Genomic DNA, 115343 nt, shown 5'->3' on the forward strand with positions numbered 1-115343 from the left:
ACTTTGCTCCGCGTCCTCACTTCGTTCCTTCTTGTCCGCATATTGTGTCGCAGGCCTCCTCACATTGCCGCAACACCGCCATCACGCTCCTCAGTCATTTCAAAAAGCTATTTATATACTTTACGTGCTAACGCTTTTTTCATGCCTTGCGGTGCTTAGGGGTGTTAGATTGCTATACAAAACCTCGTTATTCAAAACAAAAAAGAGTAAAAAAAGAAAACAAAGATTTGTTCCAGGTATTCAAAAAAGCAAGTTCAAGCCCTTCGGGTTTCTATTGAAAATCTTGCTTTTTTGAAACCTTCCACAGGAAGTAAAGGCTTTCTTTTTTTTCCTTTTTCTTTTCGAAAAAACAATTGTAAAGGATGAAGGAACTGAAGAAGAGCTAACCTTTAATTCTTTTAGTATGACAAATTTTATCGTTAAAAGCCACGTAATCGGAAAAACCTATGAAAAACCGCATTTCTTTGTATTAAACAAAGGATTAAATAGCGGAAAACCACAAAACGAACCCTTTACAAATTCCTTTGTAATCATCTTCCAAAATAAAGCTGACAAAGAAGACATATTTTGGATAGCTGCAAGTTTATGGAAATCAAAATTCTGGATGCCTTATTTGCGAGGTTCCGTTATTCCATTTTTAGCCCTACACGAGTTCAAAAAAGAGTTTTTCCCAAAAGTAACGCGTTTACTCCAAGAGTATGAACAACATCAAAAAAATGTAAAAGCCTTACAACTATTACATCAACAAGAAACACATTATACAAAGAACCTTAAACTTATCAATGAACTTCGTAATACTATTTTATTAAAGTATAGAACAAAATAAATTTTATTATTCAAGCCGTTTTTAACATCCTAATTCCTTCAACTTAATTATTAACATTTTAATCTTTAAGTTTATGGAATTACCGTATTCAAATTTTGATCATTGCTTGTTGTTTAATGCAATAAAAAACAACATCGATTTAAAAAAAGCAATCGCCTATCTCGTATCATTTAATGAATATGAAAATTTAAAAGCAAAGGCTTTAGAACATTCAATTTTAATTTTTAATGAAGAAATTGCTATTTATCTTATTCTTTATGTAGGTTTTGAAGAAAATGAATTTGTCCAAAATATGATGATAAATTCAAATTACATATCTTTTGAAAAGGTTACAAATTCTATGCATGAATTCAAAGATATTGATGTAAAGTATATAGACAAATTAGCAATACTCTTTACAGCAATTTCTTTAGGAAATAATTCAACTTTAGAAGATTTTAAAATTTTTCTAAATCTCTAATCAATAATAACCTAGCAAATTTAGCTGGGTTATTATTTTAAATTAATTTATAAAAAATAGCACTACGACATCTTTTGGCGTTTAATATCTATATATTTGAAAAAAAATAAAGTAAATGGCAAAAAAAGATTATTTTAAAAGATATAATAAAGTCGTCGAATTACTAAGACGAAAATCAGTTACACCTGAGGACTTGCAAAATTTTTTAAAACAAAACCTAAAAATTAGCTTAAGAACATTTCAAAGAGATAAAGATGAAATAAAAAGTTTATATGGCATCGATATTATATTCAACAAAAAAGAGGGTTTGTACCAGATTAACGAAGAACTTTCAGATGGAAGTTTTGATAGAATAGCTGAATCTTTCCATATTACTCAAGCGTTAAATAAATCTAATGAAGTATCTAAGATTATTTTATTAGAACAACGCAAATCAAAAGGAATGGAAAATATGCACGGACTATTACATGCCATTCAAAATAAAGTAGTAATTAATTTTTTACATGAAAGCTACTGGAATTACGATATAAAAAAAAGAAAATGTGTTCCTATTGCTATTAAAGAAGCACAACATAGATGGTATTTAATTGCATTTGACATTGACAAAAAAGAGTTTAGAAATTATGGATTAGACAGAATTTCTGACCTTGAAATTTCTACAGGAAAACACACAGTTCCAGAGTTTAATATTAAAGAATATTACAAAAATGCATTTGGTATAGATGCACAAGGAAAACCTTATAAAGTAATTTTAAAAATTGCCAATTATCAAAAAAAGTTTTTAATTTCATTACCATTACATCATTCTCAAAAAATAGTTGAAGAAAACGAAACACATTTTAAACTTGAGTTTTATATTCAATTAAGCCACGATTTTAAAACTGAAATTTTAAAACTAGGAAGCTTATGTGAAGTTTTAGAGCCAACTCATTTTAGAAATGAAATGATTGAAGAAATAAATAAGTTGAAAAATATATACAAATAAGATAATTATTTTATGGAAAACAAAATTTACACACTTTCAAATATTGCAGAATGGCAATCTATAACAAGTAAAATATCTTTACCTAAATTACAAAGAGGTTTTGTGTGGAGACCTAATCAAATTGAAGCTTTATGGGATTCTATTTTCAGAGGTTATCCAATAGGCGCGGTTTTAATGAGTTTTGATGGAGTACATAGAAATCTGTTAGATGGGCAACAAAGATGTACAAGTATAGCGTTGGGTCATCTAAATCCTTATGAAGAAAACAATGAGAACTTCTTATCTCTTAAAGAATATAAACCAATGATTTGGATAGATTTAAAGCCAAGTCATATAACCAATAACCACAGATATGTTTTTAGAGTATTAACACAATCTCATCCGTGGGGTTATCAAAGAACCGATAATTCTAAAACACTCAGTATGGGTAATAGAAAAAAGGCTTTACAGTTTTTTAACAATGAGAGTGAAGTTAATTATACAGCTTTAACAACAGATAAAATAAACCCTTGGGATGCTAATTATCCTATTCCTCTTCAATATTTATTAAACATTAAAGCAATCAATAAAGATGATTTTATTCAAAAAATAAGAAGTTTAATAAATATTGACTTTAATAATAAAATTAAAACACAATATTCAAATGATAATTATGTGGATTATAACCTTGTTACAGATGATGATTTAATTGAAATCTATTATGGTTATAAAAATTATTTAAATTGTAATGTTCCCGAAATTCTTGTTTCAAGTGATGTTTTAAAAATTGATGAAAATGAGTTAAATAGTAAAAACTCTAATGAAATGGATCCAACACTTTTCGTAAGAGTGAATTCCGCAGGGACAAGAATTTCAGGTGAAGAATTAAATTATTCTATTTTTAAAGCATATTTTCCAGAATCAAAAGATTTAGTTGAAGATATAAAATCAAATTTTATCTCACCTACAAAAATCATTTCGTTATTTTCAAGACTTTCTTATGCTAAACAAAATAACTGGTCTTATTATGTAAAGGAATTTAATGTTAATGATTTTAGGAAAAGAATTAAAGATGAAGAGTTTCAAAAAAATATGTTAAATTATATTAATAATGGTAGAGCTAATGAATTATTAGAAAACGCAATAAAAGTAATTTACAATAATGTTGAAGAAGAAAAATATCCAAAAGCATTAGTTAAGCAATTATTAGTTTCAAATCTTGACTTAACATTTAATTTACTTGTTTTTTTAGAAAGAAATGATGAATACAATATTAGTGAAGTTGCGGCTTATTTTAGCATTATTAATTGGTTTAAAGCTGAAAAAAATATTGGGAATTCGCTATTCGAAAAACTAAAAGATTCTAATTCTTGGAAGGCTTCATATTTGAATTTAGTAAAAGAAAGAAAGGTAAAACTTATAGTAAAACCAGAATTACTAAGAGAAAATTTAAAAAACATTATAATCAATCAATTAACTTGTTCTGATGATTGGGCTGATTCAACAAAGAAATATTTTTCAAATGAATTGATAAAATATTATGCAGATAACGATTTCAAAGATGATGAAATTGTAAATTCATTTAGAGAATTTATAAACACAATTTATTGGAATAAATCATTATTGATTTTTGCTCAGAGAAATTACATTGTTGAAAAATTTAAAGAGTATAATCAATTTGAAAGTATAGAAGATACTAACAGACCTTGGGACTGGGATCATATTTATCCTGCAAGTTGGATATATAATAAAGAAAATATTGCTCAGATTGTTAAAAATTGGAAAGAATGCATTGGGAATTATCGTGCACTTTCCTTCGATGATAACAGAAGTGAAAGTAATAATGTATCACCTAAAGAAAGATTTTCAATAGATAATAATAGAGCTGATAGTTTTATTAAAGAAGATGATTTTAAATATTGGGATCAAATAGATGGTAACTATTATCGATTAAAAGGAGGAGATTTAAATAATGATAAGATTAAAATATTTCTATCTGCAATAATTTTTAGAATGTGTAATATTTATGAAGAGTGGTATAAAAATTATTTAAACTTTTAAGTTTATGCAAATCACCACCATTTCCGATACACACGGTCTTCATCATCAGTTACAATTATCTGGTGGTGATTTGCTTATTCATGCAGGCGATGTATGCAACAGAGGCACACAAGAGGAAGCTGCAAATTTTATCGATTGGTTTGAAAAACAACCTTACACTTACAAAGTTTTTATAGCAGGAAATCACGATTTCTTCTTTGAACATTTTACCCAACAGGAAATTCAAAATATTCTACCAAAAAACATTTACTACCTAAACGATTCTAGTATTGAAATCGAAGGAATTAACATTTGGGGTTCACCTATAACTCCTGAGTTTCACAATTGGGCATTTAATAGAAAAATAGGCGAAGAAATTAACAAACATTGGCAACTAATTCCAAACAATACTGACATTCTAATTACACACGGTCCATCTTTTGGCCTTTTAGATAAAACGTTTCACAATCAAAATGTAGGTTGTGTAGATTTGCTTAAAAATGTTGAAAGAGTAAATCCAAAATATCATATTTTCGGTCATATTCATGAAGGTTTTGGAGTTTTAGAACATCTAAATACAACTTTTATAAATACTTCTTCATTAGACTTCAATTATAAAATGAGAAAAACACCTTTTTTCAATTTTAATTTTTAGAACGACTTCTTTTGGCATTCTCCATTTTTAGTTTTACCAAAAATTAAAAATATGGAACTAATTTATCATTTACCAGCAATTTCCTATAACTATACAAGGTCATTTTTTTCCGATTTTGTTTACAAAGAAGCATTGGGATATTTAAAAATAATTTATAAAAATCCACACAACTTTCAAAGACATTTTCTGAGAAAATTAGAACACATTCCTAATTTACAAAAGCTTTGTTTTGAATTAGGAAGAGATTTTGAAAAAGCAAATCCGTTAACTTTAAGAGAAATTGAAAGTATATCAAACGAGAGTTGTAGAAATTTAGCTTTACAACATTATAAAGGTTTGTATAACAACTATTTTGAAGAAAAGAAACCAAAGCAATCTTACTTTGATAGATATGTAGAAAAAATAAAAGACTATTTAGACAACGCAGATAATGAGCCTATAATTATGCCATTTTATAACACTGAAATTGTTGAAAATAAAGAACCTTATCTAATCAATAAAATAGAAAGATATGTTATTTCAGAACATAAAGAATTTGTTCATTTTTCTGTGAAAAACGTTGAAACCATTGTATTAAATAGAACGATTAAGCATTTTTTATGTCCAGATTGCGATATTAAAGAAATTATTCTGCATGACAATTTAATTTACTTAGATGCTTGTAGTAATAAAATTAGTAGTATTCAATTAAACGAAAATATTATCGAACTAGATATTGCAAGTAATGAACTCACAGAATTAAAATGTAATAATAAATTGAAAAATTTATGTGTTACCAATAACAAACTAAAAAGTTTAGAATTAAACGAAAAATTAGAAGAATTGACCGCAAATGCTAATGAAATTGAATCTATAGTTTTAAATTCAAATCTCAAGGAAGCTTATTTGTGCGACAATCCATTAATGTATGTAAAACTGAATAAAAATCTAAAAGAATTAAGTATTTCACATCCTGAAAATAAAAATATTGAAATTGATAATTCAGTTGAAAACAATCAAGTCGTAATCGATTATTATATAAACTAAATTTAAAATTATGTCAACAATTGTAACACACAAAGGAATTTTAGTAAAAATCAACACAGAAAGAAAAATTGTAGAACATTCTAAAAACAATGGAATTTCTTGGGTTCAAAAAAGCATTTTTAAAAATTACGGCGATTTAATCTCTTTAATAGATTTAGGAAACGAATTGTTATTAGAAACAACAAAAGGTACTTATATTTCAAGGAATGAAGGTGTTTCTTGGGTATTGAAAAAGAGTAAATAATTTACTGAAATAAAGAAAGCCTGAACATAATTCAGGCTTTCTTATTTCTCAGTAAAGGTTACCAATCAAAACTGAGATTATTACTTTTTAGTAGTTAACTGCTTTAAAAGCAAAGTAACACCAAAACTAACAACTGCTCCTACAAAGGCTAAAACTATAGTTTTAAAGATATCTGCTGAGGTAATATTGGGCAATACACTCAACGCAACACCTCCAAAAGTTCCTGCCTTCAAAGTTAAAGAATTATCCATTCTCTTTTACCTCGGGTTCAGTTTCAGCCTCATCTTTTTTAATACTGTTTTCATCAACAGTGATTTGGCTAACCGCCGATAAAACTCCTCCTGCAACTGCTGCATAACCCGCAACAGTAACAACAACAGCTGGCAAAGCAATTGGAGCAGCTACAATACTTCCACTAACTGCTAATAAGGCTAATCCAATAGTTCGTAAAACCTTAAAGAATTTTGGTGTGGGTGCCTTAGCACGATCTAATACGTTCATAATTTTCTTTTTTTGTCATCCTGTTAAGGATCTATTGTACAATCAATGAAACACTTTCTCCATTATCTAATGCTTTATAAACCTTGTCTTTCAACTTAGTAAAAGCTTTACGAGATAATAATCCCATACCAGGACCAGAAAGTTTCGTAACAGGAGCAATACAACCTAACAACTCATTTTGAGCATAATTAGCAGGATGAAACAAAATCAAACTTCTATTCGGTACATCTACTACTTCTAAATGCCATTTGTATTTGGTACTGTATCGCTTTCTAATAAAATATTTCCCTTCAGGAATACAAGAAACTCTTTTCTCATTTTGCTTCCATGGTAATTCAATGGTATAAGCAATGAGTTTACCTTCACATTCTAGTTTTCCGTTAGTTCCTTCAGGGAAATAAGTTCTTGTTAAAAACAAAACCATACTTCTAAATACTGATTTCTAATTTCTAACTTCAGTCTACACACCACCATCAACACTCACAATCGATAACGGGTTGAAAGCACCATTTTTCAACGGATACATTTGCCCATTAATCTCTTGGTAGAACTCAATACCTAAAGCTAAAACTAAAGGATGAGTTGAGTTAGCAGTAACTGCATTACTCAAATTGATAACAGCAGTTGCAGTAGCATCCCATGGTAAAATGGCTGTTTCACTAGTTGCTACTACATATGTTTCATTTGTAAAGTCAATTTCTGCACCACCTGAGATAACTTTAAAATGAGTAGTACCACTTGGAGCTGCAATCATGTTTGCCGGTACAAAAGATGGTATAGAAACATCTAAAGTTCCTGCAACTCTGTCAATCGCTGAGGTAAACGGTGCAAATAAAGAAGTACCTAACTTACCACGAATATTAAATTCGAAACCAAGTACCAATTCAATTTCTCCATCTATTACATTTCGTAATCCTCTTTCACTCACAGCATCCGCCTGAATAACCTTAACCATAGTTTGGGTTAAACGGCTTACCATTCTACCATCAGCAGAATTCAACAACAATGGTCGTAAAGCAGTTCTCAAAACCTTTCCGGCTTTTCCTGCTCTACCAAACTCAGAACCATTTTCACGCGTTCTTTGAAACGCAGGGTCACTCGCAATTCTGCTCGCATCAATTCCACCTTTCTCACGCGCTAAATGCCCATCCTGAGTTTTGTAAAAAGTAATATCCCCGATAGTACCTTTTAATTTAATTATGCCTTTCTGTCTAGCCATAACTTCAAAATTTTAGTTTAACATTTATTTTTTTTGGCAATACTTAAAAAATTGAGTTGCAACACATTTTCAAATAATTGTTAAACAAAATTCCTTATAAAGAACAGTTCTAAAACCTCACTATATACCAAATGACACTATTGAACATTTTTGTCCAAAAACGTCCTACATAAAGACTTAAAAATCAACGTTAAAACAAATGAAGTAATAAGTAACTTTAATCTAACTCAAAGTCTAATCAAAAGCATAGATAAAGTATGAAACATACACACAAAAGAGTATGTATTTATCCGAAAGACATACAACGTATTACAGGCAAAAGTTACAGACAAAGCACAAGAATCCTCAATCAGATTAGAACTTCACTTAGAAAGCCTAAAAGTAGCTTAATTAGTATAGATGAGTTTTGTGAATACACAGGTTTAAAACAAGAACAAATAGAACATCTTATTACTTAATTATTAATATAACTCAGTCAATAATTAAACTGGATTGTATTGATAATGTGATGAAAATTGATTAAATTTGAAGTATCAATATAGGCTATAAAACAAGCTAATTTATAAGGTGCATAATTCGGTGCACTCGTATTGAAGAATAACTAAATTACTAGTAAAATAAAGGCATAAAAGAGGTGAAATAAATCCCTCTTTCTCCGCAGAATTAAAACCCTAACGATTGAAAATCAATTAGTTAGGGTTTTTTATTTACAATATATCCCACATTATCCCACAATCATTTAGTTTCTTAATTTATTATTTTTATATAAAAATGTAAATCATGGAAACACAAGTATCAGTAAAACAAATAATTAAAGACTTTATTTATATTGGTAATCAATTGAAAGATCTTTTTAAAGATGATTTAGAATACAAACCAATAATCGACTTTGTTTTAGCAAAAGACTATCTTGATGAAGAGTTAGATATTCCTTTTCCAAAAATGAAAGATATTGAAGCTGCTACAAATTTAAAATCACATATATTAAGAAAGCTTTTATTGAAAATGCATTCAAAAATTTTTACATATGAACGCAAATTAAATTTAAGCTTCAACAAGGTTATTTATCACTTTTATATTTCTTATTTTAATTACAGATGTCAATTTACTATTGATAAGCTAACACATGTTCCAAGAGTTGGTGAAACAATAAATTTACCTTTTGTTAGTGCTTTAATTCCAATAAATCATTTTTATGTTGAAAATATAACTCATGAATTAGAAAATGATTGCCAAATCGTTCTTATAACACTCAAAGTTGGCAGTTATAGTCCTTACTTCCATTTTATGAAAGATAGAGCCTTAGAGTTAAGAGAAATAGGGATAATGGAAATATATGATTTAAGCGAAAGTGAAATCAAGAAAATAATTTACAATAAATCACCATATCGGTAATACAATAAAAAAACCACCCTTTTACAGGTGGTTCTTAAAATAAGTATCTACTATTATTATGAAGCCGTACCAGAGCCAATATAGATACTATTTGATAATTGTGTTTCTTCTGCATTCATGAACGAAATAAACATCTGTAATTCATCCCCAGCATAGCTATTAGGTATAATAACCGTTTGCGATAAATCTGCCCTTGTAGCTCCTTCAGTTAAGTAAACACTTTCTCCTTTTAATGGATTGTAAGCAACTACCATAACTTTATCAGTTGCTAATGCATTGCCTTCTGTTGAATTATCGTCCCAACTAAACTGCACTTGTCCAGGTGTAGTTAAATCGAAAACAGGGTTTAAAGCTCCTGCTAAATTACCTCTTGACAATAACGCCATTGAATAATCAATTTCAAAATCAGGAGAAACTCCTGTAATTGCATTATTCAGAATATAAGACATCGCACTATTAAACTGTGATTTCTTAACTGCATAATTTTTATAACCAACCTTAATAAAATTTAAGTTAGGTTGTAAGAACCTCAACACTAAAGCAAATTTTGTTCTTTGATTCACTTGCAATAGTGTTCTTGGATTAGCTACACTTTGAGGTTTAGCTCTAATGTAATCTATTCCTTTCCATCTTGAACCAACAATATTGGCTACTTTTCCTGATACTCCTCCAAGAATACCTCTACCTATTTTACCCATGTCTATATAATTTAAAAATTAAAAATTAAATTTTGTGGACTTGGTACGGCTTTGGTATTGATTTTTACTTACTCAAAATTATTACTTCTTTACATTATTTTTTTAAATCTAAATTGTTTTGTCAAAATTTGTTATTAATTATCATAAATTGTTAGAATTCAGTATTAAGAAAAAGAACATTATTTTTTTATTTATTCTACAATCGCAAGTATGTACTTGCTTTTCCGTTTGGTAATAATGTTTCCGGTATAGTTAAAATTTTAGCTGTTTTTTTTGAAAGAATGCTTACTGATTAATTTCAATCGGAGTGAAAAACGTCTGGCATTATTTTAAAAAAAATTGCATCCATAGGGGTTTGGGGAAATGGAAGATTGCCCCTACTGAGCTTACCGAGTGCGTTGGCAGTAGCGAAGCAAGGGTATAGATTTTTATTTGCTTACTGTATTTTTGATTTTAATTCTATCGGTGTGGTAAATGAAAAACTATACTCTTGCGGGCAATTTTGATTTTTGAGGATGCTTGAAAAGTCAATGGATAGTAGTCAGTCACAGTTTACAGCTAAAGTCTAATGAAAATGTGAAGCATCTTCAAAAAACAATGAAAACACTGTTCCTATTTGGGTGGGAGCTTTGGCTGTGCGGATATTTTACATAATGAAATTATAGTTCTAAAAAATTACCTCTCAAATTATTAACTCTTTTTTTTGAACTATAATGTTGCCTTCATTATGTAAAATAGCTTGGGAGTGGTTTTTAGCGTTGGAAAGCTCTTGTTTTTTAGCTTGGGTGTAAGTGGATGAAAAAAGGTTTACTGTGCGCGTGGTTCCTTCGACAGGCTCAGAATGACACTTAGCTGAAATATGCTTATTAGTGGAAAACAGAAAACCTTTTTTTATTTACTTACTTATGGGAAAATAAGTGCTTATTGCGTTGGGAGAAAACCGCTAATGCTTTGGGGAGCGTTGGACGGGTGGGATGCAAATACGACAGCGATAGCGTTCCTATTCTCTTTTCCTTGTAATATTAACGAAATGAAGCAAACAAAGATTTGAGGTTAGGAAAACTTGGACTAAATGAAAATTTTGTGCAGCTGAATGAGATAATTTTAAGAAAATAATTTTCTAAAAAAAACAGCTATTGTTGACCAGATGCTTTTATTGGTTTCGTTATCGGCTAGATTTGATTCACGAGATAGAACGATTAAATCATAATACATAAGACGTGTTTCTAAAGAATCTTCTGGTTTAAGACCTGTAAATTCTTTCTCTTGATCTTCTGTACTAAAAAGTGGTACAAATTCATTGTCCGAATAATATTTTAATGGACCTGGCGTATTGTATGAATCAACAACAATAAAACGACAACCTGTTTTATTAGCTCCGTCAATGAACCAAGATTTTATAAAATCCATTAATTGTTTGCCGGTTCTTTCTGTTTCTCCTTGAATGAATCTATAATTTTTATTTACACCTAAACGACCAATTAATACAGCTGGATAAGACCTCATTTGTTTTTGACGAGGTATTTCTTGTATTACTTTCTTTTTCTTGAATTTGGTAAGTGTGTTGTTTTGATACTATCATTTGAAATAGTAAAAGCACAAACTATAATTTTAGGATTTTCATCTAAAGTAAAACAATAGGTTTTTCCTAATAACTCAGATTGATAGTTTAGAGCATCGTCACGAAAGAAATCGTTTAAATCGGCATTATCACAATCAAAAGTATCACAAAAAGTCAATAATTGAGCATTATAGACTTGAAGCGTACATTTATCAAGTAGAAAACCCAAGGTGAAATTACAGTTTTGCTTTAGCTAAAATTTTAGACGCAACATTGGCTTGCTTGGAAAAATCTACAGAAGATTTTTTTGCAGTATTACCACTAATTCTATCTACAAAAGCTTTAGCAGCTTCACTTTTAAGAACCGGTATTGATTTAATTGCAATTGCCATTAGTAATTTTTTGTTTTTGTTTTGTTATGCAAAGATATGAAAATTATAATACTTACAACATTTGTTGTAACTTCTTCAATTCTAACTCTTTTTGCTTGTATTTGTTTAACGTGATAATCTCATTAAAGTTACAAATGAAGTGTTAAAGTTTTACACCTTTGTTTTTAAGAAGAAATCATTTACTACTTCCTTTAGTTTTTTATTCTTCATTTGTTTTGCTAACTTTTGTAGTTGATTAATACAATTATTAAATTCTTCTTCTGGTAAACCTTTATATTGAAAATCTAATTGATACTCGTCTTCGTCTAATGAATTGTAATCGAAAACTAAATTTTCTTCATCTATTTGTTTGAATCCAATATTTAAAGCAACTTTTAATGAATTTTGATAATTTGTTTCTCCAATTTCATTACGTTTTATTGTGATTTTTTGTTCTAATCTATCTGTTTCTTCTAATAAATAGGGTAAAATAGCATGTTTTAAAGCTTTTGATAAATGCCCTTTTTTACGATGTTTTGGTAAAACAACCCAATGTAAATCGTGTGTCATATCTAATACAGCACCAATGTATTTATTGTTTTCTTTTATTAGGAAATAAGTATCTGGAATATGACTATCTGAAAAACCTTCTTTATACCATATATGCGCTAATTCTACATTTTTACTAATACTAACTTTTACACATTCTTTATAATTAGGAAAGCGGTTTAGTTTGTTTAGTAGTTGTAGGATGTATTTCTCTGTCATAATTATTTTATAGATAACTTACATTAAAACCTCATCAACAATTTGTTTAATCTTCTTGTTGTTCAATTGTTCGTGGAACTCTACTGTGTAGCCGTCTATGGTTAATTGTTTGAAGAACTCTTTTGCACATTTGATTTTGACTTCTTCGGTTTTTCTTAACGTGGATTGATTTTCTACGTCTTTTGTTTCTACTACAATATTTAGTGTTTTTGAACCATCTGCTTTTTTGACTACATACATAAAATCGGGGCTGTATGATTGTCCTGTAATTGTTGGAATTGAAATACTGCTTCTTGGAATTTTTCCGTAAACTACTACTTCATCAATTACTGCTTGAATATTATCTTTTTCCAATGGAGAATCATAAGCATAAGTATCATACAAATATTTTTCTACAGGTGTGCCTTCAATGAATTTAGTTCCAATAACTCCTTGGGTAATTTCTTCTTTTGGTTGACCATTAGGAAACGACAGTTTTGTACCGTTTAATTTGATATTCGATTTGCTATAACTAAATCTGCCTTGTAGTTTATTTATTTTCCAATCGTTAAAACGCGATACAAAATTTGCTGCACTGAATTCATTGATTTTATCATTATCAATTGAATGTTTTTCAGCATAAGAAATTAATACCTCATGAATTAACTGAATAGGTATATTGGTTTGTTTGTTTATTCGTTTTAAAAATTCACTGTAAGGTAATGGACGACTGATTGTATATTGAACACCACTATCTTCATTTGCCATCATTTGGTTGTCATCTGTAGTCTGGATTACTTGACGTTTACTTGTAATGATTACATCAGTAAATACATTGTTTTCAAATAATTTTACCAATTCTTCTTTTAGATAGTCATCTTCTTCAATCTTGTCGTAAAACAAAACATACTTTTGATTGATGGCTTCCCATAGTGTTTTTAATTCGTTATAAACTGCTGGACGAATTTTTATCTTTTTATCTTTCTTAGTGTTTCTATCTACTACTTTATTGCCATTTAATCCCATAGCAAAATCAGGATATTCCTCAAAGAACTGAATTTGATTTTCAATATTGATGTTGTACTTTCTGTCAATGTATTTTTTAGAAAATAAATCAAAGAATAAATCGTCTGGATCTTGTTTTAATTTTTTAGCAACTTCATTTAGTTTTTCTTCAGTAATGACAAATCCTTTTGGTAATTCATCATTTATTTCTTTTACTAATCTATCAGCAAAATCGGCTTCGGTAAAATCGATGATGTAATTTAATTTGAATTCTTCATTTGAAATACGGTTTCCTAATTCATCTACAGGTAAACGCAATCCTCGTCCAACTTCTTGAATTTTGCTCGATTCGCTTCCGCTTGAACGTAATTTTGTAATTGTAAATACATTAGGATTATCCCAACCTTCTTTTAATGTCCATTTAGAAAACAAAAATCGACGCGTATTGTAATTACCATCTTCTTTTTTAATGGATAACAATTTCTTTTTCTCGAAAAGTATTTCGTTTATTTCGTTTGCAATTTCTTCATCAGAACTGCTGTTATCTTGTGAAAAATAACCCGCATGACAAGCTGTAACATCTTTTTTTGAAGCTTCTAAAAATTCTAAATATTCTTTTTCAGTATCTTTATTAAGCGTTGGTATTACTTGGTTTATTTTATCTAATAAAAGCTTTTCAAACGTATTTTTTAAATAAGTTTCTTTACCAGATTTTTCATCTTGACGATAGGAATAAATATCGTCTATAAAAAATAAGGCTAATGTTTTAATCTTAAACTTTCTATCAAAGTTTATACGTTCTGTTTCAAAGTGTCGGTCAATGGCTAATTTTAGCATTTGTTCCTGATACGATGACGAATAAATATCGGTACTAAATTCTTCGCCTTGTGATTTTGTTTGACCGTTTGACAATTCAATGAAATTAGAACCAATAGCATCAATAACAATTCCTTCAAACTCTTCTGAAATAATGGATAAGCTATCGCCTTTTTTTAATTCAAAACTCTTAGTTGGTCCATCTTTTTGAATTAGATTGAACTTTGCACTGGTTTTACTTTGGATAGCCATTATTTTTACTTTGTCTTCTTTTTTAGAAAGCGGTTCAAAGTGTTCTTTGGCTATTCCTTTAATTAAATTTTGATTGAACGATTCACAAGCATTCAAATCATATAATAAATTATGATAGTCTTTAATTGTTTTTTTTGCTGTGCCTTTTCCAATAGTAACTGTTGGGTAAGTTGCACCAAAGCGAATGATACATTGTGGTTGAATTTCGTTTGTAATAAATTCAAATGTTTTTTGTGCTTTAGAAAATCGATGTGGTTCATCTATTAATAAAAAAGGTTTTGTAGCACTTATACCTTCAACAGGTTTATAGAAATCTTCTACTCCAGAGTCGTATTGGTCTTTTAGCATTTTACTATTGGTTAGCAAAGCCATATTGACCAATAAAACATAAATTTTATTTTGATTTTGACTGGAACCCGAAACAAATTCACGCACAGCACTTGGGAAAAATTGTTTTCCTTTTTTCTTTTTGGCTGCATCTAATACTTGTAATTCTATTTCTGTTCCATAACCACAAACATCTTTAAAATGCTTTTTTGTATAAGGGTCTTGTATAAATTGTCGTGTACCTGCCTTAATGGCTAAAGTAGGCACAACAATTATGAATTTATTGATTTTGTATTGTTTGTGTAACTCAAAAATAGTAGCCGTGTGTACATAGGTTTTTCCTGTACCGGTTTCCATTTTAATATCTAAGTTCAAGTAATCTTGTATGCCGTTTAAAGCCGTATATTCGGGATGAATACCGTTTGTTTTTTGAACTTCCTTAATGTTATGCAATAAAGCTTCTTTATCTAACTCTAAAGTAGGGTTAGCAAAATACATTTTGTTTTTTGAGAAACTATTTACCGAAAATGCATTGGCTACTGCCTGAACACCTTTGTCTTGATGTGGTAAGCCATTTTTTAAAATTAACTCCATAGACTTAACATTTTGGGCATACAAAAAGTTTAATTGTCATAATATTTTTAATATTAATCGCTGTTGTTGAAATTTTAATCATTTTAAGTACTATTTTACTAATCTTAATTGAGCAGATATTTTTTCATCTATTAGTTCAGCATATTCAGCCTCAAATTTTTCTTTAACATTTTTATCTTTTACACTTAATTTATTTGACAAATAGCCTAACTTTCTATTGTTTTGTTCAATTATTTCTGCCCATTCCATAACATACACTTCAATATTTTTTTCGCTTTTCTTCTCATATAGAAACGGATTATCGGGATATGAATCTCTTCTTGATTTTGTTTGAGATTTTGCAAATTTTGTAAGTTTTGAAGATATTAATATTAGCTTATATTTAACTTTTTCACTTGGAAAGGCTGGGTTGTCTTCAATTGTAAAAGCATATCTATTAATTTGATTTAACTCTTTTTCACTTATTGCACATTTGGGAGATTTTAATTCTACGATCATTATTTCTCTTTCTCCAGAATCAATTATCTTTTCATTAAAAAAGAACAAATCTGTTATATCGTTTAAACCACTATCATCCAATTCTATAAGGTTTTTATCTTGTAAAGTAGGTTCATACTCAAAATATTCTTTTCTTAATTCTTCCAATATATTACCAATTCTTTTATCTGACCAAAGTTTTGGAGTACCATTATAATTTTCACCAAATAACCAAAGCTGATTTTCAACTATTTTGTGTAACTGACTTCTTTCTTTTACATGCTTTGAAATATCCCCATAAGTAAGTTCTTGTAAAAAATTTAAAAATTCTGTCTTTTCAGCAACAACACTAGCAAAATGAACAACATCTTCTAAATCAGTTTTTTCTAGTAAATGATGGAATTTTTCTAAACTATCATCAGAAAGTTTTAAAACTTTTTTAAATATATATTCTATATTTCCATTTACAATTGCCTTATCAAGAAGAGGATATAGAAAATTTCTAATTTTATCATTTTTTTGAATTAATTTATGTTCGTCTTCTAAAAGATAAGCAACTTTTTTAAATAATACTTCTTGAGATTGTGAAGCAGGATATTCATTATCACGATAAGGATAGTATTTGTCTTTTTCAAGGTTGGTAATAAATTTTTCAAACCTTTTATTTTTTGCTTTGAAGAAATTATTAATTGTTTCTTTTATTGTTTCTTTTAAATTTTTCACTTCCGCTTCGCCTAAAGTATCTAAATCTAGATTTCTAAATAAATCAGAATTTAGAAGCGGAGATTCAATGTAAATAAACCACGTGCCTAAATCTGAGGTATACCAATCAGAAGAATATGTGTATTCATGTGCTACACTTTTTAAACCAGCATTATCGATTTGAAAAAAACTTTAACTTTATTTAAAGACGATTTTATATTATAGAAATAAAAATTTAGGTTGAAATTTTCGCCTTTTTTATCAGTATATTCAACCGATTTTTTACTCGGCTCGCCTATAACAAAATCTTTTCTTTTTAACTCAACACCATTAACAATAAATTTTACAGTATTGTGAAAAATTTCATAAGGATAATGTTCAAAAATAGCTTGATTGATATTCTTTGATAAAAAGTTTTCATTTAATGTATTTCTTTTGGCAATTTTTTCTGCTTTATTATGATGTAGTTGTTCAATTGTTACTTTGTAATACGTTTTTTCACGATTAGGTAAATACTCGTAATCAACTTTAAATTCAGTTTTTTCAAGTTGAGCATTTTTAAAATCAGTAGTGTCAATGCTAAATTCTGTTTTGGAAAACTGATTTTTTTCTTTATCAAAACCTACAGTGTTAATATGCATTAATTCTCCTATTTGTAAAGAACTAAATCTACCGATTCCTTGTCCTTTTTGTTTAGCCATAGTTCCAATTTCAAGTATTCTGTTATCAAATTCATTGAAAGGTACACCATAACCATCATCTTTAATTTCAATGGTTTTTATAGGTGACTTGAAACTGGCTGAATTTGTATATTCAATATTGATTTCAATATTTTTAGAGTCTGCTTGAATAGAATTATTAATTAACTCTCTAAATGCTTGAAAAGTGTCTCGATAGTTAGTTAATAAATCCTTTATTACTCTTGTATTTGTAGTTATCTTTTTCGTTGTAGATTTCATAAAATGTAAAAGTTTAGTATCTTACTTCGATGTTAATTTTTAAATTCTTTTCGGTGTCGTTTAAGATTTTTAGATTCTTTTCTAACATTTCGGTAACTGACCATTCGTTGAAACTATAACCAAACAATACAATATTCTCAGGGTTAAAATGTGGTATGGTATCGTATTTTTCAAAAAGCTCCATTACAGCTTCTTGGGTAAAATCGGTATGAATTAAATACAAATGTTTTTGATGATAATAAGCCGTATAACCTTTTAAATCTATTTCGGTTGCTTTTGTTGTTAAGCCATAACCATCATAATTTAACCAAGTGGTTAAAACCGTAGGTACTCCAAAATCGTCTAAAATGGAATCATTAGCTATTAAATTAGCTTTATCAAATGTTTCGCATTTGTCTAAGGTATTAGGATTAGGCTCGTTTAAAATAAAGTGCTTGAAACCATAATCTATTTCTGCATTGGTTTCTTCTTTAATCTTTTTTGCAGCTCTTTTGATTCTCTCGAATCCAAGATAATCTAAAGTTGTTGGAAGATTATTTGATTTTAGAAAATTATAAGCATTTTGTTGACTTGGATTTTTTAAATCCAGAATTTCAGGTAATTGAATTGAAATAAATTTTCTTGAACTATTTTCTTCTGAGTTTAATTTTAAAACTGCATTTGCTGTTGTGGCAGAACCAGAGAAAAAATCTAAAATAATATCATCTTCTGAACCAATTTCAATTGCCCGTTTTACTAAGTCAATTGGTTTAGGATGGTCAAATAATGTTTCTTCAAAAATTTGTCTAACTAAACGAGTACCATCTTCAGTTCTCATTCCTGATTCATCCCAAATAGATTTTACTTTTGTTGTTGACTTTCTACTTTTCTCATAAATATTCCAATCTCCATCTTTTTTTTGTTTAGCAATAATCTGACTTTTAAATGGATCATTTAAAACTATATTGTCATTAGACTTTGGTTTACCCCATCTCCAAACACTTTCTTTTCCAGTAGAATTATATGGTTTTACTTCAATATTATAATTTTCATCTTTAATTAAACTTACAGAGCAATATCCATCATAGTCTTGAATATTTGGATTAACATAAAAAGGATAAAATAAATTTGGACGATTCCCACTATGATATTTTGGATTACGATTCCTTAACTCTCTACATTCATAACCACCATTCTCATCACTAAATTTAAATTTAGCCTCTTTCTTTATTTCGGATAATTCAGATAATTCAGATTTAGAATAACACATTAAATATTCATGAGTTACTGCTACTTGATTATAATCTCTTCCACCTGGATTTGCAACAATCATAATTTGAGCAATAAAGTTTTCTTCCCCAAATACGTCATCACACAATAACTTTAGATTTGCTTGTTCATTATCATCGATAGAAATAAAGATAACACCATCTTCTTTTAATAAATCTTTAGCCAATTGCAAACGAGAATACATAAACATCAACCAAGCAGAGTGCGAAGCAGAACCTTTTTGAGTTAACTCTAAAATGCGGTTGGCTTGGTTTTCATCTACACTCAATTTATCTTGTAGTTCTTCGGTAGTAAAATTGAAATTGTCTTTGTACACAAAACCATCAGACCCCGTGTTATAAGGTGGGTCAATGTAAATACATTTTACACTTTTAGCATAGGATTTTAAAAGGTGTTTTAGCCCATCTAAATTATCTCCACTTATGTAGATGTTTTCGCTGTTTGTGTTTTCGGGTTGGTTGTTGTGTTCTTCGTTAGGTGTTATTACTGTAGTAGTGTCTAAAGAAGCTAATAATTTAGCATAACTTTTACCTAAGAATTTAAGCTCGTAGCCTTCATGCACTACATCGACTTTATCTTTCAATGTTTCTTTGAATCGTTCTATATCAAAACTTCCATCGTTTTTAAAACAAGTTGGGAAGTGTTCTTTTAATATGGCAATTTCTTTATCATTGATAGCAACGTTCTCATTGCTTTTTTCGATGTTTTTTATCATGGTTCTGGCACTTATTTTTGTAGAAAGGGTAAATTTAGTTAATTTTTATACAAAAAATAATGCAATTCAAGTTTTTATATCACAATAATTATAGTGCAATTTCCAAGTATATATTAGTTGGAAACTGCACTACATTAATTGAAGTATTTTTTGATGAATTAAACCGTGAATTTTTGAATGTAAATTACTTTTCCCTAATTGTTTGAAATACTTTTTCTTATGGTAATTAAATAGATTTCTACTTTTAACGGTTATTGTATTTTCCCAAAAATTAGTATTAAAATATTTTTCATCTACATTCGCTTTTCTGTCAAATAGAAGGATATTGTTCCATTCTTGAAGTAAAGAGCAACCTAACGCTTGATGGGTTTTGTTGCTAAGTAAATCGCTAAGCGTGTGTATTCCTAACTTGTTTATAAATTTAGCTTGTTTGCTTTTTACTTCAAATCGGAAGGTATTTTCTTTACAAAATTTAGGATGTTGAATGTGTTTGTTGTACACTTTTATGTTTTTGTAGGCATCAACACCCGCTATCTTGTAATATAAATGCTTTGTTGTTCTGTAAAACTGACGTTTTTCGTGATAAATTAAATTTGCAATTAGTTTATTAATGGGTATTGGCGAAATGATATTGATTCCGTATTCCAAGTTTATAATGAAACATTTTTCTAAATCTAACTCGAATAATTCTTTGAGATGATCTATTACTTGGATTACTTTTTTTATTGTAAAATCGTCCGCATTGTGTACATCATTATTGTAAAATTTATGAATGCTTCCTGATATTTCTAACCTGTTGAAAAACTTAGTAAAATATAGATTTTCATATCTTCTTGTGATTCTCTTTTTGAGTTTATTATCAATGATTTTATCGGCTTTACCATCATATACTAAAACAGGATTTCTCCAAATTTCATTTATCAAGACTTCATCAGTAATTTTTAACTTGATAAAGTCTATCATGACCTAAAGAATTACTTTTTAAATGGTCGATAGTTATCGTCGAGCATTTTATTTATATCCTCGATTTTATAGACAATTTTATTGTTTATTTGGCTGTATGCAATCAATCCTTTCTCTCTCCAATTGGCAGCCGTTCCTGGACTAATTTTAAACAGTTTTTGAAACTCATCGTTATTTATAATTACCTTATCGAATATTCTTTCTTGCTTTTTGGTAACCGCATTGGTTAATTCTTCCAAGCGTTTTTCGATGTTGCTTAAACTCTCTTGAAATGGATGGCTCATAGTTATTGTTTTTTTGCATTAATACTGACTAAAGCTTGTTCAATTTCGGAACGCTTGTACCTGATGAGGTTTCCTAAACGATATGGGTTGAGGATTTTCTTTTTGTTCCAGTCGGAAAGTGTTACTAAAGATACCTTCAGAATTTCTGCCGTTTCTTGTCGTGTAAGATATTCTTGCGGTGCAATAGGTTGGAAATTTTGAGCTAAGGATTTAATTTCTGCTCTAACATCGGTTAAGATGCTTTCTTTGAATTCTTCGGGAGAAACTCCGAATACTTGTGTGATTTTACTTTGTTCCATCGTGATACGCTTTTATCGTTATTGATGGTACAAAGTAAGGTTGGTTATATTTCAGTAAACGTTCCTTTACGTTCCGGAACGTCTTAGCTTACTTCAATTATGTTAGGTAAATGGTATTTTGCTTTATCAAATGATTTTTTGTTTTCTTCGAATTTATCATCTTCAGGGTTGAGGTATTTTCTCAATGATTCTTCGGAAATTTCAGCATTGAAATTTTGTTTAATCAATTTAGCATAAGCCGTATAATTTATTTCTCCGTTTTTATTTTTTGGTGCATCAATAAAGCCATTTAATGCTAATGTTCCCAAGATATATCCGATATGCGTCTTTTTGCCTATCCAATTGATTTTTGGATTAACTGCTTTTTCTTCTTTTAAATCATTAACTATTCGCTGAATTTTGATAAGTTCTAAAACAAATTTATAGCCAATATGAAACAAAGAAAAAGGTAAGAAGCTCAATGTTTTAGACCTGTAATATAATGCAAATGGATAATATAAACTTTCTACTTTTTTGAAGTCTGAATTATTTATTAATTCATAAATTTTATCATCTAACTCAAATTCATTGTCGTTAGTTTTTTCTTGATAAATTGTTTGTAAATATTGTGTTTCAGGATTATCATCAACAATTGAGTAATATCGAGATTGTTTGCTGTCAACATAAAAGTCAGCTTTGATAATTTTCAATTGTAATTTTACTGCCTCAATATTAAAAATTAAAAAAGCATCAAAATTCTCTGGGTCTTGTGAGGATAATTCAATGTAAATTTGAGATAAAGCGTTTTGATATAGCTTTTTTACATTGTTTATTATCTCCCTTCTTTTTAAATGAATTTCATTAATTCTCAACTCATAATAATAATGACTTTGATAATTAACAGGCAAAAAATATCTATGAAAATCAATTTCTTCAGCTATTGCATCAGTAAGAAATTCAGAATAATAATTTTCACTTAAAGCTTTTATAAATGAATTGACACTTTTCATACAAAATTAAAAAGCTAAATATATTAAACTTTACCTTACTTTACTACTTTCATTTTTTTCTCTTCAATTTCTTGTTCTTCGTTTTGTTTGTTCCAATATTCTTTTAGCTTTTCTGCTTTTTCGGTTCTTGTTATTTTAATGTATTTCAAAAATTGAGTTTCTGTTTGATGCCCAGTTATTCCCATAATGGTTAAATTATCCAACTTACCATATAGATTTGTGGCAAATGAACGTCTACAAATGTGCGATGATACTAATTCCCATTTTTCAAAAACTCCTTCTTCTTTTCGTTTTGTATCCTTATTTATTTTTGAGCCTTGTGTTAATTCATTGAATCCTGCTACTTTGCACAACTCTTTTACGTGTTCATTGAATTTTTGGTCTGAAATTGCTCTTGGGAAACCGTTTCTTTTTTCTAAAATTGCTTTTACTTGTTGATGCAATGGAATTGTAACTGTTTGCCCTGTTTTTTGTGTTTCAATTTCAATGTAGCCGTTTTTGATATTGGCATCTTTCAACCTTAAAAAATCTGAAATTCTTAATCCTGTACGTAATCCAATTATAAATAAGTCTCTTGTGTTTTCTAATCTTTCAACTCCTTTAAAGTCGTGATTGAATATTTTATTAATTTCTTCATCTTTTAAATAAATGCTATCCGCAGTAATTTTTGGTACAAAAAAGTTAGGATGCTCGATGTGTGGATGCACCGGCAAACCTTTTAATTTTGCATCTCTGGCAATCGTTTTAATGGTTCCAATGTAGTTTCCAATTGTACCCAAATTTATCTTTTGCTCTTGTGATAGGAAATTAACAAACCTGTAATAAAAAGTTAAATCTAAATCGGTAAACTTTAGCTTCGTTTTAAAGCGTTCTTCGTACTCTTTTAGCTTATTTAGTGTTGTATTATACTTTGTGATAGTTCCTTTAGCAATTGGCTTATTTTTGCCTTTTATTATGCGTGTTGGTGCTTGTTTAATAAAAGTATCAATGAAAGGAATGAAAAATATTTGGTCAACGGCTGTTTCGTCAATAGGTCTATTAAAGAAATTAGCTATCTTTTTTCTTAACCAATGTTTATCGATAAACTCGCCTTTGCTGTTATCTGAATTGAATTCGTCAAAAATGAATTTTTCAAGCTCTGAAAGTTTTTGATTAACTTCGTCTTTTGTAGTATCATCAGCTGTAAGTTTAACTTTTTGCTTTGCAGAACTCCACCTTTTTGGTTCTACCTTTAAATCGGTTGATGCTGTTAAATCGAATTTTCTGCCGTTTTTGAAACGCAAAAGTATATTTGTTGCGTTTTTTTCTCCTTTTATGAGGTAGTTAATTGTTGCCATTGGTACGGTATCATTAAGTTTTTCAACACTTTAAAGATACAAAATTATCCCCACATAATCCCCACATTTGTCATTTTTATATATAATTAGCTTAATTTTACTTTATTACATTTTTTTAAAAATCTCTTATTTTTCAAGGGTTAACAGCTGTTTTAGTAAGATGAGGTAAAGCTAAATAAAGTAGATGTTAGTTCCTCTTTCTCCGCTAAACCGGTTCAAAACTTGAACCGGTTTTTTTTTATCTAAAATGTATTTATAATTATTTATTATTACTTGGTATTGCTGTAATAAATAAAAATTATTTAGTAGTCCTATTTTAATATAATTTTTATCTATTGAGAATTTGTTTTTTGAACTGATTTATAATGTAGTTTAGCAAATAAATATTTGATATTTAATACTTTATTCTTAAATTTATGAGAATATGTAAATTAAATAGCAAGCAAACAAAAAATTATAAATCAAACTAATATTATGGAAAACAATTCTGAAAACTTAAGTAAATGTCCTTTTCATAACGGAAGCATGACGGTAACTGGTGATGGAACATCAAATAAAGATTGGTGGCCAAATTCATTAAACTTTGATATTCTGCATCAACATGATAACAAAACAAATCCAATGGGAGAAAGTTTTAATTATGCTGAAGAATTTAAAAAACTAGACTTAGAAGCTGTTAAAACTGATTTAAAAAACTTGATGACCGAAAGTCAAGAATGGTGGCCTTCAGACTGGGGACATTATGGTGGTTTAATGATTCGTATGGCATGGCACTCTGCGGGTACTTATAGAACATCTGATGGACGTGGTGGAAGTAATACAGGAAACCAACGTTTTGCGCCATTGAACAGTTGGCCCGATAATGTGAGCTTAGATAAAGCACGTAGATTGTTGTGGCCTATTAAAAAGAAATATGGAAATAAACTTTCTTGGGCAGATTTGATGATTTTAGCTGGAAATATGGCTTATGAATCTATGGGATTAAAAACATTTGGTTTTGCTGGTGGACGTGAAGATATTTGGCATCCAGAAAAAGATATTTATTGGGGTTCAGAAAATGAATGGTTAGCAAAAACTGGAAGTGAAGGAAGTCGTTATTCTGGTGAAAGAGATTTAGAAAACCCATTAGCTTCTGTAATGATGGGATTGATTTATGTAAATCCAGAAGGTGTTGATGGAAATCCAGATCCTTTAAAAACAGCACACGATGTTCGCGTTACTTTTAAACGTATGGCAATGAATGATGAGGAAACTGTAGCTTTAACTGCTGGCGGACATACAGTTGGGAAAGCTCACGGTAATGGCGATGCGTCTAAGTTAGGAAAAGAGCCTGAAGCAGCTGGAATTGAAGAACAAGGATTGGGTTGGCATAACCCAAAAGGTTCAGGAAATGCTAGCGATACAATAACAAGTGGAATTGAAGGAGCTTGGACAACCGAGCCTACAAAATGGGATAACGGTTATTTCGATTTGTTATTAAATTATGATTGGGAATTAAAGAAAAGTCCTGCTGGAGCTTGGCAATGGGAACCTATAAATTTACCCGAAGATAAAAAACCTGTTGATGCCCACAATCCTTCTGTTAGAAGAAATCCTATTATGACAGATGCTGATATGGCAATGAAAATGGATCCCGAGTACAGAAAAATTTCTGAGAAATTTTATAACGATTTTAACTATTTTACTGAAGTTTTTGCTAGAGCATGGTTTAAACTTACACACCGTGATTTAGGTCCAAAATCGAGATATCTTGGTGCTGATGTACCTATAGAGGATCTAATTTGGCAAGATCCTATTCCTGCAGGAAATAAAGTTTTATCGGAAAGTGATATTAACGAATTAAAATCTAAAATTTTAAATAGCGGATTAACGCGTTCAGAACTTATTGCTACTGCTTGGGATAGTGCGAGAACATTTAGAGGTTCCGATTTTAGAGGTGGAGCAAATGGAGCAAGAATACGTTTGGCGCCACAAAAAGATTGGCAAGGAAACGAACCAGAAAGATTACAAAAAGTTTTAACTAAACTTTCAGAAATTAAAAACTCTTACGGTAAAGATGTGAGCATTGCCGATTTAATTGTTTTAGGCGGAAGTGCTGCAGTGGAACAAGCAGCAAAAGATGCTGGTTTTAATGTTTCGGTTCCCTTTTTGGCTGGTCGTGGAGATGCAACTCAAGAAATGACAGATATTGAATCTTTTGAAGATTTAGAACCTGTACACGATGCATTCCGAAACTGGTTGAAAAAGATTATGCAAATGTTCAGCCAGAACAGATGATGTTAGATAGAGCACAATTATTAGGATTAACAGCACCTGAAATGACAGTTTTAGTTGGAGGAATGCGTGTTTTAGGGACCAACTATGGAGATACTAAACACGGAGTTTTTACTGATAACGTTGGGGTTTTATCAAATGATTTTTTTGTAAATCTTACTGATATGAGTTATAATTGGAAACCAACAGGAAGTAACAGTTACAATGTTGTTAATAGAAAAACTGGCGAAACAAAATGGACAGCAACAAGAGTTGATTTAATTTTTGGTTCAAATTCTATTCTACGTGCTTATGCTGAAGTTTATGCTCAAGATGATAACAAAGAAAAATTTGTGAAAGATTTTATCAAAGCTTGGACTAAAGTAATGAATGCAGATCGATTTGATTTGAAATAAAATATATAATTAAAAAAAGCTACGCATTGCGTGGCTTTTTTTATATCGTCATTGAAAATAATTGCCTTTGTGGTGTATTTCTTTTTAGTCTTAAATCGAAAGCCATACAAATATTTCTTACGAATGGTTTTCCTTTTTCGGTAACAATAAGTTTGTTGTCGAATATCTTTAAAAGACCATCAACTTCCATCTCTTTTAACGATTCAATTACTTCACCTATTTCTAGGAATTTTAATTCATCTTGCGACCAATCTGTTTCAAATTGGCACATAATATTTAGAATATGTTGTCTTATTACCAAATCTTCAGAAGTTAAAATGTGTCCTCTATAAACCGGAATTTCATTTTTGTCTAATCTTTCGTAATAATCTTCTAAAGTTTTTTCGTTCTGCGCAAATGCTGTCCAACTATCACTTATTGAAGAAACTCCCAGACCAATCATAAGTTTAGTATTTGTAGTGGTGTAGCCCATAAAATTACGATGTAATTTGCCTTCTTCAAAAGCAGTAAACATACTGTCAGAATCTATTGCAAAATGATCCATTCCTATTTCATGAAAACCATTTTCACTCAATCGAATTTTTCCTTCTTCATAAAGTAGACGTTTTGCATCATCTTTAGGTACATCTTCATCGTTAAAACCTCGTTGTCCATTTCCTTTAATCCATGGTACGTGAGCATAGCTGTAAAAAGCCAATCGATCTGGATGTAATGAATTTGTTTTATCAATGGTATCTAAAACATCATCTAAAGTTTGAAATGGAAGTCCAAAAATTAAATCGTGACTTATTGAGGTGTAACCAATTTCTCGTGCCCAAAAAGTAACTTTTGCTACATTATGAAACGGTTGAATTCTATTAATAGCAGTTTGAACTTTAGTAGAGTAGTCTTGTACGCCAAAACTAACTCTTCTAAAGCCCAAATTATAAAGCAATTGTAAGTGCTCTTTAGTTGTATTGTTTGGGTGTCCTTCAAAGCTAAATTCATAATTATCAGCAATTGTAGCTTTAGAAAGTATACCTTTAATTAGTTTTTCTAAATTATTAGGAGAAAAAAAAGTAGGAGTTCCACCACCTAAGTGTATTTCTTTGATGTTAGGTTTGGTTGAAAATAAGTCACAATATAGTTTCCATTCTTTTAAAACGGCATCTATATATGGATGTTCAACCTCGTGTCTTTTAGTAATTCTTTTATGGCATCCACAAAAAGTGCACAAACTTTCACAAAAAGGAAGATGAATATACAGACTAATACCTTCAGATGTGTTTGTTTTTTGAAAAGTTTCGAGCATTGAAGATTTCCATTTCTCTGCAGTAAAATTATTTTCTTCCCAATAAGGAACCGTAGGATAACTCGTGTATCGAGGTCCTGGTACATTATATTTTTGTATAAGAGAAGTTTTCATTATGCCTTAATTTAAGCCAAAATTACTATCATTTTTTAAATCATTCTATGATAATTGTCATATTGACAGAAATGTAACTTATATTACAGAATAGGAATAGTTATTGAGGTAAATTTGTAAAAAGAATTTAGATTATGAATGCAAAATTTAATGAAATAATAAATCAAGACCAATTGACTTTAGTAGATTTTTATGCAGATTGGTGTGGACCATGCAAAATGATGTCACCCATACTTCAGGAAACAAAATCTATCATTAAAGACGATGTAAAAATAATAAAAATTAATGTGGATAATTATCAAGATTTAGCAGCTGAATTTATGGTAAGAGGCGTTCCCACATTAATGTTGTTTAAACAAGGTAAACTATTATGGAGACAATCAGGTGTTTTAGCCACTAAAGATTTAGTAAGTATTTTAAAACAGCATTTAAATTAATTTGTATTTTAGACAATAAAACAACAAAAGATATTATGAAGAAAATAATTTTTGGAGCATTACTTACATCAGTTTTAGCGATTTCTTGTGTAAATCAAAAACAAGAAGGAGTTTTAGTAGCTAATCCTGACACTTTCGAACAAAAAATGACGGAACCAGAAGTTCAAATACTTGATGTTAGAACAGAAGGTGAATTTGCGGAAGGACACATTCAAGATGCTCAAAACATTGATGTATTACAAGATGATTTTAAAGAGAAAGTAGCTACTTTAGATAAAAATAAACCTGTAATGGTTTATTGTAAAATGGGTGGTAGAAGTGCAAAAGCTGCTGGAATATTAAAAGAAATGGGTTTTACAACAATAGTAGATTTAGAAGGAGGTTACACTGCTTGGAAAGCTTCAGGAAAGTAGAAAAATATTTTATAAAAAAAGCGACACATTGTGTCGCTTTTTTTATGCTTTAATAGCTACTACCGAAATTTCTACGTTTACATTTTTGGGCAAGCAAGCTACTTGTACAGTTTCTCTAGCTGGTGCAATTGCTTCATTAAAATATTTACCGTATATAGCATTTATTCTTCCAAAATTTCCCATATCGCTAATAAAAATTGAAACCTTTACCACATCATCAAATGTCATTTCAGAAGCTGTTAAAACTGCTTGTAAGTTTTCCATTACTTGAGTTGTTTCTGTTTCAATATCTTCTAGAACTAGTTCTCCGTTTTTAGGATTAATCGCAATTTGTCCCGAAGTGTACAATGTATTTCCTACTAAAACAGCTTGGCTATATGGTCCAATTGGTGCAGGAGCATTTTCAGTAAAAATTATTTTTTTCATGATATGTTTAATTTATGATTCGTTTGTTTCCTTTGATTAATAAAGCTAATAAAATAAAATTAGCCACAAGAATTGGACTTATAATTCCTAAATGAATTTTGTTTAACATAAAAGCCAAATACAACAAATGGGTTATAAAAATGACTTTTGCTAAGACTGAAATTTTTTGTTTTTCGTTCTTATAGAAGTAAAAGGCTAATGCTAGATATATAGGATTAATTAGTAACGCGTTGTAATTCCATAAAACTTCTTCATGGAAAGAGTATAATCCTACGACACAAAAAAATAAACCTAAAAAGCCAAGAATTGCAAAATAAGTAAGTGACAACCATTTTTTTCTAGTAAGTACAATTAATGCCAAAATAGCTATTAAAGTGTAAATATTGTCTAAAAAATGTGGTTGATAGTCAATTTTAACTGCTTCATAAAGCGTTTCTTTTTCTTCAGCTATTGGATTTCGTTCAAGCGATTGAATCAATTCTAACGGTAAAAATAAACGTTCTGCTGGTTGATCTACTTTGGTTCCAAAAATTAAATTAATTCCGAGTTTTTGAAAGAAAAAGTTATCCATATAGGGATATAAAATTTCTCGGTACGTTTTTTCAATCGGTTTTATCGATTCAATTTTATGATTTTTAATTTGCTCATTTACTTTATCAATAACCATGGTGGTGCAATTTCTATCGATAAATTTATAAGTGTAAAATCTTTCGTCTGAATATATAGACTGATTTAAGGAATCAAATAACCTTTGTTTTTCGGTTTGAGAAAGTTTTATTTTTTGTTCGTAAACAGAACGTTGTTCTAATTGATAATTGTAATAAAAATTTGAAAAAGTATTTGTGCTAACAAAATATTGTAAATCTCCTTTAATAAATTTCAACATAAAATTTGGAGTTTCAAAATCGAAAGTTCCATAATTGAATACAATGTCTAGATTATTAGGAATGTCTTTAATTCTAATGGCTGTATGACCATAAAGTGAATAAGATTCGTTTCCAGTACCACAATTTAAAATGCTGATTTCGCTATTTTCTGAAAGAATAATATTTTGAGAAACCCAAAAAAGTTAAAAAAATTAGAATTAGCGTAAATAATTTTAATTTCATAATGTTTCAAACAAAGTTGTCCAAAGTTAAGTTTTTCCAAGCAATTACTTATCGGAAAATTCCAAAATCAACTTTTACTGAAAATATGTTAGAATATAAAGCAGTACTTTGATTTCCTAAATCGGTTAAAGCATAATCTACTTGAATTCCTTTGTATTTGAAACCTACACCAAAGTTGGGTTGAAAACTTAGTTTATTTGAACCGTCAATTTGAGTAATTTGTTGAAAGTTACCAACGCCACCACGTAAGAAAATTAAATCGATATAACCCGCTTCAAAACCAACTGCAGGATCAACACTCACTACATTCGTAGAAATAATATCGTTTGTTCTTGCAAATTGCATGTTTAAATTTGCAGCACCTGTTATACTGTAATCGTATCTTATGATATATTTTTTAGAAATTCCTAATTGTGCCTTAGGAAGCGTAACTTCTGAAGTTTCTGGTAACTCTTGGTTTTCACCAGGAATTGCATCTCTAATTTCGTTGTACTTATCTTCGTTAATTGTCCAAGTATTGTAAGTTGTAGTGATGTCGCGTAACATTAAACCAAATTTCCAATCTTCTTCATCACTTATATATTGAATACCTAAATCGAAACCAAATCCCCAAGAACTAGCAAAATCTCCAATAATTCTATGAATAATTTTTGCATTAATTCCGTAGTTTAAACCGTCAATTGGTAAACTTCTTGCGTATGAAACTGTCAAACCATAATCGGCAGTTGAAAATAATGAAATTCTATTGTAATCAATATTTCCTTGACTATCAATTAATTGAGTGGTGTCCAAAATGTCGTCAACTCCAAAACGAATTAAGGAAATTCCAACTGCACTTCTGTCATCAATTGGCATTCCAAAAGCAGCATAATCATATTGTGCTATATTAGCAAAGTAGTTTGCATGCATTAAGCCAAGTTGGTTGTCTTCAAGATTTAATAATCCTGCAGGATTCCAATAACCCGAGTTTACGTCGCCAGTTTGAGCTGTAACGGTATTACTCATACCTAAAGCTGCAGCATCAACTCCAATATTCATAAATTCATTAGAATATTTACGAACAGTTTGAGACCACGTAAGTTGGCTTGAAAAAATTAAAAAGAGTAAAACAATTTTTTTCAAAAACAATTTTTTTACAAATATCAAATAAAAATCTTAATTAGTAAACTTTAAAAGTGCTAACTTATTGTATTATCTTTGTTCAAAGTTTAAAATTAAAGATTATGTCAATAACCAAGTATATTCCAAATGGACTTACTTTACTTAATTTGTTATCAGGTCTTTTGGCCTTAGTAAGTGTTTTTAATGGATATTACGATCATGCTTTTTATTTTGTATGCTTAGGAATTTTCTTTGATTTTTGGGATGGTTTTGCTGCTAGAAAATTAAATGTATCAAGCGATTTAGGCTTACAATTAGATTCACTTGCCGATATGGTAACAAGTGGAGTAGTGCCTGGATTAATGATGTTTAAATTATTTGATTTTATTCAAGCGGAAACTCCTGAATATATGTTGACAGACGAAACTTTTTACATGGGATTTGTGCCTTATTTAGGTTTTTTAATTACACTTGCTTCTTGCTACCGATTGGCTAATTTTAATATCGATCCAAGACAAACAGATCATTTTATTGGATTACCAACTCCTGCAAATGCCTTATTTGTAATGAGTATTCCAATGATTCAATATGCTGATCAATATCAATGGTTAACCGATTTATTGTATAATCCTTATGTATTATTAGTTATTACTTTAGTGAGTACTTATTTATTAAATGCGGAAGTTGTTTTATTTTCATTAAAAGTTAAAAACATTAACTGGAAAGATAACAAACTACAAATCTCATTTTTAATATTTGCTGTATTACTTTTAATTCTTTTTCAAGTAGTTGCCATTCCAATGATTATTTTATCATACATTGTGGTTTCTTTTTTTGTAAACAGATTAAAAGTATCAAATGCCTAAATATCCTGTAAAGAAAAAAACATTTACGAAATCTAAAACCAAGAGAAAAACGAGTACGAGTTTTAGAATATTTGTGTATTTGTTTGTATTCTTTGTGGTTACAGGTTTAGGAATTTTCACCTACGAATATGCCGATGGTTTATTGTTTTATTTAGGTTTTAAATCTAAAAACGAATATGGTTTAACCAAAGAAGAAAGGCGTATAAACGATATTCACATTTATGAAGTTCTAGATACTCATAAAGATTTTATGATTGGTTTTGATATTTCTGAATATCAAGAAAAAATTGAATGGGAGAGCCTAGGTAAAATTGAAGATACTTTCGATTTAAATTTTGTGTTTGTTAGAGCTACTGCCGGAAATAATAAAGTTGATAAACGCTTTAAGGAGAATTGGATTGCATCGAAAGAAAAAGGAATTATTCGTGGCGCTTATCATTATTATCGTCCAAATGAAAATTCCATTCAACAAGCTAATAATTTTATAAAAACGGTAAAACTAGAAAAAGGCGATTTACCACCAGTTTTAGATATCGAAAAATTACCGCGAACACAATCTTTGGATAGTTTAAAAAAGGGATTAAGACGTTGGTTGGTAAAAGTTGAAAAACATTACAAAATGAAGCCCATTATTTATTCGGGTGAAAGCTATTATACCGATTTTTTACGAAAAGAGTTTTCTGAATATCCATTTTGGATTGCCAATTATAATTTTTGGAGAAAAAAGCCAGATGATCATTGGTTAATTTGGCAATTTACCGAAAAAGCTCAAGTAAATGGGGTAAAAGGTTTAGTTGATGTTAATCTTTTTAATGGCGATTTTATAAAGTTAATAGAAAATACTAAAGATTAATTTTTTTTTGTAATTTTGTTTAACAAAAATAGCTAAATAGATGAACAATATTAAATCTGTTTTTAGTGTTAAAGATCTTGAGAACCTTTCTGGAGTTAAAGCGCATACCATTAGAATTTGGGAAAAACGATATAATTTATTTTCTCCAATTCGTGATGACAATAATATTCGGTCTTATAATACCGATGATTTAAAAAAAATTTTAAATATTTCTTATTTAAATAATTTTGGATATAAAATATCCAAAATAGCTAAGCTCACCGAAAGTGAAATGGTAGCACTTACGCAGCAAATTTATTCAGAAAAAACTCAGGCTTCTTTCGCAATTTCAAATTTAAAGTTTGCAATGTTTAACTTTGATGCGAAACTTTTTCATTCAACTTATGACGAGTTAGAGAAATCTAAAAGTTTTGAAGAAATTTTCTACGATGTTTTTATTCCGCTACTAGATGAAATTGGTTTTTTATGGCAAACAGAAACACTAAAGCCTGTTCATGAGCATTTTATAAGTTCGCTTATAAGACAAAAATTATTTTCAGAAATTGAAAAAGCTCAAAAAAATGTAAATTTTTCTAATGAAGAGGTTTATGTCTTATATCTTCCCATGCATGAAATTCATGAATTGGGTATTATGTTTGTAAATTATTTATTACTGCGAAAAAATAAACATGTAATATATTTGGGCGAAAGTGTTCCCATGGAAGATCTTCAAGAAGTTATAAAATATTACAATAAAATTACCTTTCTAAGCTACTTTACTGTCCAACCAGAAATTGATAATTTAGAAAGCTATTTGTTTGATTTTAAAAATTCAATATTAAAGAGAGAACAAGATAGATTTTATATTCTTGGTAAACAAGTTTCCGATTATCACTCACAAATACCAGGTATCTATACTTTTTCAGGAATTCAAGCCATGTTAATGACACTGTAAATATTTCTTAATAAATTTAGTTTTGTTTAATTAAATTACTATATTTGTTAAACAAAAAAATGAATGAAAAAGAAAATTGCTATAATAGGTGCTGGTTTTTCCTCCTTGGCTGCTGCCTCATATCTAGCCAAAGCGGGTCATTCCGTTACAGTTTTTGAAAAAAATGCAACTTTAGGAGGAAGAGCTAGACGACTTTCAAAGGAAGGTTTTCATTTCGACATGGGACCCACTTGGTATTGGATGCCAGATGTGTTTGAAAAGTTTTTTTTAGACTTTAATAAAAAACCATCCGATTATTATCAGCTAGAAAAGTTGTCTCCTGCTTACCAAGTTTATTTTGATAAAAATAGCTCTATTACAATTGAAGATGACTTAGAAAAAATTGTTGAAACTTTCGAAAAAATTGAAAAGGGAAGTGGAAAAAAATTAAAAAAGTTCATTCATACTGCAAGAGAAAATTATAAAATTGCAGTTGAAAAAATGGTTTACAAGCCTGGTGATTCAATTTTAGAATTAATAAGTTTAGAAACTGCTTTAAGAGTTAATCAGTTTTTTTCTACGATTAAGAAAGATGTTAGAAAAGAATTTAAAGATGAGCGTTTACGACAAATTCTAGAATTTCCTGTTTTATTTTTAGGCGCAAAACCATCAAATACACCATCGTTCTATAATTTTATGAATTATGCCGACTTTGGATTAGGAACTTGGCATCCCAAAAAAGGAATGTATGCAGTCGTAGAAGCTATGGTAACTTTAGCTCAAAGTTTAGGAGTAAAATTTCAAACAAACGCAAATGTTTCAAAAATCATAGTTGAAAATGGTAATGCACAAGGTATTGTAGTTAATAATGAAGAGTTATTTTTCGATGCTGTTTTAAGTGGTGCAGATTATCATTTTACAGAAACGTTGTTGGATAGTTCCTATAGAATGTATTCGGAAAAATATTGGGAAACAAAGACTTTTGCTCCTTCTTCTTTATTGTTTTATGTTGGTTTTGATAAAAAAATTGAGAATGTAGAACATCATACATTATTTTTTGATACCTCATTTGAAGAGCATGCAAAAGAAATCTACGACACTAAGCAATGGCCAAAAGAACCGCTTTTTTATGCTAGTTTTCCATCTAAAACAGATGCATATTTTGCTCCAAATGGAAAAGAAGCAGCTACTTTCTTAATTCCATTAGCTCCAGGTTTAGAAGATAATTTAGAATTACGTGAAAAATATTTTGACATAATAATTGACCGTTTAGAAAAATTAACAGGTCAAAGTTTAAAAAAATTCGTACTTTTCAAAGAGAGTTTTTGTGTAGCCGATTTTATAGCGGACTATAATTCATATAAAGGAAATGCTTATGGTTTAGCTAATATTTTAACCCAAACAGCATTTTTAAGACCTAAAATAAAGAGTAGAAAAGTTCAAAATTTATTTTTTACTGGACAGTTAACCGTTCCTGGACCAGGTGTTCCTCCCTCAATTATTTCAGGAAAAATTGTAAGCGATAAAATTTTAAAATATTTATCATCATGAAAGCATTATTCGATTCGGCATCTTTAGAATGCAGTAAAAAAATTACAAAGTTGTACAGTACCTCTTTTTCGTTAGCTATTAAAATGTTGGCACCGGAAATTCAAGACGATATTTATGCTATTTACGGTTTTGTGCGTTGTGCCGATGAGATTGTAGATACTTTTGATGGGTATGAACAAGAATTACTTTTAAACGAATTTGAAGCCGAATATGAGAAGGCATTAGAACGTAAAATAAGTTTAAATACTGTTTTAAATGCCTTTCAAAAAGTAGTGCATCAATATGGTTTACAAGAGTTGGTTAAGCCTTTTATGCACAGTATGCGAATGGATTTAACCAAGAAAGAATATAATTCGTTTGCAGAATATGAAGAATATATTTTTGGTTCAGCGGATGTAGTTGGGTTAATGTGTTTAAAGGTTTTTGTAAAAGGAGATGAAAAAAAATATGAAGAACTAAAAGCAAGTGCGATGCGATTAGGTTCGGCTTTTCAAAAGGTAAATTTCTTGAGAGATTTAAAACACGATTATGAAAGTTTAGGACGAGTTTATTTTCCTGGAATCAATTTTGAATCTTTAAGTAATGAAGATAAAACCAAAATCATAAATGAAATTAATCAAGATTTTGAAGAAGCTTTTAAAGGAATTTTAAAACTACCTATTGAAGCTAAGTTTGGGGTTTACACAGCGTATCGTTACTATAAAAGCTTGATGAAAAAGATTAGCAAAACACAACCAAATGAATTTTTAAGTAAAAGAATTCGTGTGTCAAATCCTTTAAAATTAGTAATTTTGGGTAAATCGTATTTGCGTTATCAATTTAATATAATCCAAGCTTAATGGAATATTTACTATTCATAGGAATTACTATAGCTACTTTCATTACAATGGAAGGAGTAACTTGGTGTACACACAAATTTGTAATGCATGGTTTTTTGTGGTATTTACATGAAGATCATCACCAACCCAAGTATCAAAATATATTGGAGAAAAACGATGCTTTTTTTGTAATTTTTGCAATTCCGAGTATTGCTTTGTTTTATTATGGATTAGAGCCAGTCTTAAACTTTAAATTCTTTATTGGCTTAGGAATTTTGCTTTATGGAATTGCTTATTTTTTAGTGCATGATGTTCTTATTCATCAACGTTTTAAATGGTTTAAACATACTAAAAACAAATATTTAATTGGCTTACGAAAAGCACATAAAATTCATCATAAACATTTAGGAAAAGAACATGGTGAATGTTTTGGGATGTTGTTTGTTCCTAAAAAATATTTTTCAATGTAATGGAAAAGTATCTCTACTTAACTATAGATTTACTGACACTTTCTGTGCCATTGTTGGCTAGTTTTTATTCTAAACACGCTTATTATAAAAATTGGTCTTCTTTATTTAAAGCAATTGTTATTGTTGGACTTTTCTTTTTAGTTTGGGATGCTTATTTTACTCATATTGGCATTTGGGGATTTAACGAACGCTATTTAACTGGAATCAAAGTTTTCAACTTACCTTTAGAGGAAGTTTTGTTCTTCATTTGTATACCTTATTCGAGTGTGTTTGTTTATTTTTCGATGGAATATTTACTGAAGAAAAATCCGCTAGAGAAATCACATCAACTCATTACCCATTTTCTATTAACGTTTTCCATTGTAGTTTTTGTTATGCATTACGACAAGTGGTACACGGCTTCTACTTTTGGATTTTTAGCTATGTATTTATTGTTTCATTTGTACCGAAAAACCTATTTAGGCAGACATTATTTTTCCTATACTATCACCTTAGTTTTCTTTTTTATCGTAAATGGAATTTTAACGGGAAGTTTTATAGACGAACCAGTTGTTTGGTACAACGATGCTGAAAATTTAGGAATTCGAATAGGAACAATTCCTTTTGAAGATGCTTTTTATGGGTTTTTGCTTATAGCGGCGATAATTGATTGGTTTGATTGTTTTAGAAAGAAGAAGTAAAGAATTGTCACTTCGAGCTAAAGGCGAGAAGTCACATTAACTAAGATTATGAGATTCCAAAACAAGTTCGGACTCGAGGCATTGCCGAATTGAGTGCAGCTAATGACAAATAATTGAATTTTAATTTAGATGTCTGGTGTTGTTGAAAGAGGAACGAATTATATATAAACGCTAATAAATCAGTAATAATAAAACTACTGTTAAAAACTTTCAAAAGTGTTTTTATTTGTGAAGTAAAAACTAGATAATGCCTCTAATATTTCGTTTAGTTTTAAATTTTTATCACCATTGAAAATATGCAAAATCACAGATAATGATTCTGCTTTCCATCCATCTTTATTTAAATCTAGTTTAGTTTGATATGAATGTATTCGGTCAAATGTTAATGGATTTCCGATTTCTTTCTCTAAAATATTTAGAAAATGAATAGGTTCTTGGACAGGACCAGGATAGTCACATATTGCTATTTGAAGAATTTCTGCTTTTTGATATATTGAATTTTCTATACCTTTTGCATTAATTATGTCAAGTAAGTTCTCTGATGAAATTATCATTAGTAAATTAATTTAAATAACCTCTTTAATGTTTTTTTGGATTGTTACCTAAGTTAAAAAAACATACCTAAAAATCTTACTCCGAATCCTTATTCAAATTCAATTCGCCTTTTCCATGAATAACAGTAGTTTTAGGCGCATCAAAATCGATTTTTGTTTTACGTAACTCAAAGTTTTGTCCTAAGTAAACACGTCTTACAACTTCGTCGGCGGCTAATTCTTCAGGTTTTCCAGCTTTTAAAATACCACCTTCAAACATTAAGTAGGTTTTATCAGTAATAGCTAAAGTTTCTTGTACGTTGTGGTCGGTAATTAAAATACCAATGTTTTTATTTTTTAACTGCGCTACAATTCTTTGAATGTCTTCCACCGCAACTGGGTCAACTCCAGCAAAAGGTTCGTCTAATAAAATAAATTTTGGGTCAGTTGCAAGCGCACGAGCAATTTCGGTACGTCTTCTTTCACCACCCGAAAGTAAATCACCTCGATTAGTACGAATGTGTTGCAATGCAAATTCATCAATTAACTCTTCCATTTTAGCTTCTTGTTCTGCTTTTGAAAGAGTTGTTAGTTGTAAAACACTCATAATATTGTCTTCAATACTTAGTTTTCTAAATACCGAAGCTTCTTGAGCTAGATAACCAATTCCGTGTTGTGCACGTTTGTACATCGGGAAATCAGTAATATTAGTATTGTCCAAATAAATGTTTCCACTATTTGGTTTTACTAAACCTACAATCATGTAAAAAGAAGTGGTTTTTCCAGCACCATTTGGACCTAGTAATCCCACAATTTCTCCTTGATTTACTTCAACAGAAATTCCTTTTACAACCGTACGTTTTTTGTAGGTTTTTATTAAGTTATCAGCTCTTAATTTCATTTTGATAATGTGTCAATTTGACGATTTGTCAATGTGTAAGTTTGTGTAAAAATAATAAATAATGTGTCAATTATTTGTTAATTATGCATTGGCATATTTTCATATTAACTCATTGGCTCATTTTCCAGTGCTTCCCAAAACTCGTATGCTCTTCTTAAATGAGGAATTACAATTGTACCACCAACTAAAGTAGCAATACTCATTGCTTCCATCATTTCTGTTTTTGTAATTCCGTTTTTGTAAACAGTTTCTAAATGATATTTAATGCAATCATCACATCTTAAAACCGCTGATGCAACTAAACCTAACAGTTCTTTAGTTTTTACATCTAGAGCACCTTCCATATAAGCATTGGTGTCTAAATTGAAAATTCTTTTAATTACTTTGTTATCATCGGCTAATAACTTTTCGTTCATTTTAGCGCGATAGTCGTTGAATTCTTTTACTAAATCACTCATAGCTTATTTTTTTACAATTTCTTTTGTTTGCAGTTCTTTTTTCACCACAGCCGCACTAATTAAAATACTGATTTCATATAAAATCATGATTGGTATGGCTACTACAATTTGACTCAAAATATCGGGAGGTGTAATAATTGCCGATAAAACAAGTACAATAATTAAAGTGTATTTTCGGTATTTTCTTAAAAATGAAGGTGTTACTAAACCTATTTTAGTTAAGAAATAAATGATGATTGGTAATTCAAAAAGTAAGCCTGATGCTACAGTTGAAGAACGCAATAAACTTATATAAGATGTTAAATCGATGTCGTTAAAAATTTGATTACTTACATTGTAATTAGCTAAGAAATTTACCGATAAAGGTGCAATTAAATAGTAACCAAATAAAACTCCAATAAAGAAAAGCATTGAGGCTACAAAGATGAACAATTTAGCATATTTTCTTTCTTTCTCATATAAAGCCGGACTAATAAATTTCCAAAATTCCCAAAGTATAATTGGGAAACCAATAATAAATCCTGCAGTAATTGAAGTCCACATATGAGCCGAAAACTGTCCGCCCATTTCACGACTTTGAATACGCATTGGAATTTCAGTCACACATAAGCTTTCATCTAAACCAAATCTTTGTGATAATTCACAAAACCATTTATAGGTAATGAAATCAGGATTTTTTGGACCAAAAATAATTTGATCGAAAATAAAATCACTAAAGAAAAACGCAATTGTAGCACAAACTAATACTGCAATTGTACTTCTTACTAATAACCATCTCAATTCTTCAAGATGATCTAAAAAAGACATTTCTCCTAAATTCTTAGCCATTATACAATTCCTTCTTTTAAAATATCGTGTAAATGTAATACGCCTTTGTACTCATCATTGTCAATAACCATTAACTGTGTAATAGAATTGTTTTCTAAAATGCTTAAAGCTTCAGAAACTAAAATGTCTGACGAAATGTTTTTAGGATTTTTAGTCATAATATCTTGTGCCGTTAAATGAGTAAATGAATCATTTGCATTTAACATTCTACGAATATCACCATCGGTAATAATTCCAATAACTTTGTTATTGTCAATAACTGCAGTAACTCCTAAACGTTTCTCAGAAATTTCCATAATCACCTTTTTGATAGAAGCATCTGGAGAAACTTGTGGTGTATGCGTTGTGTCTAACATATCGGCAACGCGTAGTAATAATTTTTTTCCTAACGCACCACCTGGATGATAGATAGCAAAATCTTCACTTTTAAATTGACGTAATTCCATTAATGCAACTGCTAAAGCGTCACCTAGAACTAATTGAGCAGTTGTGCTATTTGTTGGTGCCAAATTATTCGGACAAGCTTCTCGATCAACATGAGCATGCATAATATAGTGCGATTCTTTTCCAAGGAAAGAATTTCTATCTGAAGTCATGCCAATTAAAATGTTTCCAAAACGCTTTAACAATGGAACTAAAACTTTAATCTCCGGACTGTTACCACTTTTAGAAATACATATAATAATATCTTCAGGTTGAACCATTCCTAAATCGCCGTGAACTGCTTCGGCAGCATGTAAAAATAGCGATGGAGTTCCTGTTGAGTTTAAACTAGCTACAATTTTTTGAGCAATTATGGCACTTTTTCCTATTCCGGTAACAACTAATCTGCCTTTAGTTTCGTAGATTTTTAAAACGGCTTCGGCAAATTCTTCTGTTAAGTATTCGGTAAGTTGTAAGATGGCCTTACTCTCTTCAATTATAGTTTTTTTTGCGGTCTCTAAAATACTTGCAGTTGTGTTCAAAGTATATTGTAATTATTGTTTTGTTATTTTAAAGAATATTGTATCTTTATGTTTGCAAATTTAGGTAAAATCATATTAATAGCGAATGAAACCGAACGAAATTGATTTACACAAAGAATTAAAGAAATATTTCGGGTTTAACCAATTTAAAGGACTTCAAGAACAGGTAGTTAACAGTATAATTCACGGAAACAATACTTTTGTAATTATGCCTACAGGTGGTGGTAAATCATTATGTTACCAGTTGCCAGCTCTTGTCTTAGACGGAACAGCAATAGTTGTTTCGCCTCTAATTGCGTTGATGAAAAATCAAGTTGATGCAATACGAAGTTTAGGTTCAGAACTAGGAGTTGCTCATGTTTTAAACTCTTCTTTGACTAAAACAGAGATTAATCAAGTAAAAAAAGATATTTTAGATGGCGTTACAAAAATGCTTTATGTAGCACCAGAATCTTTAACAAAAGAAGAATATATTCAGTTTTTAAGAGACGTGAAAATTTCTTTTGTAGCTATCGACGAAGCACACTGTATTTCGGAATGGGGTCATGATTTTAGACCTGAATATAGAAATCTTAGAGGTATTATAAAACAACTAGCGGATGATATTCCAATTATTGGATTAACAGCAACTGCTACACCAAAAGTTCAAGAAGATATTTTGAAAAACTTAGACATGTCTGGAGCTAATGTTTTCAAAGCTTCTTTTAACCGACCAAATTTATTCTACGAAATACGTCCGAAAACTAAAAATGTTGAAGGCGATATTATTCGTTTCATCAAACAACATAAAGGAAAATCAGGTGTTATTTACTGTTTAAGTCGAAAAAAAGTAGAAGATATAGCGCAATTACTTCAAGTAAATGGAATTAGTGCTGTGCCATATCATGCTGGTTTAGATGCGAAAACAAGAGCAAAACACCAAGATATGTTCTTAATGGAAGATGTTGATGTTGTTGTTGCTACAATTGCTTTCGGAATGGGAATCGATAAACCAGATGTTCGTTATGTAATTCATCATGATATTCCTAAATCTTTAGAAAGTTATTACCAAGAAACGGGAAGAGCTGGAAGAGATGGAGGAGAAGGTCATTGTTTAGCCTATTATTCATACAAAGACATCGAAAAACTTGAAAAGTTCATGGCAGGAAAACCTGTTGCAGAACAAGAAATAGGTTATGCCTTATTACAAGAAGTTGTTGCTTATGCAGAAACTTCAATGTCGAGACGTAAATATTTATTACACTATTTTGGTGAAGAATTTGACGATGAAAATGGAGAAGGAGCCGATATGGATGACAATGTTCGTAATCCTAAGAAGAAAGTAGAAGCTCAAAATGAGGTTGTACTTCTTTTAAAAATGATTCGCGATACAAAAGAATTATTCAAATCTAAAGAAATTGTTTTTGCTTTATTAGGAAAAGTAAATGCTATTATAAAATCTCAAAAAGTCGATGCTAATCCTTTATTTGGAAAAGGAGAAAACCATGACGAACGTTTTTGGATGGCATTAATTCGCCAAGTATTAGTAGAAGGATTAATCAAGAAAGATATAGAATCTTACGGTGTTATAAAAGTAACTCCAAAAGGGCATGGTTTTATTGAAAAGCCTTATTCTTTCATGATGTCTGAAGATCATGAATACAGTGAAAATGAAGATGAAAACGTAGTTACAGCAGCAAAATCTAGTGGTGTAGCCGATGAAGCATTATTAAAAATGCTAATCGATTTGCGTAAAAATGTTGCCAAAAAAGAAGGCGTTCCGCCTTATGTAGTATTCCAAGAATTTTCTTTAGAAGATATGGCTTTAAAATACCCTGTAACTATTGATGAACTTTCAAATGTTCAAGGTGTTGGTGAAGGAAAAGCAAAAAAATATGGAAAAGCTTTTATAGAGTTAATTTCACGATATGTAGATGATAATGATATCATCCGCCCTGACGATTTAGTTGTAAAATCTACAGGAACTAATTCTGCATTAAAACTTTACATTATACAAAGTGTCGATAAGAAATTAGGCTTAGATGATATTGCAAAAGCAAAAGGTCTTACAATGGACGAATTGTTAAAAGCAATGGAGCAAATTGTGTATTCTGGTACAAAATTGAATATTAGCTATTGGATTGATGATATTTTAGACGAAGACCAACAAGAGGAAATTCACGATTACTTTATGGATTCTGAATCAGATAAAATAGAAGAAGCATTAAAAGAATTTGATGGAGATTATGATACAGAAGAGTTACGTTTAATGCGAATTAAATTCATAAGCGAAGTAGCCAATTAGACAATTAGGCAATGTGTCAATTATACAATTTAATATTAAACTATAAACAACTAACTATAAACTATTAACAATTAAAATTTTTATGTCAGAAAATCAAAATGTTTGGAAACCCACTGAAGAAGCTAAAAGTCAAGCAGGTCAGTTTCGTTTATTTGCAGGTTTATTATGGTTGGGAGCAATAGTTGCCCAAGTTTTTGCAATTCGTATGTTTCTTAGTGCTGTAAATGCTGGTGAATCTCCAGTAAATGCATGGGTAATTGGACTTATTGTTTTAGATTTAGTACTTGTTTTTACTGGTTCAGTTTTGTGGAAAAAGTCAAATCGCTTAGATCCACCTTCAGAGAAAAATAAATTCTTATTCTACATGCAAAATCAGTTAGGGGTAGTTATGGCATTTGTCGCTTTTTTACCTTTAATCATTTTTATTCTAACCAATAAAAAAGTAGACGGAAAAAGTAAAGCAATTTTAGGAAGTATTGCTGGTGTCGCACTTGTAATTGCTGGAATTGGAGGTTTTGAATCGAATATGGCATCTATAGAAAAATATACTGAAGAAACCAATATGGTGGAAGCTTTAACAGGAACTAATAATGTTTATTGGACATCTGCTGGAGGTAAATACCATTTATACGAAGATTGTTATCATATTAAAAATAGAGCTTCTGTTTCAAATGGAACTGTCGCTAATGCTAAAGAAACAAGAGGAATAACTGATTTGTGTGAAACGTGTAAAAAGCGTAAAATGAAAGAAGATGGAATGTCAGAAGAAACGCTTAATGAAAAATTAGACCAAATTAAAAATGGGTTAAATACAGAAAATACTCAAGAGTCAACTACAACTGAAGAAGAGCAAAAAGATGCAGCTTAATTAGTTGTCAGTTTTCAGTCACTGTTAACTATTTAAAAAAATATTTTGTCATTTCGAACGAAGTGAGAAATCTCATCAAAAAATTATGAGACTCCTCCTTTAGTCGGAGTGACATTTTTTTATGTATTTATTGATAAACTTCTCCACGATGAGGTTTTAAAGCGTCTCGAAAAGTCAACAAATCTTTTTCTTCAACAACAACATATGCAATAGCATACATATCATTTATTTCTGTAAACCCAGTTATTTGTAAAGGATAATTTTCTTTAATTAAAAATTCTTTTAAATGTATTTCATGATGCTCTGCAGTTTTTGATGCTGCAGCACCTCTAAAATCCCAAATCAGTTTTATTTTTCGCATTTCTCTAAGTTTCAAAGTAGCAAAGTTACGAAGCAATCTTATAAATAGTTATTTTTGCAACGAATTATCGAAGAACAAATAAACAAATAAAGATAAAATGCCACGCGAATTTCAATTTCAAGTTTCACCCGAAGTAGCTGCCAATGAAAGCATGCTCATTCAACATGTTGCCAAACTTTTTCAGGTGAATCCTAAAGAAATTCAAAAAGTAGACGTTTTAAAACGATCTATCGATGCACGTCAGCGTAGTATTAAGATGAATATTAAAGCCAATGTGTTTTTAGTTGGCGAGCCTTATACTGAAACAAAAATTGAATTACCTGATTATCCAAATGTTTCAAATGCTCAAGAAGTAATTGTAGTTGGAGCTGGACCAGCCGGACTTTTTGCGGCACTTCAGTTAATTGAATTAGGTTTAAAGCCAATAGTTTTAGAAAGAGGTAAAGATGTTCGTGGGCGTCGTCGCGATTTGAAAGCTATAAACCGAGATGGAACAGTAAATCCGGAATCAAATTATTGTTTTGGAGAAGGAGGTGCGGGAACATATTCTGATGGAAAATTGTACACAAGATCAAAAAAGCGTGGCGATGTAGACAGAATTTTACGTTTATTAGTAGCTTATGGAGCAACTCCAGAAATTATGGTAGAAGCCCATCCTCATATCGGAACTAATAAGTTGCCTCAAATTATTCAAGATATTCGAGAGAAAATTATCGCTTGCGGCGGACAAGTTTTATTCGATACTAAAGTAACTGATATTTTAATCAAGAATAATGAAGTTGAAGGAGTTGTAACTCAAAATGGAGATAAAATTTTAGCCAATAAATTAATTTTAGCTACGGGACATTCGGCTCGTGATATTTTTGAATTATTGTATCACAAAAAAATAGAAATAGAAGCAAAACCGTTTGCTCTAGGAGTTCGTGCTGAGCATCCGCAATCTTTAATTGATAGTATTCAATATTCTTGTGATTTCAGAGGTGATTATTTACCACCAGCTCCATATTCTATAGTAAAGCAAGTAAATGGCAGAGGTATGTACTCTTTTTGTATGTGTCCAGGTGGAGTTATTGCACCTTGTGCAACAGCTGAAGGTGAAGTAGTAACTAATGGTTGGTCGCCTTCAAAACGCGATCAAGCAACTGCAAATTCTGGAATTGTGGTGGAATTAAGATTAGAAGATTTTAAACCATTCGCAAAATTCGGTCCATTAGCAGGAATGGAGTTTCAAAAAGATATTGAACAAAGAGCTTGGCGATTAGCAGGTAAAACTCAACAAGTTCCAGCGCAACGAATGATCGATTTTTCTCAAAATAAAGTTTCATCAGAAATTCCAAAAACATCTTATGTTCCTGGAACAACTTCTGTTGAATTAGGAGAAGTTTTTCCTGGTTTCTTAACACAAACTATGCGTCAAGGTTTTCAAGAATTTGGGAAAAGCATGAAAGGTTATTTTACTAACGAAGCTATTTTACATGCTCCAGAAAGTAGAACATCTTCACCGGTTCGTATTCCTCGAGATCCTATTTCATTAGAGCATACTCAAATTAAAGGATTGTATCCTTGTGGAGAAGGTGCAGGTTATGCTGGCGGAATTATTTCAGCAGCAATTGATGGTGAAAAATGCGCTATAAAAATTGCAGAAGCTATTGGTTCATAAGTTTTTCATAAGCTTTTCCAATATTTTCAATAATATCGGAAGCTATTAAACTAAATTCACCTTTTTCTTTTTCTACAATATCTCCGGCTAAACCGTGAAGGTAAATGCCTAGTACACTTGCTTTTCCTGAAGTATAACCTTGAGAAAGTAATCCAGTAATGATTCCTGTTAAAACATCGCCACTACCAGCGGTTGCCATTCCGGGGTTACCAGAACTATTAAAAAATAAATCACCTTTTGGTGTAATGGTAACACTGTAGGCTCCTTTTATTACAACATACAAGCAATATTGTTTAGCAAATTTTAAGGTGCGCTCTAGTTTTTCAAAATCGTTGTTCCAATTTCCAATCCATCTTGCCCATTCTTTTGGGTGCGGAGTTAAAACGCTATAAATTGGAATTTTATCCCAATAATCTTTATGTTCGGCTAAAATATTTAAAGCATCAGCATCAATAACTAAAGGATCATTGGTTCTTGTAATTAGTCTTAAAATTTCTGTTTTAGTTTCTTCATTGGTATCTAAACCAGGACCAACACCAATAAAATGATTGTTGAGGTCGATTCTAGTTTTAATAAAGTTTTTACCATTGGTAACAACCATTACTTCTGGAATTGAACTTTGCATGGCGTCATAACCACAACTTGGAATCTCGGCTGTAACTAAACCAGCTCCAATTCTTAAACTAGCTTTTGAAGCTAAAATAGCAGCTCCAATTTTACCTTTGCTACCGGCAACAATTTTTACATGACCAAAGTTTCCTTTGTGACTAAATCGATTACGTTTTTTTAAAAAATCTTTGAAATATTCTTCAGTAATCCATTCATATTTAGATTCTTGTTTTTCTATTGCATTTTTGTCAAGTCCAATAGTAATAATATGCATTTCGCCACTAAATTCTTTATTTTCTGGAAGAATTAAGGAAAGTTTTGGTAATTCTAAAGTTAAAGTGTGCGATGATTTTATAATGGCATTATGCAGATTCGTTGCATTATTATCGACATAAAGTCCGGAAGGAATATCAATAGAAATAACCTCTTTTTTTGCTGCATTTATGTAATGAATTAAATCTGCAGCAATGCCTTTTATAGGGCGGTTTATTCCCGAACCAAAAAGTGCATCAATGATGATAATTTTTTCATCGCTTAAATCAGGAAAGTCATCCTCATTGTTTATAGAAATAGTCTTACCTGAAACTCTTTGCCAGAGTTCAAAGTTTTGTTCAAAATCATCGGAATAAGCAATGTTCGAGGTAATAAAAACAGTAACATTATATAATCTCGATTTTAAAATTCTAGCAATAACTAAGCCATCTCCGCCATTGTTTCCCGGACCACAAAAAACATAGAACGCATGTTTGTTATTGTAGTTTTTAAATATCCATTCGGCACAAGCACCAGAAGCTTTTTCCATTAATTCAAGCGAACTAATACTTTGTACTTCGGTGGTTACTTGGTCAACTTCTTTTAATTGTTGTGCAGTTAATATTTTCATTACTCTATAAATGATTTTATTTTGTCTTTATTTCCTACAATCCATAAAATATCACTTTCTTCTAAGATGCAGTTTGATTCGGGATTTAAAATGCGTCTTCCCGATTTTTCAATACCTACGACAATTCCGTTAGTAATTTCTCGAATGTTAGATTCTCTTATAGTTTTACCAATAAAGTCTTGTTGTTTCATTTCTAATTTCCACAAAACTATTTCCATGTTAGAAGTTTCTTCATTATTAAAATTACTTTGAATGTAATCTTTAAATTCATTTACTTGTATATCTGTTCCAATAACATTAAGAATGTCATTTGGATAAATTATTTCAGATTTTTGAGGAATATTTATTGTTTTTTCACCACGTTTAATAAAGGCAATATTAATTCCAAATTGCTCTCTCAGTTTTAACTCTTCTAATTTTTTTCCTACAATTTCAGAATTCTCAGGAATCGAAAATTCTGCAATATGCCCATCCCAAGGAGTTAAATTTTGTCGTTTTGCTTTTACATCTTCCGGATTATTTTCATTAAAGTTACTTAAAAAATGACTTTCTAGTTTATAATAAAAGCCATTTATTTGTTTTGTAAATATCACATAAGTCACAATACACAAAACAAACATCAATAATCCGAATAATGGTGAGATTATGTTATTAAGCATAAATCCTATTAATATTACTGAAAATAGTATTCTAGCAATAAACATCATAATTATAGGACCTCTGTATTTTCTTTCTTTAATTAATTCTTGAACGGCTTCTTTATTAATTCTTTTTAAAGAAATTGCCCATAAAAATGGTAATAAAACTAATAACGTAATGGCTGCAGTTAAAAACTCACCAAACATTTTTTCGGATACAATTGGTAGTAAAAGCTTTTTAGATAAAATAATTATCGCAATTGAAATAACTCCATTAATAATTACTTGTTTAATATAATCGGTAATGTAAGATTTCCAAAGGCTAGTTGGTTTTATAGCTTGTGTATTCGCACTATAACGTTCAATTTTTTTAATCCATCGTTTGGGTAATTTACTTTCCACAAAATTTGCAAACGGACTTGCTGATTTTATCATGTAGGGAGTAGTAAATGTTGTTATAGCTGAAACAGCAACTACTACTGGATAAAGAAAATCTTGGGTTACATTTAGAGACATTCCTAATGTCGCAATAATAAAAGAAAACTCACCAATTTGAGATAAACTCATACCTGCTTGTATTGATTGTTTTAAAGGTTGCCCAGAAAGTAAGGAACCAATTGTTGAACTTATCGATTGACCAAAAATGGTAACAACCGTTAAAATTAAAACAGGAATCGAATAGGTAACCAATGTATCAGGATCAATTAGCATACCAACAGATACAAAAAAGATAGCTCCAAAAAGATCTTTTACAGGTTTTATAAGTTTTTCAATATGTTCCGATTGATTGGTTTCAGCAATAATTGAACCCATAATAAAAGCTCCTAATCCTGGTGAAAAACCTGCATTTGCAGCAAAAATCACCATTAACAAGCACAAAGCAATCGAAATGATTAATAGCATTTCATCGGTTAGAATTTTTTTCGATTTCTTTAAAAAAGTTGGAATAAAGAAAATACCTAAAACAAACCATAGAATTAAAAAGAAAAATAATTTTACGAACGCAAAAATTAATTCGCTACCGGAAAATTGACTACTTACAGCAATAGTTGACAACAAAACCATAAGAAGTATGGCAACAATGTCTTGAACAATAAGTGAACCGATAACATTTCCAGCAAACTTTTGAGTTTTAACACCTAGTTCTTCGAAAGCTTTTAAAATAATTGTTGTAGATGATATCGATAATATAACTCCAAGAAAAATACTATCCATATTTGACCAATTTAAGGCTTGTCCAACCGTGTAGCCAAGTGCCAGCATTGTAAATATTTGAGTAAGTGCTGTAATTGAAGCAGTTCCGCCTACTTTCGTTAATTTCTTAAAACTAAATTCTAATCCGAGACTAAAAAGCAGAAAGATAACACCAATTTCCGCCCAAATAGTAACATCGTTACTTTCTGTAACTGTAGGAAAAAAATTAAAATTATTACCAGCTAAGAATCCTGCAACTAAATATCCTAATACTAAAGGTTGCTTTAACTTTTTGAAAATTAAAACAGCAATACTAGCCGTAATTAAGATTAATCCTAAATCGGTAATTAAGCTTGGTAAATGAATTGCGGTTTGCGATAATAAAAATAATTTCATAGGCATTTTTTCTTCTGCAAATTACTCAATACTTCTAGAAGCTACAAGCTAATTGGACGGTGAAACCTAACAATTATGAAAAATTTATGAGTATTGAAACTTTAGTTAATCTTACAATAGAATATTATTAGTTTAATATTACTAAATTTGTCAACCAATGTTTAAAAAGAGCTATGTCTAAAGAAAAAGTAATTTTAGTAGATACAAATGATGAACCAATTGGTTTAATGGAAAAAATTGCCGCTCATGAGCAAGCTTTATTACACAGAGCGTTTTCGGTTTTTGTTTTAAATGATAAAAACGAAATCATGTTGCAACAAAGAGCTAAATCAAAATACCATTCCCCTTTATTATGGACCAATACTTGTTGTAGCCATCAACGTCCGGGTGAGACTAACATTCAGGCTGGAAAAAGAAGATTGCGAGAAGAAATGGGGTTTGAAGTAGATTTACAAGAATTATTTCATTTTATTTATAAAGCACCTTTTGATAATGGATTAACAGAGCATGAACTAGATCATGTTATGATAGGAAAATTTAATGATGAACCTAATATAAACAAAGAAGAGGTTGAAGATTGGAAATGGATGAGCATTGAAGCAATTAAAGAAGATATGCAACAAAATCCTGATGTTTATACTGTTTGGTTTAAAATTATTTTTGATGAATTTTATCATTATATCGAAAATCATAAATTTTAATACATTTGTCACTCTAAGCATCGTCGGAATATTTAAGAAAAACTCAAAAAATGAAAGTAACAGTTTCTAGAAAAGCACATTTTAATGCCGCACATAGATTGTATCGCAAAGATTGGTCGATGGAGCAAAACGATGCCGTTTTTGGAAAATGTAATAACCCTAAATTTCATGGTCATAATTATGAAATGATTGTGAGTGTAACTGGAGAAATTGATCCCGAAACAGGATTTGTAATGGACGTGAAAATTTTATCCGATTTAATTAAAGAACACATAGAAGAAGCTTTCGATCATAAAAATTTAAACGAAGATGTTGAAGAGTTTAAAAATTTGAATCCAACTGCCGAAAATATTTGTGTAGTTATTTGGAACAAATTAAGAAAGCAAATTGCTTCCGATAAAGATTTGGAAGTTGTTTTATATGAAACGCCACGAAATTTTGTAACCTATAGAGGAAATTAAATGAAGTTTTACCCTTTACAGTTTGAGCCAATTTTAAAAGATAGAATTTGGGGTGGAACCAAGTTACAATCTGTTTTAAATAAAGAAATTACTTCTGAAACAACAGGTGAAAGTTGGGAATTATCGACAGTTCCTAATGATGTTAGCGTTGTTACAAATGGCGATTTTAAAGGAAAAAATTTAAACGAACTTATCCATTTATTTCCAGCTGAAATTTTAGGAGAAAGTGTTTTAGAACGTTTTGGTGCGCAATTTCCGTTATTGTTTAAATTTATCGATGCTAAAGAAGATTTATCAATTCAATTACATCCTAATGACGAACTAGCTCAAAAGCGTCATAATTCTTTTGGAAAAACTGAAATGTGGTATGTAATGCAAGCCGATAAAGGTTCGCGTTTAGTGGTTGGCTTTAAAAAAGATTCTAATAAAGAAGAGTATTTAGAAAAATTAGCTTCAAAAGAAATAATTTCACTTTTAGATGAAACGGAAGTTAAAACTGGTGATGTTTTCTTTTTAGAAACCGGAACCATACATGCTATTGGTGGCGGAGTGGTAATTGCAGAAATTCAACAAACAAGTGATGTTACGTATCGCATATACGATTGGGATAGAGTAGATGCTAATGGAAACGGCCGTGAACTTCATACTGAATTAGCTCTCGATGCGATTAATTTTAAAACCACAAAGGCTAAAGTTAATTACGAAAATAAGTTAAATCAAAGTAATAAAACGGTTCATTGTAATTATTTTAAAACCAATGTAATTCCACTAGATGGGAAAATGAATTGGGAATCTCACAAAGGATCATTTACGGTTTTAATGTGTACCGAAGGTAATTTTACTTTAGAAATTGAAAATGACATGTATGCTTATAAAATGGGCGATACAGTTTTGTTGCCTGCTGCATTAGAAAATGCTAGTATTTCAGGAAAAGCCAATATACTTGAAGTTTGGGTTTAAAATTATTCGCGTAAAATTTTCTCCATTTTTTTGTCTTTAGCTAACTCGTCAATTAGTTTGTCGAGATAACGTACTTTTTGCATAATTTTATCTTCAATTTCTTCTACGCGATAACCACAAATTACTCCAGTTATTTTAGAAACATTCGGATTTATTTGAGGAGCATGATTAAAGAAATCTTCAAAGTTTACTTTAGTAGTTATAATGTTTTCTAAATCTTTTTCATTATAACCAGTTAGCCAAAAAATAATTGTATTGACTTCTTCTTTAGTACGATTCTTTTTTTCTGCTTTTGCAATATAATGCTGATAAACACTTGCAAAAGACATTTTATATACGCGTTCTAGATTGTTCATTTTGCTAATAATCAATACCAAATATAAAAAACAATAAATACTTAACAATAAACTATCAACTAAAATAATTATCTTTGCATCAAATTTTAAAATCAAATACAATGGCAAGCATTAAAAACTTGAAAAAAGAAATTAACTACGTTTTAGGAGATTTAGTTGATATCGTTTATGTTTGGGAAATTACAAATGGAGGTCAACCAACTGAAACTACTGATGGTATTGTTGATTCTATCTATTCAACTTACGATGAAATGTTAGCGAAAATCAACAATCGTGGTGTTGAAAATAGAAAAGCACATTTAAAACAAGTTCGTAAAGATTTTGAAGACTTTGCTAATCAAGTAGTTGCAAAAATCAACGATTTAAACTAAAAAAAAGTATAAAAAAATCACGCTTTTTCTTTGCAAATGTGAAAAACCGTTTTATATTTGCACCGCAATAAAGCTGACGGTTTCAAAGAAAAAACGTGGTTTTAAATGCCGGTGTAGCTCAGCTGGCTAGAGCAGCTGATTTGTAATCAGCAGGTCGTGGGTTCGAGTCCCTCCATCGGCTCTTAAAAGAGAAAACTTTTGAAGTTTTCTCTTTTTTTGTATGAGTCATTGTCTCAAATAAAGTAAAAATTTATAAAGCGTCAATTTTAATGAATGAGATTTAGTTTTGGAGGTTTCTAGATTACCTGCGGAATAACAATATAAAAGAATAAAAAAGAGGCTTGTACAAGCCTCTTTTTTTATTGATTATTTTTTAAATCTTTGATGTGCTCTTTAAGCATTTTACCGTATTTAGATTCGGAAACCTTAGGGCTCATTTTGCTAGCAATCGTATCTAAGAATGTAATATTTATGTTAGCAATTTCACTTAAAGCAATATAAGGTGCCACTTCATATTCGCCATGTGTACTTGCAAAATTTGCTGTATATAAATATTTTCTTTTTAATAACTTTTCATAAGCTTTATCAATACTGTCTTGGCGTTCAGCATTGAAATTTAATTCGTTTTGAAGTCTTTTTCCATAATAGATAAATTGTCTTCAGTAAAACGCTTGTTTATAGTGTTGAATTCTTCCCAAAGCGCTTGGTTTTTTGAACCTGTAAATTTAGCACTGCTATAAAACTCTTTCAATTTAGTATCGATAGTCATTTCGCCTGGTTCAGCAAAGAAACCTAAACTGTTATCAATAGAATTGGTTTGGCCTCTATCTAAAAACAAGAATAAAACTTCAGGTTCTGTTAAAGGAATGCTTTTCTCGAAATGCGAATCGCCTTTAAATATGATACTGTCGACAACAACTAGTGTTGTATCTTTTAATTGTTGGATGTATAATTTTCCTTGACTTAATCCTTCAATATTTCCAGTAATGTGAAGGTTTCCACTTTCATTTTCCTTTTTAGAACAAGAAACTAAACTTAGTAATGCAAAACTTAGAATGCAAAATTTCTTCATATTTATAATTTATTTTGGTGCAACAATTTCCATTAAATAAGCGCATAAAATTGCGCCATATGTTCCTACTATATAGCCAAAAATAGCTAACAAAACACCTACACTTGCTAATGCTGGATGAAACGCAGAAGCAACAACTGGTGCAGAAGCTGCTCCACCTACATTTGCTTGACTTCCAACTGCAATAAAAAAGTAAGGTGCTCTAATTATTTTGGCAACCAAAAATATGACAATAAAATGAATTAACATCCAAATTACGCCCACTAAAATTAGTCCGGGATTGTCTAAAACTGCAGTTAAATCCATTTTCATACCAATAGTTGCTACTAAAATGTAAATGAATACACTTCCAATTTTACTTGCGCCAGCGCCTTCATAACTTTTTAATGGTGTAAATGAAAGACTTATACCAATTATAGTTGCTAAAGTAATCATCCAAAAGAAGCTACCACCAAAAGTTGAAGCAAAGCTTTTTGGATCGCGTACGGTTTCAAAATTTGTAGTAAAAAAATCGGCTAAAACTTGAGAGCCCCAATGTGAAAATCCAACTGCTCCAAAAGCAATTGCTGCAATAATCATATAATCTGTCAAAGTAGGGTTACGTTTTACACTTTCTTGATAGCTCGATACTTTGTCTTGTAATTCTTGAATGGAACTATTATCTGCTTTTAGCCATTTATTTATGATTTCTTTTTTGCCAATTCCATACAAAAGTGCTGCCATTCCAATATTGGCTACAACAATATCTACCAATACCATTCCACCATATTTTTGTTGGTTGAACTTGAAAATTTCTAACATAGCTGCTTGATTGGCACCACCTCCAATCCAACTACCAGCTAATGTTGCAAGCCCTCGCCAAACTGCATCAAAACCAGCTCCGCCAACTGTTTCAGGTGAAAAAATAGAGACGATTAGAATAGCTACTGGTCCACCAACAATAATTCCTACAGTCCCCGCTAAGAAAACAATTAATGCTTTTGGTCCTAAATTTAAAAGTGCTTTTAAATCAATGCTTAATGTCATTAATACTAAAGCAGCAGGTAAAAGATATCGGCTTGCTACAAAATATAAGCTAGAACTTTTTTCAACAACTTCTCCATCTTTACCTAATTCGGTCCATTCGGGAGCAATAATATGTAAAGAGCTAAAAATAGAAGGTAGTAAATAGCATAATAATAATGCAGGAACTACATTGTAGAATTTTTTCCAAAACCCTTCTTCTTTAGAAGAAGTATAGAAAACAAACCCAACAAGAACCATTAAAAGCCCAAAAACTATTGTATCATCTGTAAAATAAGGAGGGTTATGCATTTTAAATTTTTATTGATTGAAGGCAAATAAAAGAAAAAATCCCCAAATTACTAAGTAAAATGAGGATTTTTAAATTGTATTCAAAAAGAAATTACCCTTTTAACCAAGCTTCACGTAAAGCATTTTTACTAGCATCGGTTGCTTTATAACCTTCAGCAGTTTCTTTTGGCATTACTGCTTTCCCTTTTAATTCTAAATCTTTTCCATTACGATTAATTTTGAAAGTCATTTCATCTCCATCTTTCCAACTCATGCTGCTCATTACTAAATCGTAAATGTTGTCTAAATTATAGTTAGTTCCATTTACAGCTAAAATTTTATCATCGTTTTGAAGACCTAAAGTTTTCATGAATTCATTCAATTCAATACCAGGTAAAACTTTAATCTCTTTTGTAGCTGGATCTACAGTAATGTAAGGAGTTTGACCTTTTAAGAAAGGATTCCCGGTTTTCTCGTAAGTAGCTTCAGTAACACCCATTTTTGCAAAAAACTCATCGTAGTTGATAGGTGTTTCACCAGCTACATATTTTTCTAAAAATGCTCCAACTTCAGGATAAGTTAATTCAGTTATTTTTGTAAATAATTCTGAATCTTTGAATGCTTTAGAAGTTCCATATTCTTTAGAAAGTTTATTCATTAAATCAAGAATTCCTCTTTCTCCATTACTGTTTTCTCTAATGATAATGTCTACACACATTGCAATTAATGCACCTTTTTGGTAAACATTAATATATTGATCTTTGTAAGGTTGGTAAAATACATTTTTACTCATTTTAGTAAAACTCATATTGTCATTCATTTGTTTTGACTGAACAATTTTTTGAGCCATTCTTTGGAAGAATTCTTCTTCGTCAATTAATCCTTGGTTTACTTGGAATAAATTAGCGAAATATTCAGTAACTCCTTCATACATCCATAAGTGTTCTGACATTTGTGGTTTGTTGAAGTCGAAGTATTGAATTTCGTTTGAGTGTACTGTTAAAGGTGTTACGATATGGAAAAATTCGTGAGACACTACATCTTTTAATTGTTCTTGCAACATTTCTAATCCCATCATTTCAGGCATTACAACTGTAGTAGAAGTTGGATGTTCTAAAGCTCCAAATCCTTTTGCATCATTTGCTTTTACATCAGATAAATACAATAAAATAGCATATTTCTTAGTAGTATTCATTTTACCTAAGAAACGCTTTTGAGCTTTCATCATGTTTTCCATGTTAGGTGTAATATCTTTAGCAGTATATTTTCCTGTAGGAGAATAAACGCTAATGATAATTTCCATATCATCAATCATGAAAGTCGTAAAATCTGGTTTAGAATACATAATTGGGTTTTCAACCAACGTAGCGTAACGCGATGTATAAAAAACATCTGATGTATCTCTCATGTCAGTATCAGTCATGGCTGAAACTCCTAATAAATTTGCAGGATGTTGTACAGTTAAACGATAAGGTGTTTCTGTTTTATCAGCAAAATAACCTACAAATCCATGCGTATTTAGCATGAAGTTTTCACCTACTTTAATATTTGTTCCAGCTGGAGAGAAAACATCTTCACTTTGTCCAGAAAAATGACCACCAGTTTCAGTGTCAAATGTGTCGTTAACCCAATAAGTAACTTTAGCTAATGACTTAGCATTACTAATTTTATAAGTGTTTTCATCTAATTTAGCAACCGATAAACCATTTCCTTTGGCGTCAAATGCTTTTACGTTTTCTATAAATCTTCCGTAATCGTCTTCAGAATATGTTCCTGGAACAGTTTTAGGAATCATGAAAGTTGTAGTTTCTGAAGTAATTGTTGGAGGAACAACAGTAACCATAACTTTATCATCTTTAACATTAACTAAGTCGATAGTAACATCAACATCGTTTTTAACAGTAGTTGCTGTAGGTTTACAACTCCATAAAAAGCTCACTAAAGCAAGTGATAAGATTATTTTTTTCATTATGTAATACTTTATTTTAATTGGTATAAAATTTTGTATAAATGTTACAAAAAAATCCCGAAAAATCGGGATTTAATTAATCAAATTTATTTTTGAAATAATATTTTGTATCGAGATCGTCGTCTTCTATATCATTAAATTTTTGAGGTTTTGGTTTTGGTTTACTTGCGGTAGCTTTTTTTTTCCATGCTTCGAAAGCATCTTTGGAGATTCTTTTCCTCATTAATTCGGTTACGTCATTTTCTGAAATCCCAAATTCTTCCTTAATTACTTCAAAAGGTTTTTTTTCCTCTTGAGCCATAGTGACAATTCTACTTAGAGTTTCATTGTCTAATTCTGAAATTTTTCTCTTTTTCATGAAATGAAAAATTAATAATCTTTATTTGTGTTTAATTGGTTTATAATTCAATATTACAAAAAAATGAAAGAAAAAAATGGAGTTAATTATTTTTAGTTTTTTTTCAAAAAAATATCTTGTAAGTAGCATTTTGATAAAAAATATTTAAAAAATTGTCCTGAAAGTCAAATTTATTCTAGGGTTTTTACTTGTCTTAGATTTAGGTAATTGGTGTTTATAATGAATTTGGCTACCTTCTTTCATAAGTAATAGACTTCCATGTTCTAAAATTAAATTTATTTTTTCAGATTTATTTGAGTTGTGTTTTATTTGGAATAATCTTTCTTCTCCTAAACTTATAGAGGCAATTATCGGATCATGACCTAATGATTTTTCATTATCGGCATGCCAACCATTACTATCATTTTCATTTCGATATAAATTAGCTAAAACAGTTGTAAAATTTTGGGTGCAAATTTGTTCGATTTCGTTTTTTATAAACAATAGTGGTTTGTTCCAATTATTTGGATACATGGTAATTCCTGAATAAGAATAAGGTTTGCCTTCATTCCCAAACAAGCACGTTAGTCGGGGTTGAAGTATTTTTTTACCAAATATTGTAATCGAATCTTCTTTCCAATTTGTTTCTTGATAAATAGAATTAAATAGCTCCGAAGCTAATTCTTCATTAAGAAACTTTGGATAATAAATAAATTGTCCGTCTTTAAGTGGAAGTGTAATTTCTTCTTCGTCGAATAAATTCATAACGAATCAAAAATACTTATTTTTTCCATTTAATATTCATAATCACAATAGCAGCAATTATTAACAAGATGCCTATCCATTGAGAAAACACTACAGAATCATTTAAGATGAAAAATGCCATAGAAACAGAAACAGGTAATTCTAACGAAGATACAATACTTCCTAAACCAATTCCTGTTATAGGAAAACCAGCATTCATTAAAAGAGGAGGAATTATAGTTCCAAATAAAGCTACTAAAATTCCCCATTTGAAGAATATTTCAAAATTAAATGGTGTATGTTGAGAGATAAGCGTAAAAATGGCAATAATAAATGCACCACCAATTAACATATACAAACTTCTTTTTGCATTGTTAACTCCCACAGCAACCTTATTTGCAGTAAGCATTGTAGTTGTAAATGAAGCTGCAGCTAAAAATCCGAAAACTAATCCTCTCCAGTCAATTGCAATTTCACTATTTAGAATATTTGTTGCTAAAATGGTTCCAAGTAAAACTATTAAAACAGCAATAATTTTTTGTTTTGAAGGAGCTTTTTTCTCTAAAAACCATTCTAATAAAACACCCATCCAAACGGTTTGCATTAATAATACAATAGCAATAGAAACATTGATGTAATTTACACACAAATAGTAAAAAACACTTGTTAAACCTAATGAAGTTCCTGCCAACATTAATTGTAAAAGATGCTTTTTTGTAGGTTGAATTTCTTGCTTTTTATTTTTTGGTTTTTGCAAAAGCATAATGATTAAAATACCAATTATACCGTAAACAAATTGAGCAACAGTAACTTCTGCAGTTGTAAAATTTTCTTTGTAAGCTAATTTTACAAATGTTGCAAGCATTCCGTAACTGGTTGCTCCTAAACCTACAAGCGCAACTCCTTTAATTAAATTGTTGTTTGACATTTTGTGAATTTTAAAAGGGGCGCAAAGATACTATTTAGATTTTAGAATTCTGTATTTAGAAGTTCCAAAAATAATATGATATTACTTTAAATCTTCAAGATGAATTCTTAAAGCTCTTACAGAAATACTAATTTCCCACATTGATAGACCAAGTGAAACTAAAAGACACAGCATTGATAAACCAAATAAATAAATTCCTGCTAATTGTTGATTGATGAATAGCATGAGCATGGCAAATACCGAAACAAACAAACACAATACTCCAAATAATTGCATATAGCGAATTAAAATTAGTCTTAAGTTTAAGTTTTTAATTTCTAATAGAATACTTTTATTATGTTCTTCATCGTAGTTTTTCTTTAAACCTCTAACTATTTGAGCAATTGTTAAAAATCTGTTTGTATAAGCTAATAATATCAACGAAGTTGCCGAAAATAATAATGCTGGTGTTTCTAGTGATAATGTCATAATGTTTTCTTTAGTTCGTAAATCCAATTTACAATTTCTGAATTTTCTTTTTGAATTGTTCCAATTTTTAGAGCGCCAAGTTTTTCCACTGCTTTTTGGGAACGGTAATTTGTTTCACCAACATGAAATTTAACACGATCAACAAATTGGAAAGCATAATCAATCATTAATTTTTTTACTTTTCCATTTAAAGAAGAACCCCAAAATTTTCTATCGATAAAAGTAAAACCTATAAAAACAGATTTTGATTCTTGTTCTAAATCATAAAACCTTGTTGAGCCTACAATTTTATTTGTTGTCTTTTCGTAAATAGTAAAAGCACCTTTTGACTCAATTGCTTTCTTGAAAAAATCTTCAAAAACTTCTTTTTTATAACGATCATTGTTTGGATGTTGTTCCCAAAGCAATTTGTCTGATGCAATATAATATAAAGCTTCAAAATCTTCATTAACTAAAGGAATTAAAATAATTTCTTCGTTCGAAAGTATTGGTTGTAAATTCATTACAAAGTTATTTTGTACTTATAAACACGGCTTAAGCCATTTTCAGATTTTGTAATTTCTTTTACAAATTCATTTATAGTGTCAAATTTACTATCATTTGTGTTATTTCTTTTACTTGTAAAATAAAGTGTTTTAGTTGTAGCATCATAAAACGGACAATAATCCATTTGTTTCGAATTAATTTTGTTCGATAAATTTTTTGCTAAACTCCATTTTCCGTTTACATTATAACTAATGTAAAGATCTCCGCTTCCATTTCCGTCTTCACGATTATAACCTGTAAAAATTAAAAAACTTTCGTCAGGAGAAACAAATGCATTGAATTCATAACCTTCGGTATTAATGTTTGTTCCAATATTTTGAGGTTCGCCAAATTTTCCATCTAAATATAAGCTTACAAAAATGTCATCTTTTCCTAATGATTTATCATTTTCAGAAGTAAAATATAAATTTCCGTTTTTAGCAACGGATGGATAAAACTCATCTTTGTCAGTATTGATTGGGTGTCCAATATTTATTGGTTTAGACCAACTTGAAGTAATGTTTTTGCGTTCAACATACCAAATATCGTAATCTTTATTATTTGTTTCTTCTTCGCTTAAAGGACGATTAGAAGCAAAATATAAGCGTAATTCATCGAAAGATAAAAAAGGTTCAATATCTCTAAAAGCACTTGTAAATGGAACGAGTTCTGGTTGGGTCCAATTGTTATTTACTTTTTTAGAAAATGCAATTTTAGAAATATTTTCAAGTGGACTTTGGATGGTAAAATATACTTCATTTTGATTTTTTGAGAGTGTAATATCTCGAACATTTTGAAATCCTTTTAAAAAATCAAATGCGATTGAAGGATTTTCATTTTGTTGACTAAATGCAATTATTGAAAATAAATTTAAAAGTAGGACGATTTTTATTTTTCTCATTTTAAAAAACAATAAGTGCTTTATTAATAATTCTTGTAAAAACTGACTTAAATCTCATTCAGTAAAATTACAAAAACAGTTTTATTCTTTATCATGAAGTTAGTAAAATAAAGAAAATGTTGTTTGATTTTTATAGACGAAATATCTGAATTCTAAAGTTAAATTTACATTGTTAAAATTATTTTTTTTGAAAGTAATATGGTACGGTTTTAGTACCTTTAGTTAAGAATAAATTTTGAGTTATGAAGTTGAAAATAAATAATAAAGAAGAGTTTTTAAACACAGTTTCGCACGCTGCCGGAATTGTTCTAGGAATTGTAGGTTTGGTTTTTCTTTTACTTAAAGATAGAGAACTCAATAGTTTTAGCACCATGAGTATTTGGATTTATGGTTTTTGTGTGATTGCCTTATATACGGCTTCTACAGTGTATCACGCCATTTCTCACGAAGTTAAAAAACAAAAAGCACGAATTTTTGATCATATTGGGATTTTCTTACTTATAGCCGGAACGTACACGCCCATTTGTTTAGTTACTTTGGAAGAAACTTCGGGATGGATGCTGTTTTTTATTGTGTGGAGTATTGCTACTGTTGGCTTAGTTATGAAATTGTTTTTAACCGGAAAAGTCGAAAAGCTGTCTTTGTTTCTTTATTTAGGAATGGGATGGTTGGTGGTAGCCCAAGCTAAAGAATTGATTCATTTGCTTTCTGTGGAAAGTTTAGTGTTTATGGCAATTGGCGGCGCTTTATACACTTTGGGAACTATATTTTATGCTTCTAAACGAATTCCTTACGGACATTTTATTTGGCATTTGTTTGTTTTAGGTGGAAGCATTTCGCACTACTTTATGATTTACACTATTGTTTAAAATAAAAAATCCCGCTTCATTGAGCGGGATTCTTGTTTATTCTTCTTTCGTTTTATTTTAAAGTTTCAAAACTACGTTTTACAAAAGCGGTTAATTCTTCACCTTTTAATAAACCTTGAGATAATTTTGCTAAATCTAATGCTTGTTTTACTAAAGCCGATTTTTCAGTTTCATTTTCTACGTTTAAGATAGAAGTAGCCAAATCAGAATTGGTATTCACCACCAAATTGTACATTTCCGGGAAGTTGCCCATTCCAAACATTCCGCCGCCGCCAGTTGCGCTCATTTCTTTCATTCTTCGCATAAATTCCGGTTGTGTAATGATAAACGGAGCTGCTTTACTATCCATTGATTCTAATTGAACGCTGTATTTTTCTTTTGGAACCACAACTTCAATCACTTCTTTCAGTTTTGTTTTTTCGTCTTCTGAAAGTCTTGAAATTTGTTCTTCTTCTTTCTTAATCAAATTGTCAACGTGATCTGCATCCACACGAACAAATGAGAGCTTTTCGTTATCTGTTTCCAATTTTTGAATTAGGTGCGAAACAATTGGCGAATCTAATAATAAAACTTCGTAACCTTTCTCTTTTGCTGCTTCAATATAACTGTGTTGTAATTCTACGTTAGAAGCATATAATACAACTAAATTTCCGTCTTTGTCGGTTTGTGTTGGAGCCAAAGCTTCTTTTAATTCGGCAAGCGTATAATATTTATTTTCGGTTGTAGGATACAATGCAAAATCGCCTGCTTTTTCGTAGAATTTAGCTTCTGAAAGCATTCCGAATTCCAAAACAATTTTAATGTCGTTCCATTTTTGTTCAAAATCTGCTCTATTTTCGTTGAAAAGCGATTTTAATTTATCCGAAACTTTACGCGTAATATAATTCGAAATCTTTTTCACATTTCCATCCGCTTGTAAATACGAACGAGAAACGTTCAACGGAATATCTGGCGAATCGATTACACCTTTTAACATCGTTAAGAATTCTGGAACAATTCCTTCTACATTATCGGTTACAAAAACTTGATTTTGGTACAACTGGATTTTATCTTTCTGAATTTGTAAATCATTCGATAATTTAGGGAAATACAAAATTCCAGTTAAATTGAACGGATAATCAACGTTTAAATGAATGTTGAATAATGGTTCGTCAAATTGCATTGGATACAATTCGCGGTAAAAGTTTTTATAATCTTCATCCGATAAATCAGAAGGTTGTTTCGTCCAAGCCGGATTTGGATTATTGATGATGTTGTCTACTTCAACATATTCAGTTTTATAATCATCGCCTGCGTTTTCAGGTCTTGGTAACGCTTCTTTTTTAGTGCCAAATTTAATTGGAATAGGCATGAATTTATTATACTTAGTCAATAATTCACGAATTTTACCTTCTTCTAAAAATTCTAACGAATCTTCTGCAATGTGAAGCACGATTTCTGTTCCGCGTTCTGTTTTATCGGCAGTTTCTAGTGTAAATTCTGGGCTTCCGTCGCAAGTCCAGTGTGCTGCTGGCTCGTCTTTGAAAGATTTGGTGATGATTTCAACTTTACTTGCAACCATAAAAGCAGAGTAAAATCCTAAACCAAAGTGACCAATTACACCTGAATCTTTGGCAGAGTCTTTATATTTTTCTAAAAATTCTTCGGCACCTGAAAAAGCAATTTGGTTGATGTATTTTTCCACTTCTTCGGCAGTCATTCCTAGACCTTGATCGATAATGTGAAGTTTTTTTCCGTCCTTATCAATTTTAACTTCAATTACAGGATTGCCATATTCTACTTTTGCTTCGCCAATGCTGGTTAAATGTTTTAATTTTAAAGTAGCATCGGTAGCATTTGAAACTAGTTCACGAAGAAAAATTTCGTGGTCGCTGTATAAAAATTTCTTGATTAAAGGAAAGATGTTTTCTACTGAAACGTTAATTTTTCCACTTGACATATTGTTGTATTTTTTGATTAGACATAATTTGAAAATGATTTTTTCAAATAGAATACCAAATTAATTTTGGTGACAAATTGGCATAAAAAATCCTTCTTCAGTATATCGAAGAAGGATTTCTATATAGATAGTTTTGGGTTGGTTTATTTTTTAGAAACTACTAATTTTATAAACAATACCAGCAGAAACGTTATAAGTAATGCCAGTAAATGAATTTACAGTATCAATGTATGAAAGACTTCCGTCGAAGTTGTAATGTTGCGAAATATTAAAAATAACTGAAGTGTCTAATGTTAAAAAGAAATTATCTGTAACTCTAAATCTAGGAGTAAGACCACCAATAATATTTACGACATTGTCAGCTTTTCCACCTTCTGTAGAACTAATTCTTGTATAACCAGCACCAGCATGAGCGATTAAATTAAAAAAATCATAGCTACTTGCTCTACTAAAAATAGTTGAAACATTAGCTGTGCCTTGTAATGAAACTCTTGTAGAGTTTACACCAGTTTCTTTTCCAAATAATTCATTATTAACACGGTATTTGTCCGAACCGAAGTCGATTTTAGCACCATAAGTCTCATCAAAATTATAGAAAAATCCTCCACCAAAGTGAGAAACTTCGTTAATGCTTGGTTCAAAAACGCCATTTAAACCATAGTTTAATTCAACACCATATTCTTGTGCGCTCACAAAAGAAGTTGTTATAAAAGAAAATGCGATAAGTGCTTTCTTAACAAAATTAAATTTCATAAGTTAAATTATTGATTTGGGAGGCGCTATATAGCAAATATTTTATTTAAGTGTTAACTATTGTTAGTAATTTTGCTTTTTTTACAAAATGTTAAAAATAGATACAATAAACTTTAGGTATTTAGAATCTAATTCTGACATACTAAAAGGTATAAACTTTGAACTGAATCAAGGAAATATTCTTGCAATTATAGGCGAAAGTGGATGTGGAAAAAGTACACTTTTAAAATTGATTTACGGATTAGCAGATTTGAATTCAGGAAGTATTCACTGGAAAGATATGCTTGTAACAGGTCCAAAGTTTAATTTGGTTCCAGGAATGCCACAAATGAAATATTTAGCTCAAGACTTTGATTTAATGCCTTACATAACAGTAGCTGAAAATGTAGGTAAGTATTTGTCAAATTTTTATCCTGAACAAAAAAGAGCTAGAGTAGAAGAGTTGCTTAAAGTTGTTGAAATGGAAGAGTTTTACAATGTAAAAGCAAAATATTTAAGTGGCGGACAAATGCAACGTGTTGCTCTGGCAAAAGTTTTGGCAAAAGAACCAGAGCTTTTATTGTTAGATGAACCTTTTAGTCATATTGATAACTTTAGAAAAAATAGTCTTCGTAGAAATATTTTCAATTATTTAAAGTCGAAAAATATTACTTGTATTATCGCTACTCACGATGTTAACGATTCACTTTCATTCACTGACGAAATATTAGTTATGAAAGATGGCAAGCAAGTAATGAAAGGAGATACTTTTTCTGTTTATAACGAAAAGCCAAATAAATATGTAGCTTCTTTATTCGACGATATTTCCGAAATTGAAATAAACGGTGAAAACAGGTTGGTTTATCCTCACGAATTTGAAATTGTTGAAAAATCGGAAATAGAAGTAGAGGTAAATAATAATTATTTTAAAGGAACCCATTTTTTAGTTGAAGGTAATTTTAGAAATAATCTAATTTATTTTTTATCTGATAAAAAATTAAATAAAATGCAGAAAGTATTTTTATCTTTAAATAGTAATTTTTAATTTTTAAATTACATTTTTTAATTATTTATTAAATTTGCCCTAACATTTTAAATTAAATTTATGTATCATTCAAAAATAACTGGTTTAGGATACTATGTTCCAAATAATGTGGTAACAAATGATGATTTGTCGAAGATAATGGATACTAATGACGAATGGATTCAAGAACGAACAGGTATTCAAGAACGTAGACATGTAAATTCTCCTGAACAAACTACGACTTCAATGGGAGTAAAAGCAGCCGAAATGGCAATTGAGCGATCTGGAGTTGCAAAAGAAGATATTGATTTTATTGTTTTTGCTACTTTAAGTCCCGATTATTATTTTCCAGGACCTGGAGTTTTAGTGCAACGAGACTTAGGTTTGAAAACTGTTGGAGCAATTGATATTCGTAATCAATGTTCTGGTTTCGTTTACGGAATTTCAGTTGCAGACCAATTTATTAAAACAGGAATGTATAAAAATGTTTTGGTAATTGGTTCAGAAGTACATTCACGAGGTTTAGATTTTACAACTCGTGGTAGAGGTGTTTCTGTAATTTTTGGAGATGGAGCAGGAGCTGCGGTTTTATCTAGAACTGAAGATACAACAAAAGGTGTACTTTCTACACATTTACATTCTGAAGGGCAACATGCAGAAGAATTATCATTAATTGCTCCAGGAATGGGAAAACGTTGGGTAACTGATATTATTAAAGATAACAATCCTGATGATGAAAGTTATTATCCATACATGAACGGACAGTTTGTGTTTAAAAATGCAGTAGTTCGTTTTAGCGAAGTAATTATGGAAGGTTTACAGGCTAATAATCTTCAAGTTTCAGATATTAATATGTTGATTCCGCATCAAGCGAATTTGAGAATTTCTCAGTTTATCCAACAAAAATTTAAATTAACGGATGACCAAGTTTATAACAATATTATGAAGTATGGAAATACTACAGCTGCTTCCATTCCAATTGCTTTAACCGAGGCTTGGGAACAAGGTAAAATTAAAGAAGGCGATTTAGTAGTATTGGCAGCTTTTGGTTCAGGGTTTACTTGGGGAAGTGCTATTATTAGATGGTAATAGGCTGTATGCAATAAGCTGTAAGCTTTATGCTAAAATAAAAGTAAAAAAGCGTTCTGAGATTTTCAGAACGCTTTTTTAATGGTTTATAAATTTCAATCATTTGTCATTCCGACGTGAGGAGGAATCTCATAATTCATGTTATGTGATTTCTCTTCGTTCCTCTTCGAAATGACAAATAGGAAAGTTTTTCAGAGCGCTTTTTTACTTCTTTGTTGAAAATTCCATGTTGAATATTCAATATTAAATTAAATAACGAATGTTGAATTTTGAATAACGAATATTGAAGTTCTAAAACATTCCGCCACTGCTTTGTGTTTCATTTAGATCACGTTGTTTTCTCGATAAAGCTCTATTTTTTCCACCTCCAAAACGATAGTTTAAACCAAGATAAACAGTTTGGTTTTCCCAGTAAAAAGCTCCATATTGACGGTAAGGAATACCACCATCAAATGCGAAACGCATGTTGTCAAATACGTCATTAAAACGAGCAGTGATGGTTCCTTTTCCTTTTGCGAAATTATAACTTGCACCAACATCCATTTTGTACATTGGTTTTCTGTCATATTGTAAACTAATATCTTTTCCTCTATAAAATCCGAATAATTGAAAACGTAAATTTTGTGTAGCAGTAAAGCTATTATTCATTCTTGCATTAAACATCACAACATCTACTTGTTTGTTTTCAAAATTTTCGGTTTCAGCATTTTGTACAGTTCCTTTTACGGTTCTAAAATATGCGTCAACACTAGCATTAACTGACCACCATTTTGTAAATTTTAAGTTCGCAGATGATTCTACTCCAATAGCATCATTGTTGTTGAAATTATCATATGATAAAATATTTCTGTTAATATCATTAGGATCATTAAATACCACACGAGAAATTTCATCATTAATAAGTCTATAGAAAACGCCACTTGTAATAGAACCAATTTTAGTTTTTCTAGTATAATTAATTTCGAATGAATTAGTAAACTGTGGAACTAAATCTGGATTTCCTCTCGATTCTAATAATGGAGTTGTCCATTCTCTAATAGGATTCAATTGACCAATACTTGGTCTGTCAACTCTTCGAGAATAATTAAAGTTAAAAGAGTTTTTTTCATTTTTTGTATAAGTAATAAAAGCAGATGGATATACCGTAAATAAATCATCAGATACATTTTGAGAAGTCGGATTAAAATTTGCGTTTAAATCAAAATACTCAAAACGAGCGCCAATTTGTCCGCTCCATTTTCCTATTTGTTTTCCTAAGTTAAAATAAGCCGAATAAATGTTTCTATCGAAATTGAAATTGCTTAATGATGTTCCAGAGTTATCAATATTTTGAAAATCACTCGATGTTTTTTGAAGTCTTGTTTCTACTCCCAACTCAAGTTTTGAAGTTTCTGTAAGCGGATTTACATAATCGGTATTAAATTGAAAATAATCGGTGTCTCCTTCAATTTTATTGATTCTAACACTGTTTTCAGTAGGGTTAAAAGTAGTATCATTATACTTTGTATTTTCGGTATCTTTTGTTTTAGAATAATTAAATTGAACATCTAAAGTTTCATCTTTTTTATTAAAATCGTGATGATAAGCTAAATCATAAGTTTGGTTATGACTTTCATTTCCATTATAAAATATTTGTGACGAATTTCTATTGGTTACATCATCAATATAATTAACAATTGTTTTACCGTCTCCATTAGAATCTGTAATATTTTGATTAGTATAAAATGAAATATTATTCTTTTCATTGATATAATAATCCATTCCTAGTTTAATCAAATGAGAATTATTTAAAGTTCTAAAACTGAAATCTTGAGTATTCTCTAAACTAGGTCTTTCACTGGTAATACTTCCATGATTAGCATTTATTCCATGATTATAACCATAGTTAGTGTAAAAATTTACTTTACCAACTCTGTAGTTTAAATTGATGTTGGTATTGGTTTTTGGAGTTATACCAAAAGTAACACCAGTATTTATAGAGCCATTAAAACCGTCTTGAGAATTTTTATGTAAAATAATATTGATGATTCCACTCATTCCTTCTGGATTGTATTTAGCAGATGGATTTGTAATTAATTCAATTTGCTTTATAGATGCCGAAGGAATTTGCTGTAATAGTTGTTCAACGGGTATGTTAGAAGGTTTTCCATCAATTAAAACGCGTACGTTTGAATTACCACGCATGCTAATTTCCTTAGTTTGTGGGTCGATACTCAAAGTAGGAACATTGTTCATAATATCAGAAGCAGTTGTTCCAGAAGCAATTAAATCCTTTCCAACATTAATTACTTTTCTATCAATTTTTTGGACCATTTGCGATTGTTCTGCAACTACTTCTACACCTTCAAGTTGCTGAACATCTTCGGAAATTGAAATAGTTCCAAGCTCTACTTTTTTGCTATTGGTTAAGTTTACTTCTTTAGCAACTGTTTTATAACCTATAAATTGAATTTCAACTGTATAATTTTGAGAGGCTAATTTCGAAATTTCAAATTCACCTTTTTCGTCAGTAATGCCTCCTGTTACAGTAGCATCGTTGTTTTTTACAACAATTGTAACATAAGGTAAGGGTTCGTTTGTTTTTTGGTCAATAACTTTACCCGTTATTGATCCTGAGTTTTGAGCTGTTATTGTTCCAATAAAGCCAAGAAAGAATAGAATTAAAAACTTTAATTTCATTAGATTGATTGTTTGTTTAATGATTGATGATTTCACTCTACAAGACAGCAGTTTTTGTTATTTGTTACAATTGGTTCGGTTTTTATAATTTCTTTAACATTTTCTATTCGCTTTGGCGAAAAAAACTGACCACTAATTACTAATTACTAATGACTAATTACTAAATTTGCACCTTTAAAAAATATAGGAAAATGACAGTACAAGAAACACTTACAAAACACATTCAAGTAGCCGTTCAAAGTTTATTCGATTTACAAATTGAAAAAGTTGAATTTCAGGCAACTCGTAGGGAATTTGAAGGTGATATTACAATGGTTGTTTTTCCTCTTGTGAAACAATTGAAAGGCAACCCAGTTGAGATAGGAAATAAAATTGGAAACTACTTAGTAGAACATGTTGCTGAGGTTGAAAAATTTAATGTAGTTGCAGGATTTTTAAATATTGTAATTTCTGATGCTTTTTATGTAAACTACTTTAATTCGATTAAAGACCAAGATACTTTTGGTTACTTAAATCCAGTTGAAGACGAAAAAGCTGTTATGGTTGAATATTCTTCGCCAAATACTAACAAGCCTTTACATTTAGGTCACATTCGTAATAACTTATTAGGGTATTCTGTAGCTGAAATTATTAAAGCTTCGGGGAAAAAAGTATATAAAACCCAAATTATAAACGACCGTGGTATTCATATTTGTAAGTCAATGTTGGCTTGGCAAAAATTTGGAAACGGACAAACTCCTGAATCTACTGGTTTAAAAGGCGATAAGTTGGTTGGCAATTTCTATGTTGAGTTTGATAAACAATACAAAAAAGAAATTAACGATTTAATTGCACAAGGTAAAACGGAAGATGAGGCTAAAAAGTTAGCACCTTCTATTTTAGAAGCACAAGAAATGCTACGTAAATGGGAAGCTGGTGATGAAGAAGTAGTTGCACTTTGGAAAAAAATGAATCAATGGGTATACAATGGTTTCGAAGAAACTTACAAAAACCTTGGTGTTGATTTTGATAGCTATTATTACGAATCAAATACTTATTTGCTTGGTAAAGAAGTAGTGCAATTTGGTTTAGAAAAAGGCATTTTCGAAAAAGATCCAGATGGTTCTGTTTGGATAGATTTAACCGAAGATGGTTTAGATAGAAAAATCGTTTTACGTTCTGATGGAACTGCGGTTTACATGACGCAAGATATTGGAACGGCAATCCAACGTGTAAAAGATAATCCAGATGTTGGTGGAATGGTTTATACCGTTGGTAACGAGCAAGATTATCATTTTAAAGTATTGTTTTTAATCTTAAAGAAATTAGGTTTCGATTGGGCAGAGCACTTGTATCATTTATCTTATGGAATGGTAGAGTTGCCTTCTGGAAAAATGAAGTCGCGTGAAGGAACGGTTGTAGATGCGGATGATTTAATGAGCGAAATGACTGAAACAGCTCAAAGAATTTCGGAAGAATTAGGAAAATTAGATGGTTATTCTGCAGATGAAAAAGCAAAATTGTTTAAAACTATTGGTTTAGGAGCTTTAAAATATTACATGTTAAAAGTAGATCCTAAGAAAACCATGATGTTTAATCCTGAAGAATCGGTTGATTTTAATGGAAATACAGGTCCGTTTATTCAATATACTTATGCTCGTATTCAATCGATTTTAAGAAAAGCCGATTTTGATTATTCCAAATCAGTTACATCTATTGAAATGCACGAAAAAGAGAAAGAATTAATCAAACAAGTTCAGTTATTCCCTGAAGTAATTCAAAGTGCTGCTGCTAATTATAGTCCAGCGTTAATTGCAAATTACATATACGATTTGGTTAAAGAATTTAATTCATTCTACCAAAATGTATCTATTTTAGGAGAAACTGATATGGATAAGAAAATTTTCCGTGTACAATTATCAAAAACAGTTGGATTAACTATTAAAAACGCATTTCACTTATTAGGAATTCAAGTTCCTGAAAGAATGTAATTTAAAATTTTGTGAAAACAGTAAATAATTACTTCGCAAAGACGTTGTTGACATTAATTCTTGCAACAATTTCGTTCTTTATTTTTAAAGAATTTTTACCCAATAAGTTATTTCCAACTCCAAAAGGAGTATCTCATAATGTTGTTGTCGACAGTCTCTTGCTTGAGGCTGTTGCTTCAGCAGATACAACTTCTGTAATAATAGAAGAGAAAGAAAAAATTGCTTTCGAACCTAAAAACGGTTTGGTTTTTCCAGCTGAAACATTCGAAAAATATAATGGCTATCAATATTTAATTGATTTCTTCGAGAAATTATATCAATTAGAAACGGCAAAAAAAGGTAAAGTTCGCATTGCTTATTTTAGTGATTCAATGACTGATGGAGATATGATTGTGCAAGATTTACGAACTATTTTGCAAGATAAATTTGGTGGAGAAGGCGTTGGTTTTGTTAACATTACTTCCGAATCAGCTTCTTCTAGAAGTTCGCTTAAGCATGAATTTTCAGGAAATTGGAAAACACAATCTTATTTAAAAACAAAACAACCGCGCAATCCATTTGGAGTAAACGGTCATGTTTTTTATGCTAATGATTCTTTACCATTTTCTTGGGTTTCATATAAAGCGAGTAAAATGCGTCACATTTCTACTTTACCAGAGCCAACATTATTTTATGGTTTTTCTAAAAACGAAAATGGGAAAGTTTTCAAAATTGTAAATGAAGATACTATTGAAGTTGCATTACGACCAAATAGCAAATTAAACGAATTAAAATTAGGAGATAGAGCAAATTCTTTGAAACTTTATTTTAAAGATGCTGATAGTATTCCTATTTATGGTTTCAATTTTGATGATGGTAAAGGAGTTCATGTTGATAATTTTTCGAGCAGAGGAAATTCGGGTTTGCCATTATCAATGTTTAATGTTGCTACAATGAAAGAGTTTCAAGAAAAATTAGGTTACGATTTAATTATTTTGCATTATGGTACCAATGTTTTAAATTATGGTACTTTAAATTATTCTTGGTACGAAAACAGAATGAATAAAGTAGTTACACATATTAAAGATTGTTTTCCTGGTGCTGAAGTTTTAGTAATTTCAACCGCCGATAAAGCAACTAAGTATGATTTAGAAATGAAAACCGATTCGGCTGTGGCTCCATTGATTTATGCGCAAAAGAAATATGCGGTTACTTCAAAAGCAGGTTTTGTAAATTTATATGAAAGAATGGGTGGAGAAGGCAGCATGATAAAATGGGTTGAGGAAGTTCCATCGAGAGCTAATAAAGATTATACGCATTTTAATTATAGAGGTTCTAAAGATATAGCCAAGCTCATCTATTCTCAAATTGAAGAAGGTTATCAAGAATACAAAATTTTAAGAAAGAAAAAGCCAATAGTGCAAAAAAAGAAACGAGATAGTATTGTAAAGAAAGGAGATTCAATTTATGCGAATTAAATTATTGGCATTTTTATTTTTTGTTGGCTTGTGTTCTTTTGCTCAAGATTCTACAGAAGTATTTCTAGATGAAGTCGAAATCGATACGGCCGCTGTTGTAATTGCAGAAGAGAATAGTTTTTCTAATGAGATTATAAACTCGAAATCAATCCATAATTTTTATCAAAAATTAGCACAATTAGAAAAGACCAAAAATTGTAAACTGCGTATAGTTCACATTGGAGATTCTCACATTCAAGCCGATTTGTTTACTGGGAAAATGCGTTCCCTATTACAAGAACGCTTCGGTAATGGAGGATTAGGTTTTTCCTTTCCTTATAATTTGGCTAAAACAAACGGAAATTATTTTATAAAATACAGTGCAACAACAAGTTTTGAAAGTTATCGAAACATTTATCCTGATACAACAAAACCAGTTGGTTTAAGTGGAATTGCACTAGAAACAAGAGCTAAAGATTTTGCTATTGAACTTTCGGTTCGCGATAAAAGCTTTAGTTTTAATACTATAAAAGTTATTACACCAAATAATAAAAAGCTTTTTGATTTAGCAACTGCTTCAAAAGAAATTAAAATAGAATCATCAGTACCTAAAACAATAGTTCATAAAATTAAAAAGGGAGAAGCAATTTCTATTATTGCAGATAAGTACAATGTTTCTATTACAGCTTTAAAGAAAGCAAATGGATTAAAAAACAATAATATTCAGGCTGGAAAAACATTAAAAATTCCAACGAACGAAATGCAACCGCAAACAATTAGCCGAAAAGAATTTTTGCCTCTAGAACTATATCAAGATAAATTTAGTCACAATTATTATTCTAATGATTTGTTAGAAAAAATCTATTTAATTCCTTCTGAAAATAAAGAAAATTACGCTCTTAATGGAGTTGTATTAGAGAATAATAATTCAGGAATTGTATATAATGCTATTGGAGTTAATGGAGCAAAAGCTACTGATTATAATAAGTTTCCAATGTTTTTTAATCAACTAAAATCTCTAGAAGCTGATTTAGTCGTTATTTCTTTGGGAACCAATGAAAGTTTTGATAAACAAGATGCTACTACATATTTCACTAATTTAAATGAAATGATATTAGCTATTAAAAGCAAAAATCCTGCGGCTGAAATATTGGTTACAACCCCACCACCAAGTTTATTTAAACGAAAATATCCAAATACAATTGTTGCTGATTATTCTAGAATATTACTAGAAAAAGCTGAAGAAAACAATTTTGCAGTTTGGAATATGTTTGAAGCTTTAGGTGGACTTTACAGCGTGAATAAAAATTTCTCTAAAGGATATATGTCAAAAGATAAAGTACATTATTCTAAAGCAGGTTATGAGTTACAAGGAACTCTTTTTTATGAAGCATTATTTAATTCTTATGAAGATTTAATCCATGAATAGTATTGTTCAATTTTTCCAAAATTTAACTTGGGATACCGTTTGTTCATGGTTTTTATTTGATCCTAAAAATCCATTGTTATTTAACAGTGCGTTGTTTTTAGGATTATTTATAGTTTTTTATGCTATTTACATAGCGAGTAAAAAAACACATTATTTCCGCATTACATATGTGGTCTTATTTTCGTTGTTTTTTTATTATAAATCAAGTGGTGTTTATTTTTGGTTACTTATTTTTTCATCAGTAGTTGATTATTCATTATCGCGATTAATCTTTGTCGAACCAATAAAATTTTACAGGAAATTCTATTTAATCTTAAGTTTATTAATCAATTTAGGATTATTGGCTTATTTTAAATACACCAATTTCTTTATCGATAACTTCAATAAGCTTTTTAGTGAAGATGTGGCTTTTCAAGATATAATACTTCCAGTTGGAATTTCGTTTTATACTTTTCAAACCTTGAGTTATACGATTGATGTTTATCGAAAAGAATTAGAACCAACGAAGAGTTTTATCGACTTTTTATTTTTCGTTTCTTTTTTTCCGCAATTAGTAGCTGGACCCATTGTAAGAGCAAGTGATTTTATACCGCAGATTTATCAAAAATTAAATTTAACAAAAGAAGATTTTAATAAAGCTTTATTCTTAATCATTGGTGGATTATTAAAGAAAGCTGTAATATCCGATTATATTTCGGTAAACTTTGTCGATCGAGTTTTTGATGCACCAACAAGTTATACAGCATTCGAAAATTTAATGGCTTCTTATGGTTATGCTATCCAAATTTATTGCGACTTTTCAGGATATTCCGATATGGCAATTGGTTTAGCTTTATTAATGGGTTTTACTTTACCTCCCAATTTTTTAACGCCTTATAAATCGGCTTCAATTACCGAGTTTTGGAGAAGATGGCATATTTCCTTATCGAGTTGGTTACGCGATTACTTATACATTTCAATGGGTGGAAATCGCAAAGGGAAAATTAGAACTTATTTCAATTTATTCATGACAATGTTATTAGGTGGATTATGGCATGGAGCCAATTGGAAATTTGTTTTTTGGGGCGTTTTACACGGTTTAGCTTTAGCTGTTGAACGCTTTTTTCAAACAAGAATTAAATTGCCGAAAAATGCACTTATTAAAGGAATTCAAATATTTTTAACCTTTCACTTCGTTGTTTTTTGTTGGTTATTTTTCCGTGCTAAAGATTTTGAAACCGTTTTTGTAATGTTACATAATATTTCAAATATTAAATGGAATTGGAACCAAATTCAAACGATAATATTAGGATACAAAAATGTATTTTTATTGATGTTGTTCGGATATATTTGGCATTTTATACCAAGTAAGTTTACTCGTTTAAATGAAAATTACTTTGGAAAGTTATCTTGGGTTATACAAGCTATAATCTTAGGTTTTGTATTTTGGATTGTTTATGCAACAGCTGCCGAAGGAACACAACCGTTTATTTACTTTCAGTTTTAGTAACTAAAGTTACATTATGTACTTGTAGGTATAATTATCTTTGAAAAAAAGATTTATAGTGTATAAGTTTTCGATATTTTCAGTTTTTGTGTTTTTTTTTATTTCTTGTAACTCAAAGCAAGAATCTACTTTACAAGATGTAACTCAATTTAATTACAATCCTTTTGAAGCAAAAGAGTTAATGGAAAAACATTGCTATTTATGTCATAGTCCAATTGCAGATGAAATGGAAGGAAGAATTGCTCCGCCTATGGTTGCCATAAAAGCAAGATATATTGATAAAGAAGGCTATAATAGAGAAGAATTTATTAAGTATGTTTCAGAATTTATAGAAAATCCAACAGAAGATAGAGCACTATTATACGGTGCCGTTAAACGTTTTCAGGTAATGCCAAAACAAACTTTTCCCGATAGTGCCGTTCTTAAGATAGCGGCCTATATGTTTGATTATAAAATTGAAGAACCAACTTGGTTCAAAGAACATTGGCAAGGACATGGAAACGATAATTGGGAACAATCAGGTAAAGAATTTGTTTCCAAAGAAAAAGAAAAAACCTTTGCTGATATTGGTTTAGAATATGCTTTAGGAACCAAAAAAGTGTTAGGCAAAAACTTAATGGGAACCATTCAAAAAGAAGGAACTGAAAAAGCATTGGCGTTTTGCAATCATGAAGCGATACCTTTAACAGATAGCATGTCAGTTCATTACAATGCTAAAATTAAACGAGTTTCAGATAAAAATAGAAATCCAAATAATAGGGCAAATGAAGAAGAACTAATCTACATTGAGCAATTCAAAAAAGATTTAGCGGAGAAAAAAGAGGTTAAGCCGATTGTAGTTGAGGGAGCAGAGCAAGTACATTTTTACTATCCAATTGAGACTAACACGATGTGTTTACAATGTCATGGAAAATCTGAAAATATCAAGCCTGAAGTTTCAAAAAAAATAAAAGAATTGTATCCAAATGATTTAGCTGTTGGTTATGGTGAAAACGAAGTAAGAGGAATTTGGAGTATTGTATTTGATAAAAAATAATATGAAAAAGAAAGCATATATTATTACAGGAATAGGTGTTGTTGTTGGTTTAATTGCGGGTTATGCATATTACTATTATGTAGGTTGTGCATCGGGAACATGTGCCATTACATCGAAACCTTTAAATAGTACACTTTATGGTGGTTTAATGGGAGGCTTATTGTTTAATATGTTGGTTACTTCTCCCAAAAAAGAAAGATAAATGATGAAAGAATTTTGGAATAATAGATATGCCGAAAATGAATACGCATACGGAGTTGAACCCAATCAATTTTTAAAAGAAAATTTACATTTACTAACTAAAGGCAAAATTTTATTTGTTGCTGAAGGAGAAGGACGAAACGCAGTATTTGCAGCTCAAAATGGATATGATGTTTATGCTTTTGATTATAGCGAATCGGCTAAAGATAAAGCACTACGATTGGCAAAAGAAAAAAAAGTTACTATAAATTACAATGTTTTTGATGTATTACAATGTAGTTATCCAAACGACTTTTTTGATGCAGTAGTTTTTATTTTTGCTCATTTTCCTTCTGAAATTAGAAAAAAAGCACATCAACGTATACAATCTTTCTTGAAACCAAATGGAAAAATTTTATTTGAAGCGTTTACAAAAGAACAATTAAATTATGAATCAGGTGGTCCAAAAGAGATTACTATGCTATTTTCTGAAAAAGAAATAAAAGATGAGTTTAGTGAAGTTTCATTTGATTTTATAAACACAGAAATTATCAAGTTAAATGAAGGTCCGTATCATCAAGGTAAAGGAGCTGTAATTCGATTTTTAGCTACAAAAAGAAATTAAATGAAAAATATAAATTGGAAGAAGTTACTCTTTACAAATTGGCACATTATGCGTTTTGTTCGATTGGTTTTGGCAATGGGAATAAGTCTTCATGCTTATAAAAGTGGTGAAAGTTTCTTTTATTTATTTGCGTTATATTTTTTAATACAAACAATTTTTGATTTTGGATGTCATCAAGGAAGTTGTTCCATAAAAAAGTAAAATGATTATGGATAATGCACTACAAAAAATCATTAATAATGAAATACCAACATTAGTTGAATTCATAAACTCAAATTGTGAGCCATGTGCCATGATTGAGCCTACATTACAACAAGTTAAAAATTTAATAGGCAAACGTTTAAGTATTTTTGTAGTAAATATCGATGACGTTCCTATTGTAGCTGATGAGTTTTCAATTTCAAGCGCGCCGATGTTAGCATTGTTCCAGAGTGGAGATATGGTTTGGAAAACTCCAAACGTATTATCAAAACAAGAAATTATAGAAAAAGTGCTCAATTCAATTTAATTTTTATCTTTACAACTTGAAATTTAAAATTCACATATTGCTTTTTTATTTAGTTGTACTTACAGTATTACCTTCAGCTAGAGCTTTAAAAGTTCAATTTGGAGGTGAGTGTAAAATGTCTTGTCAAAAAGTGAAGATTCTGAATGTGAAAAGGGCAAATTTATCATGAGTTTAAATTTTAGTCCTGTTCAGTTTGTTAAAGAGATTATTATTTATCCTACAGTGTATTTTATTCCATTAAAGGAAAAAACTAAAACAATTTATAGATTTTTTTTAGTTTCTAATTACTTTTCAAGTATTTGGCATCCTCCAAAGTTTTTGTTGTAATCCTGTTTTTTTTAATAAAATTTAATTTACAACAAATGAAAAAAATAATTTTTTTGTTTGCGAATTTTCTGTTTTTAATTTCGCAAGCGCAAAGCTCATTTCCATTTGATGTAGTCTTAACGCCTATAAATGTAACTGGTTTGCCAGGACTGCATTCATATGCTTTTGCTCAACATAACGGGAAATGGTTAATAATAGGTGGAAGAAAAGATGGTATTCACGCAAGGCAACCATTCAATGCTTTCCCAGAAAATCAAAATAATACCGATATTTATGTGGTTGATGTGGTAAATAATCAATTATGGTCCGCATCAGTTAATTCATTGCCTGTAGGTTTAAAAGAACAATTACAGTCAACAAATATGAATTTTTACCAAGATGATGATACTTTGTATATAATTGGTGGTTATGCATTTTCTACTTCTGCAAATGATCATATTTCTCATAATAAATTGACTGCAATTGATGTGGTTGGATTAATGAGTGCTATTGAAAATGGAACTTCTATAACTTCTTTTTTTAAGCAAATTTCTAGCTCAAATTTTGCTATAACTGGAGGACAGTTAGGGAAAATTGGTAATGAGTTTTATTTAGTAGGCGGACATGAATTTACAGGAAGATATAATCCTATGAATGGGCCTTCTTTTACACAAACTTATTCTAGTGCAATAAGAAAATTTGAAATTGATAATTCTGGAGCGAACCCTATTGTTTCTAATTATACTGAAATTCTAGATGCAGTTCATTTACATCGAAGAGATTATAACTTAGTGCCTCAAGTATTTCCTAATGGAGAATTGGGATATACAATCTCATCAGGTGTTTTCCAAATTAGTGCCGATTTACCTTTTTTGTATCCTGTAGATATTAAAGCTAGCGGATATTTTCCGCAAACACAATTTAACCAATATTTGAGCAATTATCATAGCGGTAAGGTCGGACTTTACGATGCTAATTCAAACCAAATGCATAGTTTGTTTTTTGGAGGAATGAGTCAATATTATTATCAAAATGGAAGTTTAGTTCAAGATAATACAGTTCCTTTTGTTAAAACTATAAGTCGTGTTACTCGATTAGCTAATGGTGATTTAGAAGAATATCAATTTCCAGTTGAAATGCCAAATTTAAAAGGCGCTGGAGCCGAATTTATTCCTAATGTAAATTTACCTCGTTATGCTAACGAAGTAATTCAGTTGTCGAATATTTTGAGTTCCGAATTTGTAATTGGACATTTATTTGGTGGAATTTTAAGTACTTCACCAACAGCTTTTACAGATAATCAAACGGGTTTAACAAGTGCCGATTCTTCTATTTATGAAGTAAAATTGATATATAATCCAACATTGTCTACTCAAAGTATTGATGGAAGTAATCCTTTTACTTTTAATGTTTTTCCAAATCCAACAGATGGAGATAATATTCAGGTAAAATTTACGGTACCTTATCAAGGAAAAGTAGAATATTTAATTTCATCAATGAATGGAAAAATTTTATCTGAAGGCGATATTTTGGATTACAAAATTGGTGAAAACACTATGAGTTTTAATTTAGAATCACCAAAAGAAAAAATGGTAATTCTAACCTTTATCTTTGATCAAAAATATTATGTTTCAAAGAAAGTCATAAAAAAATAATAAAATTATATACGAAAATCAAAATATGTATATATTTGTTAATATAGTTAAAAACAATAAAATTTAAAAAATCTAACAATGAAAAAAATAGTTTCAATGGTTGCTTTAGCAGCTTTCGTATTTTCAATGAGTGTTAATGCTCAAGAGCCAAAACAAGCAAAAAAAGATAAATCTAAAACAGAGAAATCTTGTTGTGCTGATAAAGCTTCTGCAGAAAAAAAATCATGTGGATCTGAAGCAAAAGCTGGTGGATGTTGTTCTGCAAAAAAAATGGATGAAAAAAATCTTAATAAATTGATTTTCAAAAGCTCCCAATTTGGGAGCTTTTTTTTGTAATTATTGTTACAATTATTTTAAAATTTAATAGCCAACTTTGCAGAAATATTTAATTTATGGAAGAAATGCTATTTTACGATAGAATGCAATTTGCATTTACTATCACATTTCACTACTTATTTCCACAGCTAACAATGGGTTTATCTTTAATGATTGTTTATTTTAAGTGGAAATTTCTAAAAACAAATCTGGAACAATATAATGATGCTGCTAAGTTTTGGATGAAAATTTTTGCCTTGAATTTTGCCATGGGTGTAGTTACAGGGATTCCAATGGAATTTCAGTTTGGAACCAATTGGGCAAAGTTTTCGGAATTAACAGGAGGAATCATCGGGCAAACTTTAGCCATGGAAGGTATGTTTTCCTTTTTCTTAGAATCGTCTTTTTTAGGTTTGTTTTTATTTGGTGAAAAATTATTAGGCCATAAACTTCATTTTTTAACCGGATTTTTAGTTTTCTTAGGTTCGTGGATGAGCGGATTTTTAATCATTGCAACGCATTCTTGGATGCAAAATCCTGTAGGTTATGAAATTTTAGAAAACGTAAAATTTGTACTCAATAATTTTAGCGCCCTCTTTACAAACCCTTGGCTTTGGCCTTCATATTTACACAATCAAGCAGCTTCACTTGTTACAAGTTCTTTTGTAGTAGCTGGAATTGGTGCATTTTATATTTTAAACAAAAAGAATATCGAGTTTGGTAAGCTTTTTCTAAAAACAGGTGTTGTTTTCGGATTGATTTCTTCTGTTATAGTAGCTATGCCAACAGGTGATTTGTTAGCTAAAAATGTAGTAAAATATCAGCCTGTTACTTTTGCAGCTATGGAAGGAATTTTTCATACCGAAAAAGGTGGTTCTGAAATTGTATTAATTGGTCAACCCGATGTTCAAAATAAAAAATTAGACAACAAAATTGCTGTTCCTAATATCTTGAGCTTTTTAACGTATGGAAATTGGGACCAAGAAGTTAAAGGTTTAAATGAATTTCCGGAAGAGAATTATCCAACCAATATTTCGGGTTTGTATTACGGATATCATATTATGGTTGGTTTAGGAACTATCTTCATCGGAATGATGTTTTTAGCTTTGATACAATTAGTTCGTAAAAAGTTATTTGAAACCAATTGGTTATTGTGGGCGTTTATGTTTGCCATGCCTTTTCCATATATTGCAAATACCACCGGATGGTACACTGCCGAATTAGGTCGCCAACCTTGGCTAGTCTACAATTTATTACGAACTTCTGAAGGAGCTTCGCCAACAGTTTCTTCAGGAAACACATTGTTTACATTCTTAGGTTTTATTGGTTTATACCTTTTATTGGGAATGTTGTTTTTAATTTTAGTTGGAAAAATAATTAGAAAAGGTCCGCAGCCTCAAACACACTAAGTCATGGAATATTTTTGGTATATTGTACTAGTTGCTATGTTAGCCGTTTATGTCGTTTTAGACGGTTACGATTTTGGAGCAGGTATCATTCACTTATTTTTTGCAAAAGAAGAAAAAGATAAAAAGGCAATAACAAATGCAATTGGTCCATTTTGGGATGCTAATGAAGTTTGGTTGATTGCAGCCGGAGGCGTTTTGTTTTTTGCTTTTCCCACTTTATATGCGTCGTCTTTTAGCGGATTTTATCTGCCTTTAATGATGGTATTATGGTTGCTCATTTTTAGAGCAGTCGGATTGGAATTGCGCGGACAAATTCATCATCCATTGTGGGAAGCGATTTGGGATAAAGCTTTTGGTATTGCAAGTTTATTGTTGGCTTTATTTTTTGGAGCCGCTCTTGGGAATGTCGTTCGCGGTGTAAATTTAGGAATGGTTCAAAATGGAATTTCTACTCATGAACCTCATTATTTCTTCTTGCCATTATGGAACGAATCTTTTAGTCCACAGGCAGAACATCAGGGAATTATAGATTGGTTTACATTAATGTTAGGAATTATTGCTGTTGTTGCCTTGACAATTCATGGAGCAAACTGGATTATTTTTAAAACTAATTCCGATTTAAATTCAAAGCTAAAAAATGTAGTTTTTAAACTAAATTTTGTTTTGCTTGCTTTAGTAATTTTGTCATTATTTATATGGCATATAATTGAACCTCAACCTTTTCATAATTTTATTAAATATCCATTTCTTTGGGTTTTACCAATAATTACTTTTATTGGAATATTTGGACTTTTTAAAGTAAGAACTTTCAAAAAAGATGGTTATGGTTTTATATTTTCAAGTTTGTTTTTGGTGGGAGGATTAGCTTCAACAGTTGCCTCAATATTCCCCAAATTATTACCATCGACTAATGCTATTAATCCATCATTAACCGTTGAGAATGTCGCAACTCATGAATATGGACTGTCTGTGGGTATGAGTTGGTTTTTTATTGCTGTAGTTTTAGTAGCTATTTATTTCACCATACAATATCGTGTTTTTAAAGGGAAAATGGATGATATTGGTTACGGAGAACATTAAAATATTTAAAGCATCATTTTTAAATGGTGCTTTTTTATTTGTAACAAAAGTAGCTGTCGTTCAATTACAATACTAATACTTTTGATTAATTAAACGAATCAAAATGTCAAAAATAGTAATATTAGGAGCTGGAATTGCAGGACATACTGCTGCTTCACATTTAAGAAGAAAACTTTCGGAAGAACATGAGGTTTTGGTAGTTTCTCCTAACAGAAATTACCAATGGGTACCCTCAAATATTTGGGTAGGAATAGGAAGAATGAAACGCGAAGATGTAATTTTTCCACTTGAACCATTATATAAAAGAAAAGGAATAGGATATAAGCAAGCTAAAGCAATTTCATTTCATCCTGAAGGCGATATTTCAGAATTAAAACCTTATATTTTAGTTGAAGGAGTTTTTGGTGATAACTTAGGGAAGCAAGAAAAAGTTACCTATGATTATCTAATCAACGCAACTGGGCCAAAATTAGCTTTCGATTTAACAGAAGGATTATTGCCAGCTACAAATAAAGTGTATTCCGTATGTACTTATGATCATGCAGAGCATGCATCGGAAGCTTTACATAAGTTAATTGATACTTTAAAAAAATCTGATCATAAAGTTAAAATATTAATTGGTACTGGTCACCCTAAAGCAACTTGTCAAGGTGCCGCATTTGAATATATCCTAAACGTGGAAAAAGAATTGCAAAAATTTGGTGTTCGCGACAAAGCAGAAATTACTTGGATTTCAAACGAATACGAATTAGGAGATTTTGGTATGGATGGTATGTTGATGGAATATAATGGATTCAACATGAAATCTAAAGATATGGTCGAAATGATTTTTGAAGATCGTGGAATTAAATGGATTTTAGAAGCAGGTGTAACAAAAGTTGAAGATGGATTGGTTCATTATGAAAACTTAGATGGTGAATTTAAAACTGAAAGTTTCGATTTCGGAATGTTAATTCCTGCATTTTCAGGACACGGTTTTCAAGCTTATGATAAAGAAGGACAGAATATTACCGATAAATTATTTAAAGGTTTTATGATTGTAGATGCTGATTATACATCAAAGCCTTATGAAGAATGGACGGTTCAAGATTGGCCAGAAACCTATCAAAACCCTTCATATAAAAATATTTTTGCACCAGGAATTGCTTTTGCACCACCACATTCTATTTCTAAACCTAGAAAAAGTAAGAATGGAACAGAAATTTTTCCTTCGCCACCGCGTACAGGAATGCCTTCAGGAATTACAGCAAAATTAGTAGCTGATAATATTATAGATTCAATCAAGTTAGGTAAAGAATCATTACATCATAAAGGGTCTTTAGGAAACATGGGGGCAGCTTGTATTGCTTCTGCTGGTTACGGAATTACACAAGGTAGCGGTGTTTCAATCACAACTTATCCTATTGTTCCAGATTATAAAAAATACCCAAAAACTCAAGGACGCGATATTAATAAAACCTTTGGCGATATAGGTTTAGCAGGACATTGGGTAAAATTAGCATTACACTATGCTTTTATCTGGAAAGCAAAAATGAAGCCATTTTGGTGGTTAATTCCTGAATAAAAAAAATAAAATTATGACACAAAGAATATCAAAAGCACAAAAGCGTAAAATGCAGAATCCACTTTTGCAATTGTTTAAATTCTTCTATTTAAATGTTAGAATTTTAAAAATTGTTGCGGGCGGTCATGGAGGAACGCGATAATAACACATCGTCATTGTTGATGATTGTTTTTAGTTTTATTGGTTAGTACGAAAGCATCTTTTTAGGTGCTTTCGTCTTTTTTGTAATAATGGTTACAATTAAGTGTAACTCTTGTTACTGAGTAAGGAAAATTGTCAACCTAAATTTGCTAAAAAATAATAACGATGAACAAAGTAAAATTAAGTCTTGCAATTATTATCTCAACAGGATTAAGTGTAGTAGCTCAAGATACTTTATCAGTCTCTAAGAGCGATGTACTTGAAAAAGTGAATGATAAAAATTTGCAAATAAAAATTGCAGAAAAAGCATTCAAATCTGCTCAAGCTGATTATCGTCAGTCGAATGCTTTGTTTATGCCAAACATTTCGGCGTCACACACAGCAATTACAACTACAAACCCTTTAATGGCTTTTGGTTCAAAATTAAATCAGGAAATTTTAACAATGAATGATTTTAATCCAGCTCTGCTAAATGACCCTGAACATGTTGAAAATTTTGCTACGATGATTGAAGTGCAACAACCGTTAATCAATTTAGATGGTTTGTACGAAAGAAAAGCAGCAAAAGCAAAGATGGATGCAATGAGTTTGCAAACGGAACGCACAAAAGAGTATTTACAGTTAGAAGTTTCAAAAGCGTATATGCAATTACAATTAGCGTACAAAGCAGTTGGTGTTTTAACAAAAGCTAATGAAACAGCTCAAGGAAACTTAAAAATGGTAGAAAACTACTTCAAAAATGGAATGCTTCAAAAAACAGATTTATTAGATGTACAAGTTAGAGTTAATGAAGTAGCGAATCAATTACAATATGCAAAAAGTAATGTAAAAAATGCTTCAGATTACTTAGGGTTTCTTTTGAATGAAGATATGAAAGAGAAGGTTTTTAAACCTACAGAAACTTTAGAAAATGAAATTCAAGTTGAGGAAATGGTAGCAACTATTTCTGAAAACAGAAAAGATATTCAAGCGATGGATAAAGCAACAGAAGCGTACGGGAAAATGTTCCAATCTACAAAATTAGGTTTCCTACCAAGATTAAACGCCTTTGGGAATTACCAAATGTATGATGACAAATTATTCGGAACTTCTGCAAAAGGATATTTATTAGGTGCTCAATTATCATGGAACGTGTTTGATGGTTATAAAAGCATTGGTAAAAACCAAAAAGCAAAAGCCGATTTCCAAAAAGCTGAATCCGAAGCCGAACAATATAAAAAACAAAGTCAGCTAGAATTGAACAAAACCAATCGTCAATTAGCCGATGCTGAAAATAAAGTGAACTTATCAAAATTAGCATTCGAACAAGCACAAGAATCATACAGAATTCGTAAAAATAGATTCGAACAAGGTTTAGAAAAAACAACCGATTTATTAATGGCGGAAACCCAACAATCAAAAAAAGAATTAGAGTTTTTACAAGCTGTTTTCGAATATAATTTCACTAAACAATACCAAAAATTTTTAACTAACTAAATGAGTTTGTCACATCGAGCGGAGTCAAGATGTTTAAGACTAAAAATAATAGAAATATGAAAAAAACAATCGCAATATTAATAGTAACTTCTACATTATTAATTTCTTGTGGAGGTGATAAAAGAGAAGAAGTAGCTACTTTACCAGCAATTGCAGTAAAAGTAGCTGGTATATCAGAAACAGACTCAAGTCCATACGTTTCAGCAAGTGGAAAAATCGAAGCAGAAAACAGTGCTAATTTAAGTACGCGTATGATGGGATTTGTTACAAAAGTAAATGTAAAAGTCGGACAAAAAGTTACAAAAGGACAATTATTAGTTTCGGTAAACAATACCGATTTACAAGCTAAAAAAGCACAAGTAGATGCTTCTATTATTCAAGCACAAGCTGCTTATAATAATGCGAAAAAAGATTATGATCGTTTCGTGAATTTATTTGCACAACAAAGTGCTTCGCAAAAAGAATTAGACGATATGACGGCTCGCTACGAAATGGCTAAAGCTGGTTTAGAAGCTGCAAAACAAATGCGAAATGAAATCAATGCTCAGTTTGCCTATTCAAATATTTCAGCGCCTTTTAATGGAGTTGTAACAAATACTTTCGTAAAAGAAGGTGATATGGCAAATCCAGGAATGCCTTTAGTAAGCGTTGAAGGTGCCAAAAAATTGCAAGTAACAGCGATGGTTTCTGAAAGTGATATTGCTTCAATTACTAACGGAATGAAAGTAAAAGTTTTAGTAAAATCATTAGGAACTGAAGTAAATGGAACAGTAAGCGAAGTAAGTTTATCTGCTAAAAATACAGGCGGACAATATTTAGTAAAAATCGATTTAGATAAAACGGATGCTAAAATCTTATCAGGGATGTTTGTAAATGTTCAATTTCCAGTGGAAAAGAAAGCAAATGTTACTACATCAGATGTGGTTTTAGTTCCAGAAAGTGCATTAGTGAAACAAGGTCAGTTAACAGGGATTTACACGATTGGCGCAAATAATACAGCCATCTTACGTTGGTTGCGTTTAGGAAAGACTTTTGGAAACCAAGTAGAGGTATTGTCAGGTTTAAACAATAAAGAACAATACATTGTTTCTGCTGAAGGTAAGTTATTCAATGGTGCTAAAATTCAATTAGCCAATTAATCAATATGTCATTTAGCCAATTTTAATTGACACATAGACAAATTGACAAATTAACACATTAAGATTATGCAAGAAGGTATTTCAGGTAAAATAGCCAATTTTTTCATCAATTCGAAACTAACCATTTTATTAATGGTAGCGTTGATGATTATTGGATCCTATAGTTCGTTCTTAATTCCAAGGGAAGAAGAACCACAAATTAACGTTCCTATGGCCGATGTTATGGTCATGTATCCAGGAGCAAATCCAAGTGAAGTTGAAAGTAGAGTAGTTAAACCACTTGAGAAAATCATTGGAAACATCAAAGGAGTTGAACATATTCACAGTATGGCATTTAACGGCTATTCGATGATGGTAGTTCAATTCTATGTAGGTGAAAACAGCGAAGATTCGTATGTGAAATTATACGATGAGTTAATGAAACACCAAGACATGTTTCCAGAAGGTGTAATGCAACCAATGGTTAAAACACGTTCTATTGACGATGTTCCTATGCTTGGTTTAACACTATGGAGTGAAAACTATGATGATTTTCAATTACGTCAATTAGCAGAAGAAGTTACGAATGAAATTGAAAAAGTAAAAGATGTTGCCATTACAAAAGAAATTGGTGGTAGAACACGAGAGCTAAAAGTAGTTTTAGATAAAGATAAAATGGCTGAAAACGGTGTAGATGCATTGAGCATTATGCAAATGGTTAAAGCCAATAACGGAAGTTCACAATCAGGGTCTTTTGTGCAAAATGATCAAGAATATTTAGTTACTACGGGTAAGTTTTTAGCAAATAAAGAAGATGTTGAGAATTTAGTTGTAGGTGTGAACAAAAACATGCCTGTTTATTTAAAACAAGTAGCGACTATTCAAGATGGACCACAAACTCCAAAGAATTATGTTTCTTTTGGATACGGAAAAGCTAATGAGAATTTCAAATCTCACAATTCTGAATATCCAGCGGTAACCATTTCTGTTGCCAAAGTAAAAGGAGCCGATGCGATGAAGATTTCAGAGAAAATCTTAACGCATGTTGAAGAACTAAAGAAAAACTTAATTCCGTCTGATGTTCATGTAGAAATTACACGTAACTATGGAGAAACAGCATCACACAAAGTAGGTGAGTTGTTATTACACTTAGGTGTTGCCATTTTAGCAGTAACTGTTTTAGTAATGCTAGCTATGGGCTGGAGAGGCGGATTAGTGGTTTTCTTCTCCGTTCCGTTAACGTTTGCACTAACGCTTTTCAGTTATTACATGTTAGGTTATACCTTAAATCGAATCACCCTTTTTGCCCTAGTATTCGTTGTTGGTATTGTCGTTGACGATAGTATTATCATTGCCGAAAATATGCACAGGCACTTTAAAATGAAGCGCCTACCGTTTAAACAAGCAGCTATTTACGCTATTAATGAAGTAGGAAACCCTACAATTTTAGCAACGTTTACAGTAATCGCAGCAATTTTACCAATGGCTTTCGTAAGTGGTATGATGGGGCCTTATATGAGTCCGATGCCAATTGGAGCGTCAATCGCGATGATGTTGTCTTTATTCGTAGCCTTAACAGTTACACCGTATTTAGGCTATCACTTGTTACAAGAAAAAGATGAGCAAGAACATAAAGAAGAACAAGGATTGGAAACTTCATGGATTTTCAAAATATATAAAAAGTTTGAAGAGCCATTATTGAATAGTTCAGCGAAGAGAAACGTAATGTTTGCCATTACAATCTTCTTATTACTAGGTTCTGTTGCAATGTTCTTTACCAAATCGGTGGCGGTAAAAATGTTACCTTTTGATAATAAAAACGAATTCCAAGTGGTAATCGATATGCCAGAAGGAACAACTTTAGAAAGAACGGCTGCAGTTACAAAAGAAATTGCGCAATATCTTTCTACAGTTCCAGAAGTGGTAGATTATCAAAATTACATTGGAGCTTCTGCACCAATAACATTCAACGGTTTAGTGCGTCATTATGATATGCGTGGCGGAAGTAATATGGCTGATATTCAAGTGAATTTGTTACACAAAGAAGACAGAGATTTACAAAGTCATGACATAGCAAAATTAGTTCGTCCAGAGGTACAAAAAATTGCAAAGAAATATGGTGCCAATGTAAAAATTGTTGAAGTTCCGCCAGGACCACCAGTGTTGTCAACTTTGGTTGCTGAGGTTTACGGACCAGATTATAAACAACAAATTGAAGTGGCCAATCAAGTAAAAGGAATTCTTGAAAATACTTCAGACGTCGTTGATATCGATTGGATGGTTGAAGCACCACAAGTTGAATACAAATTAGAAGTAGATAAAGAAAAAGCAATGCTAAACGGAATTGCACCACAACAGGTAGTTGGAAATTTAACATATCTACTTCGTGAGATGCCAGTTTCAAATTTATATGATGAGCGTTCTGTTGATCCTGTTGGAATTGTATTAGCATTAGACGATTCTGAAAAAACATCATTACAAGATATTCAAAATTTAAAAATTAAAGGAAGTCAAGGTAATGTTGTTCCTGTAAGTGATTTGGTAAAAGTAAAAGTTGATACGTTACAAAATGCAATTTATCGCAAAGACCAAAAAAGAGTAGTATACGTTTTAGCCGATATGGCTGGAGCTTTGGAAAGTCCAGTATATGCAATCTTAGGAATGAACGAGAAATTACAAGAAATGAAATTACCTAAAGGTTATGCTGTAAATGAAATTTACATGGGTCAACCTGATTCTGAAAATGATTTTACAGTAAAATGGGATGGAGAATGGCAAATTACTTTAGAAGTTTTCCGTGATTTAGGAGCTGCTTTCTTAGTCGTAATTATAGTAATTTATATGTTGATTGTTGGTTGGTTTCAAAACTTTAAAACGCCAATTGTAATGATGGTTGCTATTCCACTTTCACTGGTTGGGATTGTATTGGGTCACTGGTTATTAGGAGCATTCTTCACCGCAACTTCTTTTATCGGAATGATTGCTTTAGCGGGAGTAATGGTTCGAAACTCCGTCTTGTTAATCGACTTTATCGAGATTCGTTTAAATGATGGAATTCCAATGAAACAAGCTATTATTGAAGCTGGTGCAGTAAGAACAACACCAATTCTATTAACAACAGGAGCGGTTGTAATTGGAGCATCAATCATATTATTTGATCCAATTTTCCAAGGATTAGCCATTTCGTTAGTTGCTGGAGCGATTGTATCAACTTTACTAACATTAATTGTAGTTCCATTGATTTATTACATCACAGAGCGTAAAAAATGGGAAAACAATAATTAAAAATTAAGCATATGAAATTAGTAGTTATTACAGCTATAGCTGAGTTTGACAAAGAAGTTAAAAAAATGCTTAAAGAAGCAAAAGTTTTGTCCTATTCGTATCGTGATGTAAAAGGATATCGAGATAGTACAGAAGATGCAGTTGAAACCAATTGGTTTGGTTCCGAAATGAACGAAACAGAATCAGTAGTTTTCTTTGCATTTGTTCAAAAACAAAATGTAGAAGCTATTTTCGATTCAGTAGAAAAATTTAATTTAAAACAAGAAACAATTTCACATATTCACGCAGCAGTTTTATCTGTTGAAAAACACAATTAAAATGATAAATAGAATAATAAGAGCAATTGCCGGAGCCTTCATAATTATAAGTGTCCTTTTAGCAATGTATGTTAACCAAAATTGGTTGTGGTTTACCATTTTTGTAGGCGCTAATTTGTTACAATCATCCATTACAAAATGGTGCTTAATGGAAGATATACTTCGAAAAGTTTTTAAAATTAAAGATTGATTTTTGAATCCCAACTTCGGTTGGGATTTTTTCTTTTGTATAAAGAAAGTAAACTTTTGAAACTATTATCTAAAATACTATCTTTGCAGCTTACAAAAATTAGACAAGATGTTTGATAATTTAACCGATAAGTTAGACAAAGCGTTTCATATATTAAAAGGTCACGGTAAAATTACCGATGTAAATGTTGCCGATACTTTAAAAGAAGTTCGTCGTGCATTACTTGATGCCGATGTTAACTTTAAAATTGCAAAAGATTTTACTACAAGAGTAAAAGATAAAGCAATTGGTTCTGATGTATTAACAACGTTACAACCTGGACAATTAATGGTTAAAATCGTTAAAGACGAATTAACCGAATTAATGGGTGGGGAAACTGCTGGTGTAAACTTATCAGGAAATCCTTCAATTATTTTAATGTCTGGTTTGCAAGGTTCTGGTAAAACAACTTTTTCTGGTAAACTTGCCAATTTTCTTAAGACTAAGAAAAACAAAAAACCTTTATTAGTAGCCTGTGATATTTATCGCCCTGCGGCTATTAATCAGTTGCATGTTGTTGGAGATCAAATTGGTGTAGAAGTTTATTCTGAACCTGAAAATAAAAATGCTGTTGAAATTGCTCAAAATGCAATTAAACATGCAAAAGCAAACGGATTTAATGTAGTTATTGTCGATACGGCTGGTCGTTTAGCTGTAGACGAACAAATGATGAACGAAATTGCAAATGTTCACGCTGCCATTCAACCTCACGAAACGTTATTTGTAGTAGATTCAATGACAGGTCAAGATGCGGTAAATACTGCTAAAGCCTTCAATGATAGATTAGACTTTGACGGAGTTGTATTAACTAAATTAGACGGTGATACTCGTGGTGGAGCTGCTATTACAATTAAGTCGGTAGTAAACAAACCTATTAAGTTTATTGGTACAGGAGAAAAATGGATGCTATCGATGTATTCCATCCTTCTCGTATGGCTGATAGAATTTTAGGAATGGGAGACGTTGTTTCCTTAGTAGAAAGAGCGCAAGAACAATATGATGAGGAAGAAGCTCGAAAATTACAAAAGAAAATTGCTAAAAATGAATTCGGTTTTGACGATTTCTTAACGCAAATCCAACAAATTAAAAAAATGGGTAACATGAAGGATTTGGTTGGAATGATTCCTGGTGCTGGAAAAGCGTTAAAAGATGTTGAAATTGAAGACGATGCATTTAAACATATTGAGGCTATTATTCATTCGATGACACCTTCAGAAAGAAGTAAACCTTCAATTATAGATGGTAAGCGTAAAATACGAATTGCTAAAGGTTCTGGAACTAAGGTTGAACAAGTAAACCAACTAATGAAGCAGTTTGACCAAATGAGCAAAATGATGAAGATGATGCAAGGTGGTGCGGGTAAAAATTTGATGCGCGCTATGGGCGGTGGAATGAAAGGAATGAGGTAAAAACATATAAGACGCGATTTTTCGCGTCTTCTTTTTTATAAATAAACAACACAACGACACAACGAAATGGTATTATTAGACGGTAAAAAAGTATCGGAAGACATTAAAAATGAAATCACTGCCGAAGTAGCTAAAATGAAAGAGAACGGCGAAAAAGTTCCTCATTTAGCAGCAATTATTGTGGGTAACGATGGCGCGAGTTTAACTTATGTAGGAAGTAAGGTTAAAGCTTGTGAGCGTGTAGGTTTCGAATCTACTTTGGTTAAAATGCCAAGTACAACAACTGAAATTGAGCTTTTAAAGAAAATTAAAGAACTTAATGAAAATGACGATATTGATGGTTTTATAGTTCAGCTTCCGCTACCTAAACAAATTGATACACAAAAAATATTAATGGCAATCGACCCAAGTAAAGATGTTGATGGTTTCCATCCTGAAAACTTTGGAAAAATGGCTTTAGATATGAGTACATTTATTCCAGCAACTCCATTTGGTATTTTAGAATTATTAGAACGTTATAATGTTGAAACAAAAGGAAAACATACTGTTGTAATTGGTCGTAGTCACATTGTAGGTCGCCCTATGAGTATTTTAATGGGAAGAAAAGGGTTTCCGGGAAATTCAACAGTTACTTTAACGCATAGTCATACTAAAAATATTAACCAAATTACTTCACAAGCCGATATTATCATTACAGCTTTAGGTGTTCCTAATTATTTAAAAGCTGAAATGGTAAAAGACGATGTTGTTGTAATTGATGTAGGTATTACTCGTGTTGCCGATGAAACTACTGAAAAAGGATATCGAATAACTGGAGATGTTGATTTTGAAAATGTATCTAAAAAAGCTTCACATATTACACCAGTTCCTGGTGGTGTTGGACCAATGACAATTGCAATGTTATTGAAAAACACTTTATTGGCTAGAGAAGGTAGAAAAATGAAATAATTAATTTATTGATAAAAAAAAGCGTTGAAATTTTCAACGCTTTTTTTATTATTTTGATTCTTTAATCGAATTTCTTTTGTTTAATGTGTAAAGGATATATGAAATTCCTAAAACAGCTAACCAAATTAAATAAGAATTAATAGTTGCAGCTGGTGCATCAGCATCTGCTGGTGGATTAACAGGGGTGTTGTTATCTTGAGCAACGCTAATAAAACTTACAAAAGAAAGTAATAAAGTTGCTTAAAATTTAAAAATATTTGATTTCATAATAATCATTTAATCATTTTAGGTTAAGCCAGATTTTAGATTTAGGGCACAAGTATATAAAAAAATTATTTAGTTTGAAAATCTGATGTAAAAAATAATTTAACACTTGGATATTTTTGTTGAGTCATCTGAATTGAAAACTCGCTATCTGCTAAAAATACTAATTGTCCGTGCTTGTCTTTTCCTAAAAATTTTTGTTTCACACGTTTAAATTCAGCAAATTCTTCGTTCTTTTCATCATCAGGCTTTATCCAACAAGCTTTATGTGCTGGGAAGTTTTCATAACTACATTTTGCGCCATATTCATGTTCTAAACGATATTGTATTACTTCATATTGTAAAGCTCCAACAGTTCCAATAACTTTTCTTCCGTTCATTTCTAAAGTAAATAACTGTGCTACTCCTTCGTCCATTAATTGATCAATACCTTTTTCAAGTTGTTTTGCTTTTAATGGATCGGCATTATTGATATAACGGAAATGTTCTGGAGAGAAACTTGGAATTCCTTTAAAAGCCATTACTTCTCCTTCAGTTAATGTATCACCAATTTTAAAGTTTCCAGTATCATGTAAACCAACAATATCACCAGCATAAGAGATATCAACTATTTCTTTTTTCTCAGCAAAAAAGCATTCGGACTAGAGAATTTTAAATTTTTATTATGACGTACATGTAAATAAGGTTTATTTCTTTCGAACGTTCCAGATACAATTTTAATGAAAGCTAAACGGTCACGGTGTTTTGGATCCATGTTGGCATGAATTTTAAAAACAAATCCACTAAATTTATTTTCATCAGGTTGTACTAATCGGGTGTCAGATTCTTTTGGTCTTGGTTGTGGCGCAATTTCAATAAAGCAGTCTAGTAATTCTCTTACACCAAAATTATTTAAAGCCGAACCAAAGAATACAGGTTGTAATGCTCCTTTTAAATAGGCGTCTCTATCAAAACTTGGATAAATTTCAGTAACCAATTCTAGTTCTTCACGAAGTTTATCAGCGTGTTTTTGGCCTACAATTTTATCCAATTCCGGATTGTTTACATCGTCAAAAGCAATAGTTTCTTCAATGTCTTTACGACTATCGCCAGTAAACAAGTTGATGTTCTTTTCCCAAATATTATAAATTCCTTTAAAATCGTAACCCATACCAATTGGGAAACTTAAAGGTGTAACTTTTAGTTTTAATTTTTGTTCTACTTCATCTAATAAATCAAAAGCATCTTTACCTTCACGGTCTAATTTATTAATGAAAACAATCATAGGAATGTTTCTCATTCTACAAACTTCTACTAATTTTTCAGTTTGTTCCTCAACCCCTTTTGCTACGTCAATTACTACAATTACGCTATCAACAGCAGTTAAGGTTCTATAAGTATCTTCAGCAAAATCTTTGTGACCAGGAGTATCAAGAATATTAATTTTTTTATCTTGATAGTTAAAAGCTAATACCGAAGTTGCAACAGAGATTCCTCTTTGGCGCTCAATTTCCATGAAATCGGAAGTAGCTCCTTTTTTAATTTTATTACTTTTTACCGCACCAGCTTCCTGAATAGCTCCACCAAATAATAATAATTTTTCAGTTAATGTAGTTTTACCAGCATCGGGGTGAGATATAATACCAAAGGTTCGTCTTTTTGCAATTTCGTCTTTAAAACTCATTTTTGTTTTTTTAATTCGGGTGCAAAATTACTCATAATTATTTGTTTTTAAAAGAAATGTAAACATGTTTGAAAATCAGTTTATTGAATTCATTATTTTGTATATTTGTACGGAATTTTGTTAAGATTTGAACCCCTACCTAAAAGACATTCAACGCCTACAGGATTTGTTGGCCCTGAAAATTTTGGACACTCCAGAAGAAGAGTATTTAAATGATTTAGCTCAGCTAACATCAATTATTTGTAATACTCCGGTAACTCTTATATCTTTTATTGACGACAAAAGACAGTGGTATAAAGCTAAAATTGGTACTTCAGCAATTGAGGTTCCTGTTGAAGAAACTATTTGTCAATATACATTAGTTCAACAAGATATTCTTGAATTTGAGGATACTTGGAACGAACGTTTGTTAGATTCAAATCCGCATGTACATTCGGAAAATGCAGTTCGTTTTTACGCAGGAATTAATTTGTATTCGGAAAATGGACATGCCATTGGAACAATTTGTACGGTTAATTTGAAACCTCAAAAATTAGATGATAATCAAAAAGAGTCTTTGAGAATTATTGCCAAACAGGTAATGCTACATCTTAATAAGAACAAAGAAAATGATTCATTGCGAAATGAACTGAAACTTTTTGTTGACGAAAAAATTGAATTTGCAGAAAGACAATTGAAAGTTCAGGAGCAAGCATATAATAACTTATATAACGCTATTGAGAAATCAAATGCAGTTATTGAGTTTGATCCAGAGGGAATTGTTATCAATGTAAATAATAATTTCCTTGATATTTTTGGTTACAAGAAAAATGAATTAATTAATTGGACAAGAAAATACCATTTTATTAGACGAGGAAGATTTAGCGCAATATGAAAAATTTTGGGAAAAATTAAAGTCCGGAATTTCGCAGTCGGGTAAATTTAAACGTGTAACAAAAAGCGGAGAAACTATTTGGATTCAAGCTTCTTATAGTCCGGTTTTAGATTTTGAAGGAAATTTGGTAAAAATCACCAAAATTGCTCAAGATATTACAGCAGAAGTCGCGACACAAAAAAGTTTAGGTTTAGCAAAACAATTAGCCGATGAACTTAATGTTCAAAAAGACAATTTTATTGCTAATATGAGTCACGAACTTCGAACGCCTCTTAATGCAATTGTAGGATTTAGTGATTTGTTGTTTCATCAAGAACAAGATTCTAAAAAACTTCAATATTTATCAGCAATTAAATCGGCTAGTGATTCTTTGTTGTATTTAGTTAACGATATTTTAGATTTAAGTAAAATTGAATCGGGAATTATTCAATTCGATAAAACATCATTTTCAGTTAAAGACGTTGTAAAAGATGTTTTCAATGTTTTAGGCTTAAAAGCCAAACAAAAAGGAATTTCATTTAAGTTTTACATCAGTAATGCAGTTCCTAAATATGTTATTGGAGATAAAAATAGATTGGTTCAAGTGCTTAATAATTTATTGAACAATGCTATTAAGTTTACACAAGAAGGAAATGTGATGTTGTTTGTTGATGCAATTCGAACTCAGTCTAATGAATTACAATTACATTTTTCTGTAGAAGATACTGGAATTGGGATTCCTAAAGATAAATTAAAAACCATTTTTAATCGGTTTACGCAAGCCGAATCTTCAACCACTCGTTTGTATGGTGGAACAGGTTTAGGTCTAAATATTTCGCAATTAATTGTGGAAAGACAAGGTGGAACTCTAGGAGTTGAAAGCGAATATAACAAAGGAAGTAAATTTTGGTTTGTGTTGCCTTTTGATGAAATTGATGAAGAGAATCAAACCTTTGAAATTTTTGAAAACCTAAGTGTAGATTATTATAGCGCTAAAATTCTAATTTGTGAAGATAACGAGCTGAATAGAATATTAATGGATTCTATTTTTAAAGAAACTGATTTCGAAATCGAATTTGCCGAAAACGGTTTGCAGGCGTTAGATTTAGTAAAAGAAAAAAGTTTCGATTTAATCTTAATGGATTTACATATGCCATTTTTAGATGGTTACGAAACGGTGAAACTTATTCGACAAGAATTGCAATTGTCAATGCCTATAATTGCTTTAACTGCCAATTCGTTAATAAAAGAAAAAGAAGTTTGTTTAGCATTAGGAATGAATGATTATTTAGCAAAACCATTCAAGACAAATGAACTGCTAACAAAAATAGTTAGTCTTTTAGAAGTTGAAGGAAAACAAAAAACTATTTCTCTTGAAGCTTTAGAAGAATATTCGGGAGGAAATATTGCATTTCAAAAACAAATGATAGAATTGTTTTTAGAAACTTCAGAAAAAGAAATACAAAAAATGAATGCGTTTTTAAATCAGGAAAGTTTAAAAGAAGCTTCCCAAGTGGTTCATAAACTAAAATCTTCTTTAGGAATTTTAGGAGTAGATTTAGCTTTAGCTCAAGATTTTGAAAACGAATTAATTCAAGCAAACGACAGCAAAAAAATAGAGAGTTGCAAAACCGTTTTCTTGGAACAATTACAACAAATAAGAAAAGAACTAATCCAAATATTAAAATCAGAATAGATGAAAATCACTTTGATTGAAGACGATGATATGTTAAGAAAATCATTAGCCTTTTTTTGAAAGCTAATGGTTATGAAGTAACAGAATTTGATAACGGTTCCGATGCAATTTCGCATATTTCGGAACAACCTTCAGAAATTGAATTGGTTATTACCGATTTGAATTTGCCTTTTGCTAGCGGAAAACAAGTGGTAAATACTTGTAAAACTACGTGCGAAAATGCTAAAGTTATTGTACTAACCTCAATGGCTGTAGAAACTTCAGAAGTAGAGTTGTTTGATTTAGGAGCCGATGATTTTGTGGCAAAACCATTTAGTCCTCAAGTGTTATTAAAAAGAATTCAAAAAGTAGTTCGATAGTGAAATCTATATTTTACACAGTATTATTTTGTCTCTTCTCATCGGTTTTATGGTCGCAAAACTACAATGCCGATTCTTTATTTGTGGAAGTTAAGAAAATGGCAGAAGCCAAAGAATATACAAAAGCGATTCAACTAACGAAGCAATTGGAAAAAGATGTTCCAAACGATAAAACGTATAGTTATTATTTGGTTTCGCTGTACAATTGGAACGAACAATATAATGAAGCTTTACAGCAATTAAAATCGATTTCAAATCAAGGATTAGATAATGCAGAAGTAACACAATTGTATCTTTCAACTTATCGCAATTTAAAAGATTACGAAAAAGTAGTTTTCTATAGTGAAAAAGCTAAAAATGAAGATAGTTCTAATGCGGATCGATATGCAATAATTCAAGCAGAAGCGTTATTAGAATTAAATGAAACTGAAAAAGCAACTACTATTTTAAAAGCTATTTCAAAAGAAAGTCAGTCTTATGAAGCGGCTCAATATCTGTTGACCATTAGCAATAGAAAAAAGAAAAATAGCATTGCTTTAGGTTATTTGTTAACGACTTATAACAAACCAGAAAGTCAAAACAATCATTACACAAATCTAGAATATACAAGAAAGTGGAATAAAGATGCCATAACAGCTCGATTGAATTATGGAAATGCTTTTTCGGAAAATGGTGTTTCAGGCGAAGTCGATTTTTATAAAGGTTTAAAAAAGAGCTATTTCTATTTTAATGCTGGAATTTCTGATGGCGAATTTGTTTTTCCGCAATACAAAGCCGCTGCCGAATGGTATAAAGAAACGCAAAAATTGTCTTTTTCAATCGGAAGTAAATTTTTAGGTTTTAAAACAACCGATGATGTGTACATTTTTACAGGACATTTTGGTTATAAACTAAGTGGAAATTATCTTTTGGGTTACCGACCTTATTATGTGGTAAATTCGGATCAAAATAATGTAACACATGCTTTATTTTTAAAGAAAACCAATGAAATAAAAGAATCATTTTGGCAAATTGATTTACAATATGGAATAGTTCCTTATTATTTTTTAAGCAATCAAGTAACATCAGATTTAAGTTCCTACCGAATTGGTTTCAATATGAAAACAAAAGTAGCAACAGATGTTTTTCTTCAACCAGTTGTATTGTATGAATATCAAGAATTTGTACCAAGTGAATATCGAAATGTGTTGAATATTCAATTAATTGCTACTTACCGTTTTTAGTATGAAAGCTACTTTTTCAATGCATCACAACGAACGGAGTTTAGAATTAGAATTGATTCTTGCGGTTTGCTTTTTAGCTTTAGTAGCGTTAATTTTTTTAGTATTAACATTTTACAAAAGATCAAAAAAACTAGCCAAAGTAAAAAGAGCAACACACTACCAAAACATCGTAGACGATTTGGTGTTTAAAATTTTGTTTGGCGAACAAGATTTAGCCGAATGTCTTACGATTTATACTACTTACGAAAATAAAAAGTTATTCAATAAAACTTTGATCAAATCCTTAGTTTCTTTGCATAAAAGTTATGTTGGCGAACCAAAAAATAGAATTGAAAAGTTTTACGAAGTTTCAGGCTTGTATCAATTTTCGTTGAAAAAATTAAAGTCTAAAAGTTGGGTAAACCAAGTTGAAGCTATTCGCGATTTATCGAAACTAAATTATACCAAAGCATTTGCTGAAATTTCTGCGTTAACAATTTCTAAAAGAGAAGAAATTAAGAAAGAAGCGATAATTGGTTCGGTTTTATTAAATGGAATTTCGGAATTAGAAAAGTTTAAAAACGAAGAGTTGTATTTTGACGATTGGATGCAATCTAATTTTTTGTATTCGTTAAAAATTAAGCAATGGGAAATTTTTGAACTAAAAGAAACGTTGTTTCAATCTAAAAATGAATCTTTTTTAGTGTTGGTTGCCCGAATTATAGAATTGTATCAATTGCATATCTATTATGATGTTTTGGTACAAATGATGCAAAATTGTCAAAAGACAAAAACAAAAAATGATTTAAAAAATATAATCTCAAGACTGAAATAAAATGACAGGAAATTTTAATATAGATTTTGGAATTGAAATATTTAACTATTTCATTTTATTCTTTGCCATTTCGGTAATGGCTTCCTATGTTGTTTTGGCAATGATTTCTGCCTACGGATTAAAGAAGTATTTAAAGCACAACCGTTATGTAAATTACGATTCGTTATTGGTTTTACAAGATGCTCCAAAAGTCTCTTTATTGGCTCCAGCATATAATGAAGGACGAACTATCGAAGAAAATGTAAAATCGCTTTTAGGAATTAAATACAATAATTTTGAAGTAATTGTTATTAACGACGGAAGTAAAGATAATTCGATTGAAGTTTTGGTAAAAGCTTTCGATTTGGTAGTGTCAAATGCTGTTTATAAAGCGGAAATTCCAACCAAAAATGTTCGAGCAATTTACAAGTCTACAAATCCTGTTTATTCAAATTTAGTAGTTATCGATAAAGAAAATGGTAGAAAAGCAGATGCTTTAAATACAGGAATAAATTTTGCAACTAATCCTTATGTAGTTTGTATTGATGTCGATTGTATTATGGATAAAGATGTTTTACTCAAACTAGCAAAACCTTTTTTAGAATATTCCGATAAGCGAATTATTGCAACAGGCGGAGTAGTGCGTATTGCAAATTCTTGCGAGATTAAATCGGGAAAACTGGTTCGTGTTTTTGCACCTGAAAATTATTTAGCGCGCATTCAAGTTTTAGAATATTTAAGAGCTTTTATTTTAGGAAGAATGGCTTGGTCTCACATGGATGGATTGTTGCTGATTAGTGGTGCTTTCGGAATGTTTGATAGAGAAATTGTAATTGCAGCAGGTGGTTATAATCCTAAAACAGTTGGAGAAGACATGGAATTAGTAGTGCGAATGCGTCGTTACATGATTGAAACCAAACAAGAATATCGCATTCAATACATTCCAGATCCGTTGTGTTGGACAGAAGCACCGGAGAGTTTTCAAATTTTAAGAAAACAACGCAGTCGTTGGACACGAGGAACTATAGAAACTCTTTGGATTCATCGTAAAATGCTATTCAATCCTAAATATAAAATTTTAGGAATGTTGAGTTTTCCGTATTGGTTTTTATATGAATTTTTAGCACCAATTATTGAAGCTACCGGGTTATTAATCACTTTTCTGTTTGCCTATTTAGGAATTTTAAAATGGTCATTTTTCATTTGGTTGATACTATTTGTGTATTCATTTGCCGTCATGTTTTCATTTATGGCGTTATATGCTGAGGAATCTACATTTAAACGCTATCAAACCTATACCGATTTGTTTAAACTAGTGGGTGTAGCATTAATAGAGCCTATTTATTTTCATCCTTTTACCGTTTATGCTGCACTTCGTGGAAATTATGAAAAACTAAAAGGTTCGCACGGTTGGGGAGAAATGACACGCAAAGGTTTTGCTAAAACATCCTAAATAGAAGATTTAGTATTTAAACTATTGTTAATTGTTTTGTTTTTATTCTCTAATTATTACATTTGTCAATTGCAACAAAAACTCAAAAAAATGAAAAAACATAACCTAGTATTATTAGTATTAGTTTTATTTTCAACGCAATTGTTTTCTCAAAAAGCACTTTTTAAAATTGATGATAAACCTTTTTATACAGATGAATTTTTAAGGGTTTACAACAAAAACTTAGATTTAGTAAAAGACGAATCTCAAAAAGATTTAAATGCTTATCTAGATCTTTACATAGGTTATAAATTAAAAGTAGAGAAAGCTAAAAAATTAGGTTTACAAAACGAAGAAAAATATAAAGGAGAGTTAAATTCATATAGAACTCAACTTGCTAAAACATATTTAAATGATGTAAAAGTTACCAAACAACTTGTTGATGAGGCTTATGATAGAATGAAACAAGAGGTAAAAGCATCACATATTTTAGTTCTAATTAAAGATGGCGCTTTACCAAAAGATACTTTAGATTCATACAAAAGGATTTCCGATTTAAGAAATAGAATTTTAAAAGGTGAAAAGTTTGATGAGGTTGCTAAAAAATTCTCTGAAGATCCTTCAGCAAAAACAAATGGTGGCGATTTAGGTTATTTTTCGGCTTTCAAAATGGTTTATCCATTCGAAAATGAAGCCTTCAATACGCCTGTTGGTGGAATTTCAAAAATTTTCAGAACACGTTTTGGTTATCATATTTTAAGAGTTGATGATAAAAGACCAAACAGAGGTGAAGTAACAGTTGCTCATATTATGTTATTGAATCCAAAAGATGCAAATCCTGAAAAAGAAGCAGAAGTTAAAAATACTATTGACGATATTTATAAAAAAATACAACAAGGTGAAAGTTTTGAAGCTTTAGCAAATCAATTTTCAGATGATAAATCAACATCAACAAACGGTGGAAAATTACAACGTTTTGCTTCAGGACAATTAACTTCACAAGAATTTGAAAATGTTGCATTTTCTTTAAAAGAAAAAGGCGAAATTTCTCAACCATTTCAATCACAATTCGGTTGGCATATTGTAAAGTTAATCGATAAATTTCCAGTAAAATCTTTAGAAGAAGTTCAGTCAGAGCTTGAAAATAAAGTTAAAAAAGACGAGCGTTCTATTTTAATTACAAATTCGCTAGCAAAAAAATTACAATCAAAATATTCAATTGAGAAAAACAACAAATTGTATGCACAAGTAGTTAAAGCAGTTTCAGAAGATTTTTATAAACAATCTTGGGAAAGACCAACAGATGTAAAAAGTTTTAATGAATCGTTATTAACAATTGATAAAAAGAAGAAATTCTCAGCTAACGACTTTTTAGAGTTTGTAGAAACGCAACAAAAATTACACATTCAAACGCGTCCAGTTACTACTTTAGTTGATGAATTATATGAAAAATGGTTCGAAAATGAATTGTTGAAGTATTATGACGACAATTTAGAAAATGAAATTCCAGAGTTTAGATATGTAATGGACGAATATAGAGACGGACTTTTATTGTTCGACTTAATGGAAAAAGAAATTTGGGATAAAGCAAAAACAGATAGTATTGGTCTTGAAAAATTCTATAACATGAACAAGGCTAACTATATGTGGAAAAAGCGTTTCGATGTAGATATTTATTCTTCAACAGATGAAAAAATAGTTGCTAAAGCGCAAAATTATATCAAGAAAGGAAAGTCTATTGAGTACATTAAAGAGAAGTTAAACAAAGATGGTAAAGTAAATATTATGGTGAAATCAGGTATTTATGAAGAAGATTATGATGTTTTACCAGAATTAAAACCAACTAAAAAAGGAACTTCAGATGTTGTTAAAAAAGGAGAATATTTCTTTGTTGCAAATGTGAAAGAAATTAAACCAGAAACAACTAAAACTATTGAAGAATGTAAAGGTAAATTGATAAGTGATTACCAACAATATTTGGAAAACAATTGGGTTTCTGATCTTAAAAAAGAATTTAAAGTTTCGGTAGATAATAATGTTTTTGACGAAGTTAAAAGTCAAGTAAAAAAATAATGAAGAAGTTTTTAATCGTTACAATTATTTTATCTTTTGTTTCTTGTGAGTATTTCAAAAAACCGCAGGAACCTAAAGCTGTAGCGAGAGTTGGTGACCAATTTTTATATCAAGAAGATATTCAAAATTTAGTACCAAAAGGAACTTCAAAAAAGGATAGTATTGCTATTGTAAAAGCTTTTATTGATAATTGGGCGACACAAAAAATACTTTTAGAAGCAGCTGAAAAAAATTTGAATGATGATCAAATCGAAGAGTTTAACGTTTTAATTGATCAGTATAAAACCGATTTATATACAAGAGCCTACTTAGAACAACTTGTAGTGCGACAAATTGATACAGTTGTTTCAGACGCTCAAATAAATGAGTATTATGAAGCTAACAAGCAATTTTTTAAAAATTCTAGCGAACTGGTAAAACTACGTTATATTAATTTAGTTAAAGAAAATCCAAAATTTGATAAAATTAAAACAAAGTTTAGTTCCTTTACACCCAAAGATAAAAAAGAACTAGCCGATTTAGCAGTTCAATTTAAAAGTTATGCATTTAACGATTCGGTTTGGGTAGATATTAATCAAGTTTATGAAAAACTACCTTTTATAAATGCCGATAATAAAACACAATATATAAGTGATGGAATAAATTATCAATATCCAGATTCTACAACCATGTGGCTGGTTAAAGTAAAACAAGTTTTACCAAAAGATAGTCCAACACCTTTACAATTTGTAAAGCCCACAATAAAACAAGTAATTATTAACAAAAGAAAATTAGAATTAATACAAAAGCTGCAAAAGGAAATTACTGATGACGCGATTAAAGATGATAAATATGAAATTTATAAATAAATTATTTGCCCTTACCCTTTTATTTACAACTGTTACATTTGCTCAACCTAAAAAAACTAAAATTGACGGAGTTATTGGAGTTGTAGGAGAATATGTAATTTTAGACTCTGATATTGACTTAGAATACATTCAATTAAAAGCACAAGGAGTAGATATTAAAAATATTACACGTTGCGAACTTTTCGGAAAATCACTTGAGGATAAATTATATGCACACCAAGCTATTCAAGATAGTATTGTAGTTACAGATCAAGAAGTTACTGATTTCATGGGTCAACAAATCGATGCTATGGTAGAGCAAGTAGGTTCTATGGATAAAGTAATTAAATTCTATAATAAAAAAGATGAAGCCGATTTCAAAAGTTATTTCTTTGACGTTATTAAAATGAATAAATTAACGTCTCAAATGCAAAAGAAAATTATTGATGAAGTTGAGATTACACCAGAAGAAGTACGTAATTTCTTTAAAGAAATTCCAGAAGATGAGAAACCTGTTTTTGGTGCTGAAGTAGAAGTAGCTCAAATCGTTATTAAACCTAAAGTAACAGAAGAAGAAAGAAAAAAAGTTATCGATAAGTTAAAGGAAATTCGTCAAGATGTACTAAACGGCTCAAGTTTCTTTACAAAAGCAGTTTTATTTTCTCAAGATCCAGGTTCTAGTTCAAATGGTGGTTATTATAAAATGAATAGAAAAACACCTTTTGTAAAAGAATTTAAAGATGTAGCTTTTAGTTTGAATGAAGGTGAAATTTCAGAACCTTTTGAAACAGATTTTGGTTTCCATATTATTTATGTAGAAAAAATTAAAGGGCAAGAAATTGAGCTGAGACACATTTTAATTGCACCTAAAGTTTCTAATGAAGCTGTTGCTGAAGCAAAAGTTGAAGTGGAAAAAATTAGAGAGAAAATTGTTAATGGCGAAATCACTTTTTCAGATGCTGCTAAATCATCATCAGATGAAAAAGAAACAAAAAATAATGGAGGCGTTTTATTTAATCCTAGAACCATGGAAACTAAGTTCGAGTTAACTAAAATGGATCCAGCTTTATACAACCAAATTGTTGATTTAAAAGTGGGCGAAATTTCACAACCTATTTACGATCAAGATGAAAGAGGAAATAAATACTATAAAATTCTAACAGTAAATAGTAAACTTCCAGAGCATAAAGCAGACTATGCTAACGATTATTTAAAAATTAAAGAATTAGCGCTTAAAGACAAACAAATCAAAGCAATTTCTAAGTGGATGGATGAAAAAATTCAAGAAACTTATGTAAAAATTGACAAAGAATACCAAGAATGTGATTTTACTAATAACTGGTTGAAAAAATAAAAAAAAGCCCTTCATTTGAAGGGCTTTTTTTATTAAATTGGTCGTTTAAAAATAAATTTATGTCTGACGTAGCAACAATCCAACATTTAGTAGAAAAACAAAAGCAGTTAAAAGCAGAAATTAGAAAAGTAATTGTTGGACAAGATGAAGTTGTAAATCAAATTGTTTTAAGTGTTTTTTCAGGTGGTCATGCACTTTTAATTGGTGTTCCGGGTTTAGCTAAAACATTAATGGTAAACACTATTGCACAAGCTTTAGGATTGAATTTTAAAAGAATTCAGTTTACACCCGATTTGATGCCTTCAGATATTTTGGGAAGTGAGATATTAGATGAAAATAGGACTTTTAAATTTATAAAAGGGCCAATTTTCTCAAACATTATTTTAGCTGATGAGATTAATAGAACGCCGCCAAAAACCCAAGCAGCACTTTTAGAAGCCATGCAAGAAAGAGCGGTAACAGTTGCCGGACATCATTATAAATTAGATTTACCTTACTTCGTTTTAGCAACTCAAAATCCAATTGAGCAAGAAGGAACTTATCCATTACCAGAAGCGCAATTAGACCGATTTATGTTTGCAATTAAACTAGATTATCCTTCATTCGAAGAAGAAATTCAAGTTGTAAAAGCTACTACAACTGATGTTAAAGTAAAAGTTGATGCATTGTTTACTGCAGATGAAATTGTGAATTTTCAAAATGTAATTAGAAAAATTCCAGTGGCCGATAATGTTATTGAATATGCAGTGACTCTAGTTAGTAAAACACGTCCTGATAATAAATTAGCACCGGATTTTGTAAAAACTTATATCGATTGGGGTGCAGGACCTCGAGCTTCTCAAAATTTAATTTTAGCCGCAAAAACACAAGCTGCTTTAAATGGAAAATTTTCTCCAGATATTGAAGATGTTCAAGCGGTAGCAACTGGGATTTTAAGACATCGTATTGTGAAAAATTATAAAGCTGATGCTGAAGGAATTTCTGTTGAAGAATTAATTAAGAAATTATTTTAGTAGTTAAAATTCAAGCTAATTAATGAACAATGTTGAAAACGCAAATGATAAAAGAATTTTTGGTTTAGATGTAATTCGTGCATCTGCAATATTTTTTGTTTTCTTTTCACATATTCATTATTTAATTGGTTCCAATAATGAATTATTAATTTCATTAAGTGGAATTTTTGGATATTTTGGAGTTGAATTATTTTTTGGATTAAGCGGATTTTTAATTGGCTCTATTTTAATTAATCTTTATCTCGAAGAAAAATTTAATTTAACAACAATTATTTCTTTTTTGAAAAGAAGATGGTTAAGAACGCTTCCTAACTATTATTTAGTATTATTTCTTAATATTATGATTGCGTTATATTTTGAATTTAATCTTGATAATTGGTTTAAATATTTACTCTTCTTTCAAAATTTTTATGATTATTCTATTACTTTTTTTACAGAATCTTGGAGTTTATCTATTGAAGAATTTGCTTATTTATTTTCGCCAATAATTTTATTTACAATTCATAAGTTTTCTAATAACAAGAAATGGAGTTTTTTAACAAGTATCTTGTTGCTCATTATTACAGTTCACTTTTTTAGATATTTCAATTATCTCAACAGCAATATAAAAGATTTGTTTATTTGGAACGAAAGTGTAAAAGCAGTTGTTGTTTATAGATTAGATGCGATCCTTTTTGGGTTTTTAGCAGCTTGGTTTATAAAGTTTTACAAAAATGAAATTGGAAAATTTAAAATGTTATTATTGCTAATAGCAATCCTTTTATTTTTTGTTCAATTTTTTCAATTAAGCCAAATTCTGACTATTCAAAATACTAGTTTATATTTTAATGTGTTTTATTTTACTTTAACTTCAATCACAATTTTGTGTTTGTTGCCATTTTTTATTCTTTGGAAAAGAACTTCTAATATTATTGGTAAAAGTATTACTTGGGTAAGTAAAATATCATACAGTATTTACCTATTGCATTATAGTGTAATTTCTGTTTTACTGAAGTTTTTTATTTTAAATTCAAAATTGATAATCAGTGATGCTGTCTTAATAGCTAGCTATACTATTTTAACAACTTTTTTTTCATTCCTATTATACCAATTTTTTGAAAAACCAATTTTAAATTGGAGAGACAAAATAAGGAAATAGCATATTTTTAATCCTCTATTTGTCAATTTGATAATTTAAAGTCTTGAAATTGATAATCTATCAATAAAAAACAAAAAAGCTTTGTTTTGTTGAAAAATATTCATCAAAATAGAATCTTTATAAATAAATATTCTTTGATTTTCTCGTTTTATTAAAAATTTTTAAATCTCATTAAGATTTTATAAATTTGGCATTCAAAATTTACTAACACTATAACATATTAATAAGTATGGATTCTGATATTCAAAAGAATGTTTACAACGATTACATCAAGGAAATAGAAGAACGTAAAACACAAGGTCTTCATCCCAAACCTATCGATGGTGCAGAATTATTAGACGCAATTATTGCACAAATTAAAGATTCAAATAGCACAAATCGCGAAGATTCACTTAAGTTTTTTATCTATAATACTTTACCTGGAACTACTCCAGCAGCTGGTGTTAAAGCAAAATTTTTAAAAGAAATTATTATTGGCGAGTCAGTAGTAAGTGAAATTACACCTGTTTTTGCTTTCGAATTGTTGTCTCACATGAAAGGTGGTCCTTCAATTGAAGTATTACTAGATTTAGCTTTAGGTAATGAAGAAGTTATTGCAAAACAAGCGGCTGAAGTTTTAAAAACTCAGGTATTTTTATACGATGCTGATATGGCGCGTTTAAAAGAAGCTTTTGAAAAAGGCAATGCTGTAGCTAAAGCTATTTTAGAAAGTTATGCAAAAGCAGAGTTCTTTACAAAACTTCCTGAAGTAGCGGAAGAAATTAAAGTAGTTACTTTTGTTGCTGGCGAAGGAGATATCTCAACCGATTTACTTTCTCCTGGTAACCAAGCGCACTCGCGTTCTGACCGTGAATTACACGGAAAATGTATGATTACGCCTGAAGCTCAAGCAGAAATTAAAGCGTTACAAGCACAACATCCAGATAAATCAGTAATGTTAATTGCTGAAAAAGGTACAATGGGTGTAGGTTCTTCACGTATGTCTGGGGTTAACAACGTAGCACTTTGGACAGGAAAACAAGCAAGTCCTTATGTGCCTTTTGTAAACTTTGCTCCAATCGTAGGTGGTACAAACGGAATTTCCCCAATTTTCTTAACTACAGTTGACGTAACAGGTGGAATCGGAATCGATTTAAAAAACTGGGTTAAAAAAACAGATGCAAACGGAGAATTAGTTCGCGATGAAAATGGAGAGCCAATTTTAGAGCAAGTATATTCAGTTGCTACAGGTACAGTTTTAACTATCAATACCAAAACAAAAAAATTATATAATGGAGATAAAGAATTGATTGATATATCAAAAGCTTTCACTCCTCAAAAAATGGAATTTATCAAAGCAGGTGGTTCTTATGCTATCGTATTTGGTAAAAAACTACAAACATTTGCTGCAAAAACTCTAGGAATTGAAGCTCCAGTTGTATTTGCTCCTTCAAAAGAAATTTCAATCGAAGGCCAAGGACTTACAGCGGTAGAAAAAATCTTCAACAGAAATGCAGTAGGAACTACTCCAGGAAAAGTATTGCATGCAGGATCAGATGTTCGAGTAGAAGTAAATATTGTAGGTTCTCAAGATACAACAGGTTTAATGACTGCCCAAGAGTTAGAATCTATGGCGGCTACAACAATTTCACCTATTGTTGACGGAGCTTATCAATCAGGTTGTCATACCGCTTCAGTTTGGGATAAAAAAGCACAAACCAATATTCCGAAGTTGATGAAATTTATGAACGATTTCGGGTTAATTACGGCTCGTGACCCAAAAGGAGTGTATCATTCAATGACCGACGTTATTCACAAAGTTTTAAATGATATTACGGTTGATGAGTGGGCAATTATTATTGGAGGTGACTCTCATACTCGTATGTCAAAAGGTGTTGCGTTCGGTGCAGATTCAGGAACTGTCGCGCTTGCTTTAGCAACTGGTGAGGCTTCTATGCCAATTCCAGAATCAGTAAAAGTAACATTTAAGGGGGAAATGAAATCGTATATGGATTTCCGCGATGTCGTTCACGCTACACAAGCTCAAATGTTGCACCAATTTGGGGGTGAAAACGTATTCCAAGGTAGAGTTATTGAAGTTCACATTGGAACATTAACTGCAGACCAAGCGTTTACATTTACTGACTGGACTGCTGAAATGAAAGCAAAAGCTTCAATCTGTATTTCTGAAGACGCTACTTTAATTGAATCATTAGAAATTGCTAAAGGTAGAATCCAAATCATGATCGATAAGGGCATGGATAATGCTAAAGGTGTATTGAAAGGTTTAATTGAAAAAGCAGATAAGAGAATTGCTGAAATTCAGTCGGGATCAAAACCTGCTTTAACGCCAGATGCTAATGCTAAATATTATGCTGAAGTAGTGGTTGATTTGGATCAAATTGCAGAACCTATGATCGCTGACCCAGATGTAAATAATATCGATGTTTCTAAACGTTATACGCACGATACCATCAGACCATTATCATATTATGGTGGAGATAAAAAAGTAGATCTTGGATTCATCGGATCTTGTATGGTACACAAAGGCGATATGAAAATCTTAGCTCAGATGCTGAAAAATATTGAGAAACAACAAGGTAAAGTGGAATTCAAAGCGCCTTTAGTTGTTGCTCCTCCAACATACAACATCGTTGATGAATTAAAAGCAGAAGGTGATTGGGAAGTGTTACAAAAATATTCAGGTTTTGAATTTGATGATAATGCACCAAAAGCTATTGCGCGTACAGAATACGAAAACATGTTGTATTTAGAGCGTCCAGGTTGTAACCTTTGTATGGGTAACCAAGAAAAAGCTGCTAAAGGAGATACAGTTATGGCAACATCTACACGTTTATTCCAAGGAAGAGTTGTAGAAGATTCTGCTGAGAAAAAAGGAGAATCGTTACTATCTTCAACACCAGTTGTTGTCTTGTCAACAATTTTAGGAAGAACTCCTAATATTGAAGAATATACTGCAGCTGTTGATGGTATTAACTTGACAAAGTTTGCGCCACCGCACAAACAATTAGTTAGATAATTAATATAAGTTAAGCCTGAGTTAAAACTCAGGCTTTTTTTTAGTGGTTGCCAATTTTTTCGTAAATTGTGTTTTCAAATTAACTAACAAAATAAGATATATTAAGTATGGCTTTTGATATTGAAATGATTGAAAAAGTGTACGAAACTATGGCAACTCGTATTGATAGAGCTCGTGAATTAGTTGGTCGTCCACTTACATTATCCGAAAAGATTTTATATTCCCATTTATGGGATGGAATGCCAACTCAGGCGTTTACAAGAGGTAAAGATTATGTTGATTTTGCTCCTGATAGAGTAGCCTGTCAAGACGCAACCGCGCAAATGGCGTTATTGCAATTCATGCATGCTGGAAAAAGTAAAGTTGCGGTTCCAACAACAGTTCACTGCGACCATTTAATTTTAGCAAAAAATGGAGCAAAACAAGACTTAGAGTTAGCCAATAAACAATCTAAAGAAGTTTTCGATTTCTTATCATCAGTATCTAATAAATACGGAATTGGATTTTGGAAACCAGGCTCAGGAATTATTCATCAAATTGTGCTTGAAAATTATGCATTTCCAGGAGGGATGATGATTGGTACCGATTCGCATACAGTTAATGCTGGTGGTCTAGGAATGTTAGCAATTGGTGTTGGTGGAGCTGATGCTGTTGATGTAATGTCGGGTATGTCTTGGGAATTAAAATTTCCCAAATTAATTGGAGTAAAACTAACAGGTAAATTAAACGGTTGGACGGCTCCAAAAGATGTAATTTTAAAAGTAGCTGATATTTTAACCGTAAAAGGAGGAACTGGAGCTATTGTAGAATATTTTGGAGAAGGTGCAGAAGCAATGTCATGTACAGGTAAAGGTACTATTTGTAATATGGGTGCTGAAATTGGAGCTACTACTTCAACTTTTGGTTACGACGATTCTATGAGAAGATATTTAGCGGCAACAGGTCGTCAAGATGTTGTAAATGCTGCAGATAAAGTAGCTTCTTATTTAACTGCAGATGCTGAAGTTTATGCAAATCCAGCTCAATATTTTGATCAATTAATAGAAATCAATTTATCTGAATTAGAACCTCATATTAATGGACCTTTTACTCCAGATAGAGGAACGCCAGTTTCTAAAATGAAAGCTGAAGCTGAAGCTAACGGTTGGCCAATAAAAGTGGAATGGGGCTTAATTGGGTCATGTACCAATTCATCATACGAAGATATGTCGCGTGCTGCTTCTATTGTAAGGCAAGCTGTGGCGCATGGTATAACTCCAAAAGCAGAATTTGGTATTAACCCAGGTTCGGAACAAATTCGTTATACAATTGAAAGAGACGGAATTATTGCCGATTTCGAAAAGATGGGAACCAAAGTATTTACCAATGCTTGCGGACCTTGTATTGGACAATGGGATAGAGAAGGAGCAGACAAACAAGAAAAGAATACCATTGTGCATTCTTTTAATCGAAATTTTTCAAAAAGAGCCGATGGAAATCCGAATACGCATGCTTTTGTAACCTCTCCAGAGATGGTTGCTGCATTAGCAATTTCAGGACGTTTGGATTTTAACCCTATTACAGATACCTTGTTAAATGATAAGGGAGAAGCGGTAAAATTGAATCCACCTTTTGGAGATGAATTACCAACTAAAGGTTTTGATGTTCAAGATCCTGGTTTCCAAGCACCAGCTGCAGATGGCTCTTCTGTTCAGGTTGCGGTTTCTCCAACCTCTGATCGTTTACAATTATTAGAACCATTCCCGGCTTGGGATGGAAAGAATATTACAGGAGCAAAATTGTTAATCAAAGCATTTGGAAAATGTACAACCGACCATATTTCTATGGCTGGCCCTTGGTTACGTTTTCGCGGTCACTTAGATAATATCTCGAATAATATGTTGATTGGTGCTGTAAATGCATTTAACCAGGAAACAAATAAAGTTAAAAACCAATTAGATGGTAGTTATGATGCTGTTCCTGCTGTTCAAAGAGCATATAAAGCTGCAGGAGTTCCATCAATTGTTGTTGGTGACCAAAACTATGGAGAAGGTTCATCTCGTGAGCACGCTGCTATGGAGCCTCGTCACTTAGGAGTTAAAGCGGTATTAGTAAAATCTTTTGCACGTATCCACGAAACCAACTTAAAAAAGCAAGGAATGTTAGCATTAACCTTTGCTAACGAAGCAGATTATGATAAAATTCAAGAAGATGATACTATCAATTTCTTAGATTTAACTGAGTTTGCTCCAGGAAAGCCATTAACTCTTGAATTTGTCCACGCTGATGGTTCGAAAGATATTATTTTGGCTAATCATACTTATAATGAAGGTCAAATAGAATGGTTTAAAGCGGGTTCTGCGCTAAATTTAATTGCAGCAGGAAAAGCATAAAAAAGTTTATATCTTAAATAAATATTAAACGCTCAACTTTAGTTGGGCGTTTTTTGTACATTTAATTTTAATTTTAGAAAAATGAACTCGCTTTGGTATTTTGATGATGTAAATTTATTTTCGCTAATGTGTCCGCATAAGTATAATAAATCAACTCATTCACATAGATTTGATGGCTATAAAAAGAATGAATTTATTTATTTTGAAGACGATCAGGCTAATAAAATTTTTTTGATAAATAGTGGTAAAATAAAATTAGGTTATGTTAATGATGATGGGGAAGAAGTAATTACTGCTATTTTAACTAAAGGCGAAATTTTTGGTGAAAAAGCGATTTTAGGTGAAGAAAAAAGAGATGAGTTTGCTCAAGTTTTAGAAAATGGAACGTCAGTATGTAGAATTTCTTCGGAAGAAATGTTGGAATTGCTTCGTCAACACAAAAATTTTAGCTTAAAAATTTATAAGTTTATTGGTTTCCGATTTAAAAAACTAGAGAGAAGATTGCAGTTAATGCTTTTTAAAGATGCCAAAACGAGATTAAAAGAATTTATTAATGAGTTAGCAGAAGAATTTGGTTATGTAAATAAAGTTTCGGGTTACACGGTTATTCGACATCCTTATACTCAAAAGGAAATTGCAACCTTAATTGGAACTTCTCGACCAACATTGAATATTCTAATAAATGAGTTGAACGATGAAGATTATCTTGATTTTAATAGAAAAGAAATAATATTAAAAAAATAGCCTTCAAATTTGAAGGCTATTTTTGTGTAGTATAAATTTCTAACTTATTAATAATAAGCGTAACGTCTTACTTTAGAAATGTATTTTGCTAATCTTATAACTTGGTGGCTGTAGCCATACTCGTTATCGTACCAAACATACATAACAATATTTTTGCCATCAGGTGAAACAATAGTAGCATTGCTATCAAAAATTGATGGTGCTGAACTACCAACAATATCAGAAGAAACTAATTCATTGTTTAAAGAATATTTAATTTGCTCTACTAAGTTTCCTTCTAAAGCATATTTTTTAAGAATGTTATTTACTTCCTCAATAGTAGTTTCTTTACCAACTTCTAAGTTTAATACAACTAATGATCCGTTTGGAACAGGAACACGAATTGCATTCGAAGTTAATTTACCAGCTAAAGAAGGTAAGGCTTTTGCAACTGCACTACCAGCACCAGTTTCTGTAATTACCATGTTTAAAGCAGCAGCTCTACCACGACGGTATTTTTTATGCATGTTGTCAACCAAATTTTGGTCGTTTGTATAAGCATGAATAGTTTCTAAATGTCCTTTTACAACTCCAAGAGTTTCTTCCATTGCAGCTAAAACTGGCGTAATAGCATTTGTGGTACAAGAAGCAGCAGAATAAATTTTAACTTCGTCTGGGTTAAAATCATTATGATTAACACCATAAACAATGTTTGGAACACCTTTACCAGGAGCAGTTAACAATACTTTTTCAACTCCTTTTGAAGTTAAATGTCTGCTTAATGCTTCTTCAGTTGTAAATGCACCTGTATTATCGATTACCAATGCATCTTCAATTCCATATTTTGTATAATCAATTTCTTCTGGACTTCCAGCTGAAATAATATGTACAGTTGTACCATTAATAATTAAAGCATTGTTTTCTGGATCAGCTTGAACTGAACCTTCAAAATCACCATGTACAGAATCATAACGTAGTAATGAAGCTCTTTTTTCTAATAAAACAGCATCATTTTTATCGCGAACTACAATTGCTCTTAATCTTAATTGTTGACCTTTACCCATTTTGCTCATCATTTCGCGAGCTAATAAACGTCCAATTCTACCAAAACCGTATAGTACTACATCTTTAGGTTTAATTTCATTGTAGCTTTTTGCATTTTTCAATTTGTCTATAACAAATGCTTTAGCATCATTATATTTTTCATCTTCTAAATG

General features: G+C 30.7%; 106 protein-coding genes, 1 tRNA gene and 4 pseudogenes (1 of these 111 running past the window's edge). 66 read left to right on the forward strand and 45 right to left on the reverse strand.

The window, feature by feature from the left end:
• Window positions 1-403: 403 nt before the first annotated feature.
• The 7 genes from GCU34_RS00795 to GCU34_RS00825 all read left to right on the forward strand — a co-directional run bounded on the left by GCU34_RS00795 (window position 404) and on the right by GCU34_RS00825 (window position 6215).
• The gene (locus tag GCU34_RS00795; RefSeq protein WP_072780667.1) at window positions 404-826 is read left to right on the forward strand and encodes a DUF6943 family protein; all 423 of its coding nucleotides are present in this window, start codon (window positions 404-406) and stop codon (window positions 824-826) included.
• A gap of 73 nt (window positions 827-899) precedes the next feature.
• A complete protein-coding gene (locus GCU34_RS00800; RefSeq protein ID WP_072780665.1) occupies window positions 900-1286 on the forward strand; it encodes a hypothetical protein in 387 nt (128 codons plus the stop codon).
• Between the two features lie 115 nt (window positions 1287-1401).
• A complete protein-coding gene (locus GCU34_RS00805; RefSeq protein ID WP_072780662.1) occupies window positions 1402-2271 on the forward strand; it encodes a helix-turn-helix transcriptional regulator in 870 nt (289 codons plus the stop codon).
• Between the two features lie 12 nt (window positions 2272-2283).
• Window positions 2284-4311, forward strand: a complete 2028-nt coding sequence (locus tag GCU34_RS00810; protein ID WP_072780660.1) for a DUF262 domain-containing protein — start codon at window positions 2284-2286, stop codon at window positions 4309-4311.
• A gap of 4 nt (window positions 4312-4315) precedes the next feature.
• The gene (locus tag GCU34_RS00815) at window positions 4316-4945 is read left to right on the forward strand and encodes a metallophosphatase domain-containing protein (RefSeq protein WP_072780657.1); all 630 of its coding nucleotides are present in this window, start codon (window positions 4316-4318) and stop codon (window positions 4943-4945) included.
• 51 nt (window positions 4946-4996) lie between these two features.
• Entirely contained in the window at window positions 4997-5971 is a 975-nt protein-coding gene (locus tag GCU34_RS00820; protein ID WP_072780654.1) for a hypothetical protein, read from the forward strand.
• 10 nt (window positions 5972-5981) lie between these two features.
• Window positions 5982-6215, forward strand: a complete 234-nt coding sequence (locus GCU34_RS00825; protein ID WP_072780651.1) for a hypothetical protein — start codon at window positions 5982-5984, stop codon at window positions 6213-6215.
• Between the two features lie 80 nt (window positions 6216-6295).
• Here the strand turns inward: GCU34_RS00825 and GCU34_RS13555 are convergent, their stop codons facing one another.
• Genes GCU34_RS13555 through GCU34_RS00840 form a run of 4 tightly spaced genes read right to left on the reverse strand, consistent with a single transcriptional unit; the run spans window position 6296 to window position 7935 of the window.
• On the reverse strand, window positions 6296-6466 hold the full coding sequence (locus tag GCU34_RS13555) for a hypothetical protein (protein WP_178138322.1): 171 nt from the start codon (window positions 6464-6466) through the stop codon (window positions 6296-6298).
• A complete protein-coding gene (locus tag GCU34_RS00830) occupies window positions 6459-6716 on the reverse strand; it encodes a hypothetical protein (RefSeq protein WP_072780648.1) in 258 nt (85 codons plus the stop codon). Before GCU34_RS00830 ends, GCU34_RS13555 begins: the two co-directional genes overlap by 8 nt.
• A gap of 31 nt (window positions 6717-6747) precedes the next feature.
• Window positions 6748-7140, reverse strand: a complete 393-nt coding sequence (locus GCU34_RS00835; protein ID WP_072780645.1) for a DUF5675 family protein — start codon at window positions 7138-7140, stop codon at window positions 6748-6750.
• A 36-nt stretch (window positions 7141-7176) separates the two neighbouring features.
• Window positions 7177-7935, reverse strand: a complete 759-nt coding sequence (locus tag GCU34_RS00840) for a hypothetical protein (protein WP_072780643.1) — start codon at window positions 7933-7935, stop codon at window positions 7177-7179.
• 780 nt (window positions 7936-8715) lie between these two features.
• Here GCU34_RS00840 and GCU34_RS00850 point away from each other — a divergent pair.
• Window positions 8716-9330 (forward strand): hypothetical protein, encoded by a 615-nt coding sequence (locus tag GCU34_RS00850; RefSeq protein ID WP_045968975.1) that lies wholly within the window; start codon window positions 8716-8718, stop codon window positions 9328-9330.
• 56 nt (window positions 9331-9386) lie between these two features.
• Here the strand turns inward: GCU34_RS00850 and GCU34_RS00855 are convergent, their stop codons facing one another.
• The 14 genes from GCU34_RS00855 to GCU34_RS00910 form a co-directional block, all read right to left on the reverse strand.
• Window positions 9387-10028: a DUF6266 family protein gene (locus GCU34_RS00855; protein ID WP_072780638.1), complete on the reverse strand. Its 642-nt coding sequence runs from the start codon at window positions 10026-10028 to the stop codon at window positions 9387-9389.
• Window positions 10029-11132: 1104 nt separating this feature from the next.
• The gene (locus GCU34_RS13755; protein ID WP_227658707.1) at window positions 11133-11534 is read right to left on the reverse strand and encodes a hypothetical protein; all 402 of its coding nucleotides are present in this window, start codon (window positions 11532-11534) and stop codon (window positions 11133-11135) included.
• Between the two features lie 26 nt (window positions 11535-11560).
• Window positions 11561-11818 carry a hypothetical protein gene (locus GCU34_RS13760; protein ID WP_227658708.1) on the reverse strand — a complete coding sequence of 86 codons (258 nt, stop codon included), beginning with the start codon at window positions 11816-11818 and terminating at the stop codon, window positions 11561-11563.
• A 7-nt stretch (window positions 11819-11825) separates the two neighbouring features.
• Window positions 11826-11981, reverse strand: a complete 156-nt coding sequence (locus GCU34_RS13560; protein WP_165764834.1) for a hypothetical protein — start codon at window positions 11979-11981, stop codon at window positions 11826-11828.
• A gap of 150 nt (window positions 11982-12131) precedes the next feature.
• Window positions 12132-12728: a hypothetical protein gene (locus tag GCU34_RS00865; protein WP_072780629.1), complete on the reverse strand. Its 597-nt coding sequence runs from the start codon at window positions 12726-12728 to the stop codon at window positions 12132-12134.
• Between the two features lie 18 nt (window positions 12729-12746).
• Window positions 12747-15701 (reverse strand): type III restriction-modification system endonuclease, encoded by a 2955-nt coding sequence (locus GCU34_RS00870; protein WP_072780626.1) that lies wholly within the window; start codon window positions 15699-15701, stop codon window positions 12747-12749.
• 90 nt (window positions 15702-15791) lie between these two features.
• Complete coding sequence (locus GCU34_RS00875) at window positions 15792-16901, reverse strand: hypothetical protein (RefSeq protein WP_152378328.1); 1110 nt, start codon at window positions 16899-16901, stop codon at window positions 15792-15794.
• A gap of 140 nt (window positions 16902-17041) precedes the next feature.
• Window positions 17042-17839, reverse strand: a complete 798-nt coding sequence (locus GCU34_RS00880; protein WP_152378329.1) for an ATP-binding protein — start codon at window positions 17837-17839, stop codon at window positions 17042-17044.
• Between the two features lie 13 nt (window positions 17840-17852).
• Window positions 17853-19823, reverse strand: coding sequence for a site-specific DNA-methyltransferase (locus tag GCU34_RS00885; RefSeq protein ID WP_072780620.1), 1971 nt, complete (start codon window positions 19821-19823; stop codon window positions 17853-17855).
• Window positions 19824-19952: 129 nt separating this feature from the next.
• Window positions 19953-20786, reverse strand: a complete 834-nt coding sequence (locus GCU34_RS00890) for a hypothetical protein (RefSeq protein ID WP_072780617.1) — start codon at window positions 20784-20786, stop codon at window positions 19953-19955.
• An 11-nt stretch (window positions 20787-20797) separates the two neighbouring features.
• A complete protein-coding gene (locus tag GCU34_RS00895; RefSeq protein ID WP_072780605.1) occupies window positions 20798-21070 on the reverse strand; it encodes a helix-turn-helix domain-containing protein in 273 nt (90 codons plus the stop codon).
• Window positions 21071-21072: 2 nt separating this feature from the next.
• Window positions 21073-21369 (reverse strand): helix-turn-helix domain-containing protein, encoded by a 297-nt coding sequence (locus GCU34_RS00900; protein ID WP_072780602.1) that lies wholly within the window; start codon window positions 21367-21369, stop codon window positions 21073-21075.
• 83 nt (window positions 21370-21452) lie between these two features.
• Window positions 21453-22358, reverse strand: a complete 906-nt coding sequence (locus GCU34_RS00905; protein WP_072780600.1) for a hypothetical protein — start codon at window positions 22356-22358, stop codon at window positions 21453-21455.
• 35 nt (window positions 22359-22393) lie between these two features.
• A complete protein-coding gene (locus tag GCU34_RS00910; RefSeq protein WP_072780597.1) occupies window positions 22394-23695 on the reverse strand; it encodes a site-specific integrase in 1302 nt (433 codons plus the stop codon).
• Between the two features lie 474 nt (window positions 23696-24169).
• On the opposite strand from GCU34_RS00910, the pseudogene katG reads away from it, so the two are divergent.
• Window positions 24170-26364: pseudogene (gene katG, locus GCU34_RS00915) on the forward strand (catalase/peroxidase HPI).
• 40 nt (window positions 26365-26404) lie between these two features.
• Here the strand turns inward: katG and hemN are convergent.
• Window positions 26405-27769, reverse strand: coding sequence for an oxygen-independent coproporphyrinogen III oxidase (gene hemN, locus GCU34_RS00920; protein WP_072780580.1), 1365 nt, complete (start codon window positions 27767-27769; stop codon window positions 26405-26407).
• A gap of 134 nt (window positions 27770-27903) precedes the next feature.
• On the opposite strand from hemN, the gene trxA reads away from it, so the two are divergent.
• Entirely contained in the window at window positions 27904-28206 is a 303-nt protein-coding gene (gene trxA, locus GCU34_RS00925) for a thioredoxin (RefSeq protein ID WP_072780578.1), read from the forward strand.
• A 35-nt stretch (window positions 28207-28241) separates the two neighbouring features.
• Complete coding sequence (locus GCU34_RS00930) at window positions 28242-28619, forward strand: rhodanese-like domain-containing protein (protein WP_072780575.1); 378 nt, start codon at window positions 28242-28244, stop codon at window positions 28617-28619.
• Between the two features lie 42 nt (window positions 28620-28661).
• Here GCU34_RS00930 and GCU34_RS00935 read toward each other — a convergent pair whose 3' ends face one another.
• The 3 genes from GCU34_RS00935 to GCU34_RS00945 form a co-directional block, all read right to left on the reverse strand.
• Complete coding sequence (locus GCU34_RS00935; protein ID WP_072780572.1) at window positions 28662-29045, reverse strand: RidA family protein; 384 nt, start codon at window positions 29043-29045, stop codon at window positions 28662-28664.
• Window positions 29046-29052: 7 nt separating this feature from the next.
• Complete coding sequence (locus GCU34_RS00940; RefSeq protein WP_152378330.1) at window positions 29053-30093, reverse strand: lipoprotein N-acyltransferase Lnb domain-containing protein; 1041 nt, start codon at window positions 30091-30093, stop codon at window positions 29053-29055.
• Window positions 30094-30202: 109 nt separating this feature from the next.
• Window positions 30203-31276, reverse strand: coding sequence for a putative type IX sorting system protein PorV2 (locus GCU34_RS00945; RefSeq protein WP_449403949.1), 1074 nt, complete (start codon window positions 31274-31276; stop codon window positions 30203-30205).
• Window positions 31277-31377: 101 nt separating this feature from the next.
• Between GCU34_RS00945 and GCU34_RS00950 the strand changes: the two genes are divergently transcribed.
• The 7 genes from GCU34_RS00950 to GCU34_RS00980 all read left to right on the forward strand — a co-directional run bounded on the left by GCU34_RS00950 (window position 31378) and on the right by GCU34_RS00980 (window position 37406).
• Entirely contained in the window at window positions 31378-32121 is a 744-nt protein-coding gene (locus GCU34_RS00950) for a CDP-alcohol phosphatidyltransferase family protein (RefSeq protein WP_178138321.1), read from the forward strand.
• Window positions 32114-32974 (forward strand): glycoside hydrolase family 25 protein, encoded by an 861-nt coding sequence (locus GCU34_RS00955; RefSeq protein ID WP_072780567.1) that lies wholly within the window; start codon window positions 32114-32116, stop codon window positions 32972-32974. Before GCU34_RS00950 ends, GCU34_RS00955 begins: the two co-directional genes overlap by 8 nt.
• 40 nt (window positions 32975-33014) lie before the next feature.
• Window positions 33015-33908: a MerR family transcriptional regulator gene (locus GCU34_RS00960; RefSeq protein WP_072780564.1), complete on the forward strand. Its 894-nt coding sequence runs from the start codon at window positions 33015-33017 to the stop codon at window positions 33906-33908.
• A gap of 63 nt (window positions 33909-33971) precedes the next feature.
• Window positions 33972-35438 (forward strand): phytoene desaturase family protein, encoded by a 1467-nt coding sequence (locus GCU34_RS00965; RefSeq protein WP_072780561.1) that lies wholly within the window; start codon window positions 33972-33974, stop codon window positions 35436-35438.
• Entirely contained in the window at window positions 35435-36277 is an 843-nt protein-coding gene (locus GCU34_RS00970) for a phytoene/squalene synthase family protein (protein ID WP_072780559.1), read from the forward strand. The genes GCU34_RS00965 and GCU34_RS00970 overlap by 4 nt, the downstream gene beginning before the upstream one ends.
• Window positions 36277-36726, forward strand: coding sequence for a sterol desaturase family protein (locus tag GCU34_RS00975; RefSeq protein ID WP_072780557.1), 450 nt, complete (start codon window positions 36277-36279; stop codon window positions 36724-36726). Before GCU34_RS00970 ends, GCU34_RS00975 begins: the two co-directional genes overlap by 1 nt.
• Window positions 36726-37406 carry a lycopene cyclase domain-containing protein gene (locus tag GCU34_RS00980; protein WP_072780556.1) on the forward strand — a complete coding sequence of 227 codons (681 nt, stop codon included), beginning with the start codon at window positions 36726-36728 and terminating at the stop codon, window positions 37404-37406. Before GCU34_RS00975 ends, GCU34_RS00980 begins: the two co-directional genes overlap by 1 nt.
• 200 nt (window positions 37407-37606) lie before the next feature.
• On the opposite strand, the gene GCU34_RS00985 is transcribed toward GCU34_RS00980, so the two are convergent.
• From GCU34_RS00985 to GCU34_RS01005, 5 genes are all read right to left on the reverse strand, one after another.
• Complete coding sequence (locus GCU34_RS00985) at window positions 37607-37960, reverse strand: hypothetical protein (protein WP_072780554.1); 354 nt, start codon at window positions 37958-37960, stop codon at window positions 37607-37609.
• A 76-nt stretch (window positions 37961-38036) separates the two neighbouring features.
• The gene (gene lptB, locus GCU34_RS00990; protein WP_072780552.1) at window positions 38037-38840 is read right to left on the reverse strand and encodes an LPS export ABC transporter ATP-binding protein; all 804 of its coding nucleotides are present in this window, start codon (window positions 38838-38840) and stop codon (window positions 38037-38039) included.
• 104 nt (window positions 38841-38944) lie between these two features.
• Entirely contained in the window at window positions 38945-39298 is a 354-nt protein-coding gene (locus GCU34_RS00995; RefSeq protein ID WP_072780549.1) for a carboxymuconolactone decarboxylase family protein, read from the reverse strand.
• Window positions 39299-39301: 3 nt separating this feature from the next.
• Window positions 39302-40126 carry a twin-arginine translocase subunit TatC gene (tatC, locus tag GCU34_RS01000; RefSeq protein ID WP_072780546.1) on the reverse strand — a complete coding sequence of 275 codons (825 nt, stop codon included), beginning with the start codon at window positions 40124-40126 and terminating at the stop codon, window positions 39302-39304.
• Window positions 40126-41091 (reverse strand): KpsF/GutQ family sugar-phosphate isomerase, encoded by a 966-nt coding sequence (locus tag GCU34_RS01005; protein WP_072780543.1) that lies wholly within the window; start codon window positions 41089-41091, stop codon window positions 40126-40128. The genes tatC and GCU34_RS01005 overlap by 1 nt, the downstream gene beginning before the upstream one ends.
• Window positions 41092-41176: 85 nt before the next feature.
• On the opposite strand from GCU34_RS01005, the gene GCU34_RS01010 reads away from it, so the two are divergent.
• Together GCU34_RS01010 and GCU34_RS01015 are read left to right on the forward strand one after the other, a co-directional pair.
• Window positions 41177-43375, forward strand: coding sequence for an ATP-dependent DNA helicase RecQ (locus GCU34_RS01010; RefSeq protein ID WP_072780540.1), 2199 nt, complete (start codon window positions 41177-41179; stop codon window positions 43373-43375).
• Between the two features lie 82 nt (window positions 43376-43457).
• Window positions 43458-44243 carry a hypothetical protein gene (locus tag GCU34_RS01015; protein ID WP_072780537.1) on the forward strand — a complete coding sequence of 262 codons (786 nt, stop codon included), beginning with the start codon at window positions 43458-43460 and terminating at the stop codon, window positions 44241-44243.
• Between the two features lie 127 nt (window positions 44244-44370).
• On the opposite strand, the gene GCU34_RS01020 is transcribed toward GCU34_RS01015, so the two are convergent.
• Window positions 44371-44604, reverse strand: a complete 234-nt coding sequence (locus tag GCU34_RS01020) for a hypothetical protein (RefSeq protein WP_072780534.1) — start codon at window positions 44602-44604, stop codon at window positions 44371-44373.
• A gap of 97 nt (window positions 44605-44701) precedes the next feature.
• Here GCU34_RS01020 and GCU34_RS01025 point away from each other — a divergent pair, with 97 nt between their 5' ends.
• Window positions 44702-46264, forward strand: a complete 1563-nt coding sequence (locus GCU34_RS01025) for an NAD(P)/FAD-dependent oxidoreductase (RefSeq protein ID WP_072780532.1) — start codon at window positions 44702-44704, stop codon at window positions 46262-46264.
• On the opposite strand, the gene GCU34_RS01030 is transcribed toward GCU34_RS01025, so the two are convergent.
• Both GCU34_RS01030 and GCU34_RS01035 read right to left on the reverse strand, forming a co-directional pair.
• Entirely contained in the window at window positions 46251-47756 is a 1506-nt protein-coding gene (locus GCU34_RS01030; RefSeq protein ID WP_072780529.1) for a bifunctional ADP-dependent NAD(P)H-hydrate dehydratase/NAD(P)H-hydrate epimerase, read from the reverse strand. The genes GCU34_RS01025 and GCU34_RS01030 overlap by 14 nt on opposite strands.
• Window positions 47756-49984, reverse strand: coding sequence for a cation:proton antiporter (locus GCU34_RS01035; protein ID WP_317040795.1), 2229 nt, complete (start codon window positions 49982-49984; stop codon window positions 47756-47758). The genes GCU34_RS01030 and GCU34_RS01035 overlap by 1 nt, the downstream gene beginning before the upstream one ends.
• Before the next feature lie 173 nt (window positions 49985-50157).
• Here GCU34_RS01035 and idi point away from each other — a divergent pair, with 173 nt between their 5' ends.
• The 3 genes from idi to GCU34_RS01050 are packed head-to-tail and all read left to right on the forward strand — an operon-like array spanning window position 50158 to window position 52106.
• Window positions 50158-50685 carry an isopentenyl-diphosphate Delta-isomerase gene (gene idi / locus GCU34_RS01040; RefSeq protein ID WP_072780523.1) on the forward strand — a complete coding sequence of 176 codons (528 nt, stop codon included), beginning with the start codon at window positions 50158-50160 and terminating at the stop codon, window positions 50683-50685.
• Window positions 50686-50735: 50 nt separating this feature from the next.
• A complete protein-coding gene (locus GCU34_RS01045; protein WP_072780520.1) occupies window positions 50736-51146 on the forward strand; it encodes a 6-pyruvoyl trahydropterin synthase family protein in 411 nt (136 codons plus the stop codon).
• On the forward strand, window positions 51147-52106 hold the full coding sequence (locus GCU34_RS01050; protein ID WP_072780517.1) for a type I phosphomannose isomerase catalytic subunit: 960 nt from the start codon (window positions 51147-51149) through the stop codon (window positions 52104-52106).
• A gap of 2 nt (window positions 52107-52108) precedes the next feature.
• Here the strand turns inward: GCU34_RS01050 and GCU34_RS01055 are convergent, their stop codons facing one another.
• Window positions 52109-52462, reverse strand: coding sequence for a DUF2200 domain-containing protein (locus GCU34_RS01055; protein WP_072783343.1), 354 nt, complete (start codon window positions 52460-52462; stop codon window positions 52109-52111).
• A 101-nt stretch (window positions 52463-52563) separates the two neighbouring features.
• Between GCU34_RS01055 and GCU34_RS01060 the strand changes: the two genes are divergently transcribed.
• Both GCU34_RS01060 and GCU34_RS01065 read left to right on the forward strand, forming a co-directional pair.
• Window positions 52564-52833, forward strand: a complete 270-nt coding sequence (locus tag GCU34_RS01060) for a hypothetical protein (RefSeq protein WP_072780515.1) — start codon at window positions 52564-52566, stop codon at window positions 52831-52833.
• A gap of 107 nt (window positions 52834-52940) precedes the next feature.
• A tRNA-Thr gene (locus GCU34_RS01065) sits at window positions 52941-53014 on the forward strand.
• Window positions 53015-53449: 435 nt separating this feature from the next.
• Here GCU34_RS01065 and GCU34_RS13765 read toward each other — a convergent pair.
• The 9 genes from GCU34_RS13765 to GCU34_RS01110 all read right to left on the reverse strand — a co-directional run bounded on the left by GCU34_RS13765 (window position 53450) and on the right by GCU34_RS01110 (window position 61070).
• Window positions 53450-53905: a DUF4369 domain-containing protein gene (locus tag GCU34_RS13765; protein WP_227658709.1), complete on the reverse strand. Its 456-nt coding sequence runs from the start codon at window positions 53903-53905 to the stop codon at window positions 53450-53452.
• A 9-nt stretch (window positions 53906-53914) separates the two neighbouring features.
• Window positions 53915-55219 carry a DUF819 family protein gene (locus tag GCU34_RS01075; protein ID WP_072780510.1) on the reverse strand — a complete coding sequence of 435 codons (1305 nt, stop codon included), beginning with the start codon at window positions 55217-55219 and terminating at the stop codon, window positions 53915-53917.
• Between the two features lie 91 nt (window positions 55220-55310).
• Window positions 55311-57167, reverse strand: coding sequence for a M61 family metallopeptidase (locus GCU34_RS01080; protein WP_072780507.1), 1857 nt, complete (start codon window positions 57165-57167; stop codon window positions 55311-55313).
• Window positions 57168-57243: 76 nt separating this feature from the next.
• Window positions 57244-57525: a DUF2805 domain-containing protein gene (locus GCU34_RS01085; RefSeq protein WP_072780505.1), complete on the reverse strand. Its 282-nt coding sequence runs from the start codon at window positions 57523-57525 to the stop codon at window positions 57244-57246.
• Window positions 57526-57669: 144 nt separating this feature from the next.
• Window positions 57670-58269, reverse strand: coding sequence for an alpha-ketoglutarate-dependent dioxygenase AlkB family protein (locus GCU34_RS01090; protein WP_072780502.1), 600 nt, complete (start codon window positions 58267-58269; stop codon window positions 57670-57672).
• Between the two features lie 16 nt (window positions 58270-58285).
• Window positions 58286-59176, reverse strand: coding sequence for an EamA family transporter (locus GCU34_RS01095; protein WP_072780499.1), 891 nt, complete (start codon window positions 59174-59176; stop codon window positions 58286-58288).
• Between the two features lie 81 nt (window positions 59177-59257).
• Entirely contained in the window at window positions 59258-59644 is a 387-nt protein-coding gene (locus GCU34_RS01100) for a DUF2721 domain-containing protein (RefSeq protein WP_072780495.1), read from the reverse strand.
• Entirely contained in the window at window positions 59641-60147 is a 507-nt protein-coding gene (locus GCU34_RS01105; RefSeq protein ID WP_072780493.1) for a GNAT family N-acetyltransferase, read from the reverse strand. Before GCU34_RS01105 ends, GCU34_RS01100 begins: the two co-directional genes overlap by 4 nt.
• Window positions 60147-61070: a TolB family protein gene (locus GCU34_RS01110; RefSeq protein WP_072780490.1), complete on the reverse strand. Its 924-nt coding sequence runs from the start codon at window positions 61068-61070 to the stop codon at window positions 60147-60149. Before GCU34_RS01110 ends, GCU34_RS01105 begins: the two co-directional genes overlap by 1 nt.
• 242 nt (window positions 61071-61312) lie before the next feature.
• On the opposite strand from GCU34_RS01110, the gene trhA reads away from it, so the two are divergent.
• On the forward strand, window positions 61313-61939 hold the full coding sequence (gene trhA / locus GCU34_RS01115) for a PAQR family membrane homeostasis protein TrhA (protein WP_072780488.1): 627 nt from the start codon (window positions 61313-61315) through the stop codon (window positions 61937-61939).
• A 52-nt stretch (window positions 61940-61991) separates the two neighbouring features.
• Here trhA and htpG read toward each other — a convergent pair whose 3' ends face one another.
• Window positions 61992-63878 (reverse strand): molecular chaperone HtpG, encoded by a 1887-nt coding sequence (gene htpG / locus GCU34_RS01120; protein ID WP_072780486.1) that lies wholly within the window; start codon window positions 63876-63878, stop codon window positions 61992-61994.
• 150 nt (window positions 63879-64028) lie between these two features.
• A complete protein-coding gene (locus GCU34_RS01125) occupies window positions 64029-64631 on the reverse strand; it encodes a hypothetical protein (RefSeq protein WP_072780483.1) in 603 nt (200 codons plus the stop codon).
• An 88-nt stretch (window positions 64632-64719) separates the two neighbouring features.
• Between GCU34_RS01125 and GCU34_RS01130 the strand changes: the two genes are divergently transcribed.
• Window positions 64720-65655 (forward strand): ABC transporter ATP-binding protein, encoded by a 936-nt coding sequence (locus GCU34_RS01130; RefSeq protein WP_072780480.1) that lies wholly within the window; start codon window positions 64720-64722, stop codon window positions 65653-65655.
• A 60-nt stretch (window positions 65656-65715) separates the two neighbouring features.
• Window positions 65716-66723: a 3-oxoacyl-ACP synthase III family protein gene (locus GCU34_RS01135; protein ID WP_072780478.1), complete on the forward strand. Its 1008-nt coding sequence runs from the start codon at window positions 65716-65718 to the stop codon at window positions 66721-66723.
• 291 nt (window positions 66724-67014) lie between these two features.
• On the opposite strand, the gene GCU34_RS01140 is transcribed toward GCU34_RS01135, so the two are convergent.
• Window positions 67015-69402 carry a TonB-dependent receptor domain-containing protein gene (locus tag GCU34_RS01140; RefSeq protein WP_072783341.1) on the reverse strand — a complete coding sequence of 796 codons (2388 nt, stop codon included), beginning with the start codon at window positions 69400-69402 and terminating at the stop codon, window positions 67015-67017.
• A 191-nt stretch (window positions 69403-69593) separates the two neighbouring features.
• On the opposite strand from GCU34_RS01140, the gene argS reads away from it, so the two are divergent.
• From argS to GCU34_RS01245, 22 genes and pseudogenes are all read left to right on the forward strand, one after another.
• Window positions 69594-71372 (forward strand): arginine--tRNA ligase, encoded by a 1779-nt coding sequence (argS, locus tag GCU34_RS01145; RefSeq protein WP_072780475.1) that lies wholly within the window; start codon window positions 69594-69596, stop codon window positions 71370-71372.
• An 11-nt stretch (window positions 71373-71383) separates the two neighbouring features.
• On the forward strand, window positions 71384-72829 hold the full coding sequence (locus GCU34_RS01150; RefSeq protein WP_072780472.1) for an SGNH/GDSL hydrolase family protein: 1446 nt from the start codon (window positions 71384-71386) through the stop codon (window positions 72827-72829).
• Window positions 72819-74237, forward strand: a complete 1419-nt coding sequence (locus GCU34_RS01155; protein WP_072780470.1) for a GDSL-type esterase/lipase family protein — start codon at window positions 72819-72821, stop codon at window positions 74235-74237. Before GCU34_RS01150 ends, GCU34_RS01155 begins: the two co-directional genes overlap by 11 nt.
• Window positions 74230-75723, forward strand: coding sequence for an MBOAT family O-acyltransferase (locus tag GCU34_RS01160; protein ID WP_072780468.1), 1494 nt, complete (start codon window positions 74230-74232; stop codon window positions 75721-75723). The genes GCU34_RS01155 and GCU34_RS01160 overlap by 8 nt, the downstream gene beginning before the upstream one ends.
• 58 nt (window positions 75724-75781) lie before the next feature.
• The gene (locus GCU34_RS01165; RefSeq protein ID WP_227658710.1) at window positions 75782-76759 is read left to right on the forward strand and encodes a Tll0287-like domain-containing protein; all 978 of its coding nucleotides are present in this window, start codon (window positions 75782-75784) and stop codon (window positions 76757-76759) included.
• Window position 76760: 1 nt separating this feature from the next.
• On the forward strand, window positions 76761-76961 hold the full coding sequence (locus GCU34_RS01170) for a DUF6132 family protein (RefSeq protein ID WP_143146157.1): 201 nt from the start codon (window positions 76761-76763) through the stop codon (window positions 76959-76961).
• Complete coding sequence (locus GCU34_RS01175; protein WP_227658711.1) at window positions 76962-77564, forward strand: class I SAM-dependent methyltransferase; 603 nt, start codon at window positions 76962-76964, stop codon at window positions 77562-77564. It begins immediately after the preceding gene.
• Window positions 77565-77765, forward strand: coding sequence for a hypothetical protein (locus GCU34_RS01180; RefSeq protein ID WP_072780463.1), 201 nt, complete (start codon window positions 77565-77567; stop codon window positions 77763-77765).
• 7 nt (window positions 77766-77772) lie between these two features.
• Window positions 77773-78072: a thioredoxin family protein gene (locus GCU34_RS01185; RefSeq protein WP_178138320.1), complete on the forward strand. Its 300-nt coding sequence runs from the start codon at window positions 77773-77775 to the stop codon at window positions 78070-78072.
• Window positions 78073-78434: 362 nt separating this feature from the next.
• Window positions 78435-80033 (forward strand): hypothetical protein, encoded by a 1599-nt coding sequence (locus tag GCU34_RS01190; RefSeq protein ID WP_072780457.1) that lies wholly within the window; start codon window positions 78435-78437, stop codon window positions 80031-80033.
• Window positions 80034-80111: 78 nt separating this feature from the next.
• On the forward strand, window positions 80112-80369 hold the full coding sequence (locus tag GCU34_RS01195; protein ID WP_227658712.1) for a hypothetical protein: 258 nt from the start codon (window positions 80112-80114) through the stop codon (window positions 80367-80369).
• Between the two features lie 56 nt (window positions 80370-80425).
• Window positions 80426-81757 (forward strand): cytochrome ubiquinol oxidase subunit I, encoded by a 1332-nt coding sequence (locus GCU34_RS01200; RefSeq protein ID WP_072780452.1) that lies wholly within the window; start codon window positions 80426-80428, stop codon window positions 81755-81757.
• A gap of 3 nt (window positions 81758-81760) precedes the next feature.
• Complete coding sequence (gene cydB / locus GCU34_RS01205; RefSeq protein WP_072780449.1) at window positions 81761-82837, forward strand: cytochrome d ubiquinol oxidase subunit II; 1077 nt, start codon at window positions 81761-81763, stop codon at window positions 82835-82837.
• Window positions 82838-82940: 103 nt separating this feature from the next.
• Window positions 82941-84401, forward strand: a complete 1461-nt coding sequence (locus GCU34_RS01210) for an NAD(P)/FAD-dependent oxidoreductase (protein WP_072780447.1) — start codon at window positions 82941-82943, stop codon at window positions 84399-84401.
• 13 nt (window positions 84402-84414) lie between these two features.
• Entirely contained in the window at window positions 84415-84543 is a 129-nt protein-coding gene (locus GCU34_RS14040; RefSeq protein ID WP_262488930.1) for a hypothetical protein, read from the forward strand.
• Window positions 84544-84707: 164 nt separating this feature from the next.
• Entirely contained in the window at window positions 84708-86018 is a 1311-nt protein-coding gene (locus GCU34_RS01215) for a TolC family protein (protein WP_072780444.1), read from the forward strand.
• Between the two features lie 56 nt (window positions 86019-86074).
• Entirely contained in the window at window positions 86075-87157 is a 1083-nt protein-coding gene (locus tag GCU34_RS01220; protein ID WP_072783336.1) for an efflux RND transporter periplasmic adaptor subunit, read from the forward strand.
• Window positions 87158-87223: 66 nt separating this feature from the next.
• Window positions 87224-90421 (forward strand): efflux RND transporter permease subunit, encoded by a 3198-nt coding sequence (locus tag GCU34_RS01225; RefSeq protein WP_072780442.1) that lies wholly within the window; start codon window positions 87224-87226, stop codon window positions 90419-90421.
• A gap of 11 nt (window positions 90422-90432) precedes the next feature.
• A complete protein-coding gene (locus GCU34_RS01230; RefSeq protein WP_072780439.1) occupies window positions 90433-90738 on the forward strand; it encodes a hypothetical protein in 306 nt (101 codons plus the stop codon).
• 1 nt (window position 90739) lies between these two features.
• Window positions 90740-90928, forward strand: coding sequence for a YgaP family membrane protein (locus GCU34_RS01235; protein ID WP_072780437.1), 189 nt, complete (start codon window positions 90740-90742; stop codon window positions 90926-90928).
• Between the two features lie 108 nt (window positions 90929-91036).
• Window positions 91037-92376, forward strand: a pseudogene (gene ffh, locus GCU34_RS01240) (signal recognition particle protein).
• 66 nt (window positions 92377-92442) lie between these two features.
• A complete protein-coding gene (locus GCU34_RS01245) occupies window positions 92443-93324 on the forward strand; it encodes a bifunctional 5,10-methylenetetrahydrofolate dehydrogenase/5,10-methenyltetrahydrofolate cyclohydrolase (RefSeq protein WP_072780432.1) in 882 nt (293 codons plus the stop codon).
• A 332-nt stretch (window positions 93325-93656) separates the two neighbouring features.
• Here the strand turns inward: GCU34_RS01245 and GCU34_RS01250 are convergent.
• Window positions 93657-95251 (reverse strand): annotated as a pseudogene (locus GCU34_RS01250) (peptide chain release factor 3).
• A gap of 184 nt (window positions 95252-95435) precedes the next feature.
• On the opposite strand from GCU34_RS01250, the gene GCU34_RS14045 reads away from it, so the two are divergent.
• The 15 genes and pseudogenes from GCU34_RS14045 to GCU34_RS01320 all read left to right on the forward strand — a co-directional run bounded on the left by GCU34_RS14045 (window position 95436) and on the right by GCU34_RS01320 (window position 114147).
• Window positions 95436-96125 (forward strand): GAF domain-containing protein, encoded by a 690-nt coding sequence (locus GCU34_RS14045; protein WP_072780426.1) that lies wholly within the window; start codon window positions 95436-95438, stop codon window positions 96123-96125.
• Window positions 96091-96249: pseudogene (locus GCU34_RS14355) on the forward strand (PAS domain-containing protein); the annotation flags it as partial. The gene GCU34_RS14045 and the pseudogene GCU34_RS14355, both read left to right, overlap by 35 nt.
• Complete coding sequence (locus GCU34_RS01260; RefSeq protein ID WP_072780423.1) at window positions 96250-97800, forward strand: ATP-binding protein; 1551 nt, start codon at window positions 96250-96252, stop codon at window positions 97798-97800.
• 44 nt (window positions 97801-97844) lie between these two features.
• Window positions 97845-98159 (forward strand): response regulator transcription factor, encoded by a 315-nt coding sequence (locus tag GCU34_RS01265; protein ID WP_227658761.1) that lies wholly within the window; start codon window positions 97845-97847, stop codon window positions 98157-98159.
• Complete coding sequence (locus tag GCU34_RS01270; RefSeq protein ID WP_143146154.1) at window positions 98159-99382, forward strand: YaiO family outer membrane beta-barrel protein; 1224 nt, start codon at window positions 98159-98161, stop codon at window positions 99380-99382. Before GCU34_RS01265 ends, GCU34_RS01270 begins: the two co-directional genes overlap by 1 nt.
• Before the next feature lies 1 nt (window position 99383).
• Entirely contained in the window at window positions 99384-100196 is an 813-nt protein-coding gene (locus GCU34_RS01275; protein WP_072780416.1) for a hypothetical protein, read from the forward strand.
• 1 nt (window position 100197) lies between these two features.
• Window positions 100198-101628, forward strand: a complete 1431-nt coding sequence (locus GCU34_RS01280; RefSeq protein ID WP_072780413.1) for a glycosyltransferase family 2 protein — start codon at window positions 100198-100200, stop codon at window positions 101626-101628.
• A 90-nt stretch (window positions 101629-101718) separates the two neighbouring features.
• On the forward strand, window positions 101719-103680 hold the full coding sequence (locus tag GCU34_RS01285; protein WP_072780410.1) for a peptidylprolyl isomerase: 1962 nt from the start codon (window positions 101719-101721) through the stop codon (window positions 103678-103680).
• Entirely contained in the window at window positions 103680-104528 is an 849-nt protein-coding gene (locus GCU34_RS01290; protein ID WP_072780407.1) for a hypothetical protein, read from the forward strand. Before GCU34_RS01285 ends, GCU34_RS01290 begins: the two co-directional genes overlap by 1 nt.
• Window positions 104512-105861: a peptidylprolyl isomerase gene (locus GCU34_RS01295; protein WP_084656861.1), complete on the forward strand. Its 1350-nt coding sequence runs from the start codon at window positions 104512-104514 to the stop codon at window positions 105859-105861. Before GCU34_RS01290 ends, GCU34_RS01295 begins: the two co-directional genes overlap by 17 nt.
• Window positions 105862-105920: 59 nt before the next feature.
• Window positions 105921-106874: an AAA family ATPase gene (locus GCU34_RS01300; RefSeq protein ID WP_072780402.1), complete on the forward strand. Its 954-nt coding sequence runs from the start codon at window positions 105921-105923 to the stop codon at window positions 106872-106874.
• A gap of 22 nt (window positions 106875-106896) precedes the next feature.
• Window positions 106897-108012 (forward strand): acyltransferase family protein, encoded by a 1116-nt coding sequence (locus GCU34_RS01305; protein ID WP_072780399.1) that lies wholly within the window; start codon window positions 106897-106899, stop codon window positions 108010-108012.
• A gap of 229 nt (window positions 108013-108241) precedes the next feature.
• Window positions 108242-111031: a bifunctional aconitate hydratase 2/2-methylisocitrate dehydratase gene (locus tag GCU34_RS01310; protein WP_072780397.1), complete on the forward strand. Its 2790-nt coding sequence runs from the start codon at window positions 108242-108244 to the stop codon at window positions 111029-111031.
• 107 nt (window positions 111032-111138) lie between these two features.
• Window positions 111139-113403, forward strand: coding sequence for an aconitate hydratase (locus tag GCU34_RS01315; protein WP_072780394.1), 2265 nt, complete (start codon window positions 111139-111141; stop codon window positions 113401-113403).
• An 81-nt stretch (window positions 113404-113484) separates the two neighbouring features.
• Window positions 113485-114147, forward strand: a complete 663-nt coding sequence (locus GCU34_RS01320; protein ID WP_072780392.1) for a Crp/Fnr family transcriptional regulator — start codon at window positions 113485-113487, stop codon at window positions 114145-114147.
• Window positions 114148-114194: 47 nt separating this feature from the next.
• Here the strand turns inward: GCU34_RS01320 and GCU34_RS01325 are convergent, their stop codons facing one another.
• A protein-coding gene (locus GCU34_RS01325; protein WP_072780389.1) for a glyceraldehyde-3-phosphate dehydrogenase crosses the window boundary here: on the reverse strand, window positions 114195-115343 show its 3' portion. Its footprint extends 300 nt past the window's final position; 1149 of the gene's 1449 nt are visible here — the last part of the coding sequence; its start codon lies beyond the right edge, outside the window — the gene reads right to left on this strand; the stop codon is at window positions 114195-114197.

The sequence above is a fragment of the Flavobacterium haoranii genome (genome assembly GCF_009363055.1).
Classification (GTDB): Bacteria; Bacteroidota; Bacteroidia; order Flavobacteriales; family Flavobacteriaceae; genus Flavobacterium; species Flavobacterium haoranii.

Bases quoted from the DNA above. Each gene is read 5' to 3' on its own strand.
- GCU34_RS00795 (WP_072780667.1), top strand. From the start codon at position 404: ATGACAAATTTTATCGTTAAAAGCCACGTAATCGGAAAAACCTATGAA.
- GCU34_RS00800 (WP_072780665.1), top strand. From the start codon at position 900: ATGGAATTACCGTATTCAAATTTTGATCATTGCTTGTTGTTTAATGCA.
- GCU34_RS00805 (WP_072780662.1), top strand. From the start codon at position 1,402: ATGGCAAAAAAAGATTATTTTAAAAGATATAATAAAGTCGTCGAATTA.
- GCU34_RS00810 (WP_072780660.1), top strand. From the start codon at position 2,284: ATGGAAAACAAAATTTACACACTTTCAAATATTGCAGAATGGCAATCT.
- GCU34_RS00815 (WP_072780657.1), top strand. From the start codon at position 4,316: ATGCAAATCACCACCATTTCCGATACACACGGTCTTCATCATCAGTTA.
- GCU34_RS00820 (WP_072780654.1), top strand. From the start codon at position 4,997: ATGGAACTAATTTATCATTTACCAGCAATTTCCTATAACTATACAAGG.
- GCU34_RS00825 (WP_072780651.1), top strand. From the start codon at position 5,982: ATGTCAACAATTGTAACACACAAAGGAATTTTAGTAAAAATCAACACA.
- GCU34_RS13555 (WP_178138322.1), bottom strand. From the start codon at position 6,466: ATGGATAATTCTTTAACTTTGAAGGCAGGAACTTTTGGAGGTGTTGCG.
- GCU34_RS00830 (WP_072780648.1), bottom strand. From the start codon at position 6,716: ATGAACGTATTAGATCGTGCTAAGGCACCCACACCAAAATTCTTTAAG.
- GCU34_RS00835 (WP_072780645.1), bottom strand. From the start codon at position 7,140: ATGGTTTTGTTTTTAACAAGAACTTATTTCCCTGAAGGAACTAACGGA.
- GCU34_RS00840 (WP_072780643.1), bottom strand. From the start codon at position 7,935: ATGGCTAGACAGAAAGGCATAATTAAATTAAAAGGTACTATCGGGGAT.
- GCU34_RS00850 (WP_045968975.1), top strand. From the start codon at position 8,716: ATGGAAACACAAGTATCAGTAAAACAAATAATTAAAGACTTTATTTAT.
- GCU34_RS00855 (WP_072780638.1), bottom strand. From the start codon at position 10,028: ATGGGTAAAATAGGTAGAGGTATTCTTGGAGGAGTATCAGGAAAAGTA.
- GCU34_RS13755 (WP_227658707.1), bottom strand. From the start codon at position 11,534: ATGAGGTCTTATCCAGCTGTATTAATTGGTCGTTTAGGTGTAAATAAA.
- GCU34_RS13560 (WP_165764834.1), bottom strand. From the start codon at position 11,981: ATGGCAATTGCAATTAAATCAATACCGGTTCTTAAAAGTGAAGCTGCT.
- GCU34_RS00865 (WP_072780629.1), bottom strand. From the start codon at position 12,728: ATGACAGAGAAATACATCCTACAACTACTAAACAAACTAAACCGCTTT.
- GCU34_RS00870 (WP_072780626.1), bottom strand. From the start codon at position 15,701: ATGGAGTTAATTTTAAAAAATGGCTTACCACATCAAGACAAAGGTGTT.
- GCU34_RS00880 (WP_152378329.1), bottom strand. From the start codon at position 17,839: ATGAAATCTACAACGAAAAAGATAACTACAAATACAAGAGTAATAAAG.
- GCU34_RS00885 (WP_072780620.1), bottom strand. From the start codon at position 19,823: ATGATAAAAAACATCGAAAAAAGCAATGAGAACGTTGCTATCAATGAT.
- GCU34_RS00890 (WP_072780617.1), bottom strand. From the start codon at position 20,786: ATGATAGACTTTATCAAGTTAAAAATTACTGATGAAGTCTTGATAAAT.
- GCU34_RS00895 (WP_072780605.1), bottom strand. From the start codon at position 21,070: ATGAGCCATCCATTTCAAGAGAGTTTAAGCAACATCGAAAAACGCTTG.
- GCU34_RS00900 (WP_072780602.1), bottom strand. From the start codon at position 21,369: ATGGAACAAAGTAAAATCACACAAGTATTCGGAGTTTCTCCCGAAGAA.
- GCU34_RS00905 (WP_072780600.1), bottom strand. From the start codon at position 22,358: ATGAAAAGTGTCAATTCATTTATAAAAGCTTTAAGTGAAAATTATTAT.
- GCU34_RS00910 (WP_072780597.1), bottom strand. From the start codon at position 23,695: ATGGCAACAATTAACTACCTCATAAAAGGAGAAAAAAACGCAACAAAT.
- hemN (WP_072780580.1), bottom strand. From the start codon at position 27,769: ATGAAAACTTCTCTTATACAAAAATATAATGTACCAGGACCTCGATAC.
- trxA (WP_072780578.1), top strand. From the start codon at position 27,904: ATGAATGCAAAATTTAATGAAATAATAAATCAAGACCAATTGACTTTA.
- GCU34_RS00930 (WP_072780575.1), top strand. From the start codon at position 28,242: ATGAAGAAAATAATTTTTGGAGCATTACTTACATCAGTTTTAGCGATT.
- GCU34_RS00935 (WP_072780572.1), bottom strand. From the start codon at position 29,045: ATGAAAAAAATAATTTTTACTGAAAATGCTCCTGCACCAATTGGACCA.
- GCU34_RS00950 (WP_178138321.1), top strand. From the start codon at position 31,378: ATGTCAATAACCAAGTATATTCCAAATGGACTTACTTTACTTAATTTG.
- GCU34_RS00955 (WP_072780567.1), top strand. From the start codon at position 32,114: ATGCCTAAATATCCTGTAAAGAAAAAAACATTTACGAAATCTAAAACC.
- GCU34_RS00960 (WP_072780564.1), top strand. From the start codon at position 33,015: ATGAACAATATTAAATCTGTTTTTAGTGTTAAAGATCTTGAGAACCTT.
- GCU34_RS00965 (WP_072780561.1), top strand. From the start codon at position 33,972: ATGAAAAAGAAAATTGCTATAATAGGTGCTGGTTTTTCCTCCTTGGCT.
- GCU34_RS00970 (WP_072780559.1), top strand. From the start codon at position 35,435: ATGAAAGCATTATTCGATTCGGCATCTTTAGAATGCAGTAAAAAAATT.
- GCU34_RS00975 (WP_072780557.1), top strand. From the start codon at position 36,277: ATGGAATATTTACTATTCATAGGAATTACTATAGCTACTTTCATTACA.
- GCU34_RS00980 (WP_072780556.1), top strand. From the start codon at position 36,726: ATGGAAAAGTATCTCTACTTAACTATAGATTTACTGACACTTTCTGTG.
- GCU34_RS00985 (WP_072780554.1), bottom strand. From the start codon at position 37,960: ATGATAATTTCATCAGAGAACTTACTTGACATAATTAATGCAAAAGGT.
- lptB (WP_072780552.1), bottom strand. From the start codon at position 38,840: ATGAAATTAAGAGCTGATAACTTAATAAAAACCTACAAAAAACGTACG.
- GCU34_RS00995 (WP_072780549.1), bottom strand. From the start codon at position 39,298: ATGAGTGATTTAGTAAAAGAATTCAACGACTATCGCGCTAAAATGAAC.
- tatC (WP_072780546.1), bottom strand. From the start codon at position 40,126: ATGGCTAAGAATTTAGGAGAAATGTCTTTTTTAGATCATCTTGAAGAA.
- GCU34_RS01010 (WP_072780540.1), top strand. From the start codon at position 41,177: ATGAAACCGAACGAAATTGATTTACACAAAGAATTAAAGAAATATTTC.
- GCU34_RS01015 (WP_072780537.1), top strand. From the start codon at position 43,458: ATGTCAGAAAATCAAAATGTTTGGAAACCCACTGAAGAAGCTAAAAGT.
- GCU34_RS01020 (WP_072780534.1), bottom strand. From the start codon at position 44,604: ATGCGAAAAATAAAACTGATTTGGGATTTTAGAGGTGCTGCAGCATCA.
- GCU34_RS01025 (WP_072780532.1), top strand. From the start codon at position 44,702: ATGCCACGCGAATTTCAATTTCAAGTTTCACCCGAAGTAGCTGCCAAT.
- GCU34_RS01030 (WP_072780529.1), bottom strand. From the start codon at position 47,756: ATGAAAATATTAACTGCACAACAATTAAAAGAAGTTGACCAAGTAACC.
- GCU34_RS01035 (WP_317040795.1), bottom strand. From the start codon at position 49,984: ATGAAATTATTTTTATTATCGCAAACCGCAATTCATTTACCAAGCTTA.
- idi (WP_072780523.1), top strand. From the start codon at position 50,158: ATGTCTAAAGAAAAAGTAATTTTAGTAGATACAAATGATGAACCAATT.
- GCU34_RS01045 (WP_072780520.1), top strand. From the start codon at position 50,736: ATGAAAGTAACAGTTTCTAGAAAAGCACATTTTAATGCCGCACATAGA.
- GCU34_RS01050 (WP_072780517.1), top strand. From the start codon at position 51,147: ATGAAGTTTTACCCTTTACAGTTTGAGCCAATTTTAAAAGATAGAATT.
- GCU34_RS01055 (WP_072783343.1), bottom strand. From the start codon at position 52,462: ATGAACAATCTAGAACGCGTATATAAAATGTCTTTTGCAAGTGTTTAT.
- GCU34_RS01060 (WP_072780515.1), top strand. From the start codon at position 52,564: ATGGCAAGCATTAAAAACTTGAAAAAAGAAATTAACTACGTTTTAGGA.
- GCU34_RS13765 (WP_227658709.1), bottom strand. From the start codon at position 53,905: ATGAAGAAATTTTGCATTCTAAGTTTTGCATTACTAAGTTTAGTTTCT.
- GCU34_RS01075 (WP_072780510.1), bottom strand. From the start codon at position 55,219: ATGCATAACCCTCCTTATTTTACAGATGATACAATAGTTTTTGGGCTT.
- GCU34_RS01080 (WP_072780507.1), bottom strand. From the start codon at position 57,167: ATGAAAAAAATAATCTTATCACTTGCTTTAGTGAGCTTTTTATGGAGT.
- GCU34_RS01085 (WP_072780505.1), bottom strand. From the start codon at position 57,525: ATGAAAAAGAGAAAAATTTCAGAATTAGACAATGAAACTCTAAGTAGA.
- GCU34_RS01090 (WP_072780502.1), bottom strand. From the start codon at position 58,269: ATGAATTTATTCGACGAAGAAGAAATTACACTTCCACTTAAAGACGGA.
- GCU34_RS01095 (WP_072780499.1), bottom strand. From the start codon at position 59,176: ATGTCAAACAACAATTTAATTAAAGGAGTTGCGCTTGTAGGTTTAGGA.
- GCU34_RS01100 (WP_072780495.1), bottom strand. From the start codon at position 59,644: ATGACATTATCACTAGAAACACCAGCATTATTATTTTCGGCAACTTCG.
- GCU34_RS01105 (WP_072780493.1), bottom strand. From the start codon at position 60,147: ATGAATTTACAACCAATACTTTCGAACGAAGAAATTATTTTAATTCCT.
- GCU34_RS01110 (WP_072780490.1), bottom strand. From the start codon at position 61,070: ATGAGAAAAATAAAAATCGTCCTACTTTTAAATTTATTTTCAATAATT.
- trhA (WP_072780488.1), top strand. From the start codon at position 61,313: ATGAAGTTGAAAATAAATAATAAAGAAGAGTTTTTAAACACAGTTTCG.
- htpG (WP_072780486.1), bottom strand. From the start codon at position 63,878: ATGTCAAGTGGAAAAATTAACGTTTCAGTAGAAAACATCTTTCCTTTA.
- GCU34_RS01125 (WP_072780483.1), bottom strand. From the start codon at position 64,631: ATGAAATTTAATTTTGTTAAGAAAGCACTTATCGCATTTTCTTTTATA.
- GCU34_RS01130 (WP_072780480.1), top strand. From the start codon at position 64,720: ATGTTAAAAATAGATACAATAAACTTTAGGTATTTAGAATCTAATTCT.
- GCU34_RS01135 (WP_072780478.1), top strand. From the start codon at position 65,716: ATGTATCATTCAAAAATAACTGGTTTAGGATACTATGTTCCAAATAAT.
- GCU34_RS01140 (WP_072783341.1), bottom strand. From the start codon at position 69,402: ATGAAATTAAAGTTTTTAATTCTATTCTTTCTTGGCTTTATTGGAACA.
- argS (WP_072780475.1), top strand. From the start codon at position 69,594: ATGACAGTACAAGAAACACTTACAAAACACATTCAAGTAGCCGTTCAA.
- GCU34_RS01155 (WP_072780470.1), top strand. From the start codon at position 72,819: ATGCGAATTAAATTATTGGCATTTTTATTTTTTGTTGGCTTGTGTTCT.
- GCU34_RS01160 (WP_072780468.1), top strand. From the start codon at position 74,230: ATGAATAGTATTGTTCAATTTTTCCAAAATTTAACTTGGGATACCGTT.
- GCU34_RS01170 (WP_143146157.1), top strand. From the start codon at position 76,761: ATGAAAAAGAAAGCATATATTATTACAGGAATAGGTGTTGTTGTTGGT.
- GCU34_RS01175 (WP_227658711.1), top strand. From the start codon at position 76,962: ATGATGAAAGAATTTTGGAATAATAGATATGCCGAAAATGAATACGCA.
- GCU34_RS01180 (WP_072780463.1), top strand. From the start codon at position 77,565: ATGAAAAATATAAATTGGAAGAAGTTACTCTTTACAAATTGGCACATT.
- GCU34_RS01185 (WP_178138320.1), top strand. From the start codon at position 77,773: ATGGATAATGCACTACAAAAAATCATTAATAATGAAATACCAACATTA.
- GCU34_RS01190 (WP_072780457.1), top strand. From the start codon at position 78,435: ATGAAAAAAATAATTTTTTTGTTTGCGAATTTTCTGTTTTTAATTTCG.
- GCU34_RS01195 (WP_227658712.1), top strand. From the start codon at position 80,112: ATGAAAAAAATAGTTTCAATGGTTGCTTTAGCAGCTTTCGTATTTTCA.
- GCU34_RS01200 (WP_072780452.1), top strand. From the start codon at position 80,426: ATGGAAGAAATGCTATTTTACGATAGAATGCAATTTGCATTTACTATC.
- cydB (WP_072780449.1), top strand. From the start codon at position 81,761: ATGGAATATTTTTGGTATATTGTACTAGTTGCTATGTTAGCCGTTTAT.
- GCU34_RS01210 (WP_072780447.1), top strand. From the start codon at position 82,941: ATGTCAAAAATAGTAATATTAGGAGCTGGAATTGCAGGACATACTGCT.
- GCU34_RS14040 (WP_262488930.1), top strand. From the start codon at position 84,415: ATGACACAAAGAATATCAAAAGCACAAAAGCGTAAAATGCAGAATCCA.
- GCU34_RS01215 (WP_072780444.1), top strand. From the start codon at position 84,708: ATGAACAAAGTAAAATTAAGTCTTGCAATTATTATCTCAACAGGATTA.
- GCU34_RS01220 (WP_072783336.1), top strand. From the start codon at position 86,075: ATGAAAAAAACAATCGCAATATTAATAGTAACTTCTACATTATTAATT.
- GCU34_RS01225 (WP_072780442.1), top strand. From the start codon at position 87,224: ATGCAAGAAGGTATTTCAGGTAAAATAGCCAATTTTTTCATCAATTCG.
- GCU34_RS01230 (WP_072780439.1), top strand. From the start codon at position 90,433: ATGAAATTAGTAGTTATTACAGCTATAGCTGAGTTTGACAAAGAAGTT.
- GCU34_RS01235 (WP_072780437.1), top strand. From the start codon at position 90,740: ATGATAAATAGAATAATAAGAGCAATTGCCGGAGCCTTCATAATTATA.
- GCU34_RS01245 (WP_072780432.1), top strand. From the start codon at position 92,443: ATGGTATTATTAGACGGTAAAAAAGTATCGGAAGACATTAAAAATGAA.
- GCU34_RS01275 (WP_072780416.1), top strand. From the start codon at position 99,384: ATGAAAGCTACTTTTTCAATGCATCACAACGAACGGAGTTTAGAATTA.
- GCU34_RS01280 (WP_072780413.1), top strand. From the start codon at position 100,198: ATGACAGGAAATTTTAATATAGATTTTGGAATTGAAATATTTAACTAT.
- GCU34_RS01285 (WP_072780410.1), top strand. From the start codon at position 101,719: ATGAAAAAACATAACCTAGTATTATTAGTATTAGTTTTATTTTCAACG.
- GCU34_RS01290 (WP_072780407.1), top strand. From the start codon at position 103,680: ATGAAGAAGTTTTTAATCGTTACAATTATTTTATCTTTTGTTTCTTGT.
- GCU34_RS01295 (WP_084656861.1), top strand. From the start codon at position 104,512: ATGAAATTTATAAATAAATTATTTGCCCTTACCCTTTTATTTACAACT.
- GCU34_RS01300 (WP_072780402.1), top strand. From the start codon at position 105,921: ATGTCTGACGTAGCAACAATCCAACATTTAGTAGAAAAACAAAAGCAG.
- GCU34_RS01305 (WP_072780399.1), top strand. From the start codon at position 106,897: ATGAACAATGTTGAAAACGCAAATGATAAAAGAATTTTTGGTTTAGAT.
- GCU34_RS01310 (WP_072780397.1), top strand. From the start codon at position 108,242: ATGGATTCTGATATTCAAAAGAATGTTTACAACGATTACATCAAGGAA.
- GCU34_RS01315 (WP_072780394.1), top strand. From the start codon at position 111,139: ATGGCTTTTGATATTGAAATGATTGAAAAAGTGTACGAAACTATGGCA.
- GCU34_RS01320 (WP_072780392.1), top strand. From the start codon at position 113,485: ATGAACTCGCTTTGGTATTTTGATGATGTAAATTTATTTTCGCTAATG.